This window comes from Rhizobium sp. Root482, assembly GCF_001426565.1.
In the GTDB taxonomy this organism is placed as follows: Bacteria; Pseudomonadota; Alphaproteobacteria; order Rhizobiales; family Rhizobiaceae; genus Pararhizobium.
On the sequence record NZ_LMFA01000006.1, the window covers coordinates 1 to 109,248 of the forward strand.

Consider the following 109,248-nt stretch of genomic DNA (forward strand, 5'->3'; position numbering starts at 1 on the left):
CCGGACAGAAACTCGGAATCAAGGAGTCGACGACGGCATTTGGCTCGTCAGCTTCATGCACTATGATCTGGGATATATCGACCTGGAGCAGAGGACTTTGCAAACCATCGACAACCCGTTCGGCACGAGGTTGTCACCGATGTCTYAGAGTCGGATTCGAAAAGCATTCAACGATATCCATACCTTGCAAGCCGTCTGGTTATCAGGCGAATGTGGGCGATCATGATCCAAGCTTCGGCTGATGCGATGGAGCGTTCGACATCTTTGGCCAATCTTCGGCACCTACCGAGCCAGGCGAAGGTCCGCTCGACGACCCAGCGGCGAGGCAGAACCTCGAAGCTTTTGGCCTTATCCGAGCGCTTGATGATCTCAATCGTCCAGCGCCCGATCTTCTTCAGCCGCCGCTTCAGCTTGTCGYCCGCGTAGCCACCATCGGCGAAGACATGCAGCAACCAGGGCCACCTGTGGCGGATGGATTTCATGAGATCGGGAGCACCATCGCGATCCTGGATGTCGGCGCTGTGAACCATGAGACCGACCATCAGACCAAGAGTATCGACGATGATATGACGCTTGCGCCCTTTAGTTTTCTTGCCCGCATCATAGCCTCGTATGCCGCCGCTTTCCGTGGTTTTCACGCTTTGGCTATCGATCACACCGGCCGTCGGACTTGCCTCTCTTCCCTCCAGCTCGCGGGCTTCCATCACCAGATAATGGTTGATGCGCGCCCAAAGTCCCAGCGTCCGCCATTCATAGAAATAACGCTGGACGGTTGAACTGGGCGGAAAATCCTTCGGCAGCATGCGCCACTGGCAACCGGTCGTGGCGATGTAAAGCAGAGCGTTGACGACCTCGCGCAAATCAGTGGTGCGGGGACGGCCCAAGCGGCGCGGCATCGGCAGAAAAGGCCGAACCAACCCCCATTCCCGATCCGTCATGTCACTTGCGTAGCGTGCCGTTCGCCGGGCATATTGCCGACGGGTGATTTCAGTCCAGACCATCGTGAACTCCATCGAATCTTTGCAAATCCGAAGGAATCATAACCTGTTGAAATCACCCACCTCTTTTTGAGGCAGCCTCTNTGATTTCAGTCCAGACCATCGTGAACTCCATCGAATCTTTGCAAATCCGAAGGAATCATAACCTGTTGAAATCACCCACCTCTTTTTGAGGCAGCCTCTGAGAGATCACCCTGCGGAAAACCGTCGCCGGTGACATGCACGAAGGTTTCGATATCAGCGACACCTGTGGCCCGCGCGATGGTGATAAGGTCGGGTAGCGTCACAGGGAAACAGTCGACCGCGCCCTTGCCGAAGTCGAACTTGCGGATGCCGGTCGCCGGATGGCGACCAGCTGGCCGTCGACGCGTGCCAGGGTCTCGGTCGCGACATTCTCCATGGCGCTGATCGCCGACCCGCGCGACAGTGCGCCCGAGACATGCAGGGCAACCCGGATCCCGAAAGGTTTCGCGACGCGCGTAGCGGCATGTCCCGCGAGACTGCCGAGCATCGCGACACTTCCGCCACCGCCGGGCATGAGCATGATACCCGCGACCTTGGCCTCCTCGTCGAGCACTTCCGCCAGACGGTAGCTGTCGAGTTCGGCCGCGGTGTCGAGGTAATGAACGCCGGTGCGGATCGCTGCCGTCATCAGTTGCTCGGCGGTGCGCACGAAGGGTCCGGCGCATTTCAGGAGGACGGTGATGCCTGCCAGGCCCTTGTCGACCTCAGCCGGTTCGTCGAGACCGAAGACGCGATAGTCCACCCCAAGTTCGGATGCGAGTTTGGAGAGAGCCGCTTCGTTGCGGCCAGCCAGAACGAGAGGCGTGCCTGCCGTCCTCGCATGTTCTGCCGCCATGCGGCCGGTATAGCTGGTCGCGCCATAGATCATCAGTTTTGTCATGTCAGTGCTGCCATTCCTTGTAGACTAATTCGAGGCTGTAGCCGTCGGGGTCGCGCACCTGCGCGGCGTAGTAGCGTGGGTCGTAGTGGAGCTGTGCTCCGGGCGGATGGATTTGCGATGCGCCCACTGACATCGCGGCGGAAAAGGCGGCGTCGACCTGAGCCTTGCTGTTGGCGACGAAGCCGACATGTGCGGCGCGTCCCTCGGCCACGCCTTCGCGGAGCCAGAAGAACACTCTGCCATTCGCGCCAAACCCCTTCAGATCTGGATGACCGCGAGGGCCATCCTTTCCATCGTAGTCATGGGTGTGAACCATCCCGAGAGGGGCGAGAGCTGCCTCGTAGAACGCGATGGACCGGGCGATATCGCTGACGGAAATGAAGACATGATCAAGCATGGCGCCTTCCTTCGCTAGATGATGTAGCCACCCGCAACTTCGATATTCTGGGCATTGATCCAGCGATTCGGCCCGGACAAAAGGCTGGCGACGATAGCAACTTCAAGAACTGCACGGACTGGCCTCGTCTGCGGAAAACCGCCGTACCGAGACAGGCATCCCGCGAGTGGCAATGGTTCAGGGCGAGATCCCCGAACATCGGCTGTCAGCCGTCTACGAGCCAATGATCAACCTGGTTCTGACCGGCTCGAAGACGATGACGGTTGGCGAACGAACCTTCGCCTATGATCCCGCCAGCCACTGAGGATACTCCTGCAAATCCAGCCCATGATGAAATTATCAATATTTCGGGAAAAAGCAAAAATTCGGACCTCAATCGAATGAGAACCAAGCTTCAGCCCATCTTCTCACGACCAGGAACGATTGACGAAATCTTTAATACAGTAGAGGTCGAGAGTGACCGTGTTGGGGAACGGTTTCCCGCGTCAGAGACCCAGAAGAACACAGTGCTTTTGCAGGTGAGCCCCAACCTTGAACGGGAAGTGCGCTCCTTTCATAGAACAGACACCTTCCGGCGGCGCCAGTCTACGAGCGCTGGTGCGTCCATCCCGGCTGCGACAAGTGGGGATCGTTCGGCAAGGAACTATCGCGGGGCCAATCCGGTTATTGGTGCAAGGAACACCTGCCAGCAGATTATTGGGATAACGACCATGGCCGCACATTACGCGTGGACGCTTAGATATCATGGACGCCAGAACATCCTGAAGGTGACGACGATCGCGGGCCTCGAAAAAGTGCTTGCCATTTTGGAATTGCCGGGCCTTCCAAGGCCGGACCTGCTCGCCGAGCGCGTTGTCGCGGCCCAAATCGGAAGCTACACCCATTGCCATCGAGATGACGAACGCTGGTCGCTGACCTGGACGACAATCGACGACCCTGCCTAGCGGAACATTCCCAGCGCTGTGCTGTTCTTCGGCAAAAGGAGAACCGCCATGGAAATTCTCGCGCCGAAACGCTCAATTGATGACCCCCATTACAACGTCGAACTCCAAGAGGCTCTGGATTTTCCGGTGCTCGACTTCATCGACCGGATCGGCGCCGCCGGCTGGAACAAGCGCGAGGCGTTCAAAGCGCTCGCTGAAGTGATCCACAACCAAGCCCTTGCCTATGAGGAAGATCCGGACCCGGATGACGACGCTAGCGAATTGGGTGAGGTGGACGACAGCGCCGACCGCCTAATTGAAGGCTTTGTCGAGGGCCGCAATCTCGGGCCCTAGAACTTCTGAAAGAGAAAACAGACTCCTCACCTGTAGAGGCGCAAACTTTCGAAGTTTGAGAATTTCTCCAGGCAAGCCCGCCTGCTTCAGCTCGTCCATCTGCCATTGCACGTCCTAAAAACGCTATTCCGACCAAAGTCCTACAAACAATCACGCAATCAGGGACTTAGGTCCGATTGTTGATGGATAGGGCAACTTCTATTCTTGCAGCAGGCGAGTATGGCCGCCCTGGAATGGAAAATGGTCGCACACTACGCCTGGAAACTTAAGTATTCCGGTGGTCAAGACATTGCGGAAGTAACGAGCGCGCAGGAGCTTGAGGAGTACCTACGCGCACTCCAATGCCTGGTATCGCCCCGCCGAATTTGTGACGGTCGAGGTCGAAGCATCCCATCGGGGAACCTATACCCACAACGACAATGACAGCACGGAATGGTCGCTCATATGGACGCAACTCGATGGTCTTTGACGGCACGGTTAAAATCGCCGCCGATCAGCACGAGGACATGAATGAAATCTGCAGAAGACAAAAGGGCGCGCTGGGACCGGGCGTGAGCCGACGGTAAAGCGCGCGGTGCTCCAGTTGAGCGCGACCCGCGCTTTGTCGAATGGATCGAGGAATGGATTGCGGGCCAGATTACGATGCGGACCGTTCAGGAACGATACGCCGCGCTGGTGCGCTCCCGAGGCAGATCCAGCGGAAGCGCTCCCGCGGCAAGAAGCCCGTTGGAGGAGATTTTCGCTGAGGTTCCAGATATTGCCGGCCTGCGCCAGCGTGAGCCGAAGGACCGTCACGATACATCTGATGCAATTGAAGCCGCATGGTCCAAGGCTGAAGAGCGCACTTAAAATGTATTCCATGCTTTAATATTAGGAATGTGGAATGAATAACATTTGTCGCTCCTGCCGCTATTCACTGCGCGTGAACACAAACGGATATTGGACGGTTTGCCACACCGCCACCGGAGAGCGAGTGGTCATCGACGGTACAGTAATTGACGCGCTAGAGATTGGAGAAGCCGACCAGTTGTTGGAACTCTTGAGTGAAGAATGCTTCAACCGCAGGAAAGGCCCGACGCATTAACGGGGCTCGCGGGCCTTAAGACCCCAAAACAAAAAAAGCCCCGCCTGCCGATTAGAGCAAGCGGGGCGGAAGCAGTCTTGTACGGACAGCTCTGTATATCACGATTTGATCGCCAGAGAAGTCATCTTTCCCCCGGCCGGCCGTTGATCTCAACGAGCCGCCCAAGCTCTCTTTCAAGCCGATGCTGGTTTGCTCCAGATCCATGATGATGACACGGACGCCGCCGGCTGAAATATGGCGACCCAGCCAGCGCTGAGCGGTTGATTGAAAGATTTATCGACGGTCGCTGTATGGAGTCGTGAGCCTTGGATGTTTCGTTCTACTGCGTAAGCCGAACGCTGAGTTCAGACGCCTTCTCGCCGATCGTCTTGAATGCCGCGACGAGGGCAGCGCTGTCTTCGGCCTGGAAATAATGGCTCTTGTCGGTGGCGCAATATTTGAGAAGGTCTTGGCCGCGGTTGGGTGCCATGAAGGCAACGGCGAATACCTCAATATTGTTGTGCTTTGCGTCGCGGCAGGATTCCTTGGTCAGCTTGTCGGCGGTCTTGTCATCCGACTTGCCCTGGTACTGGTTGTTTTCGCCATCCGTCATGAACACGATATATTTCTTCGGTGCGGTCTGGCCGTTCTTTGCCGTATGGATCTTTTCTTCCGAGCTCGATCCGGTTTTCAGCAAGGCGGTGACCGCAGCCTTGAAGGCGCCGCTCGAGTCCGTGCCGCCGGTGGCCTCCAGGGCATTCACATAAGTCAGAGCCTTTGTGGTGCCCCAATCGAGCGAGCCTGCCGAATCCTGCTTGTCATTGTAGGACACGCCGGCCGTGCGCACATAGAAGGAGGTCGGATCGGCGACCTTCAACTGGGTCAGCAGATTGGCGACGGCCAGTTTCAGCGAGGCGACCTTTGACACATAGCAGGGCGTCTTCCACTTGGCATTGGGCCAATAGGATTCTTCGTAGATATTGCAGGACGTCTTGGTGCTGTCGATGGCATTTGTCTTCCACGCCATGGAGCCGGAGCGATCGAGAACGAGGAACATCGAAAGCGCGTTCTTCGCCTCGGCCGAGCCGAACGACTTGCTGACGGCCGCGACCTCGGCTGTATCGCGGCCGAGCAGTCGGGTCATGCCGTTGAGCGGCCCGAACGACTTGCTGACGGCCGCGACCTCGGCTGTATCGCGGCCGAGCAGTCGGGTCATGCCGTTGAGCGGCAGGCTGAATTTCGACTTGACGGTGACGTCGTAGTTTTTGGCATTTCCAAGCGCTGCCTTCTGTTCGACGATCTCGATGGAGGTGCCCTTGGAGAACGCTTCGTTGAAGGCGGCCAGTTCTTCCGGGCTCATCCCGGATGACTTCCAGTTCTGCATCTGGGTCTTGACGAATTCCATCGCCATCAGTTTGGCCTGTGCCAGGGAGGCGGACTCGTTGGCAAGCGCGGACGAAGCGGCGAGCGCTGCCGAATCCGTCGCGTCCTGCAGATGGTTCTTGGCCATCATCATATTGGTAACGTCGATTGCGACGCCCCCCGAGGCGAGCAGCACCGGAAGTAGGAGCGCGGTCATCAGGCCGAAATTTCCCTGGCGATCGTCGACCAGGGCTGAACAGGACTGCAGGAGAGTTGATCGCTTTGCCATTTACCCTACTCGGACACGGTTATACGCTTCGATTGGGCGACCCTACGGGGGAAAGTCTTTCGGCCGGGTTCATCGGCGAGGTTAAAGTTGAGTAAAATTTTATCCAGCCCGCAATACCTACTGGCGTGCGAGGAGCAATGTGCCGAAAACGGACAGTGCGCACTACTGAACACTGTATTCACTGGCCCGGAGAGCGCTCAGCCGGCGGCCTTCCGTTGATACCAACGAGCCGTCCCAGCTCTCTCTCCAGCCTTTGCTGATTCTCCTTCAGGTCAATGATGATGTTCCGGGCGCCGTAGATGCCACCCTGGGCCTGCTTCAGTTCATCCACCTGCCGCTGCACATCACCGAAACGCTGGTCATAGCCCATGAAGACACGGTCGAGCTCGAGCCGCGGAACCTGAGAGTTTCGCAGATCGTCGATGGCCGTTTCGCTGCGCGCCCGATCCTCCTGACCGCGCGTCGTGCGCCATTCCATTTCCTGCTGTGTCACCATTCGCTCGGAGATGATGGCGACAGAAGCCTTGAGGTCGCTCGTCGATTCGCGGATCGGCATATAGGCCAACCCACCAAGGACGGTCGCGAACGTCAAGCTACACCGAGCGCCTGCCATTAAGGCTTGTTGCGCTCGGCCATGTTGGTGGAAAGGGCAGTGGTGGAATTCCGCATCTCCGCACCCAGGGCGCTGAGAGCGGACTCCATCTGCTTGAATCCGGTCCGCATTTCCGCTTCCCCCCCCGCGACAAGCATCGGCCCTAGTCCGCTCTCTTACGGACTAGGGTCTTTTTTGTTTTCCGTTGCGTCCAGCAGGCTCTTGACCATTTAGGGTGCCACGCCAGATCAGGCGCGTCTGGGGGATTTCAATGACATATGACTGGGAAGGTCGGCGAAGGCGATGGATGAGGCACGCTCGTTTTTGGACGGCCGTCACGCTCTCTCTGCTGGCCCTTAAGGCGCGGGGGGTTGAGGCCCTTGGACTGGATTTCGTTTTCAATCTGCTGTTCGTTCTTGGATATCCATCTATCCTCAATCTACAAAAAACCCGCCGTGCGGGATGCAGGCGGGCGGGCATAGGGACAACCGGGCGGTTAGGCCAGGATTTCGGTAAGCAGGAGTTATCTTCAATGGACAACAGACGGGAACTGAAAGATCTCAGAAATTGCCTCGGGCTGACACAGTCAGCTATGGCCGCCAAAATCGGTCTTTCCCTGCGAGGGTACGAGGAACTTGAGGCTGGCCGCTCACAGGTGAAAGACCTTCATCTTTTTGCGGCCCGGTACGCAGCCTTCATGCATGTCATCAACATGGGTAGAACAGACGATCTTCCGAGCGACCTTCGGGACGTTGCTGAACGCCTGGCCCTCCTTCTGAATGACGAAAAGGAGCGCAACGGCGCTGGTGGAAATGAAGAACCCCGGCATTCTGACGGGGTCAATAGTCGGGAAAGCGGTCCCAGGTCCACTACGATGCAGGCGGCGAGCTAGCGCTGCTCGGTGCACTTCCGCTGCTGCCTTCCTGATATTGCTCGAGAAGGCGGCAGGAGCTTTCACTTGGCCTGCACCTTTCGGTGCCCGGATTAACGGTCCCGCGAGCACCTTGCTCCCTAGTCCTTCCATCCGCCTTCCCGATAAGTGTGAGGCGTGGCCTCGAATTGAGCACCACTACACTTGGCAGTGGCCCATCGCCGTATGCATCCGACGACTTCGCGGGATAGACTTTCTTCGGGCCGCGCGCCCCGCTGCCGGACGGATGCCGGCAGCAACTTGAAAGGTCCCGGTAGGGACGATGGTTGCCCATCGCCCCCCGGCCAGATCCGTACCTGCGGCACTACCGCATACGGCTCCTATCGGATGTTGTGACGGTGAGCCGAGCATCTGGATGCGGATGCAACAGACGACATGGCGGCAGGTATTTGCGAAGCAGCCTTTGGAAGCGTTCCCAAGACAGCCGGTTTCGTTGGCTTCGACGCATCAAAGCGTGTCGCCAAGCGCGACCAATTTCCCAGCGGAACCCTCCCAATCTTCTTAGATTGTCTGGCACCGCATGGTAGTTCAAATACCCCCGTAACACTTGCCGTAGCCACCGACCTACTACTGCCACTGGGTTCATGGCGGCGTCGCATTAGCGCTTCCCGAATGGCCGCCAGCGTCGCGCGCATGCGCTTCTTGATCGTCAGACGGACGATCTTGAAGCCTCCATCATTGCGCCGCCTGCCGCAGCAGTGCGTGAATCCCAGAAAGTCGCAGGTCTCTGGCTTGCGGATACCGCGCTCCCGGCAGTTTCTCGCAGCATACCGCCCAAAGCGTATTAGCCGCGTCTTTTCCGGGTGTAGTTGCAAGCCAAACTGAGCGAGACGCTCCCGCAATGCTTGCAGGAAGCGCTGCGCCTCTCCTTCGTACTGGAACCCAATCACGCTGTCGTCGACATAACGTACAATGATCACGTCGCTTTGGCATTTCGAGTACGCCATTGATGGACCCATAAATCCAACGCGTAATGCAGATAGATATTCGATAGCACGGGGCTTATTACAGAGCCTTGAGGAGTTCCTCGCGTTGATGCGACGCGGCGGCCATCCTCAATAATGCCCGCTTTCAACCATTTGTGGATCAGACGTATCAGCCTGCGGTCACCAAGCCGGTATGATTTGACGAGGGAAGTCGGGTGGAAGGGGTAGATGGTCATCTTATAAACAGGATCGCGTGGCTACCTTAATCTTGGCTGTTCTCGCTCTGCTCACCTGGCGCATTCTTTATGCAATCAGCTCGTTGCTTGCTCTAAGGCTCGACAATGTCGGGCCACCGCATGAAGCGCCGCATTGGGCGCCCTGTTCGTTGGCTGGTCGTTCGCAGAATTGATCCGAAGCTCGCCGTATTGAGGTCGTGCTTAGGAAATTTGGAATACGGGAAGCCGGGGTTCGAGTGTTGTGACTTCGCTTTCACGGGCGATGCAAAGCCTTCCTCCGCCTTGAAGGGATCTGAACCGCCGGCCCGGTGGACAAATATGGACCATCGACGGAAGTAAATATCAGGATCTTATAAGCAGCCACAGGACAACACACCAATTTGGCGCTCGGGTGCGATATCCAGTCCCGTTGATGTCTATAAAATGAGTGAGCATTGCTACATTTAGCTTCATCAGGTTGACCTCCGAACCGGCCACTTCACCGGGATGCGTTAAAGTCGCCTCCACCTGCCGGGTTCAGCAAGATTGGTTTCTGCTCGGGTACTGAGAAAATAACAACTCTGCCGCCCTCTCCAGACCGGCCTACGCGCTCACGGCACCCTCGGCAATCAAGGCGTGGGCCTTGCTCATGACGGCGTTTAAATTTGCTTCTGCCAGGAGGTTCGCCGGCTCTGCCGGTGAGCTATCTCAGGCAGAATCCTGGAGCAGCGTAAGCGAGAAATGCGTTCTCAGAGCTGGCTCGGTTTGTCTGAACAGTTTCGGGCGTTTTGCTAAGTGGATTTCCGCCTCGATTATGCCGCCACCATCATTGGTGCCAGCGCATTGAAGTAAGCCCGATCCGGCGTCTGCCGGTCAAGGGATGAATGTGGGCGTCGGCTGTTGTAGAAGCTCAGATATCGGCCGATGGCAGCGCGGGCCTCGGATACGGTCTTGTAGGCGTGGAGATAGACCTCCTGGTATTTGATCGACCGCCAGAGCCGCTCGACGAAGACATTATCCCGCCACGCGCCCTTGCCGTCCATCGAGATGGCGATCTCAGCTTTCTTCAGCACCGCCGTGAAGTCCACTGAGGTGAACTGCGATCCCTGGTCGGTGTTGAAGATGTCGGGTTTGCCATGACGGGCAAGTGCCTCCTCCACCGCTTCGATGCAGAAAGCGGCTTCCATCGTGATCGACAGCCGCCACGACAGAACCCTTCGGCTGAACCAGTCCACAACGGCGCAGAGATAGACGAATCCGCGAGCCATCGGAACATACGTTATGTCCATTGCCCATACCTGGTTGGGCCGGGTGACCGCCAGCTTTCGCAGGAGGTAGGGATAGATTTTGTGACCTGGCGCTGGTTTGGAGGTGTTCGGGCGACGGTAGATCGCCTCAATACCCATTTTCTTCATCAGCGTGGCGACGTGCAGCCGCCCAGTTTCCAGCCCTTCTCCCTTCAAGAGCCCTTGCAACATCCGACTTCCGGCAAACGGGTAGTCGAGATGCAGTTCGTCGATCCGGCGCATCAGGGCAAGATCGCCGTCAGGCAATGGACGTGGAGAATAGTAGACGCTACCACGGCTGAAGCCGAGAAGCTTCGCCTGGCGCACGACGGATAGCTTATGCTGGCGGTCGATCATTTTTTTCCGCCCAGCAATCCCGCTTTGCCGAGCGCTCCGGCTAAAAAATCGTTCTCCAGTGTCAGTTCGCCGATTTTGGCGTGCAGCGTTTTCACATCGACGGTTGGAGTCGCCGGTTCCGCCTTCGCTTCATCACCGAAAACGCCTGTCGCCCCCTCAAGGAGCTGGTCTTTCCACTGTTTGATCTGGTTGGCATGCACGTCGAACTGCTGGGATAATTCCACCAGCGTCTGCTCGCCTCGAATGGCGGCGAGCGCCACTTTTGCCTTGAAAGCCGGGCTATGGTTCCGGCGCGGTCGTCTCGTCATGGTATCTCCTGTTCCCGGCATCTAAGCCGAAGTCAGGCAGAAATTCCACTTATCCCCGCTGTGCAGATTTCCCGAGCCAGCTCTCTCGCCTAATCGGACGGACAATCTGACGCAAGTCGCGCTTATTGACTTTGCGAAGTATGGACTCCCGTTCAGCTTGGACACCCGCTAATTCTCGTAGTCCATCGGACTCATATCGCGGCATGCTCTTGTGGACACGCCGAGTGGCATTGTATGGCCTTCTATTCATAAATTTTGAGGTCGATGAGAGCAGTATGAAACAACGCCACATGCCCCAGACGCCCACGCGAACGCTCGGCCTGGACCCAGGGGTGGCAGTGGGCCTCGCAGGTGCCATCTTCTTCTTCATTCTCAGCGGCCTGGTGAGCTATTTCAATCTCCAGGCGTTGCGAGATGGCAATGAGAAGATTGTTCAGACACACATCTCCATCATCGCCTTGGATCAGCTGCTCTCTTATATACAAGACGCTGAAACCGGCCAGCGCGGCTTTCTGCTTACGAACGACGAAAGATATCTCGCGCCTTACAATACTGCGTTGCAGGCGATCCCGCCGAAGCTAGATGAGATCGAACAGCGAACGGGAAGCAATTCGGGGCAGAGCCAAAGGCTGATTGCACTGAGACAACATGTCGAGGCAAAGCTTTCCGAGCTCGGCAATGCGATTGAGGTGCGGCGTGTCGAAGGCCTCGACGCAGCGCTTGTAGTCATCAATTCGGATCGCGGCAAGTCCGAGATGGATGCGATCCGTACCCAGATCGCGGCCATGACCGAGGGTGAAACGGATATTCGCAGCCAACGGCTCGCAGAAATGGTCGGCTACCAGCAAAGAGCGTTTGTCAGCACTGTCTTGTCGGCATTGCTTGGCATCGTTCTTACAGCAACGATCGCCTTTTTGGTTCGTAGGACGACATTGGCGCGTCGGCGTGACGACTGGCTCCAGTCCGGTCAGGTGGGAGTTGGTTCGGCAATGATGGGAGATCAGCCTGTCGAGCAGCTTGGCAACAACATTCTTGATTTCCTGGCGCGATATGTCGGAGCCGTGGCCGGCGCTGTCTTCACGCACAGCGGAGAATATTTTCGACGGGCTTCCGTTTACGGCATTCCGGGCGATGCAAGTGTCCCGGTACGGTTCAAGCTGAGGGAGGGGTTGCTCGGACAGGCTGCGGCGGAAGGCAAATCCATCGTCGTCGCCGACGTCCCCGACGGCTATCTTGCCTTTAGCTCCGCGCTTGGTCAGGACAAGCCGAAACATCTCGTTATTTTACCCGGAAGCGTCGATGGTGCTGTCAACACGGTGATCGAACTCGGTTTTCTACAGTCGATCGACGAGCGCGTCGTTACGCTTCTTGAGCGCGCATCCGAAGCCGTCGCTATCGCGGTCCGGTCGGCAGCCTATAGAAGCGATCTCCAAAACCTCTTGGAAGAAACGCAACGCCAGTCTGAAGAACTCCAGACCCAAAGCGAGGAACTCAGGGTCTCGAACGAAGAGCTGGAAGAACAGAGCCGGGCCTTGAAAGAGTCCCAGGCACGCCTTGAACAGCAGCAGGCAGAACTCGAACAGACAAACGCCCAGTTGGAAGAACAGGCTCAGGAGCTGGAGGGGCAGCGGGACAATCTTGAGCAGGCAAATGCCGCCGTTCAACTCAAGGCGCGCGAACTCGAGCAGGCGAGCCAATACAAATCCGACTTCCTCGCCAACATGTCGCATGAGCTGCGAACGCCTCTCAATTCGTCGCTTATCCTGGCAAAGCTGCTCGCCGACAATACCGAGGACAACCTCACCGAGGAGCAGATCAAATATGCAAAGACGATCCAGTCGTCAGGCAACGATCTCCTGAACCTGATCAACGACATTCTTGATCTGTCGAAGATCGAGGCCGGCCATATCGAAATTCGACCCGAAACGGTCACGGTCAAACACCTGTCCGACAATCTTCGCCAGGTTTTTCAGCCTCTGGCCACCGAAAAGGACCTCGACTTCACAATCGAAATAGCCTCGGCATGTCCTGCGATCATCGAGACCGATCCGCAACGGCTTGAACAGGTACTGAAGAATCTTCTCTCCAACGCGATCAAGTTCACGGAAGCCGGCAAGGTCCAGCTTTTGATCGACGCCACAGGTAACGGCCGTGTCGCTTTTTCGGTGACCGATACCGGTATCGGCATCGATCAAGAGCAGCAGCGAAATGTGTTCGAAGCGTTTCATCAGGCAGACGGTACGATCAGCCGGAGGTTCGGGGGCACCGGCCTCGGTCTCTCGATCTCGCGGCAGCTTGTACGCCTGCTTGGCGGTGAAATCGCACTGAAGAGCCAGCCCGGACAGGGCAGTACCTTTACCGTCACGTTCCCCGAAACCTATGATCCGGCGAAGGTGGCGCCCCGCGACGATCGGCCAAGTGCACCGGCCCTGCCCGCACGTCCGCAGGCGGAACGAGCCCGTCCGGCTCCAGAGAGACCGTCTCGCAAGATTGAAGATGACCGCGATACATTGACAGGGTCAAAGCGCGTTCTTCTGGTCATCGAGGATGACGAAAACTTCGCGGCCATCGTGCGTGACCTGTCGCGCGAGATGGGATTTAAATCCGTCGTCGCTGGTACGGCCGAGGAAGCTCTAAGCCTTGCCAAGAAATTCATGCCAAGCGCGATCGTTCTGGATATCGGCCTGCCTGATCAGTCGGGCCTTGCAGTCCTCGACCGGCTCAAGCATGACGTCCAGACCCGACACATCCCAATTCACGTTCTATCGGGCAGCAACCACATCGAGACCGCCTATCTGCTCGGCGCGGTCGGATACGCCATCAAGCCCATCAGCCGGGATCAACTGGTTGAAGTCCTGCAGCAACTTGAAGCGAGGCTTTCGCAGCGCGCCCACCGGATTTTGATCGTCGAGGATGACCAGGTGCAGCGCGAGGCCGTCGCAAAGCTGCTTGGTTCCCGGGATGTCGAAGCCGTTACCGCCAGCACGGCGGCGGAGTGCCTTGAGCTTCTCAAAAGGGATACATTCGACTGCATGGTGCTGGACCTCACCCTGCCGGACGCCTCGGGCTATTCGCTGCTCGAGACACTGAGCCAGGAGAGCGCCTACGCCTTTCCGCCGGTCATCGTCTATACTGGACGGGAATTGTCCGCGAACGACGAGGAACGGCTGCGACGTTATTCGAAGTCGATCATCATCAAGGGCGCGAAGTCACCCGAACGTCTGCTCGACGAAGTGAGCCTTTTCCTTCACCAGGTGGTATCCGAGCTGCCGGACGAACAGCAGAAGATGATCCGCAGGTCCCGCAACAGAGACGCCCTGCTAGAAGGGCGGCGTATCCTGATCGTCGAGGATGACGTGCGCAATGTCTATGCGCTCACCAATATTCTCGAACCCCGCGGAGCAATTGTGGAGATCGCCCGCAACGGCCGCGAGGCGCTGGAGGCGCTTCAAAAAGCCGCGAAGGATGCCGGCGAAGGGATCGATCTAGTGCTCATGGACGTGATGATGCCCGTCATGGACGGCCTGACGGCCACGCGAAAGATCCGCGAGAATCCGCAATGGAAAAAATTGCCGATCATCACCCTGACAGCCAAGGCGATGCCCGACGATCAGCAAAATTGTATCGAAGCCGGCGCCAACGACTATATGTCCAAGCCCCTCGACGTCGAGAAACTCCTGTCGCTGGTTCGTGTCTGGATGCCGAAATGACAGCCCCCCAACCTTGCGAAAAAGTAGAAGACATCGAGATTCGGCTGTTATTGGAAGCCTTGTTCCTCAAATACCATTACGACTTCCGCAATTACGCGATGGCATCGATAAAGCGTCGCCTTAAGCAGGCTCGCGAGCAACTTGGATTTTCGACATTTTCCGCGCTGCAGGAGCGCCTGCTGCATGATCCGAGCATGTTGCAAAGACTGCTGGGGTTCCTCACCGTACAGGTCAGCGAGATGTTTCGCGATCCGAGCTATTTCAAAGCGATTCGCGAAAATGTGGTGCCACATCTGCGGACCTACCCTTCGCTGAAGGTCTGGATAGCCGGCTGCAGCGGTGGCGAGGAACTGTATTCGATGGCCATTCTGTTTCGCGAAGAAGGACTGGAGGATCGTACTCAGTTTTATGCCACGGACATCAACCAGGATGCCTTGGAAGCCGCTGAAGCGGGAATTTTCCCGCTGGATCGAGTGCCGCTTTTCACCGAGAACCACCGGAAATCCGGCGGCCTGTCCTCCCTGTCCGACTATTATCAGGCGGCCTATGGCAAGGTGACCTTCGACAAGACCCTGCGCCGCAATGTCGTCTTCTCAGACCACAGCCTGGTGACCGACGCCGTTTTCGGCGAGATGCACCTTATCTCCTGTCGCAATGTGATGATCTATTTCGACCGCGATCTGCAGGATCGCGCTCTTGGGCTCTTCAAGGACTCCCTGGCACGAAAAGGGTTTCTGGGGCTTGGCGCGAAGGAAAGCCTGCGCTTTTCTCGGCATGCCGGAGCCTTTACGGATTTCGTGCGTGAGGAAAGAATCTATCAAAGGCGCGCCGAATGATGGCGGCGCGACCAGAGGCCGTGGTGATCGGTGCGTCGGCGGGTGCTCTCGAGGCCCTTTCGATCATCCTGCACGTTCTTCCTGGGAATTTTCGCATGCCGATCATCGTCGTGGTGCATGTACCGCCCGACAAGCGCAGCATCCTTGCGGAACTTTTCCGGGCGAAATGCCAGCTTTCGGTGCAGGAGGCGGACGACAAGGAACCAATCGCCGGCGGAACGGTCTATTTCGCGCCGGCGGACTACCATCTTCTTGTCGAGAGCAATAAAACTCTATCACTTTCCAGCGATGAACCGGTTCTGTTTTCTCGCCCATCGATCGACGTCCTGTTCGAAAGCGCCGCTGACGCTTATGGAATGTCCTTGATTGCGATCGTGCTGACGGGCGCCAATCACGATGGCGCGAAGGGTCTCCGGACGGTCGTGGATGCCGGTGGAGCCGCAATTGTTCAGGATCCGGACAGTGCATTCGCAGACGCGATGCCCAAAGCCGCTATTGAAATGTGTCCGCGCGCCCGTGTCTTGTCGCTCCAGGCGATCGCGCAATATCTAAAAGAGGTTTGATACAAGCATGAAGCCAGTCCCTTTTCTTCTGGTCGACGACCTCGAGGAGAATCTCCTCTCGCTGGAGGGGCTTCTTCGGCGCGATGACCTCCTCCTCCTGAAAGCTCGATCGGGCGACCAGGCGCTTGAACTCCTGCTTCAGAACGACGTTGCGTTGGCGCTCGTCGACGTACAAATGCCTGGGCTCAATGGTTTCGAGCTGGCCGAACTGATGCGCGGCAACGAACGGACCCGGCGCATCCCGATCATCTTCGTGACCGCAGGGACCGCAGATGGCCAACGCCGGTTTCGCGGATATGAAGCAGGAGCCGTCGACTTCATACAAAAGCCGATCGAGCCCGACATTCTCCGCAGTAAGGTTGATGTGTTTTTCGAACTCTACCGACAGCGGCAGCAATTGGCCACGCAACGCGATGAACTGGCGGCGCAGGCCGAAGCGCTCAAGGAAGCAGCCCACCACAAGGACATCCTGCTGCTCGAGATCAACCATCGGATCAAAAATCTCTTCAGCCTTGCCGCAGGGCTGATATCGTTGAGCGCTCGCTCCGCCAAGAGCGTCGCCGAACTCGAAACCGATCTAAGATCGCGCATGCAAGCTCTGGCGCGGGCTCACGAACTTACGCTTCCCGATCTGGTCAAGGACAGTGAAGCAGGGCTGGTCGCAACGACGGTAACGGCACTCCTGGAAGCGATCGTGGCGCCGCATGACCATGCCGAAGGCTCGCGCATCGCAATAACAGGCTCTGACACACCTCTTGACGGAAAGGTCCTTACGTCCCTTGCGCTCCTGCTTCACGAACTTACGACGAACGCCGCAAAACACGGCGCTCTTTCCAGTCTTACCGGAAGCCTGAACGTTGATGTTTCCGCCATCGACGGGCTGCTTCATGTCAAATGGGACGAATATGGCTCGTCTTCATCGCCCGGGATGACGGACCGGGAAGGCTTCGGAACGACGCTGGAAAAGGCAGCCTTGAGAGGGCTGAATGGCATGATTGAACGGAACTGGCGTGAAGATGGGCTTTCGCTGTTGTTGAAAGTCCCCTTGGCAAACCTTGTAGGCTGACAGACAGGCGAGGGTGAGATCCAATTCTATGTCGAACGCTCCCGATCAAGATGTTGCGAATTGCTGGTCCGGTTTGTCGATGGTGCCCGTGAACTGGCCTAAGGGCGGATCGATCGAAGCGAGCGCTTGATATGAGACTTCTCTTTCGATGTGGAACATATGACGGTGACGGATGTTCATCCATGGGGCAGGATAAATGAGGGATATGTCTTGTATTTCTTAGGTGGCGGAGAGTGCGGTGATCTGATCCGTGAGTTCGACTGGAACAGCAGCCCTCTTGGCGCGTCCGAGGCGTGGCCTGTCGAACTTCAGACGCTCGTCAACGTGATGATGGGTTCGCTTCAGCCCATGCTCATCGTCTGGGGCCCAGAACAGACGACGCTATACAATAACGGGTACTCCGCGATGTGTGGCGATCGGCATCCCGCGGCGTTTGGTCGTCCCTTCCGCGAACTGTGGCACGACATATGGGACCGAGTGGACCCTATCATTTCAGCTGCCTATGCAGGCCAAGGCACGTCGATGGACGACATCCAGTTCACGATGTACCGGAAAGGTTATCCCGAAGAGACACACTTCTCCTTTTCTTATACGCCCGTCCGCGATCCCTCGGGTGCGGTACTCGGCATGTTCTGCGCCTGCAACGAGATCACCGACGCTGTCATGGCGCATAGGGAGAAGATGAATCAGCATGAAAAGCTGTTGCAGATTTTCAAACTTTCCCCCGGTGGCGTCGCCACCCTCGTCGGACCTGACCATGTCTTCGACTATGCTAATGAAGAATATTACACGCTGATCGGCCTTGGCCGTGAAATCATTGGCAAGCCTGTCGCGGAAGCGGTGTCTGAAGTCGTTCGTCAGGGATTCATAGAGCTTCTCGATAGAGTTTACATGACTGGCGAACCATTCGTTGCTAAAGGCGTCCACGTCGAACTTAATCGTGGACCATCGGGAGAAATGCAGAACCGGCTCATCGATCTCAGTTTCCAGCCGATGTTTGGTCCGTCCGACAGCATCGTCGGCATTCTGGTTCTCGCCCAGGATGTGACTGAGAGGCTGGCCGACGAGCAACACAAGAATCTGATATCACACGAACTGGGCCACCGGCTGAAAAATCAATTAGCAATGGTTCAGGCGATTGCCTCGCAAACGCTACGAGCGGCAAAAGACATACCGACCGCAAAACGCCTCCTTTCGGATCGTATCGGGGTTTTGAGCGCTGCGCACGATACCGTGATTCAGGGAGGACTTGGGACATCGAAGGTTCACAAGCTCGTCAACCAGATGCTCGCGATTCATGACGATCCGGGCCGTCCTCGGTTCGACCTCTCGGGACCGAACCTGCGCGTGGGCTCAAGGCCTTCGTTATCCCTGTCGCTAATCCTCCACGAGCTCGCGACCAATGCGCTCAAATACGGAGCGTTGTCTACCGCCGAGGGGCGGGTCGCCCTTACATGGAGCATCGTCGGCGAACAAAGAGATCAGTTCGAGATGACTTGGACAGAAAGCGGCGGACCTGCCGTCATTGAACCAAAGACTGAACGATCGGGAGCTAAGCTGATTAAAGCGGGTCTAGCCGGAGCGGCTGACAGCACGGTAAAAATCATATACGAGCCCAGGGGGGTGCGTTGTGTCATTGTTGCAGACCTCATGAGCTTCCAGCAAGAGCATTGAAGAATGGAAATCACAACGAAGCCGCGCCTTCTCGTCGTCGAAGACGACGGTCTCATCCGCCTTGACCTTGCGGACATCCTCGCCGACCAGGGATATGCAGTGGATGAGGCGGCCACCGCCGACGAAGCCCTTGAGTTTCTCGACGCTACCGACGGTATCGTTGCCGTACTAACGGACATTGACATGCCGGGTTCAATGAATGGGATTGGGTTTGCAAACGTCGCTTACGAACGGTGGCCAGAAATCAAGATCGTCGTGATCTCCGGTCGGTACAATCCTGCAGCCGGCGTCCTTCCTCCCGGTGCTAAATTTCTAAGTAAACCAGTTTCCGAGCAGATGATCGAAAGAGTTCTGGTCGATGTCGGGGTCGTGCCGGCGAACTAGGCGTAAGGAGCCGGGAAGAAACACCGTCCGGCGGCACTCGTGTGCGCAATTCGCTCACAATGCCTTCACGCCCACTTTACGTCCTCGGCTCATAGGGACTGGTCGTGGTTAGAAGGTCCTTAAGTGTGGAAGCTCGGAAGTTGGACGATACCGCGTAGCCTCAAAGAGCTATTTCGATTGACCGGTTGCTGACGAACATCTGCGTCAAATGGCTCGGCAGTAGCATCGACGTGCATTGCACCTTATAACACCGCGAAGCCAGGAACGCTTCACCTCCGGAGTTATCGAGACCGATCTGGTCGTCTGGCGAAGAAGCCGGTCACCGAGTTCACCCTCCAGGACGATGATTCAGCCGCCGCAATGGATGTAAGAATCTGGTTGACACCATGCTTGTCTCCGTTAGGTTCGCGTCGATGGTTCCTGACATGCCTAGCAACGTCAGGTGAAAAGGGAATACGGTGAGGACTACCCATCAGGGGCCGAGACCGTGACTGCCCCCGCAACTGTGAGCGGCGAGCAACCTCCTAATACCACTGGCAATCCGTTTTCGGGGCGCTGGGAAGGTGGAGGACGCGACGACCCGCAAGTCAGGAGACCTGCCATCATAATTGAAACCGAACCAGGCGGGGAAGTCTGGTCAGGAGCATCGATGGCTAAAGCATCTTCTCGGCCGGTGGCTACACCTGCCTATTCCGTGGTTCAATCCACACCGCATCAAGTCCTTGTGTGCAAGGGCTGCAAACGCACAGAGCATCATCGCCGACCCGGCGTGTCAATGATTGCCAATCTGCGCGCTGCAATCGCCAGCACCGATCTCAACGAACAATTCGAGGTTACAGGAACAGCCTGCATGGGTGGCTGCGACCAACCCTGTTCGGTCGCGTTTCGTGCTCCGGAAAAGGCGAGCTGGCTGTTCTTCAATCTCGATCCGATCGACGACTTGGCCGACATCGTGAGTTTTGCGAAGCTCTACACAGAACTCGAGGACGGCTGGTGTCGCTCGATCGACCGTCCCGGCAAGCTTGCCGAGAACATATTGGCGCGCCTGCCGGCGATGATTTATCGCCCGGTAAAGCCTGCGTGACCATCGCCACTCTGTAGCTGTCCAATTTAACCTGGAGAATTTGGATGCTGGAACGCGTCGCCCCGACCACTGCTGCCGCTATGGCGGACCATTGGAATTCACGTGCCTGGAAATTCGACGGTTCGGCATCGCATCGGCGCGATGCGGATGCGTGGCGAGCGGCTTTCAAAACAGCCTTGGGAGAGGCTCCGCGCGAGGTTGCAGATCTTGGCTGTGGAACGGGAGCATGCGCGCTTTTTGCAGGCAACCTTGGCCACCGGGTAACGGCAGTCGATGGTTCGGCCGAGATGCTGTCTCACGCAAAAGCGGCAGCCGCCGGGGCCGGACTATCCATCAACTTCATCCACGCGACGATGGATGAGGCGGCACTGCCCGCAGCCAGCGCTGACATCGTCACATTGCGCAACGTCCTGTGGACGATCGAGAATCCGTCGGCGGCATTGTCCCTGGCGCGCAAGGTTCTGCGACCGGGCGGCAAGCTTCTGGTGTCTGACGGTGTTTGGTTCCGCCACCGCGCAAATGACAGCCGCAAAATTTTCGGAGCACATCTGCCCTTTTATAACGGCCTGACTGAGGCAGACGCCCGCCACCTCCTGGGGAACGCCGGTTTCGGCGAGATCAAAAGCTGGCGCCACCTGATGCCTGGCGATCCCTATGGGGCCGTCTATGACGACCCTGAAACACCCATTGCCTTCTTCATTCTCACCGCAATTGCCCCGGAGTAAGTTCATGCCTCGCAATATCTGGTTAGCCGCATTGATCGCGGCAATGTTCGCTTCTCCCCTGTCTGCCTTTGCGCAGGACGAACTTCGAGTGGTCGAACCGTTCCAGCTTCAACGGCTCGACACTCAGACCGGTGGATTCCAGCTTCGCGCCAATGGCGTAACCGAGACGCTGGTGCAGACGAACCCGGAGGCGTCGGTTCTGCCCGCGCTTGCCGAGCGCTGGGAAACATCGGCCGACGGCCTGCACTGGACTTTCTACCTCCGCCCTGATGTCACCTTCCACGATGGCACGTCCATGACCCCGGAAACGGTTGCTGCCTCATTCAAGGCGCTGCTGCCGAAAGGCAATCTCATCAAGAACGCGAAGATCAAGGATGTCACTGCCGGCGAAGGAACTGTAACCTTCACACTCGAGCAACCGTTCGCGCCGTTTCTCGCCTACTTGCTCGACCCTGCGGTTCCCGTGCTCGCTCCATCATCGTTCGGCCCGGACGGAGAGGTCACGGCGATCGTCTCGACCGGCCCGTACCGCATAGAAAGCGCCGAATTGCCCCAAGGTCTGAACCTCGTGCGACATGACGCCTATTGGGGCGAGGTTGCAAAAATCGAGCGCGTCCGCGTCGATGGCGTGCCCAACCCGGAGACCCGGGTCAATATCGCCCTGGCTGGAGAGGGCGATCTCGTGCTCGAGATCCCGACCACCGCTATTGCGCGTGTTGACCGGTCCGGTGAAGCCAAGATTGTCCGGGCACCGGTCCCCCGGGTCGTGATGATGCTGGTCAACGTCAAAAAGCCCCAATTCGCGGATGTCGGGATCCGCCGCGCGCTTAGTCTGGCGGTCAACCGGGAAGCGATCGCCGTCACCGTCATGGGTAATGCGGAGCTTGCCGCCAATCAGTATTTCCCCCCCGCGATGAAGGGCTGGCATTTTGACGACTTCAAGCCGCAGACCTTCAACCTGACGGAGGCCAACCGCATCCTCGAGGAGCTTGGCTGGGTGCGGGGAGCGGACGGTATCCGGGAAAAGGACGGCATCAAGTTTGCTGGGATGATGCAGACCTTCCCGCAGCGCGCCTATTTGCCCGTGATCGCGGAGGCGCTTCAGGCGCAACTGAAAGAGATCGGCTTCGACCTTACCATTCAGGTCGGGGAATCGAGCCTGATCCCCGAGGCGCAGAACAATGGCACCCTCGAACTGGGACTTGGCATCCGCACCATGATCTATCAGGTACCGGATCCTGTCGCGCGCCTCACCACCGACTTTGCAACCGATGAGCCGAGCACCGACGCCACAGGCGCCACCGGATGGAAGAGCGAGGCCATGCGGGAAGCGGTCGCGGCTTACAACCGCACGTCAGACCCGGCAGAGCGCCTGCCATTGCAGCGCAAGATGGCTGAAATCCTGCAAGACGAACTGCCCGTCATCCCGATCACCTTCACCGACGAGAAATACGCGATCTCTGAGAGGCTTGAAGGGTTCGTCGCCGACCCTGTCATGCAGACCCGTCCGTTGAACCACCTGTCGTTCAAGGAATAAATGATGCAGCGCGCGGTTCGTCATGCAATTCCGCGCGCTGTCTTTCGACGCGTGCTTGAGGCTATCGCGGTCGCCCTGATCCTGGCGACGATCTGCTTTGCGCTTGTTCACGCGATCCCCGGCGACATGGCGCTTCGGACCGCGGTCAGTCGGCTCGGCGTCGAGAATACATCGCCAGGCGCCGTCGAGCAGATTCGTGAATCCGAAATGCTATCACGTCCGTTGATCGCCCAGTATGGCGACTGGCTGGGGGCGGTGGTCACAGGCGACATCGGACGTTCGTTCGTGTCCGGTCGCCCCGTGGCAGAAGAGTTACTGGGTGCGAGCGGATATACGCTGCGGCTTGCCGCGATTGCCTGGCTGCTTTCCTACGCTTTCGCCTTGCCGCTTGGCATAGCCGCAGGCCTTGCTCCCAACGGGGCACTGGACCGAGCGACCGCCCTCGCCGCCGCGGCTCTCTCCTCTTTGCCCACCTTCATGATCGGGATTGCACTGATTTCGGTCTTTGTGCTCTCGCTCGACTGGCTGCCCCCTGCAGGCTATCGACGCCCCGAACATCTGGTTCTTCCGGCTTTGACGCTGGCGCTGGGCCTGATGGCGCCGTCGGTGCGCATCATCCGCAACGCCGTCGTCGAAGTGCAGGACGCAAGCTACATGACATACGCACGCATCCGCGGCTTCGGCAGGATCAAGGCGTTCGCCCGCCACGGCTTGCGAAATGCCGGCGTTCCGATCGTGACCTTCGCCGCGCTGCAGTTCGCATACCTTATGGACGGCTTCTTCGTGGTGGAAACCTTGTTCAACTATCCCGGTATTGGGGATGCGATGGTGAAGGCCCTGCTGGCTCGGGATGTGCCTGTGGTCATGGGTTGTGCGCTGTTGATCGGAACCACCTATGCAGGCATCAGCCTTCTGGCTTATCTCATCTGCATGGCGCTCGATCCCCGTCTTGTGGACGAGGGCCATGGCAGCCGCTGATCGACGATATCTCTGGATGAGTGGCGTGGCAGCGGTGCTGATCGTGTCTGTCGTGGCGGCGGTCTGGCATCGTGACCCCTTGCATCAGGATCTCATGGTCGCGCTGGCGCCCCCGTCCCTCGGCTTTCCACTTGGAACCGATCATCTCGGGCGGGACGTGTTCGCTCGCCTTTTCCATGCCCTGCCCCGTTCCATCGGGATTGCGACGGCAGCAATGGCAGCGGCGGCGTTTTTCGGTACATCTGCCGGGCTCATCGCTGCAGCGTCCAATCGTTTGGTCGATGGGGCGCTTATGCGGCTTACGGATCTTGCCCTCGCCTTTCCCGGACTGCTGCTTGCCATGGTGCTGGCGGGGTTGATGGGGGGCGGCACCATGCCTGTCCTGCTCGGCATCTCACTGGCGCAATGGCCGCAGTTCGCGCGCATGACGCGCACCATCGCCGCGACCGTTCTGACAGAAGCGCATATCGAGGCATCGCGCCTCGCAGGTCTTGCAGAATGGCGCATTCTGTTGCGACAGGTCATGCCCCGCGTCCTGAGCCAGACCATGGCGCTTGCGACGCTCGGCGTCGGTGGTGCGGTCTTGACGATATCGTCGCTCGGGTTTCTCGGACTTGGACTGCAGCCGCCCACGCCCGAATGGGGTGCGATGATCACGGAACTGCTGCCTTATATGGATCTCGCGAAGATACAGATCGCAGCACCCTGCATCGCCCTTTTCCTGACCGTTCTTGCCTGCATGGCAGCGGGACGACGACTTGCGGAGGCACGATGAGCCACCCGGTGCTTCGCGTCAGCGACATGTCGGTCAAGGACCGGAGCGGTACCTTGCTGGTTGATCGCGTCAGCTTCTCGGTCCAGCGCGGCGGTGCTTTTGTTATCATTGGTGAAACCGGAAGCGGCAAGAGCCTCGTCGCGCAGTCCGTCCTCGGTCTTCTACCGGCAGGCCTGGTTGTCAGTGGCCGGATCGAATTCGATGGTGAGGTCGTCGATCTTGCCGATCGAACTGCCTTGCGACGGCATTGGACGCATCATTTGGCGCTGATACCGCAGGAGCCGCGCTCGGCACTTGATCCTACCATGAGGGTGTTGCCGCAAATCGCCGGGCTTGGGCAGCAACATAGGGCGAGGGCCACGATGTCCAGTCTTAGCCTTCATCCGGCGGTGGAGCGACAGTATCCTTTCATGTTGTCGGGCGGCATGGCCCAGCGCGTGCTGGTGGCCGGCGCCCTGACGACGGATGCGCGTGTCGTCATCGCCGATGAGCCCACCAAAGGCCTCGACGACGACCGAGTCGAGGAAGCCGTCTCGCGCCTTCGGCAGATCCAGGAGCACGGCCGTGCCGTCTTTGCCATCACGCACGACATCCGCGTGGCGCAGGGCCTGGGCGGCCAGTTGGCGGTCATGCGCGAAGGTAGGGTGTTGGAACAGGGGCCGGTTGACAGTGTGGTTTCCGCTCCACACCATGCCTATACACGCGCTTGGCTCGGGGCTGACCCTGATCGCTGGCACGCCCGAAAAGCATCCGGGTCGGCTGAACCAGTGCTTGAGGCCGACAACCTCTCATATCGAATTGGCAGTCGTACGCTGTTCCATGATCTCAGCCTCGACCTTTGCCAGGGATGCATCACCGCCGTGACTGGTCCAAGTGGCAGCGGCAAGACGATGCTTTGCAATGTCCTCCTCGGCCTCGCACGTCCTTCCGCCGGGACGGTACGCTGGAAAGACGGGACCGATCCGCACCTTGTCCGCAGACCGCCCCTTCGTTCGCGGTATCAGAAGCTGCATCAGGACCCAGCCTCTGCCTTCGTGCCGGGCCGCGTGTTGCGGCGTCAGTTCGCAGATCTGAGGTCTGTCCTTCCGCCCGGATACATGGAACGCGACCTACCGTCGTTGATCGAACGTCTCGAACTTGATGCCGCGCTGCTCGACAGGCGACCAGATGAAGTATCGGGGGGGCAACTGCAACGGATTGCCATCGCGCGCGTCCTCCTATTTGATCCACTGTGTCTGGTTGCGGATGAGCCAACATCGCGGCTAGACCCCCTGATCCAACGCGACGTGATGGCGCTGCTACGAAAACTTGTTGATGAACGAGGCATGAGCCTTGTGCTAACCAGCCATGACCGCCGACTGATGCGTGCCGTTGCCGACGATGTAGTGCGACTTGGGTAGGACCACATGCAATCCGCCGGCAGCTGGGATGCGACTACATCTTCCATTCGTCCTCGCAAGGGCAGGAACGAAGGGGAATGAGCGACCGGAAACGAATAGTGGAGATCAATCTATCTCGCGTTGCGGACCGCCATCAGCGCCGTGACGAAGGCGCGCACGAGGCTCGCCTTCTGCATATCCGGCCGAAACAAGAGATAGCTCTTGAAATAGACTGACGGCTCGAAAGGTCGAAAGATCAGGCCGCGCTGCGCAAACCCGTCGATTGCGAGTGGATTGACGATCGCCAATCCGACCCCCTCGAGCGCGAGTGCGCAGGCTGTGATGGCAAAAGGCGTTTCGATCACAAGGTTGGGCTTGGACCCGGCTTCGGCGCAGTGACGCTCGAACTGAAGCCGGGCCCGGTCTTCCGCCGACAAAGCGATATAGTCCACCTCATGGAAGTCCTCCGGCCGGATAACGTCTCGCTCAGCCAATGGGTGTTCCGGGGGAATGGCGCAGAGGGCCGGGAAACTCCCGAACACCTGATGTTCGACCCCCGACAAGTCGACCTCGTCGGCCGCGAGACCAAGATCGAAATCACCATCGACGATATGGTTGCGCACCGCAGCCGACGACATGATGCTGAGCGTCACGATCGCCGCCGGATAGCTCTCTCGAAATCGCTTCACCGCACGCGGCACGATCGTCGAGCCAGCAGCTGCCAGGCTTGCCACGCGGATCTGCCCCGAGCCGAAATCCCGGATGCGCGCCGCGGACGAACGCAGCAAATCTAGGCCTTTGAAGCTGGCGTCGACGTCCCGGTAGAATGCCTGGCCTTCGGGCGTCGGGATCAATCTGCCCTTGACGCGATCGAACAGCGCAAAGCCAACAGCCTCTTCCAGTTCGCCGACCAGGCGGCTGACATTCGGCTGCGTCACGCCCATAAGTTCGGCTGCGCGCGATACAGTGCCGCTGATGATGACGGCACGAAATGCCTCGATCTGCCTGAAGTTCATTCATCACCTATACGTTTTGCGCATAGACTTAGACGCTCCGGTCAATTGTTTGTCTACTCTGCTGCCGCTTAAACTGACGAAAATTATCCAATGAGGACAGTCCATGCGTGACAAGACGCTCTGCGTAAAGCGGCCCGACGTTTCCCATGAAGGTTTTGCAAGCCTTGCAATACCGACCTATCGGGCATCGACCATCGTGTTCGATAGCGCCGAAGCCTATGCCAACCGCTCCAAGCGCGGCCCCGACGGTTATACCTATGGCCTCCACGGGACACCGACCTCCCGCACGCTCGAGGCGTCAATCACCGCTCTGGAACAGGGCCTTCGAACTGTCCTCGTTCCGTCAGGTCAAGCCGCGATCACTGTGGTGTTCCTCTCGGTGCTGCTGCCCGGCGACACAGTTCTCATCCCCGATAGCGCCTATCCGCCGGTAGTGGGCTTCTGCGAAAACTACCTGAAGCCGCGCGGCATCTCCCACCGTATTTACGATCCCATGATCGGCTCGGGCATCGCCAGCCTCATCGACGACACCGTCAAGCTCATCTGGACGGAATCGCCTGGGTCCACGACGATGGAAATCCAGGACATTCCCGCCATCGTCGCAGCCGCGAAATCCCGCGGCGTCCTGACCGGCTGCGACAACACCTGGGCGACGCCGCTTTACTTCAAGCCGCTCGCCCAGGACATGGACTTCTCGTCGATGGCCTTGACGAAATATGTCGGCGGCCATTCCGACCTTCTCATGGGATCGATCGCAGTCAAAGACATCGCGCTCCACAAGAAGCTGAAGGACACCATGAGGATGATCGGCATGGGGGTCTCGCCTGATGACTGTGCGTTGGCACTTCGCGGCATGGAGACCATGGGCGTTCGGCTTGCCCATTGCGGCCGGGTTGCCTTGGATTTCGCCAGGAAAATTGCCGACCGAGTTCCGTCGGAACTGGTGCTGCATCCCGCGCTTCCCGGGACGGCCGGCCATGAATTCTTCCAGCGGGACTTTGCCGGCGCCAGCGGCGTGTTCAGCCTTGTCATTCCCCCTCACGCCGAGGCTGCCCTCCCCGACCTCTTGACCGCAGCGCAGACCTTCTCGATCGGCGCCTCCTGGGGCGGGACCCACAGCCTTCTTGCGCCGATGACCATCACGCGCGCGACTGACCCTCATGCCCATGCCGGCACGATCCTAAGGATCAACGTCGGCCTGGAGGATGAAGTCGACCTCTGGGCAGACCTCGAGCCGATCGTCGAAGCGATCGCGACAGCGCCAGCCGTGGCGAAGACTGCCTGAGCACATCACGAACCAAATAAAACACAAAGGGAACGAAAACATGAAAAACTGGAAACTCGCCACTGCCGCGCTGGCCGCCGCACTGTCTGCCACGGCGGCCCATGCAGGACCGACACTCGACAAGGTGAAGGAGAGAGGTCGCATCGTCTGCGGCGCAAGTCAGGGAACCGTCGGCTTTGGATCGCCCGACGATAAGGGCTATTGGACCGGCCTCGATGTCGAGACCTGCCGCGCTGTGGCGGTCGCCATCTTCGGTGACAAGGACAAGGTCGAGTTCGTCCCCCTGAGCGGACAGCAGCGCATTCCGGCGCTCCAAACCGGCGAAATCGACATCCTGCCCCGCACCCTTACATGGACGCTGCAGCGTGACGCGAACGGCATCAACTTCACCACGCCGACCTATTATGAGTTCACAGGCTTTATGGTCGCAAAGTCATCCGGCGTGACCAAAGTGGAAGAGATGACGGGGGCGTCCGTCTGCGTTCAGACGGGCTCCACCACCGAGGTCGTCGTCAACGATGTGTCCACCAAGCTGAACCTGCAGCTCAATCCGGTCGTGTTCGACAATGTCGCTGCCACCCGACAGGCCTTCTTCTCCGGCCGCTGCGATGCCCTCATCACCGATGCGGCCGCCCTTGCTTCCGTTCGCGCCACGCAATCGGACAAGCCCGACGACTACGTCATTTTCCCGGCGACCAAGTACATGGACGCCCTGACACCGGCCGTACGCCATGGCGACGACAACTGGATGGATATCGTCAACTGGTCGATCCAGGCGCTGCTCAATGCCGAACTCTACGGCATCACCCAGGCAAATATCGATGAGCTGATGACCTCCGACGACCCACGGGTGAAGCGCTTCCTCGGCATCGAACCCGGCAACGGCAAGGCGCTCGGGCTCGATGACAAATTCGCCTACAATATCGTCAAGCAGCTCGGCAACTATGGCGAGATGTTTGATCGCAACCTCGGTGCCGGCAGTTCGCTGAAGATCGAACGCGGCCCCAACAGGCTGTTTTCCGATGGCGGACTGATGTTCCCGATGGCCTTCCAATAAATAGGTCGGGAGCCGATCATGATCTCCGCTGTTCTTGACAACAGACGGTTCAGAAGTTGGGGTGGGCAGATCCTTCTGCTGGGCGGCTTTGCCGCCCTCCTCCTCTGGCTTGTGATGAACACCGTCACGAACCTCGATGCCCGCGGGATCAGGGTGGGCTTCGACTTCCTGTGGCGCCAGGCCAATTTCCCGATTTCCGAAAGCGTCCTGCCCTACAATCCATCCGACAGTTTCCTCTGGGCATATGTCACGGGCGTCGGCAACACGCTGGCGATATCTGTCCTCGCGATCTTTCTGTCGACCGCGCTCGGCTTGCTCGTCGGACTGGCGCGGCGGTCGAAGCACCCGCTGAGTTCAGGCGTCGCCGGCGTATTCGTCACGACCATGCGCAACATGCCGCTGATCGTCCACCTGCTGTTCTGGTACGCGGTTGCAACCACCGCGCTGCCGGCGCCGCGCGAGGCCTACAATCCCCTGCCCGGCGTATTCCTGTCGCTGAGGGGTTTCTACATTCCCGCAGTGGAACTGGACGTCACCTCCTGGGTCATGGTCGGCCTCGTCATCGCCGTGACATGGGGCGTCTGGCGCCTGCGCCACCACCTGATGGGAACCGGCCGATGGCATGACCGCCATCCCGTCCTGGCGCTTTCGGGGCTGACGGCCACCGTTGCCCTCGGTGCGGTGCTACTTCTCCAGCCAAGTGCCGTGGTCAGCTCTCCCGAAATGCGGGGGTTCAACTTCACAGGCGGGCTGCGTCTTTCGCCGGAGTTTGCCGCCCTCATGCTGGGCCTGGTCATCTACACATCCGCCTTCATCGGGGAGATCATCCGCGGTGGCATCGACGCCGTCTCGATCGGGCAGTGGGAGGCCGGACGCGCGATCGGGCTGTCGGAACGCCACACGCTGACCAAGATCATCATCCCGCAGGCACTGCGGATAATCATCCCCCCGATGACATCGCAGTATTTGTCGACCGTCAAAAACACCACGCTTGCGCTCGCCGTTGGCTACCCGGAGCTCGGGCTCGTCGTCGGCACGGTCATTAACCAGACTGGCCAGGCCATCGAGAGCATTGGACTGCTGCTCGGCATCTTTTTGACCATCAGCATTGCCGTTTCGCTGTTCATGAACTGGTACAATGCGCATGTCGCATTGGTGGAGGCACGATGACCGTATTCGATGTCGCCCCGACGGTTGCCCACATCGAGCCGTCCGCTCCGCCGAAGCCACCGCACAAGCCCCTCCTGCAGCTCTTCTTCGGCGATCTGATAGCTTCGGTTCTGACCGTCTCCACCGGCTTCCTGCTGATCCTGATGATCCCGGCGCTGAATTGGGCCGTCCTGGATGCGGTATGGGCCACCGACGACCCGTCCACCTGCCGCGACGGCGGTGCCTGCTGGGCCTTCATCGCGGCAAAATTCCGCTTTATCATCTTCGGTGTCTATCCACCGGACGAGCAATGGCGACCACTTCTGGTCATGGGCCTGATCCTTGCAATGATCCTCGCCTCTCTCTCCCCAAGGCTCTGGGGCCAGAGACTGATTGCCGCCTGGATCGCTTGCGTTGCCGCCATGCTCACCCTGATGTGGGGCGGCGTCCTCGGGATGGCGCCGGTGCCGACGTCAAGCTGGGGAGGGCTGCCGGTGACGCTACTGCTCGCCTTGCTGTCACTGGGCCTCGGCTTTCCTTTTGCCGTCTTCCTTGCACTCGGAAGACGCTCGTCGCTGCCGATCCCACGCATGCTGTCACTGATGACGATCGAACTGGTCCGCGGCCTGCCGCTGGTGGGGCTGCTGTTCGTGGCCTCCATCCTGCTGCCGCTGCTTCTGCCGGCCGGCTGGTCAATCGACAAGCTCGGCCGCACCCTGGCGGCGCTGACTGTCTTTGCCGCCGCCTATCTTGCCGAAGTGATCCGCGGCGGTCTGCAGGGTGTTCCAGCCGGCCAGATCGAAGCCGCCAAGGCCCTGGGCATCCCCGGCTGGAAGGCGGTATGGCACATCGTCCTCCCGCAGGCGCTCCAGAAGGTCATTCCTCCTTTGACCAACACGGCGATCGTGATGGTCAAGAACACCAGCCTCGTCTTGATCGTCGGCGTCTTCGACATGCTGAGCGCTGCCCGCGTAGCGGCCACCGACCCAGTGTGGTCAGCTCCCTATGTGGAGAGCTATGTCTTCGTCGCCTTGATCTATTTCCTGATCTGCTTCGGCATATCGAACTACAGCCGCTGGCTTGAAATCCGCGTGCAATCCCGGAGCTACCGATGACCGTGAATAACCTGAACGCTATCGAAGTGGCCGCCCTAGACAAATGGTATGGTAGCTTCCACGTCCTGAAGAGCATCGACCTCAACGTCGCGACTGGAGAGCGCATCGTCGTCTGCGGTCCCTCCGGGTCTGGGAAATCAACCCTTATCCGCTGCATCAATCGGCTGGAGGAGCACCAGCGGGGCAATATTTCCGTCAATGGCATCCCGCTCGGCGACAGCGTCAAGAACCTCGACGCGATCCGGCGTGAGGTGGGCATGGTGTTCCAGCACTTCAACCTCTTCCCGCACCTGACCGTGAAGGAAAACTGTGCCCTGCCGCAGATCCTGGCGCGCGGCAAGCGGCGGCGGGACGCCGAGGAGATGGCCATGCATTTCCTCGGGAAAGTGCGCATCCCGGAACAGGCCGACAAGTATCCCGGCCAGCTTTCCGGAGGGCAGCAACAGCGCGTGGCGATCGCCAGGGCCCTTTGCATGACGCCGAAGATCATGCTCTTCGATGAACCCACCTCGGCGCTCGATCCGGAGATGGTGAAAGAGGTTCTCGACACCATGGTGACGCTCGCCGAAGAGGGCATGACGATGATCGTCGTCACCCATGAGATGGGCTTTGCCCGCCGCGTCGCCGATCGCGTCGTCTTCATGGAGGCGGGTCAGGTCATCGAGATCAACGAGCCGGCGGCATTCTTCGATGCTCCCGAGCAGGAGAGCACCAGACGCTTTTTGGCGAACATCATGCACTAGCGGTATCACCGCCAACGTACTGATCGATCCGAGGCTCCAGACGCCAAAAAGCTCGATCGACGGCCTTAAACGGATAGTAACGCGCGACCTGTCTTTCACGCACCGTATCTGCACCAAATTTAATAGCTCGGGCAGTTACTTCTGCTTCCGTAATGCCGGGTATGGCCCGGATTCAGACTGTCCGATGTGGGGGCAACGACAAGAACGTCTGGACATCTTGCAATGTGTTCCGAGTCTTGCCCGAAGCGGACAGGACTCTCCAGGAAGCACGATCGCTCACGCATATGCCACCCATCCCCGAAAACTGATTGCATGATAGAATTGCGTTGTGCCTGTGAAGCCAGCTTCTTGCAAATATCCGAGCTCTTCTTCCGGCGACCTGATGAAGGTGCTTTCTCTCATGCCAGTCTTGGCTGCGTCACGTCTGTCTGCATCCATTTGTGCAGGTGCGCCGAATTCGACGTGCCTGTCGATCCAGGAAGAATAAGCGGGCTCGCTGAGTGGGAAGCTGACATGAGCCAGAACAAGCGGCGATCGGGGTCTTAGACGCTGGCGAATGCCACGAAGCGTGACCTTCCTATCCTCCAGCGAAATATGGTGGAATACAAGCAGACAAACGGCACCATCGAACGGCCCGTCCGGCGCCACCGAGATGTCGCCGGTATGCAGGGTGATACGCTCCGCAAGGCTTCCGATCGTTTCTCGTGCCAACGCGAGCATGTCTGGTGATGGATCGACACCGTCAAAGCTCCAGCCTGCCTGCTGTTCCGCCAATGCCTTCAGTTCAAGACCGCCGCCCGCGCCGACCACCAGCACGCGCCCATCTGTGGGCACGTGTTCGGCCAAAAGCAGTCCCGTCATTCGGTGAAGCCCATCGAGCCCCGGAACGTTGCGTAGAGCGCCTGCAATATAGCCCATCTGTCGACCATCGAACTTATTCATGATGGATGGTCCCGAACATCAATGACCTGTGCGCACCCACGCCCGCCAGGCTTCCGTCGCCGACCGCGAGTGCAACAGAGGCCATGGGCCGCGCGGCGTCCCCGCAGGCGAAGACGCCGGGCAGGCTGGTCTCCTTCATGGCATCAGTCTTGATGGTGGCGCCGAGGGGACCTTGTTCCATGTCGAGGCCGAGCTGCTGCACGATCAAGGTGGAGACCTCGAAGGGAGCAAGCGCGAACAAGCCGGAGAAAGACACGGTCCTTCCATCGACAAGCTGCACATCAGCGTGATCGGAAAGGGCCTTCACCGGGGAGCGCTCGACAACGACGCCACGCGCTGCGAGGGATTGAAGCTGTTCTGTATCCGGCTCGAATGCCTGGTTGAGAAGCAGGGTTGTCGGTCCCCAATCGGGAAGCATCAGCGCATGGTGCATCGAGAGCGCCGAGCCGGCGATGACGCCGACCTTGCCCTGGTTGAGTTCGTAGCCGTGGCAGTAGGGGCAGTGGAACACGCTTTTGCCCCAACGTTCCTTCAACCCCTCGATGTCAGGAAGGATGTCGCGTACGCCCAGCGCCAGGATCAGCCGGCGAGAATGGTAACGGACACCTCTAACCCCGACGACAAATGAAGTCTCTCCTGAATCCACCTCTATGTTTCGCCGTGCGGTATCTGCACGACCCGAAACCCATTCCATAGTCTTGTATTCCATCACCTGAGAACGGGCTTCTGCTGCAATTTCAGCCGGATCGGCATGGTCCTGAGTAATGAAGCCGTGCGAGTGGGATGCGAAGCGATTGCGCCTGAGGCCTTCATCGATAATCAGAACCTTTTGACGAGCTCGGCCGAGTTGAAGCGCGGCCGAAAGCCCGGCGTAGCTCCCTCCGATGATGATGACGTCGTAGTTCGTGTCGCTCATGAACGTTCTCCTAGATCTCGCAACACCATAAGTGTCGTGAAATAGTGAGTCAAGCTTCATGGCACTTCGATTGTATCATGATGGACGATCGTGCTAGTGTTGTTCGGGAAAGCACGAGAGGAAACAAAGGATGAGGCAGGACGGACGGCTATCGCGCATGCTGCATGTGTTGATCCACATGGGACGACACGACGGAGCGATGACATCCGAAATGATCGCGCAGATGCTCGACGCCAATCCTGTCGTGATCCGGCGCACCATGGCGGGGCTGCGCGAAGAAGGTTATGTCAGCTCAGTAAAAGGGCATGGCGGCGGCTGGACGCTGGCTCGTCCACTCGAGAAGCTGACACTACTCGATATCTACCGAGCAGTCGGAGAGCCATCCATCTTTGCGGTTGGACCCGCACATGACATGCCAGGTTGTCTGATCGAGCAGGCGGTCAACGGGACGCTAACTGACGTCTTCAACGAAGCCGAGGAGCTGTTGCGCAGGAGGTTTGCAGGAGTGACGCTTGCCGATATCGCCAGAGGTTTTCCTAGCGTTCGCGAACAAGATCACGGTCAACGATGTACGTCTTAAATTGCGCTTGAAGCTATATCGTGCGGCTAAGATTAATTCATATGCCGTGACAGCTTATGGCCCAGATCAAAAACATGTTCAACGACCGAAATGACGGCGCAGAGCAGCCACAGCGATACGCGCCTTCGCCTTGAACCGAATCGAACTAGCAACACGCGTTCTTGAAGATTTTCACTGAAAATTCCGGCTCTTGACCTTCAGCGTATCGATATGAAGGTCAGGTATGTAAATTTCGCGCGCCTTGACGCCCATCGGCGGCCGCTCGCGACTATCCGGACTTCCCGGTGCCCCATGGGCGAATTCATCGCCACGCCCTGACGGCAAACGGAAACCACCCCGCTCGCCCAGGCTTGCCAGATCGGTGGTCAGATCGAATAACCGTTGCGCGACCAGATGCACGACGCCGCCTTCGCGCTGGATTTTGCCGTTGATCGCCATCATCGCAGATCCAAGCACGACGCGGCGCTGCTTTTCAAAGAGGCTCGGCCAGACGACAATATTGGCAACGCCTGTCTCATCCTCGATGGTCATAAACATGACGCCCTTGGCGCTTCCCGGCTTCTGGCGGACGAGGACAAGGCCTGATGTCATCAGCCAGCGACCGTCGCGCGCCGATGTCGCCTCGGCGCAGGTGACGATGTTTCGGCGGGAGAGATCCTCGCGCAGGAAGCTGACCGGATGGGCGCGCAGTGTCACGCCGGTATGGCCATAGTCCTCGACGACATTGGCGCCCTCGGTCATCTGCCGAAGCGTCACATCCGGTTCCTGCTGTTCGGCGATCACCGCCCGCTCGCGATCGGCAGCCGCCGCGAATAGCGGAAGTGGCTCGTCGCGCAAGGCCTTGATCGCCCAGAGCGCATCGCGTCTTTCAAGGTTTAAGGACGGTCGGAACGCATCGGCTTCGGCGAGCTTGACCAGGGAGGCCGACGACACCCCGGCACGCCGCCACATATCGTCGATGGACACGAAGGGCTCGTCGCCCCGCGCCACCGCGATTTTTGCCGCATCCTGTTCGGGCAGCCCCCTAACCAGACGCATACCGAGCCGCACGGCATGGCCGTCTGTTCCGCTGATCTCTTCGAGCGTGCAATCCCATCGCGAACGGTTGATGCAAACCGGGCGGATAGCAACACCATGGGCTCGGGCATCCGTGACGATCTGCGCCGGCGCGTAGAACCCCATCGGTTGCGCATTGATGAGGGCGGCACAGAACACATCCGGATAATGGCATTTTACATAGGAGGAGGCGTAAGCGATGAGAGCAAAGGAAGCGGCATGGCTTTCGGGGAAGCCATAGGAGCCAAAACCCTCTAGCTGCGAGAAGGTCTTCTCGGCAAATTCTGCTGTATAGCCGTTCGCCACCATGCCGTTGACCAGCTTGTCTTTGAACTTGCTGACCCCGCCGGTGAACTTGAAGGTCGCCATGGAGCGCCTGAGCGCATCGGCCTCGCCGGCGGTAAAACCCGCACAGACGATCGCGACTTTCATGGCGCTCTCCTGAAACAATGGCACGCCCAGCGACTTGCCGAGCACGGCCTCCAGTTCCGGCTTCGGATAGACGACAGCCTCCTTGCCCTCGCGTCGGCGAAGATACGGGTGCACCATATCGCCCTGAATCGGACCGGGGCGAACGATCGCAACCTGAATGACCAGGTCATAATAGGTCTGGGGTTTCAGGCGCGGCAGCATCGACATCTGGGCACGGGATTCGATCTGAAAGGTGCCGAGCGTGTCGGCCTTGCGGATCATCGCGTAAGTGGCCGGGTCCTCCTGCTCGATGGTGGCGAGATCAAGCTTCACTCCCTTGTGCTCTTCCAGCAATGCAAAGCCCTTGGCCATGCAGGTGAGCATTCCCAAGGCCAGCACATCGACCTTCATGAACTTCAACGCCTCGATATCGTCCTTGTCCCATTCAATCGTTTGCCGATCCTCCATCCTGGTCTGCTCGATCGGCACCAGTTCGTCGAGGCGGTCATTGGTCAGGACGAAACCGCCCGGATGCTGGCCCAGATGACGGGGGGCGCCCATCAGTTGCTGTGCCAGGTCCAAGGTCAGCCGCAGGCGCCGGTCCGACATGTTCATGTTCAGCTCGTTGACCTGTTCTTCGCCAACGCCCTCCTTGCTCCAGCCCCAGACGCCGGCCGACAGCGCCGTGATCATGTCTTCGGGCAGGCCAAGCACCTTGCCGACATCTCGAAGCGCACCCTTAGCCCGGTAGCGGGTAACAGTCGCGCAAAGCGCGGCTTTCTGCCGGCCGTAGGTCTTGTAGATCCACTGGATCACCTCTTCGCGCCTAGCATGTTCGAAGTCGACGTCGATGTCGGGCGGCTCGTTGCGCTCGGCTGAGATAAAGCGCTCGAACAGCAGATCGTTCGCGGCCGGATCGATCGCCGTGATCCCCAGCACATAACAGACGGCGGAATTGGCAGCACTGCCCCGACCCTGGCAAAGAATATCCTGAGATCGCGCAAAGCGGACGATGCTGTAGACGGTCAGGAAGTACGGGGCGTAGTCGAGTTTGCGGATCAGATCGAGTTCGTGGTTGAGGGTCTTCACCACATCATTCGAAACACCCTCGGGGTAGCGATCGCGGACGCCCTCCCAGGTGAATTTTTCCAGCGACTGCTGCGCCGTCAGCCCGGGGATGATCGCTTCATCGGGATATTGGTATGTGAGCTCGTTCATGTCGAAGCGGCAGCGATCGACAATCTCGCGGGTGCGGGCGAGTGCCTCGGGATAGCGGCTGAACAGACGGTGCATTTCCTCGGACGGCTTCAAGAAGCGATCGGCATGCCGTTCGCGCAAGAATCCGGCCTGATCGATGGTGGTGCGATGGCGAATACAGGTGACGACATCCTGCAGCTGTCGTCTGCCCGGCTCGTGAAACAGCACGTCATTGGTGACGACCGGCCGAACCTTGTGCCGGAGCGCCAGGGTGTTGAGCTCGTGCAGGCGCAGTTGATCGTTCGGTCGGCGGCGCAGCGTCAGTGCCATATAGGCGCGGTCGCCAAATATCTCCTTCACCTTGCGCAGATGGACAGCGCATGCGTCATCGGCCTCGTCGGGGATCAGGACGGCTAGCAGTCCCTCTGCATAAAGGCCACATCCGACACATCGAGGATACACTTGCCTTTGCCGCCCCGCTCCTTGCCGAGTGACAGAAGCCGGCAGAGCCTCGAATAGGAAGCCCGGTCCGTTGGATAGACCAGGATCGACATGCCGTCAGACAAATCAAGCCTGCAGCCAACGACCAGCCGGACGCCGGTTTCCTTGGAGGCTTCCCAGGCGCGCACGACCCCGGCAAGGCTGTTGCGATCGACAATACCAAGCGCATCGATACCGAGTGCCTCGGCGGTGGCAAACAGCTCATCGCAGCCTGACGCACCGCGCAGGAAGGAAAAATGACTGGTGACCTGGAGCTCGGCGTAGCGCATCAGCCATAGATCCCATGCAGGAACCATTTGGCTGTTCCGGTAGCGGGATCCACCCCGTCGCCGGAGCGATAGACCCAGAAGCGATTGCCGTCCTCATCCTCGACGGAATAGTAGTCCCTGACCGCCTCCATCTCGGAGGACCGAACCCACCACTCACCAAAGACCCGTTCCGGCCCATCGCCGCGCTTGATGCGCCGGCGCTTGCCGCGCCAGGTCATGGATGCCGGCGGATGGTCGGGTGTGAGCGCAATCACCTCGATCCGTTCCGGCCGCGCCAACATACGGCTCGGCCGTGGCCAGCGGGTCGGCCAGGCTTGACCGAATTTTTCGGAAACTGGGGAGACGCGCCCGACATTGCGCTCCGGAACGTCACTCTCGACCGGCGCCAGCCGGTACATGCGCTGGCCGCGATTTCCAAGACTGTCGAGCAGCGGCGTGACGTCGACGATCATCTCTTCGACCAGCGAGGAGATCGACTGCTTTTCTTCGACCGGCTCGATCATGGTAGCAGTGAGGGACAGTTTTTCGATACCGAAACCGGGATCGAGTTTCTCGATGCTGGAACAGAGAAGCTTTGTCAGGTGGTGGATATCACGCACCGGCTTTGCCGTGCCGGCGCGAAGGGACTGCAATGTGTTGTCGACGCGATAGACGATCAGATCGGCGCGGCGAACGCCCTGCCCGCGCGTTTCCAACGCGGCGCAGAGTTCGACCACCAAGCGGCCAATATATTTGGCTATAGTCTCGGCCGCGCCGATCGGTTCGGAAAAGGATCTGATCACTTCGATCAGGTCTGCGGTGCGAATGGGGTCGATCGGTTCGGCAAGGCGTCCGAACATCTGATCGAGCCTGCGGCCGACCTCCGGCCCGAAGCGCAATGTCAAAGGCGCCCGCGGCGTTGCGGAAAGCTCGCCGACGGTCCGAAACCCAAGCACGCCCAGACCGCTGACGATGTCGGGCGGCAGACGAAGGCTGGAAATCGGCAGGTTGACGACGGCCTTGGCCGTTTCTCCAACCGGGACGATGATCGCCTCCCGCCGCGTGGCGCGGGCAATGGCATGGGCGCTACCCCACGTGTCCGCAATGGCGCCGCGGGCCTGAAGGCCGTGGCCTCTCAGAGCGTTGACGAGGCCAGTGAGCATCGGCAACTCGCCGCCGCGCAGATGATCGGCACCCTCGGTGTCCATGACAATGCCGTCGGGAGCATCTATCGCCACCACCGGCGTATATTGGCGCAGCATCCATAGCGCTAGGCGCTCGATCGCCAAGGCGTCGCCGTCCGGATCGGCATCAACTATGTGCAGGCCGGATATCATCGCCTGGGCTTTGGCGGCGGGCATGCCGATGCGGACGCCGGCCTTGAAGGCCGCAGCGTCGATTGCAGAGACGGTGCGTTTTGATCCACTGCGGGAAACAACCACAACAGGTGTTTCAGCCGAAATGCTGGGATCGGCGCGCCTGATCCTGTCCGTCGCGAGCGTGGGGAGAAAGACTGATACGACCCGTGGCATCGCAGGCACCTATTTCAAATTCTGCGGCTTCTCCCGCCCTTGCTCTGATCAATTCCGCCAGCCACCGCGCCCGGCCGATGCCGGGCACGGGAAGCGGTTCGGAAGGCAAAACGCTGATGCGCCACCGTGTCGTCGCGGCTGTCGGCTGCCCGAAATCAGCAGCCTCCGTCGGGCGGCGCCATCGTCGCAGTGCAATTCCGATCGTTCCCGAAGCCTCGGCCGCCAGTTGCAGGCGCCGCGAGGCGGTCATCGGCAGGCGCACAAGCTCGGCAACGACGGCCCCCAGCCCGCCAAAACGCAGACCCTCTTCGAAATTTGTGAGCACATCCTCTTCCCGGTCGGCTTCGACATAGATCACCCGATCATGGTGAAGCCCCGCCTGTGCTAAGGCAGGCGCAAACAGATCCGGCCGTGTCAGGCACCAGAGGACGTCGCCTTTGGTGCGCGCGACGATCCCGGCGACAAACAGCGCGGCGGCTGCGCCATGCACGGCATCGGCGCCACCACCGGCCACCTCGTGCAAGGCGCCGCGGGCCAACCCACCACCGGGTAGCTTTGCGTCAATCTCGGCAATCCCGAACGACAGCACCTCGCCCTTGCGCGCAGTTCCGCCTTCAAGCCGCCGGATGCGGTCCTGAAGTTCAGAAATGACGGGGTTGGCGGCAGTGATTGGCATCGGTTTCCTACGTCAAGAGTGCATTTGCATAGCCAAAAAAAGCTGCTATGTTCTGTTTTTGTTCTTTAAGCGGCTGTGAGTCAACGGGCAAGAATCGGGTGGACAGCAGCCAGCAACACGAGACGGCTGTTGCTCAATCGATTCATCAAGCAGATTCAATTCGATGCGGAATGGGACGAAAAATATCGTGGATGAGAAAATAGAGATATGCCCGGCCTGCTGACGCTCAGAGATTTCAAGGGACCGGTGATTACCGTCGAATGCAAACCGTGCGGGCAACAGGGCGAGCTTGATCGCAAGGCGCTGGTGAAACAGTTTGGCGCCAGCATGCGTTTTGTCGATCTGCGCCGTCGCATGGCAATGGGTTGCGACAAGATGCACTGTTCTGACGGGCAGGATAGATGCGGGACGGGATTTCCCTGCTTGCTGGAGGTGGGCGTGGCCGCTGATCTGCAAGATCCCACGTGATCGCTGAGCTCTCAAAGCTTGATTGCGATCCGAAAGGGTCGGAAACTTCGCCCTGACCCGCATTGGATAGGAGGACGGGTAGTGTGTAATCTCTATAATGTGACGACCACGCGTGACGCGGTTCTGCAATTTACAAAGGCGTTCCGGGATCGAGCCGGCTGGAATGAAGCCTCCTTCGATGTTTATCCAGGCTACCAGGCGCCGATTGTCCGGGTCGCCGAGGACGGACAGCGCGAGATTGCCCGGGCGACCTGGGGAATGCCGTCGCCGCCGGCTTATGTGAAAAATTACGATCCCGGCGTCACCAATATTCGCAATGTGAGTTCGCCGCACTGGCGGCGCTGGCTCGGCCCAACCAGCCGCTGCGTCGTGCCGTTCACCTCCTTCGCCGAACCGGATCCAGCCAGCAAGACTGAGGGCGGGCGTGTGCCGAACGCCTGGTTTGCCGGCAACGAAGATCGGCCGCTGATGTTTTTCGCGGGCTTCTGGACGCCATGGAAGGGCGTGCGCAAAGTCAGGGATGGCGAGCAGGAATACGAACTGTTCGGATTTCTGACGACTTCACCGAACGAAATCGTCTCGCCGATTCATCAAAAGGCCATGCCCTCCATCCTCACCACGCCTGAAGAAGTCGAGACCTGGCTGACAGCACCTTGGGATGAAGCCCGCCACCTACAACGTCCGCTCCCGGGCAATATGCTGGTGATCGTGCCGCCACAGGCCAAACCGAAGCCGGACGAGGAAGGTCTGTTGCTTTGATCACCAGCACTCAGCACGACCAGAGCAGTCAGATGCCTGTACACCAAATGCCGACTTATCCTGTGGGAACTGACGTCATGGGTAGTGTGCAACCCGTGCGCAAAATCATCCATGTGGACATGGACGCATTTTACGCGTCGGTCGAACAGCGAGATAACCCCGAGCTACGCGGCAAGCCGCTGGCCGTTGGGGGATCCGCGGCCCGTGGCGTCGTGGCGGCCGCAAGTTACGAAGCAAGGCGCTTCGGCGTGCATTCGGCAATGCCGTCGGTCACCGCCAAGCGCAAATGCCCGGAACTGATTTTTGTGCCTCCGCGGTTCGACGTCTACAAGGCAGTATCGCAGCAGATCCGCGAGATCTTCGCCGAATATACGCCGCTGATCGAACCGCTATCGCTCGATGAGGCCTACCTCGATGTGACGGAGAATCTAAAGGGCATGGAGATCGCCACGGAGATCGCGCTGGAGATCCGCGCCAAGATCAAAGAAGTCACCGGGCTTAACGCCTCGGCCGGCATTTCCTACAACAAGTTCCTCGCGAAGATGGCGAGCGATCTGAACAAGCCGAATGGCCAGGCGGTCATTACGCCAAAGAACGGTCCGGGGTTCGTCGAGGCCCTGCCCGTCAAGAAATTCCATGGCGTGGGGCCGGCGACGGCCGAGCGGATGAAACGGCATGGTATCGAAACCGGGCTTGACCTGAAATCGAAGTCGCTTGCCTTCCTTCAGCAGCATTTTGGGAAGTCCGGCCCGTATTTCTACGGCATTGCCCGAGGGATCGACGAACGGCAGGTCAGACCTGATCGCATCCGCAAATCGGTTGGCGCCGAAGACACGTTCGTTGAGGACATCGACGATCTCGATCCGGCCAAGGCCGAGCTGCGGCCCTTGGCCGAAAAGGTCTGGCGCTACTGCGAAGCGCACAGCATCACGGGAAAGACGATCACCGTAAAAATCAAATACTCGGATTTCAGTCAGGCGACACGCAGTCGGACCGTGTCCGGATCCGTTTCGGACATCGACATGATCCTGGAGATAGCAGAGACCCTGCTCGCCACAGTGTTCCCGTTCAAACATCCGGTGCGGCTCCTCGGGATCACCCTGTCGTCGCTCAATACCGAAGAGAGTGAGCAGGCACCGCAACTCGCTCTCGAACTCTGATGTGACGGCCCTGAAAACGAAAAAGCCTGCCGCGGGAGGAGGTGCGGCAGGCTTTCCGAAAAGAACCGAACAACGGCTGGGAGGAGGAGTGCCGATGTTCCGACAGACGCCCCTTGGGAGGAGGAGTGGGCCGTCTGAATTCGAAGCTCTGCGGGAGGAGGTGCATCGCTTCGATGAATACCAAGGTACCAGTTTCCGCCGCACACGAAACAGACTTTGCTGCAGTGCAGCTATGCAAGAGACGCAAGGCCATTTTGCGGATTCAGAAGTCTCGAACCAAGTCCCGGGGTGGGAGAGCACATACAAAAACGCCCGCGTCATCAGCGGGCGTAGTATCAGTTCGACAGGTTGGAAACGGCCGCTTAGCGGGCGACCGACTGTCGGGCAACGCTGTGGATGTGGGCCCGATTGATACCGAGGTCCTGCAGCTCACGCGAGCTCATGCGGCCAAGTTCGGTAACGGTCTGACGATACTTGCGCCAGTTATTGAAGGAGCGTGCTACGTTCATGATGATCCCCTTTCGTGAGGTCTCTTGACGCCAGCAACCTTGCCTCGGTTCCAACGTCGTTTCGATGGTTGGAATATAGGCTCTTGGCCGCCAGTTGATAAGGCACAAGGTCTCAGGTCGGCCATGCGTCCAAGGCATGGGTCTCCTTGGAGGCTGATCAAAGCGATAACATCAAGCCCGGAAACGGTCGAAGGCAGTGAGGCGTTTGATCGGTGGATCGGTATCGGGATATCGGTAGATTTCGGCCCTGAGATAGCGAAACTCATCATCGAGCGCTTCTTCGTCCACCTCGATCCACCAGGATTTCGGGCGGCCGTCGGTTCCGTCAGACCAGCGATAGCCTCGCGTCTTCAGGTGATCCTTCATGTCGAAGGGGCTGTTCTCGGCAAAGATCCGGACACGCGACCTCTGGCTTGCCTCATAAAGCTCGGCGAAAGCGGTGGAGACCGATCCGGCCGCCTCGCGAGCCAGGACCTCCAGAAGTGCAAAGCAATCATCAACAGCCCGATGACCATCATGGAAGTAGCCAGCCTGCCCGATGAGGTAGCCGAGCTTGGTGCCCTCATATCCGCGCGAAGCCCAGTCGATCTCGGAGTTGGAGCAGGCCCAGGCCTTGCCAGAAAACAGATGGGAAAACGCCTCGCAGAATGGCCGGTCGAAGCCGGCATTGTGGGCGATCACCAGATCCGCTGGTTCGATCAGCGCCTTTAAAGCAGCGATATCGATCGATTGTCCGGCCACCATTTCGTCGGTGATACCAGTAAGCCTGGTAATGTCGGGAGGAATGGAAACGCTCGGCTGCTGAAGCCCACCATAGACCCCGGTGACGTCACCGATGTTTCCTGTCGCATCGAAGGTGAATGCAATAACGCCAATCTCGATGATCTCATCCTTGCGAGCATTGAGGCCCGTAGTCTCGGTGTCGAGGATGATGCCTTTGAGGGGGAATTCCGGTTGCGGGTTTGGCGCAACCGTGCGCGGCACCAGTTTCGTGAGGATGCGATAGCGGCCTGTCTCCGACAGATGACGGACGATGTCCTCTTCACTCATCGGGATGGCATGCGTTTCGACCTTGGTGGACTTGGAGGTGCCACGCGTGACCATCGGATCGCGCGCAGCCTGCTCCGAAAACATGTCAAACCGTTCTGCCATTCCAGTTGTCAAAGCCCCGCCGCCAATGTGCCACCTTCAAAACACGGCACGATCAGCAGATCAACCGTGTTGGTGGGGTGCGATTTCAGCCAATCTGGCTAACAACGTTCACAACCGCGCAGTTTCACGCAGTGACAGCTTTAACCGAGACAAGCGCGACGGACCATCCTGTTCGCTGGACCACCATCTGCAAGTAGATCGGTGGCCCGTAAAAACCGACACCCCAGCCAAAGACTGCCAGCACAAAGGCCGCAGCGACCACATGCCAGCCGAAGAAGGGTTCCGTCTTAGATGGTGGGCAAGATATCATGACCTGAACTCCAGCGGCGAAAGGCCCTTATGGCAGCTTCGCAGAAGCGAAGCTTCGATCACAATCGAAGTGTGGTGATTTCTGGCGCTCCTGGCGCAGAGCTTAAGACGGTGAGTCCCCCAAGCGGTCGTTGGAGAAAAACATCCCGGGCCAAGCGCCCGTCACACGGCCTCGCCCCTAAGACGCACGACGTCCTTCGAGGGTGGTAGCCCGAACTGTCTTGCGTATTCCCGGCTGAACTGGTTTGGGCTTTCATAGCCAACGCCGAAGGCGACCGACGTTGCCGTTCCTTCTCCAGCCATCAAAAGCGTGCGTGCATGCAGCAGGCGGACCTGCTTCTGGTACTGGATCGGGCTGAGTGCTGTCACAGCCTTGAAATGACGATGGAAGGCCGACACGCTGAGCGCCGCCATCTCGGCAAGCGCCTCGACCCTTAGAGGCTTGGCGAAGTTTTCTCGGATCCAGTGGATCGCAACTCCGATCCGAGAGAGCGCCGCGTCGGGAGCCGCGATGTCCCGCAGCATCCAGCCCAGCGGACCCTGCAGCACCCGGAAGAGGATTTCCCGCTCATAAGCCGGCGCAAGCACGGCGATCTCATCTGGCCGCTCCATGAGCCGAAGCATACGCACCCAAGCGTCAAGGAATTCCTCGCTGACTGGCGCAATCGAGAAGCCGGAGCCGAACAGCTTGCTGCAGACCTGGACTGGCAGGTCGCTGATCAGTGCGGCGACAGTCGGCGGGTGGAGCGTCAGGCTTACCGCGAGGTAGGGTTCTCCCGCCACCGAAGGGTGAATCGATCCGACCGCCGGAAGGTCGACCGACATGACGAAGTAAGTGGCAGGGTCGTAGGCAAAAGTGCGCTCGCCCACAGTCATCGTCTTCGACCCGGTCAGGATCAGGTTAATCATCGGCTCGTAGACGGCCGAAAGCCGATGCTCCGGGATCTCGCCCTGGACCATCGCAACACGGGGAATTCCCGTTGCTGTGCGGCGGTTTTCCGCAGTCGATGCCAGAGCGCGCAGTTCCTGAAGTTGCTTTTCCATGAGAGCGACCGTGACAGAACGGGTTCCTGTCGGCAACCGCAAAGCAGAAATAGGCAAGCTTCTGAGAGAAATAGGTGAGCAGGCGAGACGGTGCAGGCCTAGCTTCAGGTAACACCCAACGGACAAGGAAACAGCCATGAAGGTCGTCATCGTCACCGGAGGAAGCCGGGGCCTCGGAGCCAGCACAGCCATCGAATGCGCCCGCAAGGGAATGGGCGTCGTCGTGACCTACAACAGCAACCCCGCAAAAGCGGACGATGTCGTGAAGGCAATCATGGAGAACGGCGGTAAGGCCGTTGCCCTAAAACTCGACGTCAGCGACACCGGCGCGTTTCCGGCCTTCCGGGATTCAGTTGCCTCGAAGCTGCGTTCCGTCTTCGGCCGGGATGACTTCGATTATCTCGTCAACAATGCCGGATACGGCCTCTTCAATCCGATCGCGACTGTCACGGAAGAACAGTTCGACGGGCTGTTCAACGTCCATCTCAAGGGGCCGTTCTTCCTGACCCAGATCCTGCTGCCACTAATGGCGGACGGCGGCCAGATCATCAACATCACCAGCGCCACTTCGCGCGTGGCGACCACAGGCGTTGCACCCTACGCCTCTTTCAAGGGTGGTCTGGAAGTCCTGACCCGCTACATGGCCAAGGAATTTGGTGAGCGAGGCATTCGGGCAAACTCGATCGCACCCGGCGCAATCCGCACTGAACTCGGCGGCGGCTTGAACGACGAGTTCGAGGCCATGCTCGCCGGCCAGACAGCGCTCGGCCGTGTCGGCGAGCCCGAAGAGATAGGAGGGGTCGTCGCCAGCCTCCTTTCCACCGAGAACCGCTGGATCAACGCTCAGAACATTGAGGTCGCGGGCGGCTACATCATCTGATCAGAGGAGAGCAGGATGCTCGACCATGTCTTCATTTCCGTGAGCGACATTGATCGCTCGATCGCGTTCTACGAGGTGGCGCTAGCCCCACTCGGGATCGTCCATGCTCATGACTACGAGGGAAAGGATGGTCCTCCCGGACATCCCGACCTAAAGGGGTTCGGGGCGAACGGCAAAGTATTTTTCTGGCTCCGCGAAGGCGTAGTCGAAGGCCGTGCCGCTCATATCGGCTTCGTCGCCAACGGTACCTCTCAGGTCGATACCGCCTTTGCCGCCGCCATGATGGCAGGCGCCTCGGAAATCCATCCACCGGGAACACAGCTCCACTACGACCCCCGCTATTACGCCGCCCAGGTCCGTGATCCGGACGGCTACAGCCTCGAATTTGTCTTCAAGGAATGGCAGCACTGACATGACAAAACTGATGATCTACGGCGCGACCGGCTATACCGGCCGCATGGCGGCGGAGCATGCGAAGGCAGCTGGTACGCCCTTGGTTCTCGCCGGCCGAAACGAAGCGACCCTGTCGACGCTCTCTGCAGAACTCGGCGTCGAATACCGCGTCTTTGGTCTCGACGATTCTGCAGCGATCGATGCCGGTTTGGCCGGCATCTTTGTCCTCCTAAACTGCGCCGGGCCGTTTATGCGCTCGGCCGATGCCCTGATGAAGGCGTCGATCCGCAACAGTATCCACTATCTCGACACGGCCGCCGAACTCGATAGCTATCGTCTGGCTGAGACTTTCGACGACAAAGCGAAGGCTGCAGGCGTCATGCTCATGCCGGGAGGCGGTGGCAGTGTCGCCATGCTCGGCAGTCTCGCGGGACATACGGTCTCGCGCGTGAACGATCCTCGCAGGATCAGGATCGCGCTTCTTGTCGCCGGCGGACTTTCTCGTGGATCGGCGATCAGCGCCATGGAGAACGTCACCGTAGAGACCCTGGCACGAAGGGATGGCGAGCTTGTCGCCGTTGCCGCCGACGGCACCCGCAAATTCGATTTCGGCAAGGGCGCGGTCGACTGCTTTCCGGTGACCCTGCCCGATCTCATCACCATCTGGCGTGCGACGGGCGTCCCTGATGTGGAAACCTTCGTACATGTCACCGGCGATGGCTTCCCGCAGGGCGACCTTTCGGCGCTCCCGGACGGACCAAGTGAAGAGGACCGGCTGGCGAACCGCTACCAGGCATCCATCGAAGTCACCGGGGCAGACGGAAAGGTCACCCGTTCCATCCTCGATACGGTCAACGGCTACACCTTCACGGCGATGGCAGCAGCCGAGGCCAGCCGACGTGTTCTTGGTGGCGAATTCCACCCCGGCTTTCAGACGCCTGCTGCCCTGTTCGGAAGCGGCTTCGCACAGACCATCGCCGATACCTCGATCAACGATGTCTGAGGAACCGGCAAAATGCAGAAGCTCGTCGAATCATTTATTGCGACTGCCAATGCCTTCGACGTCGAAGGGGCTCTGTCTCTGTTCGCAGCCGACGCCGTCATCGACGATGTCTCGGTCGGCGACGCTTTTGTCGGCCAGGATGGTGTCCGCCAATACCTCGAGCGTTTCTTCGTCGGCTTCAGCACCAGCAGCAAGCTGTTGTCCGTCGAAGAACTGGACGGCCTCCATTCGGACGTCCGGCTCGATTTCACCGGCGATTTCGGACACGAGATAGGGATCTTGAAGATCACGGTGAATCCCGACGGCCTGATCGAGCGCATCGACGCCGATCTCGAATAACAGACCAACCTTCCAGTCCTATCCAACCAGACCCATCGGCGCACAGCGCGCCGATGCCGGGAAAGGTTTGCATTCCGCACGCCTCCGGCACGACAAGGAGCACGTTCATGACCGTATCGCCATCGTTCGTACAAGATGCCGCAGACAGGCTCGCGGTCGTCGAGACCCTCTATCGCTTCACCGCCGGTATCGATCTTCGCGACACCAATCTCCTCGCTTCCTCGCTGGCAGAGAATGCCGTCTCCGACTTCCGGCCGGCTGCTGCCAAGGCCGGTTTCGACTATCCGGTCATTGAGGGCCGGGATGTCATAGTCGCTGCGCTGACGACATCGCTTGCTACCCTGGACACCACGCATTCCGTCAGCAATCCGCGGGTGGCAATCGATGGCGACACTGCACGCATGGATGTTCTCGTCGAGGCGCAGCACGTTCCCCGCAGCGATCCCTCGCGTCACTACCTGATGAAGAACCGCTACGACGTCGAGCTGATCCGGGCAGGCAATGTCTGGGTCATCACGCGCAATACGGTCGACAATGTCTGGCGGACGGGCGATCTGACGGTTCTCTCCGAGATCTAAGTCTCCAAAGAAGACGACGCGAATGGAATGGCGGTGGGATTGATTTCTAGCGCCATTCTCGCTCGCCAATCAGATCAGGCTGTTAATGCCTCGGCCGTCCCCATCAATACATCCTCACCAACGGCATCAACCAGGAAATCCAGAACAGCGCGGACACGCAGCGGAAGATTTCGGCGCGAGGCGTAGACGACAGTGATCGGCAACCGCACGGGCGGAAAGGCCGGCATCATTTTGACCAAGCGTCCCGCAGCGATGTCTTCACGTGCAAGAATGTGAGACAGCACTGCCAATCCACCACCGGCGAGCGCGGCGCGATGCACCGCTCCGGTATTGTTGAAGATCATCCTCGGGGCGACCTTGACTCTCTCGATGTCGGCGCCATTCAAAAAGCTCCAGGACCGCCCCTCACCGCCACGATTATAGCAGATGCAATCATGGTCTGGGATCTCAAGCAGATGGCTGGGCATACCCCGCCTCTGGATATAGCTGGGCGCTGCGACGAGGGAAGCTGTTGTCCAGCCGATCCGACGACAGATCAGACTGCTATCGGACACCTCGCCAAGGCGGACTTCGAGATCGATTCCCTCGCCGACCATGTTCGAAGGTTGTTCGCAAAAGACGATATCGACGGAAAGACCGGGGCGGTCCATCAAGAAGGCGGGAAGCAGATCGCTTATATAAAGACCGAGCGCTGCCGGCAGGCTAATCCTGACTTTTCCGGAAGCCATGCCATCTGCCGACGTGGTTTCGCCCAGCGCTTCCACCGCATCGATAACCGTCTGCGCCATCGAAATCATCTGCTCGCCCTCGACAGTCAGCGAAAGGGCGTTGGTGGAGCGGTGGAACAGCCGTGTACTGTAATGCTCCTCAAGCGATGAAACCTGCCGCGACACCGCCGGCTGGGTCAGACCGAGATCCAGCGCCGCAGCAGAAAACGAACCAGTCTCGGCCACACGCAAGAATGACCTTAGCGCTGAAACGACGTCCATCCTGCTCCCCCTCTGCCCATACCATTTGGAATAAGCGTTATGTCGAAAGCTTAGTCCGGTTTTGGTTGCCTGTCCAGCAATTAAGGATATTAGATATCCATAAGGATAATATGCGTCCTTAATAACGGAGAAAAACCATGACACAGCGCCTCAACTACGCAGCCCAGTCCCCCGAATTTTTCAAGAAGATATCTGAGCTCAGCATGTCGCTGAAAGACAGCGTCATCGAGCAGTCGATCCGCGATCTCGTCAATATCCGTGCCTCGCAGATCAATGGCTGCGCCTTCTGCCTCGACATGCATGTGAAGGAAGCCAAGATCCACGGCGAGAGCGAACTTCGCCTCTATCATGTTTCGATCTGGCGGGAATCCAATCTGTTCGTTCCCCGCGAACGCGCAGCCCTTGCCTGGACGGAAGCCGTTACCGAACTGCCCGAAGGCGGCATTCCGGACGAGCTTTACGAGCGTGTCCGCGGCCAGCTTTCGGAGAAGGAAGTCTCCGACCTCACCTTCTCGATCATGACCATCAACGCCTGGAACCGTGTCAGCATCGCCTTCAAATCCGTGCCCGGCTCGGCAGACAAGCTCTACGGTCTCGACAAGGCCGGCCTCAACTGAGGTCCGAAAGACATCCGCATTTCACCGACAACCACACGATGTCAGCACAGCTGACGGAGGAACGACCATGAAAATCGTCATCATCGGCGGAACCGGCCTGATCGGTTCAAAGACCACCGAACGCCTTCGGGCAAAAGGCCTTGAGGTGATCGCCGCGTCTCCCAATACCGGCGTGAACACCATTACCGGCGAGGGGCTGGCCGAGGCGCTTGCAGGAACGGACGTGGTCCTCGATCTCGCCAATTCCCCATCTTTCGAGGACAAGGCGGTGATGGAATTCTTCGAGACCTCCGGCCGCAATCTGCTCGCCGCGGAAAAGGCGGCTGGCGTTAAGCACCACATCGCGCTCTCCGTCGTCGGAACGGACAAGCTCCAGGAAAGCGGATATTTCCGCGCCAAGCTTGCGCAGGAAAAGCTGATCCGCGAGGCCGGTATTCCCTACACGATCGTCCACTCAACCCAGTTCATGGAGTTCCTCGGCGGCATCGCGCAGTCCGCCCTGGTTGAAGGCAAGGTGCATCTGTCGCCGGCCTTCGTGCAGCCCATCGCCTCCGACGATGTCGCGGATGCGATGGCTGATGTGGCGCTTGAACCCCCGGTCAACGGTTTGATCGAGATCGCCGGACCGGAGCGCTTCCCGCTGAACGAACTGGTCGCCCGCTATATGGAAGCGACGGGAGACACCCGACAGGTCGTTGCCGATCCGCAAGCCAAATACTTCGGCGCCCGCCTGGAAGACCGCACGCTGGTTTCCGACAACAATCCGCGGCTCGGCAAGATCGGTTTCGAGCAGTGGTTCGCCACCGCTCCTCGCAAATGAAATCCGCCTCCGCGTCTATGAAGGAAGAACATCATGATCAGAAATACAGTTGCAGGAATAGTGATTGCACTCCTTGCCTCAGGAGCCGCCATCGCCCATGACGCCTCCGGCGGCTCGGCATCGAAGGTCACCCTCGTCTATGAACACGAGCTGCCGAATGTGCCGGGCAAAAGCCTCAAGGGGGTTCTGGTCGAGTACGGTCCGGGTGGTTATTCCGACGCGCATACGCACCCGGACAGCGCCTTCATCTACGCCACCGTGCTGGAGGGATCGATCCTCAGCCAGGTGAATGACGGTCCGGTCACGGAATACAAGGCTGGAGAACACTTCTCCGAACTGCCGGGCGACCGCCACGGTGTCAGCAAGAACGGCAGCGACACGAAGCCCGCCAAGCTTCTCGCCGTCTTCGTTGTCGATACCGGTCAAAAGGAACTGACCTACCCGATCAAGAAGTAAGGATCTCGACAAGGACCGGATGCCGTTGCCGCATCCGGATCCCTTTGCCCATTACGTCTGGAGTGACCTGCCATGGCCGTTGACCTGTCCGCACTGGCATTCGCAATCGTCGATATTGTGGGCGTGATCGGCATCCTTGTCTGGCATGTTCAGGGCAAGGATCGACCAACGGCGCGCCTCATCGTCCAGATCCTGTTCTTTGCAGCAATGACCGCGACATTCCTGTCGCAGGGTATCCTTCCGTTTCGCGTGACAACAGGTGAGCTTGAAGGGTTGACCTCCTATCTCGGGAAATCCGCGCGCGTTCTCTGGTGGGTCCAGTTCGCCTGGGCAACGATCGGCTTTGTACGCCTCTACATTGTGCTCGACCGCCGGCCGCAGGAGGCGCGACTGATCCAGGATCTGATCGTCGCTGGCGTTTATCTGGGCGTTACGCTTTCCATCATCGGCTTCGTGTTCGGCGCACCGATCGGCACGCTCGTTGCCACCTCCGGCGTAGTCGCCATCATCCTTGGCCTTGCCCTCCAGAACACTTTGGGCGACCTGTTCTCTGGCGTTGCCCTCACACTGGGTCGCCCGTTTTCAATCGGCGACTGGATCCAGCTAGGCGACGGCACAGAAGGACGCGTCATCCAGAACAACTGGCGCTCGACACAGATCCTGACGCCGGCACATAACGTTGTTGTTCTTCCCAACAGTGCGCTCGCCAAACTCAGTCTCACCAACCTGACGCGACCGGATGAATCGCACCTCGTCATATTGGCCATCCGCATTGCGGCCGACCGACAGCCATCCGCCATCGAAGCAATTTTGTTGTCTGCACTGGAAGATTGCCGGTTCATTGTTCAGGAGCCGAAGCCAATCGTGGCATTCAAGGGGATCGATGCGATCGCAATCGATGTCGAATTGCTGTTCCGCGTGACCAGCCCTGCGAACCGAGTGCCGGCGCGCAACGAGATCATCGATGTCGTCAGCCAACACTGCGCGACCCATGGTCTCGGCTTTGCAATGCCGGCGCATGCCTATCTCGTCGTCGCTGGTCAGGGTGACAAGACGGAGGAACCCAGATCGGTCCGCGCTCTACCCCGCGCGCTTTAGCACCCAATCGAACGTTCCGGCCCAGATGCCCGGATCGATTTCCTGCTCCAGCGTTTTCCCAAGGTCGGCAAACGTAACCTTGCGAAGCGCAGTGCGCCACGCTTCGTCGGCCTCCCACATGATCCGTGCAATCGCACACGAACCGCTCTCACAATAGTCCTTGGGTCGGCAGGGATTGTTGGCACGGATGTTCTGGCAGACGAAGGTCCGGCCTTTCCCCTCCACTGCTTCAACGACATCAAGGAAGGTCAGCTCTGCCGGTGCCTTTGCAAGTCGATAGCCGCCCGAAGGGCCAAGCGTCGTATGGACGAGGCCTGCCTGCGACAGGCTCTGAAGTGCCTTTGAAAGATATTCCTTCGGAAGCCCATGCAGTTCTGCCAGCGCCTTGGTCGACAGATAGCGCCCGTCAGGCAGGCCGGCGAGAATGGCGCAACAGTGAAGTGCCCATTCGACTTGGCTTTTGAGTATCATGCGGTGGGAACCTCGGATCGGAATTAAGGATACATGATATCCCTATTTTGAATCGCTGTAAATACAGGCGATTGTTGGACCATCTGGCCCGGCATGCCAGATGTCGATCATACGGCTATCGATTGATTTCGTTGCGATGCATCGCAACGAGCCGTGTCGGAACATCTTGCGGATGTACGGCCATCCCGACGGGAATGGCCGTAAGTTGCCTGCTCAGCCCGGACGACCACCCAGCGACAAGCCGGTCAACTGCTCCGAAACCAGCCAGAGCCGTTCCGCCACCTGCGGATCCATGGCCCAAGGCGCCACACCTTTGGTGCCGTCCGTCTCCGCTTGCGGCAGGGCAACCTCGCAATCTTCGCAATAGACGCCGCCGATACCGTCGAGTTCGGGCCGCGTTGCTGCCCAGACGCTCGTTGCCGCTCCTTGTTCCGGCGTCTTGAGATCGCGCGATGGATCGACCCGGCGTTCGCCATTCTCGTCATAGACATCGAAAGAATTGATCTCGTCTTCGCTGAGATGGCGGGCGAGATCGGTCAGGATGACGCCGGGGTGCAACGAAAATGCCCGCACACCAAGCCCTGCTCCACGCCGATCAAGCCCCAGCGCGAACAGCGCGTTTGCCGTCTTCGCCTGGCCATAGGCCTGCCACTTGTCATAGGGGCGCGTCTTGAAATCAATGTCGTCGAAATCGACCGGCCCGAGCTGATGACCGCGCGACGACACAGAGATGACCCGCGCGTTACCGGCTTTGACCAGCACGGGCCATAGGCCCGCAACCAGCCGGAAGTGGCCGAGATGATTGGTGGCAAACTGGCTCTCGTGCCCAGCCTGATCCCGGGCAAGCGGCGTCGCCATGATGCCGGCGCTGTTGACCAGGATTGAGATCGGTATGCCCGCCGCAACGATCCTGCCAGCAAAGGCGGCAACCGATGCGGGATCCGCAAGATCCATCGCTGCGATGGCAACATTGTCGATACCGGCAAGTGTGCGTTCGGCCTTTTCGCGATTGCGGGCCGGTACGATGACATGAGCACCGGCACCAGCCAGCGCGCGCGTCGTCTCGATGCCGAGACCGGAATAGCCACCGGTGACAATTGCCGTCTTGCCGGAAAGGTCGATACCCTCGGTAACCTCGCGCGCCGTGCTGGCCGCGCTGAACCGGGATCCAATAGGTTTCTGTTCGGACATGTTGTTACTCCTTCATTTGTGGCTCTGGTGTCCCTCCCCTATATCGGGTAGGCTCTCGGAGCTCCCCGCCTGCAGGATCCGGATTTTTGTCGTGATCGTCCAAAATATCCACGACCCTCTATCCGACGTGCTCAGCGCCATCGATGCGCGGGCGCTGTTCTCCGTGCGTTTTGCAGCCGGAGGCGCGTGGTCTGTTGCTTTTCCACCACCGGGCTACCTGAAATTCAATGCGGTCCGCGAAGGCGGTGCCTGGCTGATCTCGGAGGGAGAGGCGCCGTTGCGCATTGAAGCGGGCGATTGTCTTGTGGTCAGCGGCAAGGCGTTTACGCTTTGCAGCGATCCCAACGTGAAGCCGATAGCGGCGGCAGAGGTATTCGCCGGGGGCAATCTGGATGTCTCAGTGGGCGATGGTCGGAATTTTGTGCTCCTCGGCGGGAGCGTCAACCTCGACACCGTCGACGGATCACTCCTCACCGACGCCCTGCCGCCTGTGGTCGTGATCAACCGCGAAGAGGCCGGACCGATTGGCTGGTTGCTCGAACAGTTGGATCTGGAGTGGAACAGCACCGCGCCGGGCGCTCGCATCGCCTGCAACGACCTGCTGCGGCTGGTGTTTATCCATGTCCTGCGTGCCTATATGACGCGCCAGACATCACAGCATCCCGGCTGGCTCGCCGGCCTTGCGGATGCCCGCCTGGCGCCGGCACTACGGGCCATCCACGCCGATCCGTCGCGCCGCTGGACGGTAGAGGCACTGGCGTCTCTTGCCGGCCAGTCCCGCTCGGGATTTGCCGAGAAATTTCGCACAACCGTCGGAGCATCGCCTATCGACTATCTTGCGAACTGGAGGATGCGGCTTGCCGCCGCCCGGTTGCGGCGCGGCAACGAGCCACTGCCACGGATTGCACAGTCGCTCGGCTACGCGTCTGACAGCGCTTTTGCTGCCAGCTTCCGCCGCGCCCTCGGCCAATCACCCGCGCGTTACCGTAGTCTGTATCGCGACGCAATGCACAGTGGGGCGATCGACTCTTGACTGCCGCTTGGCTGAACGAGTGCGCCGGGAGATGCAGAATTTCAGCAAGTCATCATTGTTTGCGACCGCTTTCAATATGGACCCACTCCGCATCATACGCCTGGAAGGAATCTGAACCTGCGACCCTGTCCTCCACAGTGCAATCTTGGTGGCTATCAGCTATCTCGCACAGCGTGCCCACGGATCAGGTCTATGAATGCCCGCAGTTTGGAGGGCATATGCCGCCGCTGAGAGAAATAGAGACTGAGACCCGGATAAGACGGGGACCAATCTTCGAGAACTGGAATGAGGTCGCCCGAAGCGATGTGTGTGCCGAGTGCATGTTCCCCTAGATAGGCAAGGCCGAAGCCGGCAAGGGTTGCCTCGAGTATCAGGTCCGACGCATCGAATATCAGGTGACCCGAGACATCGATCAAAAAGGTCTCTCCGCGCTTTTCGAATTCCCAGCGATAAAGCCTTCCGCCTGTCATGCGCATCTGAATACAGCGATGCCGGGACAGGTCACTGGGCACAACAGGCTTGTCGCGACCTTCGAAATATTTCGGAGATCCGACAACGAAAGAGCGCATTTTCGATATGATGGGCACCGCGACCATGTCGGGGGAAATCGCCTCGGTGAGACGAATGCCGGCATCGAACCCCTTGCCGATCACGTCGACCAACGCATTCTCGGTGACGACTTCCAGCTCCACTTCCGGATAGCGGCGGGCATATTCCAGCAGAAGCGGTTGGAGCAGGATGCGCGCCGCGCCCGGCGCCATGTTCAGCCGCAGTCTTCCCGAGGGCCGATCGGAATGTTCTCCCACATTCTCGATGGCTTTTTCCAGCGTCTGCAAGGCCGGCACGATTTCGGACAGGAACTGCTCCCCTGCCGCGGAAAGGGCTACGCTGCGCGTGGTGCGGTTGAACAGCCTGACGGCAATGCGCTCTTCCAATGCGGCGATCGCATGGCTCAAAGCCGATGAGGACATGCCGAGCTCCCGCGCAGCAGCTCGGAATCCGCCATGACGAGCCACCGCAGCAACGGCCTCCAGTTCGATGAGACTCGCCCTCATTGCGCGATCCAGTTCATCAGCTCGTCCAATTTTGTCCTACTACTCGCAACACATAACGCATGCCATTTTCCCCGTGAAGTCATTGCAGGAGAAACGACATGCATATCATCGATCGCATTTACATTGACGGCGCGTTCGTCGAACCCCATGGCGACCAATGGGCGCCACTCTTCAATCCGGCAACCGAGGAACAGATCGGCACCGTGCGTCTCGCCGATGCGCACGATGCCGATCGCGCAGTTGCGGCCGCCAAGCGCGCATTTCTGGCGTTTTCCAACACCACCAAGGAAGAACGAGTCGATATGCTGCACCGGCTGCATGCCGCCGTGGCCGCCCGTGGAAACGATCTCATTGACGCCATGCGCGAGGAATATGGCGCACCGTCGACCTTCATCGACTTCTCAGCGCCAAGAGCGGGCAACGTCTTCCTGGAAATGGCCAATACGCTTAAAGGCTATGAATTCAGACGCCGTATCGGGACTGCCGAGGTTGAGATGCGCCCCTCCGGTGTCACGGTGGCCATTACCCCCTGGAACAGCAACTATGGCTTTATCTGCGGAAAGCTGTCCGCTGCCATTGCTGCGGGCGCCACCATGGTGATCAAACCTTCGGAGATGAGCGCCATCCAGACCCAGGTGATCACGGAATGCCTGCATGTGGCCGGTCTGCCCAAAGGGGTCTTCAATATCGTCACCGGCTATGGCGCCGTGGTCGGGTCCGCGCTGACCGCGCACCGCGATGTGTCGAAAATCACCTTCACGGGGTCCACGGCCACAGGCCGAACCATTGTCCGCACGGCCGCGGAAACCATGAAGCGCGTGACGATGGAACTTGGCGGCAAGAGCCCCAGCATCATTCTCGACGATGCCGATCTTGACGTCGCAGTCCCTCAAGTGTTGGCAGCCGGCTTCCTCAACAGCGGGCAGGCCTGCATAGCCGGAACCCGCATTCTTGCGCCCGAGAGCAAGTTCAAGGAAATCGAAGCCCGCCTCCGGGAGGCAGTCAAGGATTTCAAGGTGGGCGACCCCAAGGACAAAAACGTCCGCGTCGGCCCGATGGTCAGCCAGAAACAATGGGAGCGCGTGCAGTCCTATATCAGGCTGGGCCAGGAAGAAGGTGCCAGCCTGCTCGCCGGCGGCGAGGGCCGGCCGGAAGGGCTTTCACGCGGCTGGTTTGTTCGTCCCACCATCTTTACCGGCGTGAACAACGGCATGCGCATCGCCCGCGAAGAGATCTTCGGACCGGTCCTCTCCCTCATTCCGTACCGCGATGAGGAAGAGGCCATCACGATCGCAAACGACACCGAATACGGCCTTCAGGCCCAGGTCTTCTCATCCGACATCACCCGGGCACGGCGTGTAGCCGACCGGATCGAGGCCGGCCGCGTCATCCTCAACGCCGCCCCGCATGAACCGCTGGCACCGTTTGGCGGCTTCAAGCAATCCGGTTTCGGACGGGAATTCGGCGTCTTCGGCCTCGAAGCCTTTCTTGAACCCCGCGCAGTCCTTGGCTGAGGAGCGAATCCATGACGAAGAAGCCGATTGCACTGATTACCGGCGCCAACAAGGGACTGGGCAAAGAGGTTGCCCGCCAGCTCGGCGGGCTCGGAATGCGGGTCTATCTTGGCAGCCGGGATAGCGAGCGCGGACAAGCCGCGGCGGATGACCTGGCGAAGGAAGGAGCGGATGTGATGGCGATTGCGCTCGACGTCACCGATGACGCAAGCATCGTGGCCGCGGCACGACACATCGAAGACCGGGAAGGATTGCTCGACATTCTCGTCAACAATGCGGGCGTCCTCTATCGTGTGCCCGCGCTTGAGACGGACGCGGCCAACATGCTTGCAACCTACGACGTCAACGTCTTTGGCACTGTACGCACGATCAGTTCATTCCTGCCACTACTGCAAAGATCGCCGCATCCGAGGATCGTCAATATCACCAGCACCAGCGCCTCCCTGACGCTGACCAGCAATCCGGAAACGCCTTTCGGTCAGTCGGACACCATCATTGCCTACGCCTCGTCCAAAGCCGCCGTGACAATGATAAGTCTGCAATATGCCAATGCCTTCCGGCGTCACCCCTCGCATTCCCATATAAAGATCAATGCGGCGACGCCGGGCCATATCGCAACCGATCTCAACGGTCATGCCGGCACGCGTACGGTGAAACAAGGTGCGAAAATCGTCGTGGACCTGGCGACACTTCCCGACAGTGGCCCCAGCGGGGGCTATTTTAACGACGATGGTCCGCTGCCTTGGTGAAAATTATTCTTGACTGTTCATTCCAGAATGGCTATCTCCATCCCTATGGCAAGGATCAAGGAATTCGACAGGGACAAGGCGCTGGATTCGGCGTTGGGTGTCTTCCGGGAGCACGGTTTCGACGGGACATCGACGGAGATGCTGGTTACGGCCATGAAGATCGGCCGGCAGAGCCTGTACGACACGTTCGGCGACAAATGGGCCCTCTATCGCCTCGCGGTGGAGCGCTATGCATCCGCAGAGACCGAAGCGCACATTCGCGAATTGCGCAGCAGTGGACGCGCGATTGATGGCATTTCCGCAATGATGAATCGGGTGGTGGCGCAAGCGGATCGGGCGTGTCTCGGTGTCAACTCGATCTGCGAATTCGGCCAGAGCCGCCCCGATCTGACAGAGGTGCATCTTGCGGCCGATCATCGGCTGCGACACGCAGCAAGGGAGTGCATCAGTCAGGCTCAGGACGCCGGGGATCTGGACCAATCGGTGTCGCCAGATGCGGTGATTGATTTTCTTATTGCCAGCATCGCCGGCATTCGGATTGCTGCGCGCGGGGGTGCCGGGCCAGAGGTGCTGCAGTCCCTCGCACGGTTGGCGCTCCGCGCACTCATGCCACGGTAAAAAATTTTCCCCAATTCTGGAACAAACAGTCAAGAAAGGACTGAAAATGAAAGCAGCGGTCATGAACGGCATCGGGGACACCGATGTCATGGAAGTCGTCGAACATCCTGAGCCCGATGCAGCACCGGGACATGTTCTCGTCGAGATTGCCGCGGCAGGCGTGAATTTCATGGACATTGGTGTCCGGCAAGGCATGGCCTGGACCGAGATCGCAAATCCCAAAATACTCGGCGTCGAGGGTGCAGGTCGCGTTCTCACAGTTGGCGACGGCGTGACGGATTTCTCCGCGGGTGATCGCGTGGCCTGGGTCTACGCTCCAGGAAGCTACGCGGAGCGGATCTCGATACCCGTCAGTTCCTTGGTTCGCCTGCCTGATTTCGATGACCGGACAGCGGCCGCAATCATGATGCAGGGATTGACGGCGAGCCACTTCGCCACCGATTTCTACCCGGTTCAGCCGGGCGACATTGCACTGGTCCACGCCGCCGCCGGAGGCGTCGGCCTGCTCCTGACGCAGATCATCCGGCTGCGAGGCGGTCGTGTCATCGGGCGTGTTTCTTCTGAAGACAAAGTCGCCATCGCCAAACAGGCAGGCGCCGAGCATGTCATTGTCGATCGCCGGGGAGACTTCGCGCAGCAGGTCCTGAGTTTGACGAACGACAGGGGTGTCGATGTTGTCTATGACGGCTCTGGCCCCACGACGTTTCAGGGTTCTCTCGATAGCCTGCGCCGTTCGGGGACCTTTTGCTGGTACGGCCCCGTTCTGGGCGGGCCGGGTCTCCTCGACATCATGAGCCTGCCGAGAAGCATCAAGATCGGCTACGCGGTCTTCTCCGACCATGTTTACGCACCGGATCGCCTTCGCGCCCGCACCACCCAGCTTTTCGACTGGGTTCGGGATGGTTCCCTGAAGATCAACATCGGAGGAAGCTATCCTCTTGAAGACGCCGCTTCGGCCCACGCGGACATGGCAAGCCGGCGCACGACCGGCAAGTTGCTGCTCGTACCCTAGTCGGCTTTTGAGCGCGCCATCCCCCGCATTCTGCCCTGGCTCCGCAATTCGAGAGAGGAGCCAGGTCGGTCGTTTGCGCCTTGGCCAGTGCCATATCGACAACGACCTGCTCAGTCCTGCTTCAGCACCCGCTCGAGCCAGCCGTTTCGCGCAGCGATGCAGGCGCGGGCAAGATCGGACTGAGGGGCGATATCGTAAAAGCCATGGAAGGCTCCGCCCCAGACATGCAGTTCGCATTGACCGCCCGATGCCAGAATTCTGACGGCATAGTCGATGGCCTCATCGCGAAAAACTTCGCACGCGCCGACATCGATGAAGGTTGGCGGCAGCCCGGAAAGATCGGTGGCCCGCGCCGGTGCGCTATAGGGCGAAACCTCGACGCCGCCGCAGTCCTTTCCAAGCACCGCCTGCCAGGCAGTCCTGTTGCTGGTCGTGTCCCACACCCCGACACCATCAAACAAGCTGGCAGACGTCGTGCTGTTTCGATCGTCGATCATAGGGCACTGCAGCAACTGGCCCAACAATCGCGGACCGTTTCGGTCTCGTGCCAAGAGCGCCGTGCCCGCCGCGAGCCCGCCGCCACCGCTCCCGCCGAAGATCACCAAACGATCTGGATCGAACTTCAGCTCGGCCGAATGCGACGCCATCCACAAGAGGCCTGCGTAGCAGTCTTCTACCGGAACTGGCGCCAGCCGGTATTCGACCGTCACACAGACCGCGTCATGTTTGATCGCCCAATCAACCAGGGGAGCAGCACCGGCAAAGCGATTGCCCATGACCATGCCGCCGCCATGCAGGAAATAGATCGCGGGGCCGATCTGTTCATGGCATTTGCGGGTGATGACAGAAACCACGAGCTCGCCGCCCTCATGACCCGGGATCCGGTGATCGACGCAATCGACAGGATGATCCTGCAGCAGATCCTCTCGGATTGGACTGCTTATTGCTCGGAAATAGGGCAACCGATCTAGCGTCATCCCGGTCGGCACGAAATCGCCAATCGATGCCAGAACGTTGGCGAGTTGAGGGTCGTAGACTGGTTGGGACATGATTGCTTCCGTGTCTGGAGAAAATGGCAGAGCGAACCAGTGAGCGCCTTTATCGGGTTGTCCGGCTAACTTGATGAGGCGCGGCCAGCGAGATCCAGCCGCCCGTCCATCCCAACATTTTCGAGGAAGGCGTCGTCGTGGCTGACGATCACAAGCGCGCCGTCATAGGCCCTCAGCACCGCTTCGACCGTCTCGATGGATTCGATGTCGAGATGATTGGTCGGTTCATCCAGGATCAACAGTGACGGAGGAGTGGAACCGCCGAGCACACAGGCAAGGCCAGCGCGCAGGACTTGTCCTCCACTTAACGTTTCAACGCGCTGGAGGGCGGCATCCGCGCGGAAACGAAAGCCGGCCAAAGCGGCCCGGCAAGCATTTTCGGTTGCGCCGGGGTTCAGTCGCTTGAAATTGTCGAGGATGCTTTTGCTGCGATCGAGAAGGGTGACACTCTGGTCCAGCATCGTCGCAGCGACAGAAACCGTGACCTTGCCGGCTATGGGCACGATCTCTTCAGTGACCACCTTCAGTAGCGTTGTTTTGCCAGCCCCGTTGGGTCCCGAAAGCGCCACACGCTGAGGTCCGACAATCGAAAAGGACAAATCCCGGATAACGGGATGTTCCGGATCATAGCCCGCCACAATGCGATCAAATGATAGCACTGCCTTGCCAGCAGGCAGGTTTGTCGGGGGAAGATGCACAGAAAATGGCTGGAGCACTTCAACTCTCGCCTTGGCGGATGCGACCGCACCCAGCGCATCGGCGCGCTGGCGCTCGGCAAGTTCCGTCACCTTGCCTCGGCTGGCCTCCGCATTGCTCTTGCGCCGACCGAGAAGAATTTTTGGCATGTCCCCCTTGGCTGCTCTGCGGGTACCCGATGCATTCCGCCTGTCCTCCCGTTCGGCAAGGACCTGCGCCTTGCGCTCGATTTCCTCGGCCGTCTTTTGGGCATGCGCCAGGTTCTGCTCAGCGGCATTCAACTCGATTGCCTTCGCCGACCGATAGACGCTCCAGTTTCCGCCGTAGCGTTTCGCCTCAAGCGTGGTCAGTTCGACGATGGCATCCATATGGTCAAGCAGTTCGCGATCATGGCTGATGACGATAGCTCCGCCTTTCCATCTTCTGAGACCGTCGATGACTGCTTGTCGTCCGGCACTGTCCAGATTGTTGGTCGGCTCGTCGAGAAGAAGAAAATTCGGCTCCTTAAAGAGGGCCGCCGCAAGAGCAGCCCTGGTCCGTTGTCCACCAGATAAGTGGCTAAGCAGTGTATCCGGCTCGCCAGTCAGCCCAAATCGGGCAAGTGCCGACAACATACGCTCCCTGACTGTCCAATCGGCTTCCGCAAGGTCTTCCAGGCTGGCGGCCCCTCTTTCTGCCCGGGCAAGCAATTCGAGTGCCTGACCGGCACCGAAAAGGTCGGCGATTGTTTCGTCTGCCCCGACATCCAGCATCTGCCGGACGGCCGCGACCGTGCCCTCGACGGTAATGGACCCCGCAGATGGAGACAGGAGGCCGGAGATGATTTTCAGCAGGGTCGTTTTACCGACGCCATTTCGCCCGACCAGACCGGTTCTTTCCGGTCGAAACGACAGGTCGAGACCCTCGAATACCGGATCACCGTCCGGCTTAAGCCAGGAAAGACCTGACAGCACGATGAGAGACATATCAAACCTGTTGCATCGAAATAAACGGCACGTTACCGTGCTGTTAGCAAATTATTCAGGTATGGACAATGGTGGCCGTCAAGTCTCTCTCCATTCAACACTTCGAGGTCGCATGAAGACAGTACAGCCACGCCTGGGAGGACGACCGACACGCGAGGAGGCGGCGAGCCTTGCCGGAAAAATTCTGGACGAAGCCCGCGCCGCCTTTGCAAAAAAAGGTATTGCAAACGCTTCGATAGAGGAAATTGCAGCGCGCCAGGCGATCTCCAAACACACACTTTACCGCCGATACGCGAACAAGCAGGCGCTCCTGGAGGCCGTGGTTGAACGCGATCTCACCCGGTTTCGTGCAGCGCTCGCACAGGCGGCAAAGGAGCATGAGGAACCCCTGCTCGCCCTCCACGCGATCGCGTTTCGCTATTTTCAATTCGGTACGGACAGGGACTATTCGGCCTTCTACCTCTCAGTCACTGCAGAGGCCGTTCTGTCGGCGTCCCTTCGAGAAAGGCTGGCCATATGGTCGAGCGCTGCGCTGGAGCCCATGGTCGGCGCGATCATCGCTGCTCAGCAATCGGGTGTCCTCATTGCGGCCGACGCATCAGAACTATGCGGCGTCCTCGTCGATCTGCTGGAGGGCGCTAACAATCGTGTTCGCCTGGGCCTTTGCGACAATCCCGATGAAGCCGAATGCCGCCGCGTCTTCGAAAGCCGATGGACGATCTTCCAGACTGCCATGAAACCTAAATCCAACTGACCGGAGACAAGAAATCGTGACGACAATCAACAATGCCAGCCCTCTTTCGCAGATGCTCAATAATGCATTTGAAAAATTCGACAAGGATCGAGACGGAAAACTCAACTCTGATGAATTCAAGACATTCAACGAGATCCTGAAGCCCGGAATCGCCACCGATGAGCAGGGAATGCCAACCGTCGACTATGGCGAACGCATGGACCACGACGGCGACGGATTGGTCAGTCAGGATGAAATGAACTCGACGGGCGTCCTGATGCCGGCCGACCTTTGCGATCCCAGCCTGAAATCCATGCTGGATTACCTTCTTCTCAAGGCCGATCCTTTGGCGATCGAAGCTGCGACCTTGCTTCAGGACGAAGGCGACAAGTCATGATGGAAAAAGGGGAGCGACTGTTCCGCAGCCGCTCCCTCTTCGACCTCCAACCCTCTCTATCCCGGAAGGCCAACGGCCGTGGCCAGCGCCGCCATGGGGGATGGTTCCGGCGAGAACACGTCATAGACGCAGGGCGCTGCGAAGATGGCAAGCGCGAGCATGCCAACGATCAGGCGTTTCATCGATCACTCGTGGGTATTGGCAACGTGTCAGGCAAGCTTCAGCTCAACAGCGATGTTGCCCCGTGTCGCCTTGGAATAGGGGCAGGTCTGGTGAGCTTCGTCGATAAGAACCCGTGCAAGGTCGTAATCGAGCCCCGGAAGGCTGACATTCAGCCTGGCCTGCAGCAGGTAGGCACCGTCAGTCATTCCGAGGTCGACTTCGGCATTGACTGCCGTCGTCGCCGGTAGCGCCACCTTATGTTTGCCCGCGGCAATGCCCAGGGCACCGATAAAGCAAGCGGACCAGCCAGCAGCAAAGAGTTGCTCGGGATTTGTGCCGGGCTTACCGCTGCCCGGAGGCGAAAGCTTTACATTGAGCTGCGCATCGTCACTCAATGCCGCACCGTCGCGTCCGCCGGTGGTATGGGTCCTGCCGGTATAGAGAACCTTTTCGATCTTTGTCATGGAACACTCCTTCGTTCGTTCGGTCGCAGAGCGCGACGTGATTGACGGATGTGTTTTGCCGCATCCACGTATCCGGCATGTTTTCGAAAAGGGTAGAATTGTATCGCAGCGTAGAGGCCACGCTTTGGGCCTTGTCAGGGCAGCGATATCTCCGCAGCGAGCCCGCCACCGGAACGATTGTAGATCCGCACCGCTCCACCAAGCGAGACGGCCAACTGCTGGGCGATAGCCAGTCCTAGTCCCGTGCCCCCCGTGTCCCGGTTACGGGACGTCTCAACGCGGTAGAACGGTTGCATGGCGGACTCCAGCTTGTCGTCGGGGATGCCCGGTCCATGATCCTTGACCACAATGACAACATTCCCCTCACCCGATCGTTCGACACTTACCTCGGCAGAACCGGAAAACTTGAGCGCATTGTCGATGAAATTGCTCAGGATACGTCGCAACGCATGCGGCTTGGTCAGGGCAGTCCCCTGAACGATGCCGGCCACCGAAACCGCCTTTCCGGTGTCTTGATAATCGTAGACGATGCTGTCGATGAAGGATGCCAGATCGATGCGCGCGTTTTTTTCGCCATTACCGTGCGAACTGCGCGCATAGGCAATTCCGTCCTGCACCAGCCGCTCGATTTCGCGCAGATCGTTTACCAGCTTGTCCTTTTCGGGGCTATCGTCCGCCATGTCGGCGCGAAGCCGCATGCGGGTGATCGGCGTCTGCAGGTCATGAGAGATTGCCGCGAGAATCTGCACACGTTCTTCCAGGTAATGGGCGATCCGGTCACGCATGGCATTGAAGGCCCGCGCCGCTTGGGCAACCTCGCTCGGACCATCTTCGTTCAGGGGAGAACCTTGTCTGCCGGGATCGAGTGCATCGGCAGCAGCGGCGAGAGCGCCCAGCGGACGAATTGCAAGGCGCACCGCAAACCAGGTGCAGAGGATGAGCAGAAGCATCTGTGCCGCGAAGACATACGGCAGCCATTCAGCCAAGGGCATCACACCGCGCGGGGTCACATCGATTGTCAGCGGTGAACCATCCGACAGCGTCAAATGCCCCTGCAACCGCATGTGGTCGCCTGGAATGGCTTCGACGCGGATCGCAAACCTGTTGCCAGCCGCCTGCCCTATCCGGTCAGCAATCTCCGCACCGCGCCCCGACAAATCCGGAACACCGGGAAGTCCTGGGCCGAGTACAAGGCGGTAGCTTCCTCGGCTCAGGCGATCGAGCCAATCAGGTCGCTCGTTGGCGGGAAGACGGTCGAGAACAGCGATCGACGTTGCCAGATCGCTCTCCAACGTTCCGAGCATGACGGCCTTGGCCGACATGTAGCGCTCGGCAAAGAGAATGCTGAAGGACAGGCCATAGGCAACCGCCAGTCCCGCAAACAGGATCAGGAACAATCGCGAGCGAAGGGTGCCTGGCCACCAGCCAGACAGAGACTTGTCGCCCATACTCATGTCCTGGGCACCGAGATTTCGACCGGGACAGCAAACACATAGCCTTCGGCCCGCACCGTCTTGATGTAGGTCGGTTCGCGCGCATCATCACCAAGCCGTTGGCGAAGGCGGCTGACCAGAAGGTCGATCGAGCGGTCGAACAGTTCGGCATCGCGGCCCTGCGTCAGGTTTAGGATCTGGTCGCGATTGAGCACGCGTTGCGGATGATCGATGAATACCCGCAGCAGCCGGTATTCGGCGCCACTCAAGGCTATTTCCGTTCCGTCCCGGTCCAGAAGATGCCGACCGACGGTGTCGAGCCGCCAGTCACCGAAGGTCAGCAATTGGCCGGCCTCGCTGATCTGCAGATTGGGCGGCAGCATGCGCGTGCGCCGCAGCACTGCCTTGATGCGGGCAAGGAGTTCTCGCGCCGCAAACGGCTTTGGCAGATAATCGTCGGCGCCCATTTCGAGCCCGATGATGCGGTCCATCTCGTCGTCGCGCGCCGTCAATATGATGACCGGCGTCGCCTTGTGCTTGCCGGCGCGCAGTTCCCGGCACAGCACCAAGCCATCATCCCCCGGCATCATCACGTCAAGCACGATCAGGTCCACCGTGCTGGCTTCCAGAAAACTGCGCATCTGCCGGCCGTCGGCGGCAACCGTCGTTCGAAGACCGTTCTTCTTCAGATAGCTCGATACCAGCTCGCGAATTTCGCGATCGTCATCGACAATCAGAATGTGGTCGACATGCTCCATATCTGGCCTTTCAAACATACGCACACACGCGACATTAGTTCCGTGTGGGCTGCCGCGAGTAAAGCGGTTTCTGGCGGCAGCCTCCGTCATCAGAAATTCGCGACATCTATGATGGCTTGAGCGAATGCCTCTGGCGCTTCCTGCGGCAGATTATGCCCGATACCGGCAACATCTCGGTGCTCGTATCTCCCCGAGAACTTCTTTGCATAGGCCGATGGCTGCGGGTGAGGCGCACCATTGGCATCGCCTTCCATGGTGATCGTCGGAATGGCAATCACCGGCCCCATCGCGAGCAGCTTCTCGAAGGCATCGTACTCCGCTTCCCCTTCTGCGAGGCCAAGCCGCCAGCGATAATTATGGATGGTGATATCGACGTGGTCCGGATTGTCGAGGGCGGCGGCCGATCGATTAAAGGTCGCATCGTCGAATGTCCAGGTGGGCGATGCCGTCCGCCAGATGAGCTTTGCAAACTCGTGCGTGTTGGCGGCATAGCCAAGCCGCCCCCGTTCGGTGGCGAAATAGAACTGATACCACCAGGAGAGTTCCGCGGCCGGAGGAAGCGGCTTGCTGTTGGCGGCCTGGCTGCCGATGAGATAGCCGCTGACGGACACCATCGCCTGGCAGCGATCCGGCCAGAGAGCAGCCATGATGTTGACGGTGCGCGCACCCCAGTCATATCCGCCCAGGATCGCCTTTTCGATGCCGAGTGCATCCATGAAGGCGATCATGTCGGCAGCCAGCGCCGCCTGCTGGCCGTTCCGCGGGGTCTCGTCCGAAAGGAATCGCGTCGTACCGTAGCCACGCAGATAGGGAATAAGCACGCGATAACCGGCATCGGCAAGGATCGGTGCGACATCGACATAGCTATGGATGTCGTATGGCCAGCCGTGAACGAGCAGGACAACGGGACCATCGGCCGGGCCGGCTTCCGCATATCCGATATCGAGTACGCCTGCCTTAATCTGCTTGAGTGCTGCGAACGAAGTGTGCCCTCCTGCCTTGACCGAGGCGGGGGACGCAGCGCGCGTCTGGGCATTGGCGATCGTATTCATGCCCAATTGGGTGGCAGCCACGGTCATGGCGGCGATACCGAAGAATCGGCGGCGCTGGTGGTTGAATTGAGGGGACATCGCTCTCTCCATATCGATTGATCGTGATGTGAAGAAAGCCGGCTGCACGTATCTCGCATGTGTCCCGTCAGGCCCGGAATTGAATGCGGATGTAGCGTCCGGCGCCTTTGATACAGTTCGATACAATTCACACGACCCGCCGGCCGGGCCTGCCAACGATTTGTATCACTCTGTCGTGGATGGGCCGGGTCCTACACTGCGGTACATTTCCGATGGAAGCCAGACACATCCGGGATACGTCGCTCCGAGCAGATTGGCCCTGTTGCTGGTCGAGCCTCATCGCCGTCCAGAACCCGACCAACCGGTTTCAAGGAAACGACGATGACACTTCTCATCATTGCCTATCTCGGAGGGGCGCTGACCATCCTCAGCCCGTGCATCCTTCCCATTCTCCCCTTCGTCTTTGCCCGGGCCGGACAGCCTTTCCTGCGGAGCACGCTGCCCATGCTGATTGGCATGAGCGTCACCTTTGCATTGGTTGCAACGCTTGCAGCGGTCGGTGGCAGTTGGGCGATCCACGCCAATGAATACGGTCGTCTCGCCGCGATCCTGCTGCTCACCGTCTTCGGGATCAGTCTGTTGTCGCCACGCGTTGCGAGCATCATCACAAAACCCGTCGTCGATTTCGGCAACAGGTTGCTGAACGCCTCGGGCAGACCTGGCTCCGTACCGACCGCCACAAGCTCCTTTATCCTCGGCGTTGCAACGGGGCTCCTTTGGGCGCCCTGCGCCGGGCCTATCCTTGGCCTTCTGCTGACAGGTGCGGCCCTAAATGGCGCCAACCTCCAGACGACGTTTCTACTCATCGCCTATGCTGCTGGTGCAGCGACATCGCTTGCCATTGCCCTTCTTGTCGGGGGTAAGATCTTCGCCGGCATGAAACGGTCGCTCGGCGTCAGCGAGCGTATTCGACAGGTGCTGGGAGCAGCGGTTCTGGCTGGCGTTGCAGTCATAGCGCTTGGCCTCGACACCGGTCTCCTTGCACGGCTTTCCTATGCCAGCACGGCCGCATTCGAGCAGGTCGTCCTTGACCAACTGCACGAGAAGCCGGCCGCTGAACTATCCGCCGAGATGGTGAGCAATGACGCCACGGCTGCCGTCATCGATCCAGATCGGCCGTTCCGGAGCAACCTTCCCGTGGAGGGTCGCGCACCGTCGTTGAATGGTGCCGTCGAGTGGCTGAACTCGTCGCCGCTTACCACGGAACAGCTTCGCGGCAAGGTCGTCCTCGTCGATTTCTGGACCTATTCCTGCATCAACTGCATACGAACCGTCCCCTACGTCCGCGCCTGGGCCGAAAAATACAAGGATCAGGGTCTCGTCGCTATCGGCGTGCATGCCCCGGAATTCGCCTTCGAAAAGAAGATCGACAACGTCAAAAAGGCGATCGAGGATTTCAGGATCGGTTATCCTGTTGCGATCGACAACGACTACAAGATCTGGCGCGCTTTCGAGAATAGCTACTGGCCGGCACACTACCTGATCGATGCAAAGGGACAGATTCGCTACCATCATTTCGGCGAAGGCAACTACCGCCAGACCGAGCAGGCGATCCAGGATCTGCTGCGCGAAGCTGGCAACGAGATGGCGACGACCACAACGGTGACGCCCGATGCCAAGGGTGCCGAGGCGAGCCCCGATCTCGAGAACATCCGCTCCGGCGAGAGCTATCTCGGCTTCAAACGGGCCGTGGGCTTCGTCTCTCCGGAAGGCCTGCTTGCCGACACCGCCAACGCATATTCTGTCTCGCAACCGGGCCTGAATGAATGGGGCCTCTCCGGGACCTGGACGGTTGGCGCCGAACGCGCCGTGCTGGACCAGCCGGACGGCAGCATTGTCTACCGCTTCAGCGCCCGCGACCTGCATCTGGTCCTCGGACCCGGCGCTGCCGACAAACCTGTTCGCTTCCAGGTGACGATCAACGGGAAGGCACCCGGGTCCAATCATGGCGCGGATACTGATGCTGACGGCCACGGCACCATAACCTCCACAAAGCTCTACCAACTCGTTCGCCAGTCCGGCGACGTGGAGGAACGGACGTTTGAAATCCGCTTCCTCGATTCAGGCGTCGAAGCCTACGCCTTCACCTTCTGCTGAGCCCCTCTCTTCTCACCCCCCACGACAACAGGAGTAAAACGCATGAACCGACATACCATCTCGATCCTCGCACTCGCCTTCGCCACCAGCATCATCGCCTTTTCGGCGCAGGCCGCGGAAGTCAAAAACATCGTCATCGTCCATGGCGCACTTGCCGACGGTTCGGGCTGGCGCAACGCATCCGATATCCTCGTCAAGCGCGGGTTCAATGTCACGATCGTGCAGCAGCCGATGACGTCGCTCGCCGACGATATCGCTGCCACCAACCGGGTGCTCGATCTGCAGGACGGCCCGACGCTTCTCGTCGGTCACAGCTATGGCGGCATGGTGATTACCGAAGCTGGCCACAATCCCGTTGTCGCTGGTCTCGTGTATGTCGCGGCGTTTCAGCCGGACCAGGGTGAAAGCCTCCTCAGCCTCGCAAGTTCGAAGCCTGCTGGCGGCATGAATATCCGCGAGACAAAGGACGGGAAATATCTCTATCTCGACCCCGCCGCATTCGCGAACGACTTCGCCGCGGACCTACCGAAAGACGACGCCGCGTTTCTGGCAAGGTCGCAGGTCTTCGCCTCGAAAGAAGCCTTCTCGGCCAAGATAGAGAATCCCGCTTGGAAGACGAAACGCAGCTGGTCCATTGTTGCGACCGAAGACAGATCCATTAATCCTGAACTGGAACGTGAGATGGCGAAACGTGCCAGCAGCAGCGTGACCCAGATCAAATCCAGCCATGCCGTCTTCGCCTCGCATCCCGAAAAGGTTGCTGACGTCATTGAGAAGGCGGCGAAGGCACTCTAGCGCGGGCAAAAAGTGGCGATCCGGCAACCTGGATCGCCACTGAATTCTTCGCCTTGATGGGATCAGAACCGTCGACAACTTAACCTGGTTTAGCTAAGTCGCTGGTTTGTTTGAAAGTCTTTTGGCATAAGCCGCTATTATGGAACGACTAGCATCGGCGCTTGAAGCCGTCTCGCGCTACCTGTTGGATCCAGTGTTGCTATCGGCGGAACTTGGCACAAGCGGAATTTGCAGCGGATGGCGTGAAGCGCTATATTCGAGACAAGGAAAGAAGATCTACGATGCTTTTGAAGAAGTACCGCGAAAACAAGGAAGCCCTGAAGCAGATTGGCCGGGAAGCTCTTGCCGAGAGCCGTCGCATGGGTTTGTCGATCTCTGCCAAGGACAAGCAGAACGAAGCAAAGGATCGATCGACAACCGAGTGCAAGGATCGCGTCCCGGCGACGGTGAGGTAGCAGTCGCTTCATGCCGGAATTGTCATGCATCCTCCTCGCAGGGCCGAATGGCTCCGGCAAGTCTTCCGCGTTCGCGAAGCTCGATCTCGAAGGTGTCTGGATCAACGCAGATGAAATCGCCAAGGCGATACCCTCGGACCACGATGGCAGATCGACCGACATGCAGGCTGGCAAAGCTGCACTCCTGAAAATTGCCGAGATGATCGAAGCCCGGCAAAGCTTTATTTTCGAGACGACACTGAGCAGCATGCACTACGGAAGAGGTCAACAAGGAGCTGGAGGAACATTCCAGTCGGATCCTTCGAAGCGTTTCGAGATGCAATCCAAAGCCTGCTGGCATAAAATGACAGCGGTATGTTCGAACTGATCAAACTGCTCGATACCGTGTATCGGACCCTATCGGCCCGATCTCGAAGCCTTCCCGCTTCAATTGTCGCCAGACCTTACGAACGCCATAGACCCGGAAGTTCTGGTCGAGGACACGACGTATCTCGATCTTCAGGCTGATATCGCTGCGGGCGCGGATCGACAGGCGATCCACATCCAATCGCTTGGCGACGTTCTCGTAGTAGGTTGACGGGGCAATCGGCAGCAGTCTGCAGATCGGCTCGACCCGGAACACTCCGCGGCGTTCGTCGATGAACGAGATCATCGTTTGGAGGGGCGGCCGAGCTCCACCTGGGCAAAATATGCCGACGCCTTACGAAGAATCTCGTTGGTCTGTCGAAGCTCCCGGTTCTCCCGCTCAAGAGGCTTGATCTTCTCGGCCATATCGCTCGGCAGACCTGCTCGTTTGCCGCTGTCGACTTCGGCCTTCTTGACCCATTCATTGAGCGTCTGCGCCGTGCAGCCGATCTTGGCGGCGATTGAAGACACTGCCGCCCATCGCGAGGAATGCTCGCCTTCGTGATCCAAAACCATCCGCACGGCTCGGGCGCGGACTTCAGGAGAGAATTTGTTCGTCGCCTTGCTCATATCGGCTCCACTTTCTCAGAAGTTGGAACCTCCGGCAAACTCGGGGCGGTTCACTATTCGGGCTTGGCTAATCTGGGGGCGGCACGCGTGACCAAGTCGTCGCGCGGAACCTGCACCGAAAACATGTCAAACTGTCTCGCTCCTAGGGGCCGATTTTCCTAGTGCGCCTAAAGCCTTTGCGCCCCAACCAAGCCCATGCAGCCGCAACGTGGCCACCACCTCATCAGCCTGAAGCATATCTCCATCCTGAATCGTTCGCGACAATGCAGAATCCGCTGAAACGTCAATCTTCATCCATCCGGGTTGGCAAAATCCGTGAGCGGGATCAGACAGACATGTCTCTATTTGCAAGTTTCAGGCATGGGATGGCGAAACGCACGTAGTAAGCAGACGAAGTAGGGCCCTTGAACTCCTCATCAGATAATGGTTGAGTTCGGATATTGCTACAGTCGGTCAATATCCAACTTAAGGGCCAATCAATGATTACGGGTCCCCAGTGCCGTGCGGCAAGAGCACTTGTCGAAGTTTCTCGAGCCAAACTGGCTCTTCGTTCGCACGTCGATGAATCCATTGTTGAGAAATTCGAGCGCATGATCGACAGTCCGGAACCGGACGTGATAGCGGCGCTTGCGGAGGCGTTACAAGACCTAGGCGCCGTCTTCATCGAGGAGAATGGCGGTGGCATCGGCGTTCGGCTCAAATTTAATAGTTCGGATGCAAAGCGGATCGCTCGCCTCGAGGGAGAAGGCGGCATCGTCGCGAACGATAGGGTTCCCTGATAAATCACACTCCAAAACCTCTACGCTGCGACGACTTCGCCCAACTGGACGAGGCGGCAATGTCGGTGTAGTTGGAGACGCCCGCTGCGATTTCGGCGCGATGGGAGCGCCTCCTGAAATGTCTCCAGGCTCTGCGAGTAGATGTTGCACGCTGAAACGAATTCCGGCGCGCTTCCAGTTCCTGACCGCCGAGGCCGTTGCCGATGTCGTGGCGCATACAGGCGTCGCCGACGCCGCTCCCGGATCAATGGCAGCCGAGGCAAACGCGTCGGGTGCAGGACCATCGTCTCGACGTTGGCCCTGCACCCGACCGACCATCTTAAAGCGCAAATACCCTGTCGCGATAGTCCGTCACCGAGCGAGGCGAAAGCGTTCCCGTGGCGCGAGTTAGGTTACCATACAGCGGCAGGCACTTCTTTGATCAAGTTTGCTTCACGCTGATACACCTCCCCCAGATACCGCCCCGGGTTGAAGCGGATATCTGTGCAGTCTCCCATCTAAGGCAAAACGCGACGCATTGCCCGCAAGATAAATATGGTGCACGGCGTCGGCGCGGCCGCTGATGAGGCTGATGTCATCGCGACGCCATCGCCACGGCAGGGCGTCTAGCCGCTCTTCGAATTTAACCGATGCTGTCGCGGACCAAAAGGCGGCGATCCCGTCCGGTGCAAGTCGGCGATAGACGGCGTTAAGTCCGCTCTCGCCGTAGATCGCGTCATTCGTTTCGCGCACGGTGTATTCGGGGCCGTTGTCGGTATCCATGAGAATTATGTCATAGTCGCTGCCGTTCCGCTCAAGAAGGCGCTGGACGTTGACCACGCGGAGATTGACCCGACTGTCGCGCAACGGATGACCAGCCAGATGGCCAATATGCTGCCGGTTCCAGTCGACGATCTCCGGCACAAGTTCGCAAACGGTCACTTCAGTATCGCCACTGATCCAGTCGAGGGTCGCGCGTAGTGTGAAGCCCATGCCTAGGCCTGCGATTAGTACGCGACGCACAGATTGTCCATGAAGCCGAAGGGTTCGTTCCGCCAGGAGGGTTTCCGATCGGTGATTGATGTTAGACATGAGTTCCAGTCCGTTGAAGCGTATCTCGTAGAGATCGCCCTTTCGACGCAGGGTGATCTCGTCGCCGGCGGAGTTCGAGGCCCGGGCGAGTTCAGTCCATAGAGTCATATCGTTTCCTTGCGTTCTTTCATCGGCGCACGCGTCTGCGGCGACCGTCAATCCACAATCGGCTGGTCTTCCGGGCTGTCGCTGCTCAGGTGCGCGGCAACCCGTTGCCATGGCTGGCAACACGAACCCGAAGCGAAGTGGGGCAGCTTAGCGCGCTGCCGCGGGCATGAAGAAGGCTACGAATGAGTCCCGGCGCGCCTGATGTCCGAACCGCCTGCAAGACGGCAGGATCGGAGACAACCCGACTTGCCAGCGAAGAGAACCTGACGAAGTCGCCAACCCTATGCCGAGGCCATATCAATGCCAGAACCACATCGACGCGGAGGTGGTCCGGGGCGTCGAATTCGACAGGGGTTGCAAGGCTTATGAGCGAGAGGGCTGGTCGAGGGCACTCCCATGGTACGGCATGCGGCATAGCAACCCCCTTGCCGAGGGCGGTGGAGCCCAGCGCCTCTCTACCCGAGAGCGCGGCTCTTGCGTCCCCATAGGCCATGTCGACAGTTTCGGCGAGCCGGTCGGCGGCAAGAGCGATTGCTGCATCCTTGTGTGGCGCGATGGCTGAGAGCGATATGTCCATTGTGAGGAAATGTTCGTGAGTGTCCAAAATACTCTCCAACGGCATCCGATAGGCGCCCGAACGGTCTTGCAAAGATGAACAGCTTGATTTTGATCTGAAATCAAATCACGACGAATGCAGTAATCATCAAAGAAAGGAGACCAACTGCCACGATCGTCCTGGTCACCATGTCCATGTATTTTCTCCTTGTCCGAAACTAGCGAGCGCCCGGAAACGGGAAGCCACAAGCAATCTGTCGGCGTTCTAGGAAACAAGACGTGCGGCGACGCGTGTAATCTCATTCCGCGAAATGCCGATGTCTTCCAGCTGCCTGTCGTCGAGTTGATGAAGCGCGGCCGCTGCCCGGCGGTATTGCCAACGCCCAACGGCGCGTAGAACGAGACCTGCCAAAGTCGTGCGAATGCCGAGCGCGAGACGCGATGCGGGAACGGTCGTTGACGGGTTGAATTCAGACATGATTGTTGCTCCATTCAAAGAGTTCACTTGCGCCGCACGAAGGATGCGCAGCGACGCGCATAGCAACTGCTACGTTCACTGCGAGCGCGCTGTCGATCTGCATGATTGTCTTTGAACCCCGACGCGGCGAACATGTGCGTTCAAGCCGCTCGGGGCTAGGAGCGGGTCAGGGATGGCGCTGGAAAAGCCGCCGTAACAGCTAATCCCACTTTCTTAAGAAGGAAGTTTAACATGTGGAGTATCTAATGTTTTTAGGAGGCCGTTTCAAGCGTATGAGCCCGAGTGCGACCTCTTGACGCCACTTAGGCCATGTTGACAAAGTGCGGCAGCCAAACCCTTGCTGCGGCTAGCGCAAGGAAGGCTTCGAAGGATTTTCGGGTCTTGTCGTAGCGGGTTGCAATGCGACGAAACTGTTTAAGTCTATTGAACATCCATCCTTGTAAGAGGCGCTCTTCGGAAGCGACGCAAGCGCGCTGTACGATTGGGTTGAACGTCAGGCAGCCTGGTCTGATCTGCCGTTCATCGTGCTTACCAGTCGACAGGATCAACCCGGCATAGTCGAGTGCCCATGACGCCGTTTAAATTTGCTTCTGCGAGAGGTTCGCGGTTCTGTCGGTGACCTATCTTCGGCAGAACCCTGGAGCAGCGCAGGCAAGAAAATGCGTTCTCGCCTATCCGCTTGCTTGGTCGCGGATACGGGATCGATGCGGCGATCGAGTTGTTTACGCAGTTAATATTCGTTCGAGCGTTACTTCTGCTCATGCCGACGCAGAAATCCGTGAACGGGCCCGCGCTCGCCGACGCCATTGGCCGGGCGCAGAAGCCTTACTTGGCTAGCGCCTTGATATGGCTCATCCAAGAGTTTTTGGCGCCATAAGCAGCAAAAAGTGAACCATGCAGCCCGCGAACGCCACGTTCCCGACGTCGTTGCCCCACGCGTGGCCGCCCGGAGCCGCGCTCCACCTCCGATCGCGTGCCTTTGAAAGCATCTTGCGGTTGCCGCGCGAAGGTTGAAAGCTAACCGATTGCTCGGTCCCTCGAGCGAATAGGGTTACGCGCGGTCGTAGGTGAATGACGTCAGCAGGGTGGTCACGAAATTGCTCGCCCGTTCTTTAACGAGCATTTCCGTCCATTCATCGGTGCCACGAAGCCTCAGGTCCGTATAGATGCTATCGACTGCGGCTTCCTCAATCCGCTTGATATGCGCCTTGAAGGCTGCCTCGCCGCCAACTTGATACATATCACGGATGACCATGCGCAGGATTTCCTGCATCGCGATTTGCCAGGATGTGTTGATCGACTGAATTTCGTTGGTATCCGGTGCCATGTCGGCTCCTATGGTGTGTGCTTTCGCAGTGTGGAGGTAGCAGATGGTCCGCGCGGACACTCAAGGCTAAGCTTGTCTCGCCTTGCGCTGTGCGTAGCGCCGGTCGCGCTCGGCCTTTCGCGCCGCCTCATCTTCGATCACGCGCGCTATACGGGCTTTCTCGGCGCCTTCCCGAGCTTCAGTTTCGGCCAGCACTTCGGCCTCCGCGGCGGCTCGGCGTTCTGCCGCCAGGTTCTCGGCTCGCGCGCGCTCCTCGTGCTTTATCCTGTCCCGTTCAACGCGTCGTTCCTCACGTCCCTGCGCAAGGGCCGCGCGTTCTTCCTGCCTTGCCACTTTACCTGGTTCGGCCGCAGTCTGTGCCGCACGGTAGGCGTGGAGAAGAGAAATCTTTGCGTCTTTGGATGCTACCCGACGGTCAGAGAGCTCGTTTTTTCTGTCGTTCTTCAAATCGTCATCCTGATAATCGGTTCTGCGCTTTGGTCAGCGCGGTATGGCCCGTTGGCAATTGGCGCCGATTTGGCCGTGTCTGTCGGCCATATCCTTCGCCCGACGCACCTCCCAACCTGAGCGTTTTGGCGTCGTGGCGCCCGGCCTCAGCTTCCATCCAGCTCGTCAACAGCGTTATTCGTTGCAAAGAGCTGCGGCTGGATATTGCTGAGCGCGAACTCAGCCCGTTCGCGTAAACTATGTGTTTCGGCCATCGAAGCTCCTAATGGCTTCGACCGGCGGCCCGAAACGAAAAAAGCCAGGCAGGCGCCTGGCTTAAATTAGTCGCGCTCCCAGCAGTGCCAGTACATCCGTGGACAAAGGGAAGCAGATATCAATCAAGCGGACTGAAGATTGCAGGCCGACATCTTGCCTGACTTGTTGTCGCGCTCCAGATCGTAGCCGAGCTTCTGGCCTTCGACGATTTCGCGCATTCCAGCACGTTCCACAGCGGAGATGTGAACGAACGCATCAGCACCGCCATTGTCGGGCTGAATGAAGCCGAAGCCTTTGGTGGAATTAAACCATTTTACTGTGCCTGTGGTCATTGTGATGAACCCTTTCAAAGCAAGATTAATCGGCCGCAGAACAGAGGCTCCGCGGGTCGTCGTAACGATTGATTTTGAAAGGGAAGTTCGTCAGGCGCGGTGCTAATCGCGCGGCAACCAAAGTTCAGCAAGCAAAAGATCGATAAACCTTCGATAGAGGAAATGGCCCGATAAGTCAACTTTTAGTTTTGACGCCGTGGATAGGATATGACCTCCTCGTCGAAAACACATGCAACGATCGTGATCTAACACAGATTGCCACAACTGCTTCGTAAAATGCCAAGTGATCAAGATCCTGAACGTACCCAAGCGCCATCTCCGGCCGAGTGTTCTGCCCCGCCGAGCCCCACGCCCCTCACCGGAATTCGGCAATTGGTTGGAACGTCAGCCTCGCTGAGCTTATTCGGGTTATTGGCCGACTAAGCTGTTTGATCAGTTGGAACGCTAGATCGAGACGACCATATCTCGCATCGCGCCTATCACGACCGACGGGACGTAGGGTTTACTAAAGAATCGACCCTCGACAGGAAGGGTATCGTCCCTCATATGACGATGACCCGAGGTGACGATTATCTTGATGGGAGGCCATCTGTCCCGGACCGCGGCTGCGAGCTTCAGTCCGTCCATGCTGCCAGGCATGTCAATATCCGTGAACATCAACCGGATGTCGGAACGGGCGTTGAGAATGGCGATTGCGTCATCGGCGTTAGACGCCTCAAATACCTTGAAGCCCTCGTCTTCCAAGATCTGCGCGATATCAAGACGAAGAAGAACTTCGTCCTCCACGACGAGAACCGCTATGCCGTTGTAGCCCATCCGCAGAAGCTCCATCGTGGTTCATTTGCAAGGCCGCCTATATTATAAGACGAGGACTCAGCTAACGCGCTTGGCGCAACAATGATCCATCGCCTATTTATGCTATGTTTTGGTGGCTTTGATCGGATAGGGTCACGCGCACCCAGGAATTTTGCGCTACGGTAACGCTCATCCTTGTTGAAGCCGCATAAGCGGAGTGGCGACGTGGCATTGGAGGCCGTCGGGATTGAAGCTTATCTCGGGTTTAGACCCGAACAGGGATCCAAGCGCGGAGCGAACATATTTGGTGCCGTAGCCCTGGCGCGTCGGTTCCACTACCGTAGGACCATCGGCTTCTACCCAGTGCAACGAGAACACGGTTGGAGCTTCTTCTGAGAGGGACCAGGCGACTTCGACACTGCCCTCCTTTTGCGACAGCGCACCATACTTGATGGCATTCGTCGTCAACTCGTGAAGACAAAGAGCGATCGTGGTAGCGGAGGCTCGACTGATTACGACGTCAGGGCCGTGCACCCTGATGCGGCTTGGCCCATCGCCGTTGTAAGGGGCTATCGTCAGATTGACGACAGATGATAGCGAGACCGCTTCTCCGCCCGCCTCGAAAACGGCCGTATGGACATTCGAAAGAGCGTGAAGCCGGCCTGTGAAGTCTGTGGCGAGCTCTTCGACCGTTGACGTTCCACGCCGTGTCATCTGGAAAATCGAGGCCACACTGGCAAGGATATTCTTTATGCGGTGATTGAGTTCCAGTCGCAGTTCGACCTCACGGTCGATGGCGTCGCGCACCTGTTTCTGACGCAAGCGCACTAGCAGGTTAGTCTGGATGCTATTGATCAGTTCCAGTTGTGCTATCGGACGCGTGTGGAACAGGAGCCGGGCACCCGGCCAGGACCGCTCGAGTCGAGCGCGAATTCGCGCAACAGGCGCTGCTCGTTCGAGGAGAACGAGGATAGGGACTTCCGACCAATCCGGCTGGGCCAAGAGATGTTTTCCGATAGCAGCAACGACCGATGGACTGAGCGCCTCGTGGGTAATAACGATTACGCCCGGAGATACCGACAAGTGATGGACCAGATCGTCGTTGGCCTGACTAAAATTTTTGACAGCTACCTTTTGCTCACGCAAGGACGCCGCGATATAGTCGGCGTCCTTGCGAAACGGAGCAAGTACGAGCACCCAATCCAGCTCGCTTTCGCCCGCAACCTCGTTCATTTCGGATCGGGAAGCGGATTGTAGGAAACCACACTGACGCTACCACTCTCGATCAGCAATTCCTGAATATTGAGGTCGTGTGGCCCGTGACGCTTTTTGACGACGGTAATACTGCGACGTAGACGCCCTTCATGTTCCATGATCCGCAGCAGGAGCACGGTGTCACCAAGGAAACTGACATCGACATCGATACCCACGTTTTGACCAATGAGACCGTGCTGGGCGACGATCAGCATGGTCAGCACGCCGGACCGGGCCAGGAATTTGAGCAGGGACTGAATATCGCGAACTGCCTTTTCGCGGTGGGGTAGCGAGTTCAGGTAACCGGTTAGGCTGTCGATAACGACCACGCGCACCTTGTTCTGCGTCACCGCGTCCTGAACGATCTGGCCGAACTCGCCCGGCGAGATTTCATTCGGGTTGAAGTCACGCAGGATAAGCTTGCCGTCCTTGTGAAATTGCCGCAGCTGCATTCCCAAACCTTCCGACCGCCGGAAGAATGTCTCCAGCCGTTCCTCAAAGAGGAAGAGCGCGACACTCTCGCCGCGTTCCAGTGCTGCGGTGGCATAAAGCGATGACATGGTCGATTTACCCGTACCCGACTGGCCTATGACCAGTGTCGTGGTCCCGGCTTCCTGGCCACCGCCGAACATGTCGTCAAGCGCCGCAACGCCGGACTTGATCAGTTCCGGCTTGGTCGTTTCCAACGCCGTGCTTGGCATGATGCGAGGGAAGACGACAACGCCCTCGCCCTCGCGGATAGCCATGTCGTGATACCCGTCGGCGACGGGAACACCGCGCATCTTCGATACCTCAACGCGACGACGGACCCCGCCATATTCTTCCAGTGACTTGTCGAAGCGAATGACTCCATGGGCCAATCCTTCGACTTCCTCGCCGCTGCGATCATAGCCGGGTGTCTGGGTGTCCAGAAGCAGCGCAACAACGTTACGCTTGGCAAGAAAGGATTTAAAGCCGATCAATTCACGCCGAAATCGCGGCGAATCGCCGGTGATCAGGCGGATTTCCAAGAGTGAATCATAAACCAGGCGGCGCGGCTTGTATTCTTCGATCGCGGCTTCGATCGCCTTCCGAGTTTCGTCGAGCCGCAAGTCTGCCGTCAGGAATATGCTCTGATCATCGGCTTCGCTGACTAAACCGGAGGTCGTCAACTCCTCGACCCGGATGCCGTCCAGCGTCCATCCATGTGAAACAGCGATCGCTTCAAGCTCTGCAGCGGTCTGCGAAAGCGTCACGTAGATGCAGCTTTCGCCTGCCTCCACACCGGCGCGGAGGAACTGCAGTGCTGCCGTCGTCTTGCCGGACCCCGGTGCGCCTTGCAGCATATAGAGATTGGATGCCGGCAGGCCACCGCGCAGGATCTCGTTCAGTCCTGTGATGCCCGTGCTGACTACTGCTGGCGCTTTGCGTCTTGGCATATCTCATCTTTCATAAAAATCGTTGGCGTTCGATCAGCAGAAATACGCGCATCATCACCGAAAGATGCCCCCGCCGTTATATTGGGGTTTATCAAAACATCAATGACCCCGTCGGATGGCGCCGCGTGAACATCATTGCTTTACCTGTCAATCGGCGCGGAACATTGACCCCTTATCGGCGTCCAATTTTGGCTCTGACTCAGTTTTGATGCAGTTGTAACGATGCTGCTTTGCTGGTTTCCACAAGGAATCAGATTGATGAGCACCAACTTTCGCCCCTCTGATTTGGTACCGGCTGGTTTCATCGCCGAACGCATCACCCACATTGACGATGAGACCTGCATCTTGCTTTCCCGAGCCGGCGCTACCGCGTCATGTCCGGCATGCGGACGAATGTCGCGAACGGTTCGAAGTCGCTATTGCCGCCAGGTCGCGGACCTCCCCCTGTCGGGGAGGCGAGTCAGGCTTCTCGTGCGCACGCGGAGGTTCACCTGTGACGCGGTGCTCTGCGGCAGGCAGATATTCGCCGAGCGGTTCGGCGATGTGTTACCTCCCTACGCCAGACGAACCGGGCGTCTCGAGCATCTTGTCCACCATCTGGCCCTCGCGCTTGGAGGACGCCCGGCGGCGCGTTTTGCACAGCGGCTCATGCTTCCCGTCAGCAACGACACCTTGCTCCGCGTCATCCGCAGGCGAGGATTGCCGCCGTCGATCCCGCCCTCGGTGATTGGCATCGACGCCAAGCACCTGGTAGCTTGTTGGCCCAATCCGCCGAAAGACATCGCGGCCGCGGCTGGAATAACACTGCGTCAGCTTCAGTGGTTTACCACGGAACGGGCCAGCCTCGACGGATCCGCCCGATACGACCTGACACGCCTGCTGGGTATCGAATACGACGAGCGCATGGGCGGTTACACGCCTAAAGGCCCTTATGTTCTGATCGCCAGGAAAGCCCAGGCGATCGAAGCGATCTATCAGGAGATTTCCGGGGGCGGTGATGCCTGTCCCTGCGAACTCGTTCCGGCGCAGGGACAGGCCGACCCGAGCTGGAGATACGTGCTCATCAATGCGCATAGTACACCGCCGACCATTGTCATGGCGCCTCGCGGCGAGGCGATCACGGAACGCCTTTCAGACCTGCTAATGAACTACGAGGGCATCCAGCAGGTTTCTCCGGCTCTTTACCGGGATGTGGTCACCACATGCGCCCGAGCCTGCCAGACACCTAAGGCCAATAGCCGGGAGATGACGGAATTCGCGAAACGCTACGAAAGCCATTGGACCGATTGCGCTTGGCTTCCAGATTAAGCTTTCTGGTACTGCGTGAACCCTGATGTCTGATCGTGTTCGAACATACCGGCCTGGATTCTTTGCACGCCTACTTCCCCAGGGAAAGTGGAAGGTGACACTTCGACCCTTATTGCCGGCAACCATACAAATTAATCAGAATGGAGCCAACAACCTTGCGTGCCTGGATGTTGCCGCGATTTCCGTCAGCAAGGCGTTGCTCTGGCATTCCGTCGAAGTCCGGTCTCGCAGTCAGATCCACAGCCTGCCCTGTCTTGGAGAAGACGCCGCAACCCGACTGGCGGCCGATCTCCATAGCTTCGTCAACAGCCACCTCTTCGACCTGATCGGCTCCGATCCTGCGCGTCTAAACGATGTGGATGCGAAGCTGATGGGTATCGTGGAGGGCCAACGCCAATATCTCGCCCATGCCGATCTCGCGCGGGCTATTGCCGGTGTGGATGGTGAAGCCGCCGCAGCGCTCTCGCACCCTCTGTTCGATCCGGAATTGATGCCGGCCAACCTTAAAGCGACGCTTCCCAGATCACTCGCCTTCATCACCGATCCCGATGTCCGCCACAAATATAACGATGCGTTCGTTTCCAGCGAACTTTCGAGATACCGATCGTTCTTCGACGACCTGGACCGCCGGTCGTTGTCCGACCAGCAGCGCGAGGCTTGCATTCGACTGGAGGACAACAATCTTCTCGTTGCATCGGCCGGCTCGGGCAAGTCCGCCACCATGGTCGGCAAGGTCGCCTATGTCCTCGACAAACAGCTCTACCGCCCTGAAGAGATTCTGGTGCTCGCCTTCAACAAGAGCGCGGCCGATGAGCTGATGGAACGGATAGCCCAACAGCTTTCGGTCGACACCAAAAATCTCGAACGCAAGGTGACCACGTTTCATGCGCTCGGTCGCGGTATTATCGAAGAGGTCGAAGGCCGCCCGCCCCAGTTGGCAGATTGGGTGGAACACCCTGCCGGCGAAGCCAGGCTGATCGAACAGATCATCGACGAGCTGCTGCGATCGGACGCCCGTGCCGAACACAAGATGGCCGGCTATCGCAAGGCGGAAATGGGACGTGTTCCAGACGACGTCTGCGCAAGCGCGCGATGGATCGCTGCTCACAGCCTTACAGGCAGAAATCGCGAAGCGAGGCATTGCGCTCGAACAAAAAAGTTACGCGGCCATCGTCAAGGCTCTCGAACCGGTGGTCATCAAGCACTATCACAAGCTGATTGCGGTCTGCATCAAGCACATCCGCGCCAGCCATCTGGCCCTCGACATGCTCCTCGAGCGCGCCAAATCCCTCCACGACCGAACACGCGCCCGGGAATTTGCCGAGGCGATCTGGAAGATTACACAAACCTATTCCCGGAAACTGGAAGTAGCTAACCGCATCGACTTCGACTCGATGATCGCCAACGCCACACGGCTCGTGGAGACCGGGCAATACAGCGGCTCGATTCGTTTCTGGGCGGGATTTCGGGGCAATGGCGGAGCGATGGACGCGAAAAGCTCAAGGTGATGGTGCTGTGGCGCTATAATCAGCTCGATCCGTTCAGGGATACACTGCCAAAATTCGAGCATATCGAGGTTTCGGGTCTGTCGTTCCATCGCGCCAAGGGTCTTGAGGCCGACTACACGATCCTGCTCGATGTCAGCGAAGGCGACTACGGGGTGCCGAGCCGGATCGAGGACGACGAACTGCTCAATCTTGTCATGCCGCGACCGGAAACCTTCGAGTTCGCCGAGGAGCGTCGCCTGTTCTATGTCGCACTGACCAGCGCAACCCGGGGCGTGTTCCTGCTGACAAACAGCCGGGAGCCTTCGCGATATATCCGTGAGCTCTCGGAGATAGCCGGCGATAGTCTACGATTTGAAACCATCGATGGCGATCCCCTGCATCAATGTCCCAAATGCCGTATAGGCCAGTTGATCGAGAGGAAAGGCCGCGATAACAGCAAATTTCTGGGGTGCAATCAGTTTCCTGAATGTGATCACACGGAAAAGCAGCACGGAACCGTTTGAGGCGACACGACCCTGGATCACATCCGCGAGTTATCTTTTGCGCAATCTGGGTGCGGGAATGGCCAGAGAATCGCTAGAGGCTATGATAACAACAAGGCTACACGCAGCAATCAGAATGGAATTACACCAGCACGGAAAGAGCCAAGTACGTCGTCCCGCTCGACAAATTCTCGGCCATATTCGACCTCCCAATCAGGAAAGACGTCGCTGAAAAGCTTATCTGACAGAGTACCTATGATTGGCTTATGCCCAGCGAACTGATGAGCCGTGAGATCATAGTGGAGCTGCCCAACCGTCACCCAGAAATGGTGCTCGTAAACATCAAGCTTTGTCCCTTTGACAATCTTGACGCTATCGAGGCGATACTTTTCTTCCAGCAGATAGGTTCGGATTAACGAAACGCTTTCGCAGCAATTTCGGGGATACGAATGACTAAAAGGAAACCGGAAGAATTCTTCGTAAGCGTTCGCCTCAAGGAACTTAAGAAGTTTTTGGGCAGATCGATCAATGTCAGCCCTGTTAGTGTCGCTGAACGTTATGATTTCGGTCAAATCAGAACCCTTGCGGTATGCCATCAATATATCCGTCAAAGACATATTCGTTCAGGAATTGCCGCCGCCACAGAAAAGTGCGGTCCACGGCGCTCAGCTCAGCTTCGTTGCAAATATCGCTCCAAGCGGAGCGAACATCACTGACCTGTATATTGATGAGGCTTCTTGCTTCAGCATCGGTGAGGAGAAAGGACGAGGCTGACAGTCGGCAATTCTCCAGCAAGCTGCGACGGTCGTCCCCGCGAATGAGCATGGCTTGGCTCGCCTGCCGTCCGGTTCGCCCCTGAGGGCAAATGTCGTAAGCAGGTGTCAGCGCCAGATACACGCCATCCCAGAAGGCAGCATGGTTGCGCGCGTGATCGTCTGTGTTGCCAACCAGGACGTTGAATACCATCCGGGCGAACAACTCTCGCAAGGTCGCTTGCGGATCAGAGAAACGTGCGCGAACGATCTCAGCCAGGTCAACATAGCTTGCATAACGCGCCTGCATCTCACCCAGTCCGAACATGGTGAGCGCCGAAACCATGGCGCGACGGGCCCATCCATGCTCGCCGCGCTCGCGATCGAAGCGGCGAACCAGGAGCACATCTTTGCCGCTTGCCTTGGTTAGCCGCACCGGAGCAACGTTCAGACCCACTGATACCGCAAGCCGCATTGCGATATACTCAGCCTTCACGACCGCATAGGTATCATTTGAAGCCGAGAATTTGGCGATCAATTTGTCAGCGCCATCTTCGATCAGCGCCTTCGGGCGAGCACCACCGATCGAGCTTCCGTGAAACAGCGCTTTCTCCAAGACCGGTGGAATTGGCTCTCCCCGCTCCACACGACCGGCCGCCTCGAGCAACTCCTCAAGCGTAGCATTTTCCTGCTCGCGTGGTTGGTATCGGTCGGCTGATGTCTGGAAGTCGAGTGCACCTATTCTATCCGAGCCAGAATGGAGCATGAAGGTCAGTTCATCGAACTCGACGGCGTTTGCAGCATCTCCACGCAAACCGGTCAAACGGTTGATGATGACGCGACGCCCCCATGCGTCTGGCGCTCCGTCGCGCAGGCAGCCCGCCATATCAAGTGGGGCATTCGGGGGGATGTTTCCACGCTCTAGCGGAAGTTCCGGGAGAAAGATCGGCACAGCGTCACGGCGATCCAGATAGGAGCGCCCGTAGTTGAAGACGTAGACCTGCCCTTCCAGCGCAATGCGGCCCGCAATCACGGGCTTCAAATCTCCGGGTAGCCAAATCCAGACATAAGCCTCTGTCGCAGGCGCCGGCCGCGCAGGTACACGATCAGAAGTCATCCTTCACCTCCGAACGCGGTCGGCGGATCGAATGCGGCAGTAACGCCAGCTTGTCATCGATCCGAGAAATCTGCGCAGATAGCCCTGACGGCTCGGAAACGAATAACGGTACTCCCACCAATATGGCCGCTTCGAACACCAACCCGACCTCGACCTTTGGATGACCCTTCTCTATTAGCTGAAGGGTGCTACGTGCGATGCCGATCCGCTCGGACAAATCGGCTTCCGACATCCGGCGCTGTTTGCGCGCTAAACGGATCTGGCCGCCCATAAGAGCAAGCGCTTCGCGAGTAACACGAGAATAGGTGCGAGTGTGAGAGCTCATATCGACCTCGATGTCGGCAGTACCGGTCACGTGACTGCTTCCAGCCTGTTATAACGGTCAAGTATCACGACCCGGTTCTTGATGCAAGGTTTGACCGCTAGGACACGCACAGAGGGTTCTAATGGCTGACATAACAGTCAATTGCTCCCGGTCACGCTGGACCAGATATTAGGTCGTGAACTCAAAACCGGGCTCACCAGTGCCTTTCGGGAACCGGCTTTCCGTGCAAATGAAGCTCAAGATATTGACGTATAAATCTGCAACAAAATCTGTCGAACAAAATTTCGATTCGAGTCTACTGAAGAGATACTGATGACAATCAGCCCATCAAAAAGAAGGTTCATCCAACTCGATTGACGAGCGCAGGCAATATTCCAATAGTATGAGCAAATTCAGCATAACATGGAGGCGATTCTGACTGGGATGATCAAATGCGCGCTGCGGAGTTTACGCCTGAGTCGCGGAGTAATAGACCTAGCGTTTCGGCAAATTTTCCAAACGCTCTCACTTGCGCCGTTGAACCATTAGAATGCTGCACACAGAATCACCTCCGACATCGACACTTCTTCGAATTCTAAAGCCAACAGTTGCTCGGCGCGCCACGTGTTGCGGAGGACGATCAGCCGATGAAGCAAGCCCCACGAACAAAACAAACTGATCAACGTCGGACGGCGACCACAGGATGCTCCACCCGGACGCCGCGGCGGATCGACGGCGACGATCCTGATACTAAGCCTCGGTCGGCGCAGAAGGGACCTGAGCCCAAGCGGATCTTGCCCTTTCCTGATCCGCTGTTCGAAGCGAGCAAAGATCCGGCCGGTTTTCAGGAGGCGCTTGTTTATCATATGCGAAGGTTTGGTGAGAGTTACTGGCAACTCTATCGCGCCGTCATTCGCCTGGGCGAAACCTTCGACGACAAGACCCTCCTGTCCTGGGTCCAGGGCGAGCGCGTGCCAAGGTCGGTTGCAAGTTTCGGGATCCTGTCGCGCATCGAGCAGCGATACCGCCTGCCGTCGGGATATTTCAAGGCGAAGCTGCCGCACCAATCCCGCTCACTTCACGGCCATGATCTGGGCGACATCAGCCCGGCAGAGCGTCGGCGCCTCGCATGGCATCTGCCGGACGATTTCAGCAGCCTGCCGTTCGCCAAGCGGGAGGAAATCCTCGAATGGGTGCGCCGGGTCATCGTCTCCGGTTCGACAGACTATCGGCGCTACCAGGCCGCAGCGGTCAAGCAGCGCTACGCTATTCGCTTTCCAGGCATCACCTATGGCGGAGGATCGCTGTCGCCTCGATCGCAAAGCCTGACAATCAGCGCCAACCAGAATGCTGCGGAAACCTTCGAAGATCCCGATCTCCTGTCAGGCGTTGTTGACGCCCCGCCACGGTTGGCCATGGAAATGGCTGATCTCATCCGCTTCAAGACCTCGACGCTGACGGCGATCGGGTTTCAGAGGAACGGGGTATGGGAGAGGAAACGGCGTCGCAGAAGATCGAGCATCTCGGCCTGATGTTCGGCGCTCTCGCCGCCTCGCCCGCCGGGGCCGTGAAAGGCCGTGGCGTTCCCCTCAGTCAATTGACCTTCGGCCTCCTGATCTTTCCGGGCGTCTGGGACTGGTATCTGCAGTGGCGCGAACAAAGGCGTGGCTTCTATACCAAGTGGGAAGAGGACATGCTGATGGTAGCGCAAGCCCTGACGCGTTCAGAGGTTGGCTGGATCCGCCAGCATCCGGAGCTGTTGAGAACTGTCCAGCCGATCGAAGGCCTGGTGGCGCCCGAGGAGATCGAGTTCGCGGCGCGCGATTGGCATGGCGCCTGCGATGCGTTTCATCGCCATGCCGCGAACCGATCCAAGGAGGTCCAACGGGTCATGCGTGTGCACCGCGATCCCTTCGAGCCGATSATGAGATCCTAAAACGCATGCCGGATGAGGATCGCTATCCACGACCGGCCGCGGAGGCCGTCCGCTCGTTCCTGATGCTTCGCCTCGGCCTGCATCTGGGGCTTCGGCAAAAGAACCTTCGCCAGCTACGCGTCTGCCCGCGCGGTCATTTCCCCACCTCCGAGCGACGGCTGGAAGACATGAAGTGCGGCGAGCTGCGGTGGAGCGAGCGGGAGCGCGGCTGGGAGGTGCTTATCCCATCGGCCGCCTTCAAGAATTCCGGCTCGTCCTTCTTTGGGCAAAAACCATTCCGGCTCATCCTGCCGGACCTGCTCGACCTCTACAAATACCTCGAAGCCTATATCGATCGCCATCGCGGAGTGCTGCTTGGCCCGGCAAAGGATCCCGGCACACTGTTCGTCAAGACAGTCAAAACGACCAGCCTCGATGCGGCCTACGATTCCACCAAGTTCTACGAAGCCTGGCGAACCGTGATCCAGCGCTATGGGATCTACAATCCCTATACCGGTCGCGGCGCCATCAAGGGTTTGCTGCCGCACGGACCACACAGCACTATGGTCGGTTCCTGCCGCAGGACAAGGCGGCACTGGCCGCGAAGATTCTGAACCAGGTCTGGGAGGCTGCTTGACATCAGAAACCAGGTGGCGATCGGATTACCGCCCCGCCACCGTTCCGATCCTGGAATGGCTTTCAGATATTGCAGCTATGGGGCGTGCGCATTATAATGTGAGCAAGGAGACGTTGCCATGGCCAGCCAGATCATTCATTTCGCCGGATTGTCGGATCGCGACCGTAAGGCGGCTTCGCCGTTGCCGAAACTGGTTGCGGGCGACAGGCTTGAATTGCACGTTCGCCATGAAGGCGGCAGGCAACAGACGCTCTCGATTCCGCCCTCGGCCACGGCTGCGGTTGAAGCTCTCCTGGCGCATATGCTGCGCGGCGAGCGCGTCGTGGTGCTGGCCGAAGATCAGGAATTGAGCCCGACTGAGGCGTCAGTCATTCTCGGCATCTCGCGCCCGCTCGTTGTCCTGCGCATGGATCGGGGTGACCTTCCATTTCGCTATGTGGGCAAACACCGCCGGGCGTTGTTGAAGGATGTGCTCTCCCTGAAATCCAGGCTCGATTCCCGGCAGACTGCGATGGACGCGCTTGCTGAAGACACCGAGGACCTGATCCAGACCCATGGCCTTTGATCCGCCCGTCGCGGTCTATGATGCCTGCGTCCTCTACCCCTTTCACCTGCGCAACGTCCTGATCCAGTATGCTTTCGACGGCCTCGTCGAGGCGCGCTGGACCGATGACATCCACGACGAGTGGATACGCAATCTCGCCGCCAATACCCATGCCTTGCCGATGGAGCGTCTGGAGGCCACGTGTGACAGGATGAAGGCCGCCCTGCCGGAGGCGGATGTGACGGACTATCGCCATCTGGTTCCAGGCCTCAACTTGCCTGATCCCGACGATCGGCATGTGCTCGCGGCCGCCATTGCTGGGAAAGCCTCCATTATCGTCACCTGGAACCTCAAAGATTTTCCAGCCCGAAATCTTCTTCCCCACGGCGTGACCAGTCAGTCGCCGGATGATTTCCTGACCGCTCTTCATGCCGCGTTTCCCGATGCGCTCATCTCCAGCGTCAGGAGTGCGCGGCGCAATCTGCGCAAGACGACGCCGTCGGTTGAAGCCTTTGTGGATGCGCTTGAGCAACGCGCCTTGAAGAAGCTTTCAGACGTGCTTCGCCGGAATACCGCCGCGCTGAACTGAGCCGACCCGGTCCAAACAAAACATGTGTCCCGAACGGCTGGCGCCAGACCCTATTCCTCATCGCCCTCCACCTCGGCCGTAAGCGGTTCATTCTGAACACTCTGCCGGCTGAGTAACCCCGCATCCTCCAAAGCCTCAAGATCTGGCAGATCGCGCAACGTGTCCATACCGAAGGCCGACAGGAAATGTTTGGTGGTGACATAGGTATAAGGCGCGCCGGGCGTCGGGCTACGCGGTCCGGAGGCAATAAACCCGGTCCCCCGCAGCGCCGCGATCGTATCCCGGCTGACCTCCTTGCCAAAGACCTTCGAGAGTTCGCTGCGCGTGACCGGCTGGGAATATCCAACCGCCACCAGCACCATCGTCTCGAACTCTGAAAGGGCTGCAGCGGCAGAGCGCGTCGACGCTGAAGATGCAAGAATCGTCTCGCCGAACCGCGGACGGGTTCGGTGCTGCCATCCGCCGGCAACCGAGACGATCTCGTATGGCCGGGAACGGAGTTCCTCGCGCAGGTCATCGATGAGGAGATCTATACTGCAGTCTTTTCCAACGACCCGCGCCAGCGTCTCGCGATCGACCGGCTGTTCGCTGGCAAAGATCACCGCTTCTGCCCGCAACATCCATTCCCGCCAGCGCAGCTCCGCCGGCAGGCCCTCCAATTCCCGATCAAACAAGTGTTCGCGTGCGTCTTTCGTTTTCCTGCGGGTGGATCTGGCCGCTGTGGAGGCTACCATGATCACAACCCAAAGATCCGGAAGGACGACCGGCCGGACAGCTCGCGAGCGGCGCCAAGGGATTTCAGCCGTTCAAACAGCCTTGTGCTGGCCCAGCGCGACAGATTGGTGCCCGGCGCGGTGGCTTGAATGGCATCTTCCTCAAGCAGTTTGCGGATGACGGCATCCGCGCCTTTCGTCCGCAGTTTTGGCGCAACGGACAGAAGCCGGTCGGCGCGCCGCGCAATATCGCTTGCCGCGCGGAATGCCGCTTCAGTGCCATCGACCAGTGCCAGGCAAACGGCCCGGCCAAACGCCTCATCGCCCGGCCGCACCCGTCCCCTACCGCCCAGCGTTCTGAATGCAGCGCCGTAGCGCTCAGCCATGAGGATGGGCACTGGATGTTCCCATTTGAGCCTGGTGGCAATCAGCCAGTCGGCCAGTCCCCAGGCAAGAATTTCCGCGTCCGGGCGCTCGACAAAAATGGCTGTGACCAGATCGGCAACGACAAAGGGAACGGCGCGACCGGACTGCAGCGCCTCGTCAATCCGGTCGATGACAGTGGCAGCGAGGCCGTCGTCCCAAGGCAATGCTAACAACGCGGCAAGCTCGGTCAGAAATGCATGTGTGATGACGCCCTTTTTGGCAGCCAGTCTTTTGAAGGCCAAATAGGCATTGCCTGCCGGTCCGGGATTGTCGCCGGCCGCAGTCAGTAAAAGCGCGTCACGCAAGGCGTGTTCGTCCTCGTTACGAGCGCCAAGCCGGACCGCGGCAGCGGCGCATCTCAGCGCCTGCCGCTGACGCCAGCAACCGGCCCACGCCGGTTTGGTGCGCACGAGATCGTCGAGCGATTTCAGGGCGATGCCGGCGGCAAATGCGACGTCCGCCTCCAACCAGTCGTCGCGCCGGGACAGTGCCCAGGCCGGCAGGCGAGGCGGTGAACTCAGGGGCTTGGCCATCGAAGGCAGAAACGAATCCATGCGCGAAAGGGTAACAAGGAGAGCGGTTTGCGTCAACACGGATCACTCTAACCGCACACCATGTCGCGATACAAAAACGAGTGATAAGGTTGCATTATCGATCGTTATAAGTGATAGTGGCTAAATGAGCCCTATGATCGACCAGAATCCTGAAGATCGCCTTAAGCAGGCCTCTGCCCGGTCTCCCAGCACGGACGCTCCGGACGGAATAACCACGGCCATCTCGCCAAGGCCGGAGCCCCCTCCCCTGCCCGCACATCTGCGCGATCTGACCGATCGCGCCCGTACCTATATCGAGGCCGCAAGTTCCGAGAATACCCGTCGGGCCTACGCCTCCGACTGGAAGCATTTTTCCGCCTGGTGTCGGCGCCAGAACCTCTCCCCCCTCCCCCCGGATCCGGAAATCGTCGGGCTTTACATCACCGCCTATGCCTCAGGCAGTGCCGAGGCCACCGCCGGCCGCGGCAACAAAGCCAACAGCGTTTCCACGATCGAACGGCGCCTTGCCGCCATCGGCTGGAATTGTGCCCAGCGTGGCATGCCGCTTGATCGCAAGGACCGCGCCATCGCCACCGTGATGGCCGGCATTCGCAACAAGCATGCCTCCCCTCCCCGGCAGAAGGAAGCCATTCTGCCGGAGGATCTCATCGCCATGCTGCAGACGCTCGATCGAGGTAGTTTGCGCGGTATCCGCGATCGGGCCATGTTGCTCATCGGCTTTGCCGGAGGCCTCAGACGCTCGGAAATCACCGGTCTCGATCTTGGCCGTGACCAAACCGAGGACGGTCGCGGCTGGATCGAGATTTTCGACGAGGGTTTGTTGTTGAGTTTGCGTGGAAAGACCGGCTGGCGCGAGGTGGAAATCGGTCGCGGTTCCACCGACACCACCTGCCCTGTCGTTGCGTTGGAAACTTGGATCAAATTTGCCCGGCTTGCGAAAGGCCCGGTCTTCCGGCGTGTGACCGGCAAGGGCAAAGATGTCGGGCCCGATCGGCTGAGCGACCAGGAGGTGGCGCGGCTGGTCAAGAGAACGGCACTTGCTGCGGGCGTGCGTGGCGATCTCTCCGAGGCTGAGCGCGGGAAGAAGTTCGCGGGTCATTCGTTACGCGCCGGGCTGGCCTCCTCGGCCGAGGTCGATGAGCGCCATGTTCAGAAGCAACTGGGACACGCCTCCGCCGAGATGACCCGGCGGTATCAGCGGCGGCGCGATCGGTTCAGGGTCAATCTTACAAAGGCGGCGGGCTTATAACCGAAGCGATGCCCTCTCCCTGCTTTTCGGAGCATCAGGAAACAGGCGCGATCAACTCGAGTGTTGGGAAATACGTCCGAAAGCGTCAATGCATCGCGTCAGCAACGGCAGTTGCTGAACTGCAGCCTGAGAACCGATGAAAAAATCCGAAAACACGCCAGTGCGCGAAACACCCGCCCTGCGGTATTTCCGGCGAGAAACAACGCCGCACGCGGCAGCAGCTTCCAGCCGCGCCGCAAACCAGTCCGCCCAGATCGGATCATCCGTTACGAGATCGAGCAGAACATTTGTGTCAACAAGCGTCATGTTTCGCCACGTGTCATCGCCATGATGGCTTCGGTATCGAGACCTTTGCCGACATGACCGCGGAGCTTTTGGAAGCGGCTTGGAAACTGCGTCTTATCAGCCCTTCGTAAGAACAATGCTGCCATCAGCAGCTCGGTGGAAATCGATCTTGCTGCCAGGAAAAACACCAAGCAAATCCGAACCGCCTTTGGGATCGTATCTTGTCCTTGTGCTGTGACTGTTGTCGTCATTTTAGCGACTATCGTAATACCAGATAGCTAGAAGGTATTCCCAAAAGAAACGGAAATCAACATCAGCTGCGCCGCGATCGGTTCCGAGTGAGTCTGACCAAGGCTGCGGGATCGTGACTTGTTCAGCTCTTATCGCGTCAATACCACAGGTCACCGGCCCCCTGATCGGAAACATATCTTTGCCACAGGGGTGAAGCCGCGTATGATGGCGTCTGCCGAACCATCGCACTCTCAAAGGCTCTTCATATTGATCATGATGAGCATCGGCCGCTTCGAGACCGCACACCTCGCAAGTTCCTTTGTCAGGCTCTCCTGCTTTGACAGCCCACTGCACGGCCAGATGTGCTTCGTACTTGTCAGGATTGGTACGGCGCCAGTTTGCCTGCCAGTATCTGTGTTTTGCATCTTTGTGACGGCTCCAATTCACTTGGTTCTACGCACCGCTGATAGCGCACGCGACGCAAAATCGTTGGCGTACCAAAATGGTACTCCCGAGGGCGGTTCGTCTCACCGGCTGGCTAAGGATCCTTAGCGTCTAGTTTTGCTTGGCGCAGAATGTCGAGGCCACGTTGATACTTTTCTGCGGCCCCGCCCGTCTGCTCGACCTGCCAGAGATTGTCCTCCAGGTCGGCTTTTTTGATCGGAAGGGCTAAGGGGNAATGTCGAGGCCACGTTGATACTTTTCTGCGGCCCCGCCCGTCTGCTCGACCTGCCAGAGATTGTCCTCCAGGTCGGCTTTTTTGATCGGAAGGGCTAAGGGGTTGGACGCCGCCCGTCTGACAAACTCCTCGTCGGTCTCYTTKGCCCGCCGTGTCAAAGCATCCACAGCCGATATGATCCGTGTCGGGAAACCCTCTTCCTTCAGCCGGTCGAGCGTCCAACCCCTGCCCTTTTCGACGACATCATGGAGATAGGCGATCGTCCGTGCCTCGTCGCCGGAAACCAAAAGTGCGACCCGCTGGCTATGCTCGAAATAGGGCCGGTCTACCTTATCTGCCTGGCCGTCATGCGCCTCGAGAGCAACCTGGATGGCATGGTCGAGATGTTGCATGGGACTATGGTCCTTCGGTGCTCTTGGTCTTCTGCTTGGGAGGCTTTTCGCCCGTCGTCATCTCTATCCCCGACACGGGATTTTTGAGCCTTTTCTTGGGCTGCTCAGNTCCTTCGGTGCTCTTGGTCTTCTGCTTGGGAGGCTTTTCGCCCGTCGTCATCTCTATCCCCGACACGGGATTTTTGAGCCTTTTCTTGGGCTGCTCAGCTTTCGCGCGAGATCGGTCGGTGTCGTCGCTTTCGCCCGCAGCTTGGAGCAGTGCCGCTTCATCCCGACCAACCGTGGCCGGCAGGTCTTGCGACGTCACATCCTGATCTTCACCCCTCAGTTCRTCGCAGGCCTGCTGCCAATGGCGCAGCTGTGCCCCCTCGGGGTGCCCCTCGCYTTCCCAGATTTCGTAGGCGCGACGGCGGATCTGCTCGTATTTGTCGGCGCTCATGACAATTTTCAACGAAGTGGCCACTCCAAGAAGGATCTAGGGAGGATCGCGGCCTTGTCGATGCCGCAAATCGGCAGCCGAAAGAAAGAACGCCGGCGTGATCGCTCCGCGTTAGTCTCAAACGCCAAGACTTCAGTAGAAAAGCCCCTCCCCTGTCGCCCTACAACTCGGGCAACGCTTTGAACGGATCGATCGCCCGAATCGTATTTGTCGGCGCTCATGACAATTTTCTCCGAAGTGGCCACTCCAAGAAGGATCTAGGGAGGATCGCGGCCTTGTCGATGCCGCAAATCGGCAAGCCGAAAGAAAGAACGCCGGCGTGATCGCTCCGCGTTAGTCTCAAACGCCAAGACTTCAGTAGAAAAGCCCCTCCCCTGTCGCCCTACAACTCGGGCAACGCTTTGAACGGATCGATCGCCCGAACGCCTAGAGGTTCGAAATGGCGCAGGTTGCGCGTCAAAACGATCAAGCCATGAACCTGGGCTGTGGCGGCTATCGCAATGTCCTCAAAACCCGGCCGATGGGCGCGGGCATCATCAAGAATCTGACCGGCGGCATGCGCGCATGTCAGATCGAACGGCAAAAGCTTCGGCGCGTACCTGCTCTTGAACCACAAGGTTCCATACTCGCGAGCATTTGAAACGGTGCGCCGCGCCTACGATCCGAAATACCATGTGAAGACGGCCCAGAGTATCGCGCCGTATACGAGCGCTCCAAAAACGGCTGATAGGGCAAAACCCTGTATCGGGTACTCAGGCCAAGTCGGGCGGCGCAATATGTGAAACGCCATGTGAACAATGCCGATACTTGCGCCTGCGGCAAAGAAAATCACCTGAATGCTCCAAAGTTCAGTCCATGCAGCGGGCGACGCCGGATTGCGTCGGCTGAGACAAGGTTCACGTGGTAGGCTTCACGAGCGAAATGACCCGCGGCTTGGACGGCGTGTCTAGCCAGTCAATCCACTTGTACCGCTCCTCGATCGTGTCGAAGAACCGCCAGAGTCTGTAACCCTCACTTGTGGTCTCCAACATTTCACCGATCGATACGAGCTCCAAAGGCAGCGGAACCTCATTGCCCTCGAAACGGACGAAATAGACAGAATCGGCAGCAAGCCGGACAACCTGACCCGTAGAATAGCTTCCATCGAGATCGTCGACCGTGAAATACATGCCGGTCATGGCGTCAGCAGCTGTGTTAGTCATGGGTTCCGATGCCAGTCCTAGGGATGCAGATCATTGCAGGTTGGCTCAGGTGCTCGCCAAAGGCAAGACGGAGATCACCATACGAAGTAGCCGTGTTTCGGGCCGAATTGGCGGTTCCACATCCAGTTGGCACACTTCAACTTAGTTCATTCTGACTTCGCCGCAATACCAAAGGACGTCCGTGTGAGAACGTGCAGACATTCAGAGGGCTTGCCCGCAACATCCTGAACATGGAATAGCGCTGCTCGAGCGCATGCTCAGAAACAGCTCGGGTATGCCGCCGTCTTACGGCGCGCCGATATCGGCGCCGCCGCGACCGGCTGGGTTAATCTCACGGGGGCGGCGGGCTATAACCGAAGCAGCAGCCTTTTCCCGCCCTGCGGCCTCAGGAGCAGGCCAGATCAAGTCGACCGCCGGGAATAGGTCGGGAAACCAGCTGTATCCTTCGAAACCAAGGGTAGTTTCTGCACGGCCGCCTGGGAGCCAATGGAAAAAATCCGACTACACCAGTGAGCGCCATGTCGCCACGTGTGTGATCGCCATGATGGCCAGGGTATTGAAACCCTTGCCCGGATGGCCCCGGAGCTTCTGGCATCCTTTTTGCGACCCTTGAGGTGGGGGCTATCGCAGGCCAAGCAGTTGCGAACCAGGCGCGCATGGTCTGTCGAGGCATGTTCAGTGAAGTCGCGCTCTAGATATTATCCAGTTTCACAGGCCTGGCCTATCGGTAGGCCGAACGATACGACGTTAGTCATCTTGACTTGTCTCTGGAACCGACCTTAATTTCCTACCTTTACGTCGACAGGGCATGACTATGCAAAGCAGGCCGCTACCTTCCCCGCGCATTCTGTTGAATGCGGAGATTATTTTTTCAGAGATTCATTTTCATATTTACGGCGCCGCGTGTGAAAGCGACATCTGGATCGCAGCGATCGAATCGTGGCAGCGCGGGTCTGAGATCCTTCCGATGGTGGAAGCGGCAATCGCAGCTGCTAACGCAGTCGAGACGGGCGTCGTGCGCCGGCCGCGCTTAAACTAGTGAGCTGTGATCACGGACTTGTAGATATAACCCCACACGATCAGTGAAATTAGCACCGCGATTATCAGCGATTGTAATCTGAGAGGCACCGGCTCTTCCACATCGTCGTTGGTCATTTGCGTCCCCCGAGAAGGGCCGCGTCCACAGCACCGACGCACGAATTGCATATCACATCATTTATAAGTGCTGCATCGATTTGTAAAAGCTTCATCCGAGCGGATATTTGAGAGCCGACGGTATGCCTCTGGGTAGTCATGAGCTCCTCCATTTAAGGCCATATCAGTTTTTCGTGCAATGGGTTCACTGATCATCGGGAGGACTTTACCGAATTATGTTATAGGGGTCCCAAGGGCTTCGCTGCGTCCGGGACTACTAACTGGCCGTTGCGTGCTGGCGATCCCAGTTTCACTGCTGTCGGAAACTGGATATCAGCCATGCTGGCGCGGATCGATGTAGCTCTCCACTCAAAAATGTTCGAAACCCGGCTTTATGACGCTGGCACGTTGTTGCTACTCCTGGCCGGGCGGCATCACGCTCGTTTCAAACTCGATGTCAGCGGCAGCAGGATAAGGGCCACCAACGGATGTCGGCTTCCGGCCAAGGCCCTCTCCCTTGGCGGGTGTCACCTCATTTTTTTGCGCGCCAGTGAGACAGATATCTGGCTATTTGATGAGGAAATCGGATCGGCTGCCGCTGGCCGCTTCGTGATCAGATAGCCATTTGGGTCGCTTGCCGCCGCCGGTCCAGGTCTTTCCCTGACCATTCTTGTATCTAGGAGGCGGCCTTATGCGTTTGAGTGATGGTGGCGAGACACCCAGGGCTTCTAACTCCGCCATAAGCTCGGCGGGGCGCTTTTCAACGAGCCTCTCGCGTAAATCCTGAGCCTCTGAAATTAATTCATCAAGTTCCGATATCCCGATAGGTTCGCCTTGCCACTCCGAAGCCCCCATTTGAAAGTCTGAAAAGGTTTAAGGCCCGAAGCGTCAGATATCAAGCCGACTGAAAACAGGTCAATCTGAGGCGGCGCGTGCGCGACATTGGTCTGTTGGTGAGGAGAAACATAGTGCTTCTTAGCTTGAGCAGGGCTCGAGGCGCCATACGTTCGGAAACGGTTCTCCGGGACAGATCCGATTAAGTTCACACTGAATCTGCGAAGAAGGTGGGAAGCACGTCAAATATTGGCCGACAAGGAGGGCGGAATTGATTGGCGATCTTCCGACGTTGTGTGACTGGAAGACAACAGCCGCTCTTGCGGGACTTTGACCGAGACCAGGGAGGAGACCGGTAGTGCAAGCAGACAGTACAACAACTGTCCAGGAATGACCGAGGTTTAACCTTCCGGCTACGCCGCCCGCTCAGTTAGATCAACATGGACCCACACTACTTTGATCTAGCGAGGGGCCGTCAAAGGCAACAAAAAGGCCCTCGTCCTTTGGGGAACAAACTAGGGCCTGCGCCAGCTGCAGAAAAGGCACCGCGCGGCTGCTCGTCAAATGTAGTTTATTTTCACCCCAACGCAATATGAATAGACCTTCCTGCGGGAGCTATCCGGCCTGTTCAGCGTGACTGCCATCGATTGCCAAGGCTTTGGACGGGCAGGCGCGGCGGGCTGCCCAATCTCGCGGCTTTTCGCTCTGCAAGAAGAGGAGTTGGGCGGCGAACCGTCGGGCATTGTGCCGTATGGCTGCTTTTCTCAACCGACCGGGCCCGCGTCTATCGTGACGCGCATCAGGAGGATGCTAAGGGTGTGGTGACGCTTTGATCCACGCGACGATAAAGGAGGATGAAGGTCTCGCGCTTCTGGTCGCGATGCGCCCTAGAGGGATACCTGGCGAATCTAGATTTGCAGTCCTGTTTCTCGGCCGCAACGACCATCAGAGAATCGCAGGGCGACGTTATCTTTTTCCCCGTCCATCGCTTCAGCACGCCCCAGCCCTTTTCATTCGAGAATGATCAGGCGTAAATTGTCAGCTGACAATCGGAGTAAGTCGCAGAATTCATGGGATATTCCTTCGCAGGCCGCCGTCGTAAAGTCGCGTCGGCTAAAAACAGCTTGACGGCCACCCCAGACTCGCAGTCATTTGCGATAAATCTTCCTATTCGTCAGGATTTGCGTGAATGTCGACCAAGGCCGCGATTGTCCAGAAAACCAAAGCACCGAATGAGCATTCGATTGACGAGACAATCGCTCATGACGCTGGCGTTTTAAGCGGCCAGCTTCAGGTTCTGTTCGAAAAACTCTTCTCGCCGAATGCTCGGAAGGAGCTTCGACGTTTCAGCAGTGCTGAGGCAGCACGACTGCTGGGGGTAACCGACAGCTACGTTCGCCACTTGGCCACCCAAGGGGACGGCGTGACATCGGAAAAGACGTCCGGAGGACGGCGTACATTCTCCTTGGAGGAAGTCAATGCGATCCGCCATCAACTGAGTCGCACAAAGCCAAGCTACTTGCCCGGAAGACGGCAAGGTGACCACCTTCAGGTCATTGCAGTTACAAATTTCAAAGGCGGCTCGGGCAAGACAACGTCGTCGGTCCACCTGGCGCAGTATTTGGCTTTGCGCGGTTACCGGGTATTGGCGGTTGATCTCGACCCTCAAGCATCTATGTCGGCGATGCTTGGGTTCCAGCCCGAATTCGACGTCGGCGAGAACGAGACGCTTTACGGAGCCATCCGTTACGATGATGATCGGCGAAACGTCTCCGAGGTCGTTCGCAAGACCTATTTTCCTGGGCTTGACCTGATTCCCGGCAATCTTGAACTACACGAATTCGAGCATGATACGCCGACGGCGCTTGCCGACACATCGCGCAACGAGAGCGAGATGTTCTTCATGCGTGTTGGCAACGCGCTGCAATCGCTGGAAGGCGATTACGATATCGTCGTCATTGACTGCCCTCCAACGCTTGGTTTCCTGACTTTATCCGCACTATGCGCGGCGACCTCGGTCCTGATAACTGTTCATCCACAAATGCTGGATGTTGCATCGATGAACCAATTTCTGGCTATGACCTCTGACCTTCTCTCGGTCGTCAAGGGTGCGGGCGGAAATCTTCAGTACGACTGGATGCGCTATTTGATCACCCGCTACGAGCCCAATGACGGTCCGCAAGCGCAGATCGTCGCTTTCCTGCGCAGCTTGTTCGGTGAGCGTGTACTGACCTCAATGATGGTGAAATCGACGGCGGTCTCCGATGCCGGATTGTCCAAGCAAACAATTTATGAGGCTGGTCGCGACACGATGCATCGACAAACTTACGAACGGGGCGTCGAATCTATGGACGGCGTGAACGCCGAGATAGACCAGCTCATACGAAGTGCATGGAGTAGACCATGAAAGGCCGCGATATTCTCAAGGGCATGCTCAACGCATCCGATCAATCCAAGACCGAAGCGCCGTCGAGCCAGGCGCATCGTCCGACTGGCGCTGTCAGGGCGATGAACCTTTCACTGGGGAAGTTGGGAGAGGAGGCGGCAGAGGCCAAAATCCTCCGCGAATCCTTGGCGTCGGGGCAGACAGTGGTCGAGCTTGAGCCGAGATTGGTGGAAATGTCCTTCATTCGCGATCGCATTCCGATCGATAACGACGCGGACTTCGATACCCTGAAACTCTCAATTCAGGAGAGCGGCCAGCAAGTCCCGATTCTCGTGCGGCCTCATCCGACAAAAGCGAAAACTTATCAGGCAGCTTACGGACATCGGCGCCTAAAAGCGGCATTAGATCTAGGGGTTCCGGTAAAGGCCATCGTCAGGAACCTTACTGATGAGGAGCTGGTTCTCGCCCAAGGGCAGGAAAATGGCCCACGCCTCGATCTCAGCTTCATCGAACGCGCGTTGTTTGCCCACCGGATGCTGCAACACGGTTTCGATCGAGACACGATCGCAAAAGCGTTGGCAACGGATAAGCCCGAGATATCACGTCTACTGCAGGTGGCTCAAACCGTCGATCCCGAGATAATTCTTGCAATTGGTCCAGCCCCAAAAGTTGGGCGGCCTCGTTGGCTGGCGCTGGCTGATAAGCTCAAGGATGAAACGCTCCTCAGAAAAGCTCAAAGTTGCGCTCTCAGCGCGACTTTCTCTGCTGTAGAAACAAACAAGCGTTTTGAAAATCTCTGGAAATCCGTTCAGCCGGCAAGTACGCGAACGAAAAACACCGTAGAGACCGTTCGAACGAAGCAAGGCCTGCCAGTGGCTTCTATGGTTCACTCAGGGAAAGCCGTCAAAATCACGGTAACATCACCCGCATTTGCTGACTTCATCGTCAAAAAAATGGCGGCTCTTGTCGTGGATTTCGAAGAAGAAAATAACGCTGGCACAGTGGATTAGTATGATTGTCAGCTGACAACGGCACATAACTAGGAGTCGAAACCGCAAAAGAAAAAGGCCCCCAAACGTTTCCGTCGTGGAAGCCCTTCTCGTGTCTAGCAGCTTGAGAATCGCATTTCCTCGAATCACAGTCAAGAGTCTTTGGCATCGTTTTGGTGATCGAATTTCTTTTGCCTTTTAAGAGGTGAACGAAATGCACATTGGAAGTGTAACGACGCCCTTTGGGCGGCGGCCGATGACGCTTGCCCTGGTGAAAGGGCAGCTCGCCACGGCTGAAGCGAAACCCGGCAGACCAGTCGATAAATGGAAGGTGTTTCGCGACGCCTGCGAGGCCCGAGCCGCGCTTGGGCTGACCGATCGGGCGCTATCGGTGCTCAACGCGCTCCTGTCATTTTATCCTGATCAGCAGTTGGAGGAGGAGAGGGGGCTGGTGGTCTTCCCGTCGAACAATCAGCTGACGGTACGAGCTCATGGAATTACCGGTACGACGCTGCGACGTCATTTGGCAGCCCTGGTCGATGCTGGCCTGATCATCCGCAAGGATAGCCCCAACGGCAAGCGCTATGCCCACAAGGACAAGGCAGGAATGGTCGAGAACGCGTTCGGCTTCAGTCTGGCGCCCCTTCGCGCCCGTGCAGACGAGCTTGCCCATATGGCCCAGCAGGTAGCCGCGGATCGCAAAGCGTTTCGCCTCGCCAAGGAGCGGCTGTCAATCTGCCGCCGTGACGTTCGCAAACTGATCTCAGCTGCAGTGGAGGAGGGCGCGCCAGGCGATTGGGGACCAATCGAGGAGCATTTTATCGAGCTTCTTGCACGACTGCCTCGCACGCCACAGATCGGGGATTTGGCGCCTATTGCTGAAGAAATGGAGATGTTGCGCGACGAAATTGTCAATTTGCTGGAAATACAAGTGAATTCAGAAATATCGGGCGGCAATGACGGCCAGATTGAACGCCACATACAGAATTCAAATACCGATTCCATCCGTGAATCTGAACCTAGCTCCGACACGAAGCAGGGGGCGAAATCGAGCCAGGCCATCAGACCGTTGAGTGAGCCGATTAAGGCGTTTCCGCTTGGAATGGTGCTGAGAGCGTGCCCCGAGATCGCGATGTATGGGCCAGGCGGTTCCGTCGAGAACTGGCGAGACCTAATGGCGGCGGCTGTCGTTGTCCGATCCACGTTGGGCGTTAGCCCATCGGCGTACCAGGATGCCTGCCAAATTATGGGACCGGAGAACGCAGCGGCGGCGATGGCCTGTATCCTTGAGAGGGGAGGGCAGATCAACTCGGCCGGCGGATATTTGCGAGATCTTACCCGGCGCGCGGAGAACGGCGAATTCTCGCTTGGCCCGATGTTGATGGCGCTGTTGCGTGCGAATGGTTCAGCGGTCTCGAAGGCGAGTTAGCCCATGAGCTGAACCGCCTCGGGCGAAATGGTGGCTGGGCTTAACGATTTCAACTACGTGGAGTTTTCGAGGCGGACGAGGCCGCAAACAAGATCCGCAAATACAGCCAAGCCTGTCCTTGAAGTCGGAGGCGGGATTCATGAAAGTTCCGTCCTCATGCTTGCATTCGGAAAGCCCTTTGGTGTGAGGTTCAATGCACTGGCCCCTTCCTGCAGTGGAGCGTACACTTCACTCAAGAGTTCCAACAACTGTTCGCCTCCCGAATATGCAGCGCGTCCATGAGTATATCGTTGATGACCACCGGCGCTCCCGTGTCGGTGTCGCAATGGTCCAATGGCCGCTGGTGCTCGCGCGCAGGGATAGGGGCAAGAGCGGAAAAAAATCCGCATGGATAAGTAGGTTTTCGGAGTTGTGCCGCGTCAGTATTGGGGCACCCCCAGCGTCTCGCTTTCTCTAGGCCCAAGCCGCGCCGACCGCCTCAGTGGTATCGTGCCGCTCTTGGTGAGCGCGCGCACTTAGGCCCGCAATTTCCGGAACCTCGTCGTAAATCTCATCGAAGAATGTTGCTACCGTCAGTGCGACGGGAGAGCTTGTCCTGGAACCGAGAAGGACCAGATATCGCTCTCGCACAGTGGCCATCTCTATCTCGCCGGTGATCCATTTCTCGATCCATTCAAGAAAGCGCGGGTCGCTCTCTATCTGGGCACCACGTGCTGTTGCCTCGGCGCAGGACTTGTTCCATCGAGCCCTTCTTTCCACTGCAGGTGTCATTGCGTCCTCTTGCATGATGCGCGCCCGCTTCCGATCACAAGAGTAGAATTTGCAGTGGCTGTCAACAATAGGAACTAAGTCCCTGGTCCATCTTATTGTCATAGGACTTCGGTCTGAATACCGGCGGACCGCCCGGCACAAACCACCGCGCCAACGCTAGACGGCTGCCGGAGCCTCCTTCGGCAACAGGATCAACCGACTTGGCCAAGGGTCGCTGCACGGCTTTCGCTCCCTCCCATGGTGTGGTCGGCCAGGCGTTGATCTCTTCAGTCTCCGCCAGGACCGCAGGCATGGCCTTGACGAGTCGGTTCGATGTGTCGAATTCGGGTCGGTGGTGAGGAAGGCGTAAAGGTCCACCCATGCCTTCCTTTCCTCCCAGTGGACATCGTAGGGGACAGGTTTCGGAATGGCAGCCGCATCACAGTGGTTGTTCTAGTTATGTTCTCGTTGCCCGTAGGGTCAGGACGAAGCGAAGTGGATCGCGAGCACTTCATGAACCGTCATCGCAGTCATGAAAAGCCCGACACAAAGCCCGGCCATTACAACACCAAGCAAAATAAGCACGAGCAGGTCTTCATAAGGGGTCATTTGCATCGAATGGAGGTAGGGCGTGGCGAAATAAAATCCAACCAAACTACCATCGAATGCCCAATGCCGCCGATCTCCGGATACTTCGTTGCAGCAATTCGATATCCTTGATCTGCATCCCTGTCCCCCAAGGATTTCAGTATCGCGTCTTCGACGGTAGCAGATAAAATGATCCTGCGGGCATGGTCTGCGATTTCCAAGGCGACCATATCAACCGCATGGGCGGCTCGCAATTCGTCGACGATCACTCCCTCAACTAACGGAGGCGCAGGATCCAGTTTCGCCAATGTCCTCGAACACAAGGCCTTGCAGATCTTCGTTGCGGCTTTCCTGATATCGAATATCGAAATGAAGTAGCAGCATTGTGTCACCTCACGTGAGAACGACGACAACCTGAAGAGCGCTGCATTTGTTCCGCTGGACTGCCCGCGTCACCACACCACTCGTTTCTGTGACCCCGGCGCCAAGTCTTTGGCAATTATTTTCACTCGCCTCGAAAGACTTCACGCCTCGCAACATTTCGCCGCCTCGAGGAGCGCGATTTTGAACTCTTCGGACGCATATTTCTGGTTCTCAGGACATTTAATGGGAGGCAGTAGCAACGCCAACCCGCCTCCTGCCAACGTCTTTCCGTCCTCTTCAGTCGTTTGGTATGCTCGAAATAGCAGGCGGCGCTTAGGTAGATGCGGAGGCATTTGTGGATGTGCGGGTCCAGCCGTGTGAACCGCTCGGGCAGTAAAAAGGTCGGCCGAACCGGGCCTTCCGCTAAACATTTTCGAGGCTCGTCGCCCAATGGGTCAATCAACGTCTCGCCCCTGCCGTCGATCCAACCAGCGCATTGCTGGAGTAACCGTTAGCCCGTGCATAAGGATCGAGACAAGCACGACCAGCGACAGGATGAGCCAAAGCTTGCCTTCATCCTGGAAGTTTCCATGATTGATGCCATAGGTCAGGTAGTAAAACGATCCGACGCCGCGGATGCCAAAGAACGCAATGGTCAGTTTCTCACTGAGACTAGCTTGGGCACCGATAAATGCCAGAAGGCCTATAAGGGGTCGCACGACAAGCAGGATCAGCACAACTGCTGCGATGTCGGCCCATTCAATACCAGACAATAAACCGCTGGTGATTGCGCCTCCAAAGGCAAGGAGCAGCAGCATCATCGCGATCCGTTCGATTTGCTCGGTGATGTCATGCATGTCACGCTGGAAATCATGGTTTCGGTGAGAGTTGCGCAGAGTCAAGGCCGTCACGAAGACCGCAAAAAAGCCGTAACAGTGCAGTATCTCTGATACGCCGTAGGACACGAAGGTTGCCGCAATGGCTATCAGGCCGTCGCCGGTCTTTGCAAGCGTGTCGCCCGGCATCTTGAAGGTGGCCCAGCCGAATATACGCCCCACAAGCCAGCCGGAGCCAATGCCGGCGAAAACCTCCCAAAAAACGTGGAGCGTAAGCCACTGATTGAACCATGGCCCGCCCGTTGTCGCCGCCAGGCTCAGAACAATAGCGAGATGCACAAACGGAAACGCGAATCCGTCGTTCAAACCTGCTTCAGATGTCAAAGCGAACCTGACCGTATCTTCTCCCCCTTCCTGCGGTCCTCGAACTTGGATATCGGCCGCCAAAACCGGGTCTGTCGGGGCAAGGCTTGCCGCTAGCAGCAGTGCTGCAACAATGTCCAAACCGAGTATGCTTGTTCCAACAAATAGGATCGCCAGAATGCTCAGCGGCATGGTGATCAGCAGCAATCGCCACGTCACTCCCCATCCCGTGAACGAAAAACGACGATCGATCTTCAGTCCCGCTCCCATCAAGGCCACGATGACGACAAATTCCGTAAGCCGTTCAGTTGCATAAGGATGTGCGCTTGGAGACGGGTCTAGTCCAAAAGATGGGACGGTGAAGATCAGGCCGCCAATGGTCAGGCACACAATAGGCAATGACAAGGGCAAGCGTCGGAGCGCCAATGGAAGCCAGGCAACGAGCGCGATGAGAAGTCCAGCCCCCGTGAGGGCTACTGCATAAGGGTCGACTTCCCAGCCGTTAATTATCAAGTGTCTACCTCTTCCGTTAAGACGAATGCGAGGGCTCCGGCAATCATCTCCTCACCCGTAACGAAAAAGGCCGGGCGAAATCCGCACCGACCTTCTTTTCATCTCTACCGACTGCCAGTACATCCTTGGTCAGCGCGGAGATGAATTACTGTTTGGCGCCGTCATTTGGGCGCGCTTTGTCGCCTTTTTTATCGACGTTGGAAGTGCTTTTCGCATCTGGCGACTGGCCCAGATGGGTGCCGCCCAGGTGACCGCCGCCGCTTGTATTCTTTCCTTCAGGATCTTTGCTTGGCATGGAACGCCTCCCTTGTTGAGGAGTCTCAACCATTTTAATGGCACAAAGGTTCCGTCCGGAGAGCGCGGTTTTGCAAGGAACGAGCCGCTACTTGATTGGCGGCAATTTTTGTTCGTGCCGCCGGCGCTGGAAGGATAATCCCGGCGGTTGGCGGTGATGCGCACCATTTATTCCTGTTCTCCGAGCGGTCTGGTGGAGGCTGGCTTTTCCGTGAAGGTTCGGCTGGATTTCGAGCCGCGCCAATCTCAGAGCGATCGTTTTGCGCCTCATGGCAGCCAACCGCGCCTCCAGAAAACTCGTTTCAGACTCGACGCGCCGACCTCCAGCAGCTCCGGAATTTTGCTGAGTGTACGAGCAACGGGGACCGACTTCACGATTTGAAATGAACGGTCACTTAAAATGACTTCCCATTCCGCGCCAGTGTGGTCATCTGACTATCGAAGGTCGTCTGAGCCGTTGCTCGATGACACGCGGATCAAGAGCTGACAGCATGAAAAACCCGGTCGCACTGAATCGTCTTTCCGAGAATACAGTGTTCCGTAAAGGCGATATTTTCGTCCTCTTCGGCGAATTGTTCGGTCGCGGGTACGCGACTGGCCTGCTCGACGAAGCCAGGCGGGCTGGGATGGAGATTGTCGGGATCACCGTTGGGCGGCGCGACGAGAACAATGCGCTACGGCCACTGAATGCTGACGAGCTGGCTTCTGCTGAAGCCCGGCTGGGCGGCAGGGTCATCAACATACCTCTTATGGCTGGCTTCGATCTTGATGCGCCTGCGGATGGCCCGACACCCACCGACCTCCTGGCGAAGATGACGCTTGAGACCTGGCAGCACGACAAGCTCGACTGGGACTATGTCTCGCAATGCCGCGACGTCGCCACGGCGCGTTTTACAGAGGCGCTTGCGCAGGTCATGGCCGTTCTCGACGACATGATCGCCGCTGGTCGCAATGTGTTCTTTGCTCACACCATGGCCGGGGGCATCCCGAAGGCGAAGGTGTTCCTGGTCGTCGCCAATCGAATCTACAAGGGGACCGGAACACGCCACATGTCGTCGCAGGCCTTGCTCGACAGCGACATGGGCCAGCTCGTCCTGCAGAATTTCGACGACGTCTCGGCTAACACCTTTTGCCATCTCATCGACTTCAGCGCGGCGATCCGCAGGCGCGTGGAAGCTTCCGGCGGGCAGGTCCGTTACACCGCCTACGGCTACCATGGATCGGCAGTCCTGATTGACGGAAGCTACCGTTGGCAGACCTATACCAACTACACCCAGGGCTATGCAAAGATGCGGCTCGAGAGCATTGCCGAGCAAGCCTGGGCGCAGGGTGTCAAGGCAACGGTCTACAACTGCCCGGAAATCCGAACCAATTCATCCGACGTATTCACGGGGATCGAGCTGCCCCTGATCCCGCTTCTGCTTGCGTTGAAGAAGGAAGACGGTGGTCAGTGGGCAGACGAGCAGTGGCACGCCTGTCAGGCGCTCCTGGCAGACGGCGTGACAATGACGGATGTGTTCCGCAAGATCACCGATATGCAGGCCAGTGAAATCATGCGCCCGTTCTATGATTTCTCGGCTTGGCCCATGGCCAACAGCCAGGCCCAGGCTGATCTGACGATCTTAACCTCGAATGAGATCACCCAGCTGCACCGGGACGGCAAAGTGATGATCAGCGATCTCCTGAGCGGTCTCGTGGTAGAGGCGACGGGGCAGCTTATTTTTGACGAATCTTCAGAACCGTCCGGTCCCGTCCTGTGGCTCAACCACGATATCGTGGCCCGGCGACTTAACGCTTCCCACCCGCGTTTGATGTCTCCGGCGCGACTGATCCAGCGGGAAACGGAATCGTCGCAGCTTCAGATCGCATGACTGCGTGTTTCTCGTCGGTCGTAACGCGGATTGCCAATCGAATGACCGCTTCAAGCCTGATAGGATACTTGCAGCATCGGGCCGCCTGCGGATCGATGTGGAGGTTCTGAGCCGAAGGCGGATGCCTCCATCGGCCGTGATGGGTCCGTCGGAAACATCGTGAGATCAGCCTTTCTTCGTCTCGTTGTTGTCACAGGCTCGGTTCGCGCCACATATTTTCCAACCGTTCCATTGCGATCACGCCGTCAGCAATAGTCGGCTCTGGGGACTGAACTTTGCCAAGGGCAGTGACCTGAGCCCCTGAACTTCCTCCAAATTTTGGTAGAGTCCGTCACACTGAGGAGACGGACAGGATGAAGCATTCACGGTTCACGGGCGAGCAGATCA

104 protein-coding genes, 11 pseudogenes, 1 riboswitch and 1 other annotated feature are annotated in these 109,248 nt (G+C 58.5%); of the genes and pseudogenes, 60 read left to right on the forward strand and 55 right to left on the reverse strand.

Annotated features, from left to right (window positions below; all coding sequences use genetic code 11):
• Positions 1 to 167: 167 nt before the first annotated feature.
• The 3 genes from ASD31_RS05815 to ASD31_RS05825 form a co-directional block, all read right to left on the reverse strand.
• Entirely contained in the window at positions 168 to 1,001 is an 834-nt protein-coding gene (locus ASD31_RS05815; protein WP_056330978.1) for an IS5 family transposase, read from the reverse strand.
• 280 nt (positions 1,002 to 1,281) lie between these two features.
• Entirely contained in the window at positions 1,282 to 1,902 is a 621-nt protein-coding gene (locus tag ASD31_RS05820; RefSeq protein WP_244483770.1) for a saccharopine dehydrogenase NADP-binding domain-containing protein, read from the reverse strand.
• A gap of 1 nt (position 1,903) precedes the next feature.
• The gene (locus ASD31_RS05825; RefSeq protein WP_056330712.1) at positions 1,904 to 2,299 is read right to left on the reverse strand and encodes a VOC family protein; all 396 of its coding nucleotides are present in this window, start codon (positions 2,297 to 2,299) and stop codon (positions 1,904 to 1,906) included.
• A 109-nt stretch (positions 2,300 to 2,408) separates the two neighbouring features.
• On the opposite strand from ASD31_RS05825, the pseudogene ASD31_RS25190 reads away from it, so the two are divergent.
• The 4 genes and pseudogenes from ASD31_RS25190 to ASD31_RS25805 form a co-directional block, all read left to right on the forward strand.
• Positions 2,409 to 2,600, forward strand: a pseudogene (locus ASD31_RS25190) (AraC family transcriptional regulator N-terminal domain-containing protein); the annotation flags it as partial.
• A gap of 342 nt (positions 2,601 to 2,942) precedes the next feature.
• Positions 2,943 to 3,038, forward strand: a pseudogene (locus ASD31_RS26625) (hypothetical protein); the annotation flags it as partial.
• A 253-nt stretch (positions 3,039 to 3,291) separates the two neighbouring features.
• Positions 3,292 to 3,576 carry a hypothetical protein gene (locus tag ASD31_RS05835; protein ID WP_056330717.1) on the forward strand — a complete coding sequence of 95 codons (285 nt, stop codon included), beginning with the start codon at positions 3,292 to 3,294 and terminating at the stop codon, positions 3,574 to 3,576.
• A 316-nt stretch (positions 3,577 to 3,892) separates the two neighbouring features.
• Positions 3,893 to 4,045 carry a hypothetical protein gene (locus ASD31_RS25805; RefSeq protein ID WP_156392528.1) on the forward strand — a complete coding sequence of 51 codons (153 nt, stop codon included), beginning with the start codon at positions 3,893 to 3,895 and terminating at the stop codon, positions 4,043 to 4,045.
• Between the two features lie 934 nt (positions 4,046 to 4,979).
• On the opposite strand, the gene ASD31_RS05840 is transcribed toward ASD31_RS25805, so the two are convergent.
• Positions 4,980 to 6,290 carry a vWA domain-containing protein gene (locus ASD31_RS05840; RefSeq protein ID WP_056330719.1) on the reverse strand — a complete coding sequence of 437 codons (1,311 nt, stop codon included), beginning with the start codon at positions 6,288 to 6,290 and terminating at the stop codon, positions 4,980 to 4,982.
• A gap of 178 nt (positions 6,291 to 6,468) precedes the next feature.
• Positions 6,469 to 6,846, reverse strand: coding sequence for a hypothetical protein (locus tag ASD31_RS05845; RefSeq protein ID WP_156392529.1), 378 nt, complete (start codon positions 6,844 to 6,846; stop codon positions 6,469 to 6,471).
• Between the two features lie 307 nt (positions 6,847 to 7,153).
• On the opposite strand from ASD31_RS05845, the gene ASD31_RS05850 reads away from it, so the two are divergent.
• Positions 7,154 to 7,774 carry a hypothetical protein gene (locus ASD31_RS05850; RefSeq protein WP_156392530.1) on the forward strand — a complete coding sequence of 207 codons (621 nt, stop codon included), beginning with the start codon at positions 7,154 to 7,156 and terminating at the stop codon, positions 7,772 to 7,774.
• Positions 7,775 to 8,133: 359 nt separating this feature from the next.
• Here the strand turns inward: ASD31_RS05850 and ASD31_RS26270 are convergent, their stop codons facing one another.
• Together ASD31_RS26270 and ASD31_RS05855 are read right to left on the reverse strand one after the other, a co-directional pair.
• The gene (locus tag ASD31_RS26270) at positions 8,134 to 8,772 is read right to left on the reverse strand and encodes a reverse transcriptase domain-containing protein (protein ID WP_320409383.1); all 639 of its coding nucleotides are present in this window, start codon (positions 8,770 to 8,772) and stop codon (positions 8,134 to 8,136) included.
• Positions 8,773 to 9,766: 994 nt separating this feature from the next.
• Positions 9,767 to 10,905, reverse strand: a protein-coding gene (locus ASD31_RS05855) for an IS3 family transposase (RefSeq protein WP_200952127.1) whose coding sequence is annotated in 2 segments (ribosomal slippage) — positions 9,767 to 10,638 and positions 10,638 to 10,905 — 1,140 coding nt in all. Because the reading frame shifts where the segments join, the coding sequence is not laid out codon by codon here.
• Between the two features lie 275 nt (positions 10,906 to 11,180).
• Here ASD31_RS05855 and ASD31_RS05865 point away from each other — a divergent pair.
• The 12 genes from ASD31_RS05865 (at position 11,181) to ASD31_RS05920 (ending at position 25,637) form a co-directional block, all read left to right on the forward strand.
• A complete protein-coding gene (locus ASD31_RS05865; protein WP_082520429.1) occupies positions 11,181 to 14,615 on the forward strand; it encodes a response regulator in 3,435 nt (1,144 codons plus the stop codon).
• A complete protein-coding gene (locus ASD31_RS05870; protein ID WP_056330737.1) occupies positions 14,612 to 15,451 on the forward strand; it encodes a CheR family methyltransferase in 840 nt (279 codons plus the stop codon). The genes ASD31_RS05865 and ASD31_RS05870 overlap by 4 nt, the downstream gene beginning before the upstream one ends.
• Positions 15,451 to 16,014: a chemotaxis protein CheB gene (locus ASD31_RS05875; RefSeq protein ID WP_056330980.1), complete on the forward strand. Its 564-nt coding sequence runs from the start codon at positions 15,451 to 15,453 to the stop codon at positions 16,012 to 16,014. Before ASD31_RS05870 ends, ASD31_RS05875 begins: the two co-directional genes overlap by 1 nt.
• Positions 16,015 to 16,021: 7 nt before the next feature.
• A complete protein-coding gene (locus tag ASD31_RS05880; protein WP_056330740.1) occupies positions 16,022 to 17,080 on the forward strand; it encodes a sensor histidine kinase in 1,059 nt (352 codons plus the stop codon).
• Between the two features lie 159 nt (positions 17,081 to 17,239).
• Positions 17,240 to 18,754, forward strand: coding sequence for a sensor histidine kinase (locus tag ASD31_RS05885; RefSeq protein ID WP_056330744.1), 1,515 nt, complete (start codon positions 17,240 to 17,242; stop codon positions 18,752 to 18,754).
• Between the two features lie 3 nt (positions 18,755 to 18,757).
• Positions 18,758 to 19,138, forward strand: coding sequence for a response regulator (locus ASD31_RS05890; RefSeq protein ID WP_056330746.1), 381 nt, complete (start codon positions 18,758 to 18,760; stop codon positions 19,136 to 19,138).
• Between the two features lie 397 nt (positions 19,139 to 19,535).
• Positions 19,536 to 19,757, forward strand: a riboswitch (cobalamin riboswitch).
• 30 nt (positions 19,758 to 19,787) lie between these two features.
• Positions 19,788 to 20,222 (forward strand): DUF1636 family protein, encoded by a 435-nt coding sequence (locus ASD31_RS05895; protein ID WP_082520430.1) that lies wholly within the window; start codon positions 19,788 to 19,790, stop codon positions 20,220 to 20,222.
• A 44-nt stretch (positions 20,223 to 20,266) separates the two neighbouring features.
• Positions 20,267 to 20,947 (forward strand): class I SAM-dependent methyltransferase, encoded by a 681-nt coding sequence (locus ASD31_RS05900; protein ID WP_056330752.1) that lies wholly within the window; start codon positions 20,267 to 20,269, stop codon positions 20,945 to 20,947.
• 4 nt (positions 20,948 to 20,951) lie between these two features.
• Positions 20,952 to 22,484, forward strand: coding sequence for an ABC transporter substrate-binding protein (locus tag ASD31_RS05905; protein ID WP_056330754.1), 1,533 nt, complete (start codon positions 20,952 to 20,954; stop codon positions 22,482 to 22,484).
• A 3-nt stretch (positions 22,485 to 22,487) separates the two neighbouring features.
• Complete coding sequence (locus tag ASD31_RS05910) at positions 22,488 to 23,462, forward strand: ABC transporter permease (protein WP_162251136.1); 975 nt, start codon at positions 22,488 to 22,490, stop codon at positions 23,460 to 23,462.
• A complete protein-coding gene (locus ASD31_RS05915) occupies positions 23,449 to 24,237 on the forward strand; it encodes an ABC transporter permease (protein ID WP_162251137.1) in 789 nt (262 codons plus the stop codon). The genes ASD31_RS05910 and ASD31_RS05915 overlap by 14 nt, the downstream gene beginning before the upstream one ends.
• Positions 24,234 to 25,637, forward strand: a complete 1,404-nt coding sequence (locus tag ASD31_RS05920) for an ABC transporter ATP-binding protein (protein ID WP_056330760.1) — start codon at positions 24,234 to 24,236, stop codon at positions 25,635 to 25,637. The genes ASD31_RS05915 and ASD31_RS05920 overlap by 4 nt, the downstream gene beginning before the upstream one ends.
• Before the next feature lie 110 nt (positions 25,638 to 25,747).
• Here the strand turns inward: ASD31_RS05920 and ASD31_RS05925 are convergent, their stop codons facing one another.
• On the reverse strand, positions 25,748 to 26,632 hold the full coding sequence (locus ASD31_RS05925; protein ID WP_056330762.1) for a LysR substrate-binding domain-containing protein: 885 nt from the start codon (positions 26,630 to 26,632) through the stop codon (positions 25,748 to 25,750).
• A 103-nt stretch (positions 26,633 to 26,735) separates the two neighbouring features.
• Between ASD31_RS05925 and ASD31_RS05930 the strand changes: the two genes are divergently transcribed.
• From ASD31_RS05930 to ASD31_RS05950, 5 genes are read left to right on the forward strand one after another with little or no spacing between them, the layout of a single operon-like run.
• A complete protein-coding gene (locus ASD31_RS05930) occupies positions 26,736 to 27,917 on the forward strand; it encodes a PLP-dependent transferase (RefSeq protein ID WP_056330765.1) in 1,182 nt (393 codons plus the stop codon).
• Positions 27,918 to 27,957: 40 nt separating this feature from the next.
• A complete protein-coding gene (locus ASD31_RS05935; protein WP_056330767.1) occupies positions 27,958 to 28,974 on the forward strand; it encodes an amino acid ABC transporter substrate-binding protein in 1,017 nt (338 codons plus the stop codon).
• An 18-nt stretch (positions 28,975 to 28,992) separates the two neighbouring features.
• Positions 28,993 to 30,144, forward strand: a complete 1,152-nt coding sequence (locus ASD31_RS05940; protein ID WP_056330770.1) for an amino acid ABC transporter permease — start codon at positions 28,993 to 28,995, stop codon at positions 30,142 to 30,144.
• On the forward strand, positions 30,141 to 31,238 hold the full coding sequence (locus ASD31_RS05945; RefSeq protein WP_056330773.1) for an amino acid ABC transporter permease: 1,098 nt from the start codon (positions 30,141 to 30,143) through the stop codon (positions 31,236 to 31,238). The genes ASD31_RS05940 and ASD31_RS05945 overlap by 4 nt, the downstream gene beginning before the upstream one ends.
• Positions 31,235 to 31,981 carry an amino acid ABC transporter ATP-binding protein gene (locus tag ASD31_RS05950; RefSeq protein ID WP_056330776.1) on the forward strand — a complete coding sequence of 249 codons (747 nt, stop codon included), beginning with the start codon at positions 31,235 to 31,237 and terminating at the stop codon, positions 31,979 to 31,981. The genes ASD31_RS05945 and ASD31_RS05950 overlap by 4 nt, the downstream gene beginning before the upstream one ends.
• 276 nt (positions 31,982 to 32,257) lie before the next feature.
• Here the strand turns inward: ASD31_RS05950 and ASD31_RS05955 are convergent, their stop codons facing one another.
• Entirely contained in the window at positions 32,258 to 32,923 is a 666-nt protein-coding gene (locus ASD31_RS05955; RefSeq protein ID WP_056330779.1) for a class I SAM-dependent methyltransferase, read from the reverse strand.
• Positions 32,916 to 33,839, reverse strand: coding sequence for an NAD(P)/FAD-dependent oxidoreductase (locus ASD31_RS05960; RefSeq protein ID WP_056330782.1), 924 nt, complete (start codon positions 33,837 to 33,839; stop codon positions 32,916 to 32,918). The genes ASD31_RS05955 and ASD31_RS05960 overlap by 8 nt, the downstream gene beginning before the upstream one ends.
• A 130-nt stretch (positions 33,840 to 33,969) precedes the next feature.
• Between ASD31_RS05960 and ASD31_RS05965 the strand changes: the two genes are divergently transcribed.
• Positions 33,970 to 34,419, forward strand: coding sequence for an Rrf2 family transcriptional regulator (locus ASD31_RS05965; protein ID WP_056330784.1), 450 nt, complete (start codon positions 33,970 to 33,972; stop codon positions 34,417 to 34,419).
• Positions 34,420 to 34,590: 171 nt separating this feature from the next.
• On the opposite strand, the pseudogene ASD31_RS05970 reads toward ASD31_RS05965, so the two are convergent.
• From ASD31_RS05970 to ASD31_RS05980, 3 genes and pseudogenes are all read right to left on the reverse strand, one after another.
• Positions 34,591 to 37,853 (reverse strand): annotated as a pseudogene (locus ASD31_RS05970) (error-prone DNA polymerase).
• Positions 37,853 to 39,364 (reverse strand): Y-family DNA polymerase, encoded by a 1,512-nt coding sequence (locus ASD31_RS05975; RefSeq protein WP_082520434.1) that lies wholly within the window; start codon positions 39,362 to 39,364, stop codon positions 37,853 to 37,855. Before ASD31_RS05975 ends, ASD31_RS05970 begins: the two are co-directional and overlap by 1 nt.
• The gene (locus ASD31_RS05980) at positions 39,285 to 40,040 is read right to left on the reverse strand and encodes an ImuA family protein (RefSeq protein WP_056330787.1); all 756 of its coding nucleotides are present in this window, start codon (positions 40,038 to 40,040) and stop codon (positions 39,285 to 39,287) included. The genes ASD31_RS05975 and ASD31_RS05980 overlap by 80 nt, the downstream gene beginning before the upstream one ends.
• Before the next feature lie 207 nt (positions 40,041 to 40,247).
• On the opposite strand from ASD31_RS05980, the gene ASD31_RS05985 reads away from it, so the two are divergent.
• The 3 genes from ASD31_RS05985 (at position 40,248) to dinB (ending at position 42,427) form a co-directional block, all read left to right on the forward strand.
• Positions 40,248 to 40,508, forward strand: coding sequence for a hypothetical protein (locus tag ASD31_RS05985; RefSeq protein WP_056330789.1), 261 nt, complete (start codon positions 40,248 to 40,250; stop codon positions 40,506 to 40,508).
• An 81-nt stretch (positions 40,509 to 40,589) separates the two neighbouring features.
• The gene (locus ASD31_RS05990; RefSeq protein WP_056330793.1) at positions 40,590 to 41,267 is read left to right on the forward strand and encodes an SOS response-associated peptidase; all 678 of its coding nucleotides are present in this window, start codon (positions 40,590 to 40,592) and stop codon (positions 41,265 to 41,267) included.
• Between the two features lie 77 nt (positions 41,268 to 41,344).
• Complete coding sequence (gene dinB / locus ASD31_RS05995; RefSeq protein WP_056330795.1) at positions 41,345 to 42,427, forward strand: DNA polymerase IV; 1,083 nt, start codon at positions 41,345 to 41,347, stop codon at positions 42,425 to 42,427.
• 362 nt (positions 42,428 to 42,789) lie between these two features.
• Here dinB and ASD31_RS25210 read toward each other — a convergent pair whose 3' ends face one another.
• The 3 genes from ASD31_RS25210 to ASD31_RS06005 form a co-directional block, all read right to left on the reverse strand.
• Positions 42,790 to 42,936 carry a DUF1127 domain-containing protein gene (locus ASD31_RS25210; RefSeq protein WP_082520435.1) on the reverse strand — a complete coding sequence of 49 codons (147 nt, stop codon included), beginning with the start codon at positions 42,934 to 42,936 and terminating at the stop codon, positions 42,790 to 42,792.
• Positions 42,937 to 43,107: 171 nt separating this feature from the next.
• On the reverse strand, positions 43,108 to 44,088 hold the full coding sequence (locus ASD31_RS06000; RefSeq protein WP_056330798.1) for a 3'-5' exonuclease: 981 nt from the start codon (positions 44,086 to 44,088) through the stop codon (positions 43,108 to 43,110).
• A gap of 471 nt (positions 44,089 to 44,559) precedes the next feature.
• Positions 44,560 to 45,441, reverse strand: coding sequence for an AraC family transcriptional regulator (locus ASD31_RS06005; RefSeq protein WP_056330801.1), 882 nt, complete (start codon positions 45,439 to 45,441; stop codon positions 44,560 to 44,562).
• A 136-nt stretch (positions 45,442 to 45,577) separates the two neighbouring features.
• On the opposite strand from ASD31_RS06005, the gene ASD31_RS06010 reads away from it, so the two are divergent.
• The 5 genes from ASD31_RS06010 (at position 45,578) to ASD31_RS06030 (ending at position 48,634) form a co-directional block, all read left to right on the forward strand.
• The gene (locus ASD31_RS06010; RefSeq protein WP_056330803.1) at positions 45,578 to 46,321 is read left to right on the forward strand and encodes an SDR family NAD(P)-dependent oxidoreductase; all 744 of its coding nucleotides are present in this window, start codon (positions 45,578 to 45,580) and stop codon (positions 46,319 to 46,321) included.
• 15 nt (positions 46,322 to 46,336) lie between these two features.
• On the forward strand, positions 46,337 to 46,732 hold the full coding sequence (locus ASD31_RS06015) for a VOC family protein (protein ID WP_056330806.1): 396 nt from the start codon (positions 46,337 to 46,339) through the stop codon (positions 46,730 to 46,732).
• A gap of 1 nt (position 46,733) precedes the next feature.
• Positions 46,734 to 47,717: a saccharopine dehydrogenase family protein gene (locus ASD31_RS06020; protein WP_056330809.1), complete on the forward strand. Its 984-nt coding sequence runs from the start codon at positions 46,734 to 46,736 to the stop codon at positions 47,715 to 47,717.
• A gap of 12 nt (positions 47,718 to 47,729) precedes the next feature.
• Positions 47,730 to 48,056, forward strand: a complete 327-nt coding sequence (locus tag ASD31_RS06025) for a nuclear transport factor 2 family protein (protein ID WP_056330812.1) — start codon at positions 47,730 to 47,732, stop codon at positions 48,054 to 48,056.
• A gap of 107 nt (positions 48,057 to 48,163) precedes the next feature.
• Positions 48,164 to 48,634, forward strand: coding sequence for a nuclear transport factor 2 family protein (locus ASD31_RS06030; RefSeq protein WP_056330817.1), 471 nt, complete (start codon positions 48,164 to 48,166; stop codon positions 48,632 to 48,634).
• A 74-nt stretch (positions 48,635 to 48,708) separates the two neighbouring features.
• Here the strand turns inward: ASD31_RS06030 and ASD31_RS06035 are convergent, their stop codons facing one another.
• Complete coding sequence (locus ASD31_RS06035) at positions 48,709 to 49,623, reverse strand: LysR family transcriptional regulator (RefSeq protein ID WP_056330819.1); 915 nt, start codon at positions 49,621 to 49,623, stop codon at positions 48,709 to 48,711.
• Between the two features lie 137 nt (positions 49,624 to 49,760).
• On the opposite strand from ASD31_RS06035, the gene ASD31_RS06040 reads away from it, so the two are divergent.
• The 4 genes from ASD31_RS06040 to ASD31_RS06055 all read left to right on the forward strand — a co-directional run bounded on the left by ASD31_RS06040 (position 49,761) and on the right by ASD31_RS06055 (position 52,614).
• Positions 49,761 to 50,240 carry a carboxymuconolactone decarboxylase family protein gene (locus ASD31_RS06040; RefSeq protein WP_056330822.1) on the forward strand — a complete coding sequence of 160 codons (480 nt, stop codon included), beginning with the start codon at positions 49,761 to 49,763 and terminating at the stop codon, positions 50,238 to 50,240.
• A 67-nt stretch (positions 50,241 to 50,307) separates the two neighbouring features.
• Positions 50,308 to 51,060, forward strand: a complete 753-nt coding sequence (locus ASD31_RS06045; RefSeq protein WP_056330826.1) for an SDR family oxidoreductase — start codon at positions 50,308 to 50,310, stop codon at positions 51,058 to 51,060.
• A gap of 33 nt (positions 51,061 to 51,093) precedes the next feature.
• Positions 51,094 to 51,516 carry a cupin domain-containing protein gene (locus tag ASD31_RS06050; RefSeq protein WP_056330829.1) on the forward strand — a complete coding sequence of 141 codons (423 nt, stop codon included), beginning with the start codon at positions 51,094 to 51,096 and terminating at the stop codon, positions 51,514 to 51,516.
• Positions 51,517 to 51,588: 72 nt separating this feature from the next.
• Positions 51,589 to 52,614: a mechanosensitive ion channel family protein gene (locus tag ASD31_RS06055; protein ID WP_056330832.1), complete on the forward strand. Its 1,026-nt coding sequence runs from the start codon at positions 51,589 to 51,591 to the stop codon at positions 52,612 to 52,614.
• Here the strand turns inward: ASD31_RS06055 and ASD31_RS06060 are convergent.
• A complete protein-coding gene (locus ASD31_RS06060; protein ID WP_056330834.1) occupies positions 52,597 to 53,085 on the reverse strand; it encodes an Rrf2 family transcriptional regulator in 489 nt (162 codons plus the stop codon). The genes ASD31_RS06055 and ASD31_RS06060 overlap by 18 nt on opposite strands.
• Positions 53,086 to 53,298: 213 nt before the next feature.
• Entirely contained in the window at positions 53,299 to 54,276 is a 978-nt protein-coding gene (locus ASD31_RS06065) for an oxidoreductase (protein ID WP_056330837.1), read from the reverse strand.
• A 91-nt stretch (positions 54,277 to 54,367) separates the two neighbouring features.
• Here ASD31_RS06065 and ASD31_RS06070 point away from each other — a divergent pair, with 91 nt between their 5' ends.
• Positions 54,368 to 55,309 carry an AraC family transcriptional regulator gene (locus ASD31_RS06070; RefSeq protein ID WP_056330840.1) on the forward strand — a complete coding sequence of 314 codons (942 nt, stop codon included), beginning with the start codon at positions 54,368 to 54,370 and terminating at the stop codon, positions 55,307 to 55,309.
• Between the two features lie 155 nt (positions 55,310 to 55,464).
• Here ASD31_RS06070 and ASD31_RS06075 read toward each other — a convergent pair whose 3' ends face one another.
• Positions 55,465 to 56,364 carry a LysR family transcriptional regulator gene (locus tag ASD31_RS06075; RefSeq protein ID WP_056330844.1) on the reverse strand — a complete coding sequence of 300 codons (900 nt, stop codon included), beginning with the start codon at positions 56,362 to 56,364 and terminating at the stop codon, positions 55,465 to 55,467.
• A gap of 98 nt (positions 56,365 to 56,462) precedes the next feature.
• On the opposite strand from ASD31_RS06075, the gene ASD31_RS06080 reads away from it, so the two are divergent.
• From ASD31_RS06080 to ASD31_RS06095, 4 genes are read left to right on the forward strand one after another with little or no spacing between them, the layout of a single operon-like run.
• Positions 56,463 to 57,878: an aldehyde dehydrogenase family protein gene (locus ASD31_RS06080; protein WP_056330849.1), complete on the forward strand. Its 1,416-nt coding sequence runs from the start codon at positions 56,463 to 56,465 to the stop codon at positions 57,876 to 57,878.
• Between the two features lie 11 nt (positions 57,879 to 57,889).
• Complete coding sequence (locus tag ASD31_RS06085) at positions 57,890 to 58,627, forward strand: SDR family oxidoreductase (RefSeq protein WP_056330852.1); 738 nt, start codon at positions 57,890 to 57,892, stop codon at positions 58,625 to 58,627.
• A 45-nt stretch (positions 58,628 to 58,672) separates the two neighbouring features.
• Positions 58,673 to 59,245 carry a TetR/AcrR family transcriptional regulator gene (locus tag ASD31_RS06090; RefSeq protein WP_056330986.1) on the forward strand — a complete coding sequence of 191 codons (573 nt, stop codon included), beginning with the start codon at positions 58,673 to 58,675 and terminating at the stop codon, positions 59,243 to 59,245.
• 46 nt (positions 59,246 to 59,291) lie between these two features.
• Positions 59,292 to 60,257, forward strand: a complete 966-nt coding sequence (locus ASD31_RS06095; protein ID WP_056330855.1) for a quinone oxidoreductase family protein — start codon at positions 59,292 to 59,294, stop codon at positions 60,255 to 60,257.
• Between the two features lie 110 nt (positions 60,258 to 60,367).
• On the opposite strand, the gene ASD31_RS06100 is transcribed toward ASD31_RS06095, so the two are convergent.
• Both ASD31_RS06100 and ASD31_RS06105 read right to left on the reverse strand, forming a co-directional pair.
• Entirely contained in the window at positions 60,368 to 61,246 is an 879-nt protein-coding gene (locus ASD31_RS06100) for an alpha/beta hydrolase (RefSeq protein WP_200952128.1), read from the reverse strand.
• A gap of 125 nt (positions 61,247 to 61,371) precedes the next feature.
• On the reverse strand, positions 61,372 to 62,967 hold the full coding sequence (locus ASD31_RS06105; RefSeq protein ID WP_056330860.1) for an ABC-F family ATP-binding cassette domain-containing protein: 1,596 nt from the start codon (positions 62,965 to 62,967) through the stop codon (positions 61,372 to 61,374).
• Between the two features lie 112 nt (positions 62,968 to 63,079).
• On the opposite strand from ASD31_RS06105, the gene ASD31_RS06110 reads away from it, so the two are divergent.
• Positions 63,080 to 63,721, forward strand: a complete 642-nt coding sequence (locus ASD31_RS06110) for a TetR/AcrR family transcriptional regulator (protein ID WP_056330865.1) — start codon at positions 63,080 to 63,082, stop codon at positions 63,719 to 63,721.
• 16 nt (positions 63,722 to 63,737) lie between these two features.
• On the forward strand, positions 63,738 to 64,097 hold the full coding sequence (locus tag ASD31_RS06115; protein ID WP_056330867.1) for an EF-hand domain-containing protein: 360 nt from the start codon (positions 63,738 to 63,740) through the stop codon (positions 64,095 to 64,097).
• 56 nt (positions 64,098 to 64,153) lie between these two features.
• Here the strand turns inward: ASD31_RS06115 and ASD31_RS26900 are convergent, their stop codons facing one another.
• From ASD31_RS26900 to ASD31_RS06135, 5 genes are all read right to left on the reverse strand, one after another.
• Complete coding sequence (locus tag ASD31_RS26900; protein WP_274534253.1) at positions 64,154 to 64,279, reverse strand: hypothetical protein; 126 nt, start codon at positions 64,277 to 64,279, stop codon at positions 64,154 to 64,156.
• Between the two features lie 27 nt (positions 64,280 to 64,306).
• Positions 64,307 to 64,723, reverse strand: coding sequence for an organic hydroperoxide resistance protein (locus ASD31_RS06120; protein ID WP_056330870.1), 417 nt, complete (start codon positions 64,721 to 64,723; stop codon positions 64,307 to 64,309).
• A 134-nt stretch (positions 64,724 to 64,857) separates the two neighbouring features.
• Positions 64,858 to 66,177 carry a sensor histidine kinase gene (locus ASD31_RS06125; protein WP_056330872.1) on the reverse strand — a complete coding sequence of 440 codons (1,320 nt, stop codon included), beginning with the start codon at positions 66,175 to 66,177 and terminating at the stop codon, positions 64,858 to 64,860.
• The gene (locus ASD31_RS06130; RefSeq protein WP_056330874.1) at positions 66,174 to 66,914 is read right to left on the reverse strand and encodes a response regulator; all 741 of its coding nucleotides are present in this window, start codon (positions 66,912 to 66,914) and stop codon (positions 66,174 to 66,176) included. The genes ASD31_RS06125 and ASD31_RS06130 overlap by 4 nt, the downstream gene beginning before the upstream one ends.
• Positions 66,915 to 67,003: 89 nt before the next feature.
• Complete coding sequence (locus ASD31_RS06135) at positions 67,004 to 68,044, reverse strand: alpha/beta fold hydrolase (RefSeq protein ID WP_056330876.1); 1,041 nt, start codon at positions 68,042 to 68,044, stop codon at positions 67,004 to 67,006.
• Positions 68,045 to 68,365: 321 nt separating this feature from the next.
• Here ASD31_RS06135 and ASD31_RS06140 point away from each other — a divergent pair, with 321 nt between their 5' ends.
• From ASD31_RS06140 to ASD31_RS06150, 4 genes are all read left to right on the forward strand, one after another.
• Positions 68,366 to 70,141 (forward strand): cytochrome c biogenesis protein DipZ, encoded by a 1,776-nt coding sequence (locus tag ASD31_RS06140; protein ID WP_056330878.1) that lies wholly within the window; start codon positions 68,366 to 68,368, stop codon positions 70,139 to 70,141.
• Positions 70,142 to 70,183: 42 nt separating this feature from the next.
• Positions 70,184 to 70,936 (forward strand): alpha/beta fold hydrolase, encoded by a 753-nt coding sequence (locus ASD31_RS06145; protein ID WP_056330881.1) that lies wholly within the window; start codon positions 70,184 to 70,186, stop codon positions 70,934 to 70,936.
• Between the two features lie 281 nt (positions 70,937 to 71,217).
• Positions 71,218 to 71,391 carry a hypothetical protein gene (locus ASD31_RS26275; protein ID WP_200952129.1) on the forward strand — a complete coding sequence of 58 codons (174 nt, stop codon included), beginning with the start codon at positions 71,218 to 71,220 and terminating at the stop codon, positions 71,389 to 71,391.
• 10 nt (positions 71,392 to 71,401) lie between these two features.
• The gene (locus tag ASD31_RS06150) at positions 71,402 to 71,758 is read left to right on the forward strand and encodes a zeta toxin family protein (RefSeq protein WP_156392535.1); all 357 of its coding nucleotides are present in this window, start codon (positions 71,402 to 71,404) and stop codon (positions 71,756 to 71,758) included.
• A 39-nt stretch (positions 71,759 to 71,797) separates the two neighbouring features.
• Here ASD31_RS06150 and ASD31_RS25220 read toward each other — a convergent pair.
• Positions 71,798 to 72,366 (reverse strand): annotated as a pseudogene (locus ASD31_RS25220) (transposase); the annotation flags it as partial.
• Positions 71,969 to 72,085: a sequence feature (AL1L pseudoknot), on the reverse strand. It overlaps the preceding pseudogene by 117 nt.
• A 479-nt stretch (positions 72,367 to 72,845) precedes the next feature.
• Here ASD31_RS25220 and ASD31_RS06165 point away from each other — a divergent pair.
• A complete protein-coding gene (locus tag ASD31_RS06165; protein ID WP_056330988.1) occupies positions 72,846 to 73,145 on the forward strand; it encodes a helix-turn-helix domain-containing protein in 300 nt (99 codons plus the stop codon).
• A 432-nt stretch (positions 73,146 to 73,577) separates the two neighbouring features.
• Here ASD31_RS06165 and ASD31_RS06170 read toward each other — a convergent pair whose 3' ends face one another.
• From ASD31_RS06170 to ASD31_RS06210, 10 genes and pseudogenes are all read right to left on the reverse strand, one after another.
• Positions 73,578 to 74,324, reverse strand: a complete 747-nt coding sequence (locus ASD31_RS06170; protein WP_156392537.1) for a hypothetical protein — start codon at positions 74,322 to 74,324, stop codon at positions 73,578 to 73,580.
• 85 nt (positions 74,325 to 74,409) lie between these two features.
• On the reverse strand, positions 74,410 to 74,946 hold the full coding sequence (locus tag ASD31_RS06175) for a PTS sugar transporter subunit IIA (RefSeq protein WP_082520436.1): 537 nt from the start codon (positions 74,944 to 74,946) through the stop codon (positions 74,410 to 74,412).
• Between the two features lie 198 nt (positions 74,947 to 75,144).
• Positions 75,145 to 75,357 carry a DUF1127 domain-containing protein gene (locus ASD31_RS25225; RefSeq protein ID WP_082520437.1) on the reverse strand — a complete coding sequence of 71 codons (213 nt, stop codon included), beginning with the start codon at positions 75,355 to 75,357 and terminating at the stop codon, positions 75,145 to 75,147.
• A gap of 302 nt (positions 75,358 to 75,659) precedes the next feature.
• Positions 75,660 to 75,785: pseudogene (locus ASD31_RS25230) on the reverse strand (IS5/IS1182 family transposase); the annotation flags it as partial.
• A 623-nt stretch (positions 75,786 to 76,408) separates the two neighbouring features.
• Positions 76,409 to 76,684 (reverse strand): hypothetical protein, encoded by a 276-nt coding sequence (locus ASD31_RS06185; protein ID WP_056330896.1) that lies wholly within the window; start codon positions 76,682 to 76,684, stop codon positions 76,409 to 76,411.
• Positions 76,685 to 76,750: 66 nt separating this feature from the next.
• Positions 76,751 to 77,131 (reverse strand): DUF6481 family protein, encoded by a 381-nt coding sequence (locus ASD31_RS25235; RefSeq protein ID WP_082520438.1) that lies wholly within the window; start codon positions 77,129 to 77,131, stop codon positions 76,751 to 76,753.
• Positions 77,132 to 77,508: 377 nt separating this feature from the next.
• Positions 77,509 to 77,718 (reverse strand): cold-shock protein, encoded by a 210-nt coding sequence (locus ASD31_RS06195; protein WP_056330903.1) that lies wholly within the window; start codon positions 77,716 to 77,718, stop codon positions 77,509 to 77,511.
• A 444-nt stretch (positions 77,719 to 78,162) separates the two neighbouring features.
• The gene (locus ASD31_RS06200) at positions 78,163 to 78,549 is read right to left on the reverse strand and encodes a response regulator (RefSeq protein WP_244483772.1); all 387 of its coding nucleotides are present in this window, start codon (positions 78,547 to 78,549) and stop codon (positions 78,163 to 78,165) included.
• A gap of 153 nt (positions 78,550 to 78,702) precedes the next feature.
• On the reverse strand, positions 78,703 to 79,746 hold the full coding sequence (locus tag ASD31_RS06205; RefSeq protein WP_056330906.1) for a sensor histidine kinase: 1,044 nt from the start codon (positions 79,744 to 79,746) through the stop codon (positions 78,703 to 78,705).
• Complete coding sequence (locus ASD31_RS06210) at positions 79,743 to 81,185, reverse strand: ATPase domain-containing protein (RefSeq protein WP_056330909.1); 1,443 nt, start codon at positions 81,183 to 81,185, stop codon at positions 79,743 to 79,745. The genes ASD31_RS06205 and ASD31_RS06210 overlap by 4 nt, the downstream gene beginning before the upstream one ends.
• A gap of 258 nt (positions 81,186 to 81,443) precedes the next feature.
• Between ASD31_RS06210 and ASD31_RS26635 the strand changes: the two genes are divergently transcribed.
• From ASD31_RS26635 to ASD31_RS26645, 3 genes are all read left to right on the forward strand, one after another.
• On the forward strand, positions 81,444 to 82,493 hold the full coding sequence (locus ASD31_RS26635) for a transposase family protein (protein WP_244483773.1): 1,050 nt from the start codon (positions 81,444 to 81,446) through the stop codon (positions 82,491 to 82,493).
• Between the two features lie 94 nt (positions 82,494 to 82,587).
• On the forward strand, positions 82,588 to 83,868 hold the full coding sequence (locus tag ASD31_RS26640) for a UvrD-helicase domain-containing protein (RefSeq protein WP_244483774.1): 1,281 nt from the start codon (positions 82,588 to 82,590) through the stop codon (positions 83,866 to 83,868).
• A gap of 132 nt (positions 83,869 to 84,000) precedes the next feature.
• Positions 84,001 to 84,504, forward strand: coding sequence for a topoisomerase DNA-binding C4 zinc finger domain-containing protein (locus ASD31_RS26645; RefSeq protein WP_244483775.1), 504 nt, complete (start codon positions 84,001 to 84,003; stop codon positions 84,502 to 84,504).
• A gap of 110 nt (positions 84,505 to 84,614) precedes the next feature.
• On the opposite strand, the gene ASD31_RS06240 is transcribed toward ASD31_RS26645, so the two are convergent.
• From ASD31_RS06240 to ASD31_RS06250, 3 genes are read right to left on the reverse strand one after another with little or no spacing between them, the layout of a single operon-like run.
• Complete coding sequence (locus tag ASD31_RS06240) at positions 84,615 to 85,079, reverse strand: hypothetical protein (RefSeq protein WP_082520439.1); 465 nt, start codon at positions 85,077 to 85,079, stop codon at positions 84,615 to 84,617.
• Complete coding sequence (locus ASD31_RS06245; RefSeq protein WP_082520440.1) at positions 85,057 to 86,352, reverse strand: type II toxin-antitoxin system HipA family toxin; 1,296 nt, start codon at positions 86,350 to 86,352, stop codon at positions 85,057 to 85,059. Before ASD31_RS06245 ends, ASD31_RS06240 begins: the two co-directional genes overlap by 23 nt.
• A complete protein-coding gene (locus tag ASD31_RS06250; protein WP_243258565.1) occupies positions 86,342 to 86,707 on the reverse strand; it encodes a helix-turn-helix transcriptional regulator in 366 nt (121 codons plus the stop codon). Before ASD31_RS06250 ends, ASD31_RS06245 begins: the two co-directional genes overlap by 11 nt.
• Positions 86,708 to 87,303: 596 nt before the next feature.
• Between ASD31_RS06250 and ASD31_RS06255 the strand changes: the two are divergent.
• The 3 genes and pseudogenes from ASD31_RS06255 to ASD31_RS06265 all read left to right on the forward strand — a co-directional run bounded on the left by ASD31_RS06255 (position 87,304) and on the right by ASD31_RS06265 (position 90,341).
• Positions 87,304 to 89,208: pseudogene (locus tag ASD31_RS06255) on the forward strand (hypothetical protein).
• Positions 89,209 to 89,326: 118 nt separating this feature from the next.
• A complete protein-coding gene (locus tag ASD31_RS06260; RefSeq protein WP_056330919.1) occupies positions 89,327 to 89,773 on the forward strand; it encodes a hypothetical protein in 447 nt (148 codons plus the stop codon).
• Positions 89,763 to 90,341, forward strand: a complete 579-nt coding sequence (locus ASD31_RS06265; RefSeq protein WP_056330923.1) for a PIN domain-containing protein — start codon at positions 89,763 to 89,765, stop codon at positions 90,339 to 90,341. Before ASD31_RS06260 ends, ASD31_RS06265 begins: the two co-directional genes overlap by 11 nt.
• A gap of 50 nt (positions 90,342 to 90,391) precedes the next feature.
• Here the strand turns inward: ASD31_RS06265 and scpB are convergent, their stop codons facing one another.
• The gene (gene scpB / locus ASD31_RS06270; protein ID WP_056330926.1) at positions 90,392 to 91,075 is read right to left on the reverse strand and encodes an SMC-Scp complex subunit ScpB; all 684 of its coding nucleotides are present in this window, start codon (positions 91,073 to 91,075) and stop codon (positions 90,392 to 90,394) included.
• A gap of 2 nt (positions 91,076 to 91,077) precedes the next feature.
• Entirely contained in the window at positions 91,078 to 92,013 is a 936-nt protein-coding gene (locus ASD31_RS06275) for a DUF1403 family protein (protein ID WP_413813798.1), read from the reverse strand.
• Between the two features lie 145 nt (positions 92,014 to 92,158).
• Between ASD31_RS06275 and ASD31_RS06280 the strand changes: the two genes are divergently transcribed.
• The gene (locus ASD31_RS06280) at positions 92,159 to 93,283 is read left to right on the forward strand and encodes a tyrosine-type recombinase/integrase (protein WP_056330936.1); all 1,125 of its coding nucleotides are present in this window, start codon (positions 92,159 to 92,161) and stop codon (positions 93,281 to 93,283) included.
• Between the two features lie 51 nt (positions 93,284 to 93,334).
• Here ASD31_RS06280 and ASD31_RS25250 read toward each other — a convergent pair whose 3' ends face one another.
• From ASD31_RS25250 to ASD31_RS06305, 7 genes and pseudogenes are all read right to left on the reverse strand, one after another.
• Positions 93,335 to 93,589 carry a hypothetical protein gene (locus tag ASD31_RS25250; RefSeq protein WP_413813799.1) on the reverse strand — a complete coding sequence of 85 codons (255 nt, stop codon included), beginning with the start codon at positions 93,587 to 93,589 and terminating at the stop codon, positions 93,335 to 93,337.
• A pseudogene (locus ASD31_RS06285) lies at positions 93,586 to 93,819 on the reverse strand (AbrB/MazE/SpoVT family DNA-binding domain-containing protein). Before ASD31_RS06285 ends, ASD31_RS25250 begins: the two are co-directional and overlap by 4 nt.
• 151 nt (positions 93,820 to 93,970) lie before the next feature.
• Positions 93,971 to 94,224, reverse strand: a pseudogene (locus ASD31_RS26650) (hypothetical protein); the annotation flags it as partial.
• A 253-nt stretch (positions 94,225 to 94,477) separates the two neighbouring features.
• Positions 94,478 to 94,870 (reverse strand): annotated as a pseudogene (locus tag ASD31_RS26655) (metal-dependent phosphohydrolase); the annotation flags it as partial.
• Positions 94,871 to 94,979: 109 nt separating this feature from the next.
• Positions 94,980 to 95,309, reverse strand: a pseudogene (locus ASD31_RS06295) (DUF2934 domain-containing protein); the annotation flags it as partial.
• 382 nt (positions 95,310 to 95,691) lie between these two features.
• A pseudogene (locus tag ASD31_RS26660) lies at positions 95,692 to 95,907 on the reverse strand (VapC toxin family PIN domain ribonuclease); the annotation flags it as partial.
• Positions 95,908 to 96,205: 298 nt separating this feature from the next.
• Entirely contained in the window at positions 96,206 to 96,511 is a 306-nt protein-coding gene (locus ASD31_RS06305) for a hypothetical protein (protein WP_056330940.1), read from the reverse strand.
• Positions 96,512 to 97,319: 808 nt separating this feature from the next.
• Between ASD31_RS06305 and ASD31_RS06310 the strand changes: the two genes are divergently transcribed.
• Both ASD31_RS06310 and ASD31_RS26210 read left to right on the forward strand, forming a co-directional pair.
• The gene (locus ASD31_RS06310) at positions 97,320 to 97,550 is read left to right on the forward strand and encodes a hypothetical protein (RefSeq protein ID WP_056330943.1); all 231 of its coding nucleotides are present in this window, start codon (positions 97,320 to 97,322) and stop codon (positions 97,548 to 97,550) included.
• 434 nt (positions 97,551 to 97,984) lie between these two features.
• Positions 97,985 to 98,266 (forward strand): hypothetical protein, encoded by a 282-nt coding sequence (locus tag ASD31_RS26210; protein ID WP_056330947.1) that lies wholly within the window; start codon positions 97,985 to 97,987, stop codon positions 98,264 to 98,266.
• On the opposite strand, the gene ASD31_RS27065 is transcribed toward ASD31_RS26210, so the two are convergent.
• The gene (locus ASD31_RS27065) at positions 98,213 to 98,500 is read right to left on the reverse strand and encodes an H-NS family nucleoid-associated regulatory protein (RefSeq protein WP_082520442.1); all 288 of its coding nucleotides are present in this window, start codon (positions 98,498 to 98,500) and stop codon (positions 98,213 to 98,215) included. The genes ASD31_RS26210 and ASD31_RS27065 overlap by 54 nt on opposite strands.
• A 1,168-nt stretch (positions 98,501 to 99,668) precedes the next feature.
• Between ASD31_RS27065 and repA the strand changes: the two genes are divergently transcribed.
• The 3 genes from repA to repC all read left to right on the forward strand — a co-directional run bounded on the left by repA (position 99,669) and on the right by repC (position 103,283).
• A complete protein-coding gene (gene repA, locus ASD31_RS06325; RefSeq protein ID WP_056330953.1) occupies positions 99,669 to 100,886 on the forward strand; it encodes a plasmid partitioning protein RepA in 1,218 nt (405 codons plus the stop codon).
• A complete protein-coding gene (gene repB, locus ASD31_RS06330; RefSeq protein ID WP_056330955.1) occupies positions 100,883 to 101,875 on the forward strand; it encodes a plasmid partitioning protein RepB in 993 nt (330 codons plus the stop codon). The genes repA and repB overlap by 4 nt, the downstream gene beginning before the upstream one ends.
• Before the next feature lie 193 nt (positions 101,876 to 102,068).
• Entirely contained in the window at positions 102,069 to 103,283 is a 1,215-nt protein-coding gene (repC, locus tag ASD31_RS06335) for a plasmid replication protein RepC (protein WP_056330958.1), read from the forward strand.
• A 453-nt stretch (positions 103,284 to 103,736) separates the two neighbouring features.
• Here the strand turns inward: repC and ASD31_RS06340 are convergent, their stop codons facing one another.
• From ASD31_RS06340 to ASD31_RS26280, 4 genes are all read right to left on the reverse strand, one after another.
• A complete protein-coding gene (locus ASD31_RS06340) occupies positions 103,737 to 104,054 on the reverse strand; it encodes a hypothetical protein (RefSeq protein WP_156392538.1) in 318 nt (105 codons plus the stop codon).
• A 584-nt stretch (positions 104,055 to 104,638) separates the two neighbouring features.
• Positions 104,639 to 104,929 (reverse strand): hypothetical protein, encoded by a 291-nt coding sequence (locus ASD31_RS25820; RefSeq protein ID WP_162251138.1) that lies wholly within the window; start codon positions 104,927 to 104,929, stop codon positions 104,639 to 104,641.
• 510 nt (positions 104,930 to 105,439) lie between these two features.
• Positions 105,440 to 106,696, reverse strand: coding sequence for a cation:proton antiporter (locus ASD31_RS06355; protein ID WP_056330968.1), 1,257 nt, complete (start codon positions 106,694 to 106,696; stop codon positions 105,440 to 105,442).
• Between the two features lie 145 nt (positions 106,697 to 106,841).
• Complete coding sequence (locus tag ASD31_RS26280; RefSeq protein WP_200952131.1) at positions 106,842 to 106,991, reverse strand: hypothetical protein; 150 nt, start codon at positions 106,989 to 106,991, stop codon at positions 106,842 to 106,844.
• A gap of 490 nt (positions 106,992 to 107,481) precedes the next feature.
• On the opposite strand from ASD31_RS26280, the gene ASD31_RS06365 reads away from it, so the two are divergent.
• Positions 107,482 to 108,861 (forward strand): enoyl-acyl carrier protein reductase FabMG, encoded by a 1,380-nt coding sequence (locus ASD31_RS06365; RefSeq protein ID WP_056330973.1) that lies wholly within the window; start codon positions 107,482 to 107,484, stop codon positions 108,859 to 108,861.
• The last annotated feature ends 387 nt before the right edge of the window (positions 108,862 to 109,248 follow it).

Excerpts from the sequence above, each read along its gene's own strand:
- ASD31_RS26210 (WP_056330947.1), top strand. The coding sequence starts at position 97,985 with ATGCTGGCGCGGATCGATGTAGCTCTCCACTCAAAAATGTTCGAAACC.
- ASD31_RS05880 (WP_056330740.1), top strand. The coding sequence starts at position 16,022 with ATGAAGCCAGTCCCTTTTCTTCTGGTCGACGACCTCGAGGAGAATCTC.
- ASD31_RS06095 (WP_056330855.1), top strand. The coding sequence starts at position 59,292 with ATGAAAGCAGCGGTCATGAACGGCATCGGGGACACCGATGTCATGGAA.
- ASD31_RS06340 (WP_156392538.1), bottom strand. The coding sequence starts at position 104,054 with ATGACACCTGCAGTGGAAAGAAGGGCTCGATGGAACAAGTCCTGCGCC.
- ASD31_RS05840 (WP_056330719.1), bottom strand. The coding sequence starts at position 6,290 with ATGGCAAAGCGATCAACTCTCCTGCAGTCCTGTTCAGCCCTGGTCGAC.
- ASD31_RS05985 (WP_056330789.1), top strand. The coding sequence starts at position 40,248 with ATGCCCGGCCTGCTGACGCTCAGAGATTTCAAGGGACCGGTGATTACC.
- ASD31_RS06045 (WP_056330826.1), top strand. The coding sequence starts at position 50,308 with ATGAAAATCGTCATCATCGGCGGAACCGGCCTGATCGGTTCAAAGACC.
- ASD31_RS06205 (WP_056330906.1), bottom strand. The coding sequence starts at position 79,746 with ATGAACGAGGTTGCGGGCGAAAGCGAGCTGGATTGGGTGCTCGTACTT.
- ASD31_RS06135 (WP_056330876.1), bottom strand. The coding sequence starts at position 68,044 with ATGTCCCCTCAATTCAACCACCAGCGCCGCCGATTCTTCGGTATCGCC.
- ASD31_RS05950 (WP_056330776.1), top strand. The coding sequence starts at position 31,235 with ATGACCGTGAATAACCTGAACGCTATCGAAGTGGCCGCCCTAGACAAA.
- ASD31_RS06030 (WP_056330817.1), top strand. The coding sequence starts at position 48,164 with ATGACCGTATCGCCATCGTTCGTACAAGATGCCGCAGACAGGCTCGCG.
- ASD31_RS05925 (WP_056330762.1), bottom strand. The coding sequence starts at position 26,632 with ATGAACTTCAGGCAGATCGAGGCATTTCGTGCCGTCATCATCAGCGGC.
- ASD31_RS06280 (WP_056330936.1), top strand. The coding sequence starts at position 92,159 with ATGAGCCCTATGATCGACCAGAATCCTGAAGATCGCCTTAAGCAGGCC.
- ASD31_RS05960 (WP_056330782.1), bottom strand. The coding sequence starts at position 33,839 with ATGAGCGACACGAACTACGACGTCATCATCATCGGAGGGAGCTACGCC.
- ASD31_RS06055 (WP_056330832.1), top strand. The coding sequence starts at position 51,589 with ATGGCCGTTGACCTGTCCGCACTGGCATTCGCAATCGTCGATATTGTG.
- ASD31_RS05975 (WP_082520434.1), bottom strand. The coding sequence starts at position 39,364 with ATGCCACGGGTCGTATCAGTCTTTCTCCCCACGCTCGCGACGGACAGG.
- ASD31_RS06060 (WP_056330834.1), bottom strand. The coding sequence starts at position 53,085 with ATGATACTCAAAAGCCAAGTCGAATGGGCACTTCACTGTTGCGCCATT.
- ASD31_RS06105 (WP_056330860.1), bottom strand. The coding sequence starts at position 62,967 with ATGTCTCTCATCGTGCTGTCAGGTCTTTCCTGGCTTAAGCCGGACGGT.
- ASD31_RS06020 (WP_056330809.1), top strand. The coding sequence starts at position 46,734 with ATGACAAAACTGATGATCTACGGCGCGACCGGCTATACCGGCCGCATG.
- ASD31_RS06040 (WP_056330822.1), top strand. The coding sequence starts at position 49,761 with ATGACACAGCGCCTCAACTACGCAGCCCAGTCCCCCGAATTTTTCAAG.
- ASD31_RS06265 (WP_056330923.1), top strand. The coding sequence starts at position 89,763 with ATGGCCTTTGATCCGCCCGTCGCGGTCTATGATGCCTGCGTCCTCTAC.
- ASD31_RS26635 (WP_244483773.1), top strand. The coding sequence starts at position 81,444 with ATGAGCACCAACTTTCGCCCCTCTGATTTGGTACCGGCTGGTTTCATC.
- ASD31_RS05820 (WP_244483770.1), bottom strand. The coding sequence starts at position 1,902 with ATGACAAAACTGATGATCTATGGCGCGACCAGCTATACCGGCCGCATG.
- ASD31_RS06050 (WP_056330829.1), top strand. The coding sequence starts at position 51,094 with ATGATCAGAAATACAGTTGCAGGAATAGTGATTGCACTCCTTGCCTCA.
- ASD31_RS06170 (WP_156392537.1), bottom strand. The coding sequence starts at position 74,324 with ATGACTCTATGGACTGAACTCGCCCGGGCCTCGAACTCCGCCGGCGAC.
- ASD31_RS25250 (WP_413813799.1), bottom strand. The coding sequence starts at position 93,589 with ATGACGCTTGTTGACACAAATGTTCTGCTCGATCTCGTAACGGATGAT.
- ASD31_RS06110 (WP_056330865.1), top strand. The coding sequence starts at position 63,080 with ATGAAGACAGTACAGCCACGCCTGGGAGGACGACCGACACGCGAGGAG.
- ASD31_RS05940 (WP_056330770.1), top strand. The coding sequence starts at position 28,993 with ATGATCTCCGCTGTTCTTGACAACAGACGGTTCAGAAGTTGGGGTGGG.
- ASD31_RS06035 (WP_056330819.1), bottom strand. The coding sequence starts at position 49,623 with ATGGACGTCGTTTCAGCGCTAAGGTCATTCTTGCGTGTGGCCGAGACT.
- ASD31_RS05825 (WP_056330712.1), bottom strand. The coding sequence starts at position 2,299 with ATGCTTGATCATGTCTTCATTTCCGTCAGCGATATCGCCCGGTCCATC.
- dinB (WP_056330795.1), top strand. The coding sequence starts at position 41,345 with ATGGGTAGTGTGCAACCCGTGCGCAAAATCATCCATGTGGACATGGAC.
- ASD31_RS05865 (WP_082520429.1), top strand. The coding sequence starts at position 11,181 with ATGAAACAACGCCACATGCCCCAGACGCCCACGCGAACGCTCGGCCTG.
- ASD31_RS06005 (WP_056330801.1), bottom strand. The coding sequence starts at position 45,441 with ATGGAAAAGCAACTTCAGGAACTGCGCGCTCTGGCATCGACTGCGGAA.
- ASD31_RS06025 (WP_056330812.1), top strand. The coding sequence starts at position 47,730 with ATGCAGAAGCTCGTCGAATCATTTATTGCGACTGCCAATGCCTTCGAC.
- ASD31_RS06125 (WP_056330872.1), bottom strand. The coding sequence starts at position 66,177 with ATGAGTATGGGCGACAAGTCTCTGTCTGGCTGGTGGCCAGGCACCCTT.
- ASD31_RS06015 (WP_056330806.1), top strand. The coding sequence starts at position 46,337 with ATGCTCGACCATGTCTTCATTTCCGTGAGCGACATTGATCGCTCGATC.
- ASD31_RS06195 (WP_056330903.1), bottom strand. The coding sequence starts at position 77,718 with ATGACCACAGGCACAGTAAAATGGTTTAATTCCACCAAAGGCTTCGGC.
- ASD31_RS06065 (WP_056330837.1), bottom strand. The coding sequence starts at position 54,276 with ATGTCCGAACAGAAACCTATTGGATCCCGGTTCAGCGCGGCCAGCACG.
- ASD31_RS05890 (WP_056330746.1), top strand. The coding sequence starts at position 18,758 with ATGGAAATCACAACGAAGCCGCGCCTTCTCGTCGTCGAAGACGACGGT.
- ASD31_RS05935 (WP_056330767.1), top strand. The coding sequence starts at position 27,958 with ATGAAAAACTGGAAACTCGCCACTGCCGCGCTGGCCGCCGCACTGTCT.
- ASD31_RS05920 (WP_056330760.1), top strand. The coding sequence starts at position 24,234 with ATGAGCCACCCGGTGCTTCGCGTCAGCGACATGTCGGTCAAGGACCGG.
- ASD31_RS05900 (WP_056330752.1), top strand. The coding sequence starts at position 20,267 with ATGCTGGAACGCGTCGCCCCGACCACTGCTGCCGCTATGGCGGACCAT.
- ASD31_RS06165 (WP_056330988.1), top strand. The coding sequence starts at position 72,846 with ATGATTACGGGTCCCCAGTGCCGTGCGGCAAGAGCACTTGTCGAAGTT.
- ASD31_RS06310 (WP_056330943.1), top strand. The coding sequence starts at position 97,320 with ATGACTATGCAAAGCAGGCCGCTACCTTCCCCGCGCATTCTGTTGAAT.
- ASD31_RS06080 (WP_056330849.1), top strand. The coding sequence starts at position 56,463 with ATGCATATCATCGATCGCATTTACATTGACGGCGCGTTCGTCGAACCC.
- ASD31_RS06210 (WP_056330909.1), bottom strand. The coding sequence starts at position 81,185 with ATGCCAAGACGCAAAGCGCCAGCAGTAGTCAGCACGGGCATCACAGGA.
- ASD31_RS06260 (WP_056330919.1), top strand. The coding sequence starts at position 89,327 with ATGGCCAGCCAGATCATTCATTTCGCCGGATTGTCGGATCGCGACCGT.
- ASD31_RS06175 (WP_082520436.1), bottom strand. The coding sequence starts at position 74,946 with ATGCCGTTGGAGAGTATTTTGGACACTCACGAACATTTCCTCACAATG.
- ASD31_RS05870 (WP_056330737.1), top strand. The coding sequence starts at position 14,612 with ATGACAGCCCCCCAACCTTGCGAAAAAGTAGAAGACATCGAGATTCGG.
- ASD31_RS05980 (WP_056330787.1), bottom strand. The coding sequence starts at position 40,040 with ATGCCAATCACTGCCGCCAACCCCGTCATTTCTGAACTTCAGGACCGC.
- ASD31_RS05915 (WP_162251137.1), top strand. The coding sequence starts at position 23,449 with ATGGCAGCCGCTGATCGACGATATCTCTGGATGAGTGGCGTGGCAGCG.
- ASD31_RS05965 (WP_056330784.1), top strand. The coding sequence starts at position 33,970 with ATGAGGCAGGACGGACGGCTATCGCGCATGCTGCATGTGTTGATCCAC.
- ASD31_RS06275 (WP_413813798.1), bottom strand. The coding sequence starts at position 92,013 with ATGGCCAAGCCCCTGAGTTCACCGCCTCGCCTGCCGGCCTGGGCACTG.
- scpB (WP_056330926.1), bottom strand. The coding sequence starts at position 91,075 with ATGGTAGCCTCCACAGCGGCCAGATCCACCCGCAGGAAAACGAAAGAC.
- ASD31_RS05955 (WP_056330779.1), bottom strand. The coding sequence starts at position 32,923 with ATGAATAAGTTCGATGGTCGACAGATGGGCTATATTGCAGGCGCTCTA.
- ASD31_RS06120 (WP_056330870.1), bottom strand. The coding sequence starts at position 64,723 with ATGACAAAGATCGAAAAGGTTCTCTATACCGGCAGGACCCATACCACC.
- ASD31_RS26900 (WP_274534253.1), bottom strand. The coding sequence starts at position 64,279 with ATGAAACGCCTGATCGTTGGCATGCTCGCGCTTGCCATCTTCGCAGCG.
- ASD31_RS05895 (WP_082520430.1), top strand. The coding sequence starts at position 19,788 with ATGGCTAAAGCATCTTCTCGGCCGGTGGCTACACCTGCCTATTCCGTG.
- ASD31_RS05910 (WP_162251136.1), top strand. The coding sequence starts at position 22,488 with ATGCAGCGCGCGGTTCGTCATGCAATTCCGCGCGCTGTCTTTCGACGC.
- ASD31_RS26270 (WP_320409383.1), bottom strand. The coding sequence starts at position 8,772 with ATGGGTCCATCAATGGCGTACTCGAAATGCCAAAGCGACGTGATCATT.
- ASD31_RS06245 (WP_082520440.1), bottom strand. The coding sequence starts at position 86,352 with ATGACTTCTGATCGTGTACCTGCGCGGCCGGCGCCTGCGACAGAGGCT.
- ASD31_RS06130 (WP_056330874.1), bottom strand. The coding sequence starts at position 66,914 with ATGGAGCATGTCGACCACATTCTGATTGTCGATGACGATCGCGAAATT.
- ASD31_RS26280 (WP_200952131.1), bottom strand. The coding sequence starts at position 106,991 with ATGCCAAGCAAAGATCCTGAAGGAAAGAATACAAGCGGCGGCGGTCAC.
- ASD31_RS25210 (WP_082520435.1), bottom strand. The coding sequence starts at position 42,936 with ATGAACGTAGCACGCTCCTTCAATAACTGGCGCAAGTATCGTCAGACC.
- ASD31_RS06010 (WP_056330803.1), top strand. The coding sequence starts at position 45,578 with ATGAAGGTCGTCATCGTCACCGGAGGAAGCCGGGGCCTCGGAGCCAGC.
- ASD31_RS06140 (WP_056330878.1), top strand. The coding sequence starts at position 68,366 with ATGACACTTCTCATCATTGCCTATCTCGGAGGGGCGCTGACCATCCTC.
- ASD31_RS05845 (WP_156392529.1), bottom strand. The coding sequence starts at position 6,846 with ATGCCGATCCGCGAATCGACGAGCGACCTCAAGGCTTCTGTCGCCATC.
- ASD31_RS05835 (WP_056330717.1), top strand. The coding sequence starts at position 3,292 with ATGGAAATTCTCGCGCCGAAACGCTCAATTGATGACCCCCATTACAAC.
- ASD31_RS06365 (WP_056330973.1), top strand. The coding sequence starts at position 107,482 with ATGAAAAACCCGGTCGCACTGAATCGTCTTTCCGAGAATACAGTGTTC.
- ASD31_RS05885 (WP_056330744.1), top strand. The coding sequence starts at position 17,240 with ATGACGGTGACGGATGTTCATCCATGGGGCAGGATAAATGAGGGATAT.
- ASD31_RS06000 (WP_056330798.1), bottom strand. The coding sequence starts at position 44,088 with ATGGCAGAACGGTTTGACATGTTTTCGGAGCAGGCTGCGCGCGATCCG.
- ASD31_RS26275 (WP_200952129.1), top strand. The coding sequence starts at position 71,218 with ATGCTTTTGAAGAAGTACCGCGAAAACAAGGAAGCCCTGAAGCAGATT.
- ASD31_RS05905 (WP_056330754.1), top strand. The coding sequence starts at position 20,952 with ATGCCTCGCAATATCTGGTTAGCCGCATTGATCGCGGCAATGTTCGCT.
- ASD31_RS06200 (WP_244483772.1), bottom strand. The coding sequence starts at position 78,549 with ATGGAGCTTCTGCGGATGGGCTACAACGGCATAGCGGTTCTCGTCGTG.
- ASD31_RS06240 (WP_082520439.1), bottom strand. The coding sequence starts at position 85,079 with ATGGCATACCGCAAGGGTTCTGATTTGACCGAAATCATAACGTTCAGC.
- repA (WP_056330953.1), top strand. The coding sequence starts at position 99,669 with ATGTCGACCAAGGCCGCGATTGTCCAGAAAACCAAAGCACCGAATGAG.
- ASD31_RS06090 (WP_056330986.1), top strand. The coding sequence starts at position 58,673 with ATGGCAAGGATCAAGGAATTCGACAGGGACAAGGCGCTGGATTCGGCG.
- ASD31_RS06075 (WP_056330844.1), bottom strand. The coding sequence starts at position 56,364 with ATGAGGGCGAGTCTCATCGAACTGGAGGCCGTTGCTGCGGTGGCTCGT.
- ASD31_RS06085 (WP_056330852.1), top strand. The coding sequence starts at position 57,890 with ATGACGAAGAAGCCGATTGCACTGATTACCGGCGCCAACAAGGGACTG.
- ASD31_RS05875 (WP_056330980.1), top strand. The coding sequence starts at position 15,451 with ATGGCGGCGCGACCAGAGGCCGTGGTGATCGGTGCGTCGGCGGGTGCT.
- ASD31_RS05930 (WP_056330765.1), top strand. The coding sequence starts at position 26,736 with ATGCGTGACAAGACGCTCTGCGTAAAGCGGCCCGACGTTTCCCATGAA.
- ASD31_RS26645 (WP_244483775.1), top strand. The coding sequence starts at position 84,001 with ATGGTGCTGTGGCGCTATAATCAGCTCGATCCGTTCAGGGATACACTG.
- ASD31_RS06145 (WP_056330881.1), top strand. The coding sequence starts at position 70,184 with ATGAACCGACATACCATCTCGATCCTCGCACTCGCCTTCGCCACCAGC.
- ASD31_RS06150 (WP_156392535.1), top strand. The coding sequence starts at position 71,402 with ATGCCGGAATTGTCATGCATCCTCCTCGCAGGGCCGAATGGCTCCGGC.
- repB (WP_056330955.1), top strand. The coding sequence starts at position 100,883 with ATGAAAGGCCGCGATATTCTCAAGGGCATGCTCAACGCATCCGATCAA.
- ASD31_RS06305 (WP_056330940.1), bottom strand. The coding sequence starts at position 96,511 with ATGACTAACACAGCTGCTGACGCCATGACCGGCATGTATTTCACGGTC.
- repC (WP_056330958.1), top strand. The coding sequence starts at position 102,069 with ATGCACATTGGAAGTGTAACGACGCCCTTTGGGCGGCGGCCGATGACG.
- ASD31_RS25225 (WP_082520437.1), bottom strand. The coding sequence starts at position 75,357 with ATGTCTGAATTCAACCCGTCAACGACCGTTCCCGCATCGCGTCTCGCG.
- ASD31_RS27065 (WP_082520442.1), bottom strand. The coding sequence starts at position 98,500 with ATGGGGGCTTCGGAGTGGCAAGGCGAACCTATCGGGATATCGGAACTT.
- ASD31_RS06185 (WP_056330896.1), bottom strand. The coding sequence starts at position 76,684 with ATGGCACCGGATACCAACGAAATTCAGTCGATCAACACATCCTGGCAA.
- ASD31_RS05945 (WP_056330773.1), top strand. The coding sequence starts at position 30,141 with ATGACCGTATTCGATGTCGCCCCGACGGTTGCCCACATCGAGCCGTCC.
- ASD31_RS05850 (WP_156392530.1), top strand. The coding sequence starts at position 7,154 with ATGACATATGACTGGGAAGGTCGGCGAAGGCGATGGATGAGGCACGCT.